112 protein-coding genes, 1 other RNA gene and 1 pseudogene (1 of these 114 running past the window's edge) are annotated in these 115,343 nt (G+C 41.9%); 95 read left to right on the top strand and 19 right to left on the bottom strand.

All coding sequences use genetic code 11. From position 1 onward, the window contains the following. The 5 genes from EG2_RS08515 to EG2_RS08495 all read left to right on the top strand — a co-directional run. Window positions 1–202, top strand: the final stretch of a protein-coding gene (locus EG2_RS08515) for a V-type ATP synthase subunit A (protein WP_060814343.1). 1,586 nt of this gene lie to the left of the window's left edge; 202 of the gene's 1,788 nt are visible here — the last part of the coding sequence; its start codon lies off the left edge, out of view; the stop codon is at window positions 200–202. Then, a complete protein-coding gene (locus EG2_RS08510; RefSeq protein ID WP_060814342.1) occupies window positions 186–1,586 on the top strand; it encodes a V-type ATP synthase subunit B in 1,401 nt (466 codons plus the stop codon). The genes EG2_RS08515 and EG2_RS08510 overlap by 17 nt, the downstream gene beginning before the upstream one ends. Beyond that, window positions 1,567–2,196 carry a V-type ATP synthase subunit D gene (locus EG2_RS08505; protein WP_005473260.1) on the top strand — a complete coding sequence of 210 codons (630 nt, stop codon included), beginning with the start codon at window positions 1,567–1,569 and terminating at the stop codon, window positions 2,194–2,196. The genes EG2_RS08510 and EG2_RS08505 overlap by 20 nt, the downstream gene beginning before the upstream one ends. A 48-nt stretch (window positions 2,197–2,244) precedes the next feature. Next, window positions 2,245–3,591 carry a TrkH family potassium uptake protein gene (locus EG2_RS08500; RefSeq protein WP_060814341.1) on the top strand — a complete coding sequence of 449 codons (1,347 nt, stop codon included), beginning with the start codon at window positions 2,245–2,247 and terminating at the stop codon, window positions 3,589–3,591. A 166-nt stretch (window positions 3,592–3,757) separates the two neighbouring features. Beyond that, window positions 3,758–4,060, top strand: coding sequence for a hypothetical protein (locus EG2_RS08495; protein WP_003126704.1), 303 nt, complete (start codon window positions 3,758–3,760; stop codon window positions 4,058–4,060). A gap of 140 nt (window positions 4,061–4,200) precedes the next feature. Here EG2_RS08495 and EG2_RS18820 read toward each other — a convergent pair whose 3' ends face one another. Both EG2_RS18820 and EG2_RS08490 read right to left on the bottom strand, forming a co-directional pair. Continuing rightward, window positions 4,201–4,335 (bottom strand): hypothetical protein, encoded by a 135-nt coding sequence (locus tag EG2_RS18820; protein WP_005473255.1) that lies wholly within the window; start codon window positions 4,333–4,335, stop codon window positions 4,201–4,203. A gap of 165 nt (window positions 4,336–4,500) precedes the next feature. Further along, the gene (locus EG2_RS08490) at window positions 4,501–5,892 is read right to left on the bottom strand and encodes a C69 family dipeptidase (RefSeq protein WP_060814340.1); all 1,392 of its coding nucleotides are present in this window, start codon (window positions 5,890–5,892) and stop codon (window positions 4,501–4,503) included. Between the two features lie 146 nt (window positions 5,893–6,038). On the opposite strand from EG2_RS08490, the gene EG2_RS08485 reads away from it, so the two are divergent. From EG2_RS08485 to EG2_RS08475, 3 genes are all read left to right on the top strand, one after another. Next, window positions 6,039–6,455, top strand: coding sequence for a DUF4430 domain-containing protein (locus EG2_RS08485; RefSeq protein WP_060814339.1), 417 nt, complete (start codon window positions 6,039–6,041; stop codon window positions 6,453–6,455). Then, on the top strand, window positions 6,442–6,987 hold the full coding sequence (locus EG2_RS08480; RefSeq protein WP_003126700.1) for an ECF transporter S component: 546 nt from the start codon (window positions 6,442–6,444) through the stop codon (window positions 6,985–6,987). The genes EG2_RS08485 and EG2_RS08480 overlap by 14 nt, the downstream gene beginning before the upstream one ends. 195 nt (window positions 6,988–7,182) lie before the next feature. After that, window positions 7,183–7,542, top strand: coding sequence for a hypothetical protein (locus tag EG2_RS08475; RefSeq protein WP_005473249.1), 360 nt, complete (start codon window positions 7,183–7,185; stop codon window positions 7,540–7,542). Between the two features lie 65 nt (window positions 7,543–7,607). Here EG2_RS08475 and EG2_RS08470 read toward each other — a convergent pair whose 3' ends face one another. Further along, window positions 7,608–7,880 (bottom strand): hypothetical protein, encoded by a 273-nt coding sequence (locus EG2_RS08470; protein WP_003126697.1) that lies wholly within the window; start codon window positions 7,878–7,880, stop codon window positions 7,608–7,610. Window positions 7,881–8,394: 514 nt separating this feature from the next. Here EG2_RS08470 and EG2_RS19900 point away from each other — a divergent pair. Beyond that, a complete protein-coding gene (locus tag EG2_RS19900) occupies window positions 8,395–8,820 on the top strand; it encodes a CsbD family protein (protein ID WP_071870114.1) in 426 nt (141 codons plus the stop codon). A gap of 248 nt (window positions 8,821–9,068) precedes the next feature. Next, complete coding sequence (locus EG2_RS08460; RefSeq protein ID WP_060814338.1) at window positions 9,069–11,027, top strand: heavy metal translocating P-type ATPase; 1,959 nt, start codon at window positions 9,069–9,071, stop codon at window positions 11,025–11,027. Between the two features lie 67 nt (window positions 11,028–11,094). On the opposite strand, the gene EG2_RS08455 is transcribed toward EG2_RS08460, so the two are convergent. Both EG2_RS08455 and EG2_RS08450 read right to left on the bottom strand, forming a co-directional pair. After that, entirely contained in the window at window positions 11,095–11,535 is a 441-nt protein-coding gene (locus EG2_RS08455; protein WP_005473243.1) for a hypothetical protein, read from the bottom strand. A gap of 131 nt (window positions 11,536–11,666) precedes the next feature. Further along, window positions 11,667–12,200 carry an HdeD family acid-resistance protein gene (locus tag EG2_RS08450; protein WP_060814337.1) on the bottom strand — a complete coding sequence of 178 codons (534 nt, stop codon included), beginning with the start codon at window positions 12,198–12,200 and terminating at the stop codon, window positions 11,667–11,669. Window positions 12,201–12,341: 141 nt separating this feature from the next. Between EG2_RS08450 and EG2_RS08445 the strand changes: the two genes are divergently transcribed. The 8 genes from EG2_RS08445 (at window position 12,342) to EG2_RS08410 (ending at window position 25,880) form a co-directional block, all read left to right on the top strand. Beyond that, the gene (locus EG2_RS08445) at window positions 12,342–12,833 is read left to right on the top strand and encodes a hypothetical protein (RefSeq protein WP_060814336.1); all 492 of its coding nucleotides are present in this window, start codon (window positions 12,342–12,344) and stop codon (window positions 12,831–12,833) included. Between the two features lie 293 nt (window positions 12,834–13,126). Further along, on the top strand, window positions 13,127–13,684 hold the full coding sequence (gene lepB / locus EG2_RS08440) for a signal peptidase I (RefSeq protein ID WP_003126688.1): 558 nt from the start codon (window positions 13,127–13,129) through the stop codon (window positions 13,682–13,684). Between the two features lie 198 nt (window positions 13,685–13,882). Continuing rightward, window positions 13,883–17,455, top strand: a complete 3,573-nt coding sequence (locus EG2_RS08435; RefSeq protein ID WP_060814335.1) for a PD-(D/E)XK nuclease family protein — start codon at window positions 13,883–13,885, stop codon at window positions 17,453–17,455. Then, a complete protein-coding gene (gene addA / locus EG2_RS08430; protein WP_060814334.1) occupies window positions 17,448–21,128 on the top strand; it encodes a helicase-exonuclease AddAB subunit AddA in 3,681 nt (1,226 codons plus the stop codon). Before EG2_RS08435 ends, addA begins: the two co-directional genes overlap by 8 nt. Before the next feature lie 67 nt (window positions 21,129–21,195). After that, on the top strand, window positions 21,196–21,516 hold the full coding sequence (locus EG2_RS08425) for a winged helix-turn-helix transcriptional regulator (RefSeq protein ID WP_003126685.1): 321 nt from the start codon (window positions 21,196–21,198) through the stop codon (window positions 21,514–21,516). Between the two features lie 317 nt (window positions 21,517–21,833). Then, complete coding sequence (gene pheS / locus EG2_RS08420) at window positions 21,834–22,877, top strand: phenylalanine--tRNA ligase subunit alpha (protein ID WP_060814333.1); 1,044 nt, start codon at window positions 21,834–21,836, stop codon at window positions 22,875–22,877. Window positions 22,878–22,879: 2 nt separating this feature from the next. Continuing rightward, window positions 22,880–25,300, top strand: coding sequence for a phenylalanine--tRNA ligase subunit beta (gene pheT / locus EG2_RS08415; RefSeq protein ID WP_060814332.1), 2,421 nt, complete (start codon window positions 22,880–22,882; stop codon window positions 25,298–25,300). Window positions 25,301–25,502: 202 nt separating this feature from the next. After that, complete coding sequence (locus EG2_RS08410) at window positions 25,503–25,880, top strand: NUDIX domain-containing protein (RefSeq protein WP_060814331.1); 378 nt, start codon at window positions 25,503–25,505, stop codon at window positions 25,878–25,880. 336 nt (window positions 25,881–26,216) lie between these two features. On the opposite strand, the gene trpS is transcribed toward EG2_RS08410, so the two are convergent. Then, window positions 26,217–27,224 (bottom strand): tryptophan--tRNA ligase, encoded by a 1,008-nt coding sequence (gene trpS / locus EG2_RS08405; protein ID WP_005473228.1) that lies wholly within the window; start codon window positions 27,222–27,224, stop codon window positions 26,217–26,219. Between the two features lie 255 nt (window positions 27,225–27,479). On the opposite strand from trpS, the gene EG2_RS08400 reads away from it, so the two are divergent. From EG2_RS08400 to cbpB, 8 genes are all read left to right on the top strand, one after another. Beyond that, on the top strand, window positions 27,480–28,217 hold the full coding sequence (locus EG2_RS08400) for an amino acid ABC transporter ATP-binding protein (protein ID WP_003126679.1): 738 nt from the start codon (window positions 27,480–27,482) through the stop codon (window positions 28,215–28,217). Window positions 28,218–28,230: 13 nt separating this feature from the next. After that, complete coding sequence (locus EG2_RS08395; RefSeq protein ID WP_003126678.1) at window positions 28,231–29,040, top strand: transporter substrate-binding domain-containing protein; 810 nt, start codon at window positions 28,231–28,233, stop codon at window positions 29,038–29,040. A 14-nt stretch (window positions 29,041–29,054) separates the two neighbouring features. Continuing rightward, entirely contained in the window at window positions 29,055–29,702 is a 648-nt protein-coding gene (locus EG2_RS08390) for an amino acid ABC transporter permease (protein WP_003126676.1), read from the top strand. 14 nt (window positions 29,703–29,716) lie between these two features. Then, a complete protein-coding gene (locus EG2_RS08385; protein WP_060814330.1) occupies window positions 29,717–30,373 on the top strand; it encodes an amino acid ABC transporter permease in 657 nt (218 codons plus the stop codon). A gap of 231 nt (window positions 30,374–30,604) precedes the next feature. Further along, on the top strand, window positions 30,605–31,417 hold the full coding sequence (racE, locus tag EG2_RS08380) for a glutamate racemase (protein ID WP_060814329.1): 813 nt from the start codon (window positions 30,605–30,607) through the stop codon (window positions 31,415–31,417). Continuing rightward, window positions 31,418–32,770, top strand: coding sequence for a ribonuclease PH (rph, locus tag EG2_RS08375; protein ID WP_003126673.1), 1,353 nt, complete (start codon window positions 31,418–31,420; stop codon window positions 32,768–32,770). Then, a complete protein-coding gene (locus EG2_RS08370; RefSeq protein ID WP_060814328.1) occupies window positions 32,767–33,279 on the top strand; it encodes a metallophosphoesterase in 513 nt (170 codons plus the stop codon). The genes rph and EG2_RS08370 overlap by 4 nt, the downstream gene beginning before the upstream one ends. Before the next feature lie 108 nt (window positions 33,280–33,387). Beyond that, entirely contained in the window at window positions 33,388–33,885 is a 498-nt protein-coding gene (gene cbpB, locus EG2_RS08365) for a cyclic-di-AMP-binding protein CbpB (protein ID WP_005473224.1), read from the top strand. 57 nt (window positions 33,886–33,942) lie between these two features. Here cbpB and EG2_RS08360 read toward each other — a convergent pair whose 3' ends face one another. Both EG2_RS08360 and fabI read right to left on the bottom strand, forming a co-directional pair. Beyond that, complete coding sequence (locus tag EG2_RS08360) at window positions 33,943–34,860, bottom strand: mechanosensitive ion channel family protein (protein ID WP_003126669.1); 918 nt, start codon at window positions 34,858–34,860, stop codon at window positions 33,943–33,945. A gap of 188 nt (window positions 34,861–35,048) precedes the next feature. Continuing rightward, window positions 35,049–35,804: an enoyl-ACP reductase FabI gene (gene fabI, locus EG2_RS08355; RefSeq protein WP_003126668.1), complete on the bottom strand. Its 756-nt coding sequence runs from the start codon at window positions 35,802–35,804 to the stop codon at window positions 35,049–35,051. 203 nt (window positions 35,805–36,007) lie between these two features. On the opposite strand from fabI, the gene fabZ reads away from it, so the two are divergent. After that, on the top strand, window positions 36,008–36,448 hold the full coding sequence (gene fabZ / locus EG2_RS08350) for a 3-hydroxyacyl-ACP dehydratase FabZ (RefSeq protein WP_003126667.1): 441 nt from the start codon (window positions 36,008–36,010) through the stop codon (window positions 36,446–36,448). A 53-nt stretch (window positions 36,449–36,501) separates the two neighbouring features. Here the strand turns inward: fabZ and EG2_RS08345 are convergent, their stop codons facing one another. After that, window positions 36,502–37,242 (bottom strand): peptidylprolyl isomerase, encoded by a 741-nt coding sequence (locus EG2_RS08345; protein WP_003126666.1) that lies wholly within the window; start codon window positions 37,240–37,242, stop codon window positions 36,502–36,504. 176 nt (window positions 37,243–37,418) lie between these two features. On the opposite strand from EG2_RS08345, the gene EG2_RS08340 reads away from it, so the two are divergent. The 3 genes from EG2_RS08340 to EG2_RS08330 all read left to right on the top strand — a co-directional run bounded on the left by EG2_RS08340 (window position 37,419) and on the right by EG2_RS08330 (window position 40,175). Next, complete coding sequence (locus tag EG2_RS08340; RefSeq protein ID WP_029486837.1) at window positions 37,419–38,516, top strand: DUF871 domain-containing protein; 1,098 nt, start codon at window positions 37,419–37,421, stop codon at window positions 38,514–38,516. 319 nt (window positions 38,517–38,835) lie between these two features. Then, complete coding sequence (locus EG2_RS08335; protein WP_060814327.1) at window positions 38,836–39,183, top strand: hypothetical protein; 348 nt, start codon at window positions 38,836–38,838, stop codon at window positions 39,181–39,183. 47 nt (window positions 39,184–39,230) lie between these two features. Next, on the top strand, window positions 39,231–40,175 hold the full coding sequence (locus tag EG2_RS08330; RefSeq protein ID WP_060814326.1) for an alpha/beta hydrolase: 945 nt from the start codon (window positions 39,231–39,233) through the stop codon (window positions 40,173–40,175). A gap of 51 nt (window positions 40,176–40,226) precedes the next feature. Here the strand turns inward: EG2_RS08330 and gap are convergent, their stop codons facing one another. After that, window positions 40,227–41,237, bottom strand: a complete 1,011-nt coding sequence (gap, locus tag EG2_RS08325; protein WP_060814325.1) for a type I glyceraldehyde-3-phosphate dehydrogenase — start codon at window positions 41,235–41,237, stop codon at window positions 40,227–40,229. Window positions 41,238–41,489: 252 nt separating this feature from the next. On the opposite strand from gap, the gene obgE reads away from it, so the two are divergent. The 7 genes from obgE (at window position 41,490) to EG2_RS08290 (ending at window position 48,914) form a co-directional block, all read left to right on the top strand. Further along, a complete protein-coding gene (gene obgE, locus EG2_RS08320) occupies window positions 41,490–42,803 on the top strand; it encodes a GTPase ObgE (RefSeq protein ID WP_060814324.1) in 1,314 nt (437 codons plus the stop codon). A 202-nt stretch (window positions 42,804–43,005) separates the two neighbouring features. Beyond that, on the top strand, window positions 43,006–43,575 hold the full coding sequence (locus EG2_RS08315) for a DUF456 domain-containing protein (RefSeq protein ID WP_003126659.1): 570 nt from the start codon (window positions 43,006–43,008) through the stop codon (window positions 43,573–43,575). 64 nt (window positions 43,576–43,639) lie between these two features. Beyond that, window positions 43,640–44,596 (top strand): ribonuclease Z, encoded by a 957-nt coding sequence (gene rnz, locus EG2_RS08310; protein ID WP_060814323.1) that lies wholly within the window; start codon window positions 43,640–43,642, stop codon window positions 44,594–44,596. After that, complete coding sequence (locus tag EG2_RS08305; protein WP_003126657.1) at window positions 44,580–45,368, top strand: SDR family NAD(P)-dependent oxidoreductase; 789 nt, start codon at window positions 44,580–44,582, stop codon at window positions 45,366–45,368. The genes rnz and EG2_RS08305 overlap by 17 nt, the downstream gene beginning before the upstream one ends. Before the next feature lie 12 nt (window positions 45,369–45,380). After that, the gene (locus EG2_RS08300; RefSeq protein WP_060814322.1) at window positions 45,381–45,806 is read left to right on the top strand and encodes a LapA family protein; all 426 of its coding nucleotides are present in this window, start codon (window positions 45,381–45,383) and stop codon (window positions 45,804–45,806) included. A gap of 283 nt (window positions 45,807–46,089) precedes the next feature. Beyond that, window positions 46,090–48,390, top strand: a complete 2,301-nt coding sequence (gene recJ / locus EG2_RS08295; RefSeq protein WP_060814321.1) for a single-stranded-DNA-specific exonuclease RecJ — start codon at window positions 46,090–46,092, stop codon at window positions 48,388–48,390. Window positions 48,391–48,401: 11 nt separating this feature from the next. Further along, the gene (locus tag EG2_RS08290) at window positions 48,402–48,914 is read left to right on the top strand and encodes an adenine phosphoribosyltransferase (RefSeq protein WP_003126654.1); all 513 of its coding nucleotides are present in this window, start codon (window positions 48,402–48,404) and stop codon (window positions 48,912–48,914) included. A gap of 71 nt (window positions 48,915–48,985) precedes the next feature. On the opposite strand, the gene EG2_RS08285 is transcribed toward EG2_RS08290, so the two are convergent. Next, the gene (locus EG2_RS08285) at window positions 48,986–49,198 is read right to left on the bottom strand and encodes a hypothetical protein (protein WP_003126653.1); all 213 of its coding nucleotides are present in this window, start codon (window positions 49,196–49,198) and stop codon (window positions 48,986–48,988) included. A 120-nt stretch (window positions 49,199–49,318) separates the two neighbouring features. Further along, window positions 49,319–49,948, bottom strand: a complete 630-nt coding sequence (lexA, locus tag EG2_RS08280) for a transcriptional repressor LexA (protein ID WP_086269194.1) — start codon at window positions 49,946–49,948, stop codon at window positions 49,319–49,321. A gap of 128 nt (window positions 49,949–50,076) precedes the next feature. Here lexA and EG2_RS08275 point away from each other — a divergent pair, with 128 nt between their 5' ends. From EG2_RS08275 to nth, 8 genes are all read left to right on the top strand, one after another. Beyond that, window positions 50,077–50,316 (top strand): DUF896 family protein, encoded by a 240-nt coding sequence (locus EG2_RS08275; RefSeq protein WP_003126651.1) that lies wholly within the window; start codon window positions 50,077–50,079, stop codon window positions 50,314–50,316. 100 nt (window positions 50,317–50,416) lie between these two features. Continuing rightward, entirely contained in the window at window positions 50,417–52,414 is a 1,998-nt protein-coding gene (gene tkt, locus EG2_RS08270) for a transketolase (protein ID WP_060814320.1), read from the top strand. 190 nt (window positions 52,415–52,604) lie between these two features. Beyond that, window positions 52,605–53,468 carry a glucosaminidase domain-containing protein gene (locus tag EG2_RS08265; RefSeq protein WP_060814319.1) on the top strand — a complete coding sequence of 288 codons (864 nt, stop codon included), beginning with the start codon at window positions 52,605–52,607 and terminating at the stop codon, window positions 53,466–53,468. A gap of 199 nt (window positions 53,469–53,667) precedes the next feature. Then, the gene (gene cysK, locus EG2_RS08260; protein ID WP_003126647.1) at window positions 53,668–54,597 is read left to right on the top strand and encodes a cysteine synthase A; all 930 of its coding nucleotides are present in this window, start codon (window positions 53,668–53,670) and stop codon (window positions 54,595–54,597) included. A gap of 170 nt (window positions 54,598–54,767) precedes the next feature. After that, window positions 54,768–55,199, top strand: a complete 432-nt coding sequence (locus tag EG2_RS08255) for a Fur family transcriptional regulator (RefSeq protein WP_060814318.1) — start codon at window positions 54,768–54,770, stop codon at window positions 55,197–55,199. Beyond that, window positions 55,196–55,576 carry a RidA family protein gene (locus tag EG2_RS08250; RefSeq protein WP_003126645.1) on the top strand — a complete coding sequence of 127 codons (381 nt, stop codon included), beginning with the start codon at window positions 55,196–55,198 and terminating at the stop codon, window positions 55,574–55,576. Before EG2_RS08255 ends, EG2_RS08250 begins: the two co-directional genes overlap by 4 nt. A gap of 127 nt (window positions 55,577–55,703) precedes the next feature. Continuing rightward, the gene (locus EG2_RS08245; protein WP_003126644.1) at window positions 55,704–56,405 is read left to right on the top strand and encodes a DnaD domain protein; all 702 of its coding nucleotides are present in this window, start codon (window positions 55,704–55,706) and stop codon (window positions 56,403–56,405) included. Between the two features lie 12 nt (window positions 56,406–56,417). Further along, a complete protein-coding gene (gene nth, locus EG2_RS08240) occupies window positions 56,418–57,083 on the top strand; it encodes an endonuclease III (protein WP_003126643.1) in 666 nt (221 codons plus the stop codon). Window positions 57,084–57,102: 19 nt separating this feature from the next. Here the strand turns inward: nth and EG2_RS08235 are convergent, their stop codons facing one another. Both EG2_RS08235 and recU read right to left on the bottom strand, forming a co-directional pair. Beyond that, a complete protein-coding gene (locus EG2_RS08235; RefSeq protein ID WP_060814317.1) occupies window positions 57,103–59,412 on the bottom strand; it encodes a PBP1A family penicillin-binding protein in 2,310 nt (769 codons plus the stop codon). Between the two features lies 1 nt (window position 59,413). Next, window positions 59,414–60,040, bottom strand: coding sequence for a Holliday junction resolvase RecU (recU, locus tag EG2_RS08230; protein ID WP_005473207.1), 627 nt, complete (start codon window positions 60,038–60,040; stop codon window positions 59,414–59,416). Between the two features lie 70 nt (window positions 60,041–60,110). On the opposite strand from recU, the gene EG2_RS08225 reads away from it, so the two are divergent. From EG2_RS08225 to EG2_RS08190, 8 genes are all read left to right on the top strand, one after another. Further along, complete coding sequence (locus EG2_RS08225; RefSeq protein WP_060814316.1) at window positions 60,111–60,656, top strand: DUF1273 domain-containing protein; 546 nt, start codon at window positions 60,111–60,113, stop codon at window positions 60,654–60,656. A 71-nt stretch (window positions 60,657–60,727) separates the two neighbouring features. Further along, a complete protein-coding gene (gene gpsB, locus EG2_RS08220; RefSeq protein WP_029486829.1) occupies window positions 60,728–61,135 on the top strand; it encodes a cell division regulator GpsB in 408 nt (135 codons plus the stop codon). Between the two features lie 17 nt (window positions 61,136–61,152). Continuing rightward, an RNA gene (gene rnpB / locus EG2_RS08215) (RNase P RNA component class B) lies at window positions 61,153–61,519 on the top strand. 66 nt (window positions 61,520–61,585) lie between these two features. Beyond that, the gene (locus tag EG2_RS08210) at window positions 61,586–62,749 is read left to right on the top strand and encodes a THUMP domain-containing class I SAM-dependent RNA methyltransferase (RefSeq protein ID WP_003126638.1); all 1,164 of its coding nucleotides are present in this window, start codon (window positions 61,586–61,588) and stop codon (window positions 62,747–62,749) included. Continuing rightward, window positions 62,746–64,239 (top strand): carboxypeptidase M32, encoded by a 1,494-nt coding sequence (locus tag EG2_RS08205; RefSeq protein ID WP_060814315.1) that lies wholly within the window; start codon window positions 62,746–62,748, stop codon window positions 64,237–64,239. Before EG2_RS08210 ends, EG2_RS08205 begins: the two co-directional genes overlap by 4 nt. A 179-nt stretch (window positions 64,240–64,418) precedes the next feature. Further along, entirely contained in the window at window positions 64,419–65,060 is a 642-nt protein-coding gene (locus EG2_RS08200) for an HD domain-containing protein (RefSeq protein ID WP_060814314.1), read from the top strand. A gap of 72 nt (window positions 65,061–65,132) precedes the next feature. Next, complete coding sequence (locus EG2_RS08195) at window positions 65,133–65,498, top strand: hypothetical protein (protein WP_050801524.1); 366 nt, start codon at window positions 65,133–65,135, stop codon at window positions 65,496–65,498. Between the two features lie 11 nt (window positions 65,499–65,509). Further along, window positions 65,510–65,734 carry a hypothetical protein gene (locus tag EG2_RS08190; protein WP_060814313.1) on the top strand — a complete coding sequence of 75 codons (225 nt, stop codon included), beginning with the start codon at window positions 65,510–65,512 and terminating at the stop codon, window positions 65,732–65,734. A gap of 241 nt (window positions 65,735–65,975) precedes the next feature. Here EG2_RS08190 and EG2_RS08185 read toward each other — a convergent pair whose 3' ends face one another. Beyond that, window positions 65,976–66,302, bottom strand: coding sequence for a hypothetical protein (locus EG2_RS08185; protein ID WP_003126632.1), 327 nt, complete (start codon window positions 66,300–66,302; stop codon window positions 65,976–65,978). A gap of 95 nt (window positions 66,303–66,397) precedes the next feature. On the opposite strand from EG2_RS08185, the gene EG2_RS08180 reads away from it, so the two are divergent. After that, entirely contained in the window at window positions 66,398–67,555 is a 1,158-nt protein-coding gene (locus tag EG2_RS08180; RefSeq protein WP_060814312.1) for a VanZ family protein, read from the top strand. 51 nt (window positions 67,556–67,606) lie between these two features. Continuing rightward, window positions 67,607–68,953 (top strand): DEAD/DEAH box helicase, encoded by a 1,347-nt coding sequence (locus EG2_RS08175; RefSeq protein WP_060814311.1) that lies wholly within the window; start codon window positions 67,607–67,609, stop codon window positions 68,951–68,953. Window positions 68,954–69,003: 50 nt separating this feature from the next. Here the strand turns inward: EG2_RS08175 and EG2_RS08170 are convergent, their stop codons facing one another. After that, window positions 69,004–69,432 carry a GNAT family N-acetyltransferase gene (locus EG2_RS08170; protein WP_060814310.1) on the bottom strand — a complete coding sequence of 143 codons (429 nt, stop codon included), beginning with the start codon at window positions 69,430–69,432 and terminating at the stop codon, window positions 69,004–69,006. A gap of 67 nt (window positions 69,433–69,499) precedes the next feature. Between EG2_RS08170 and EG2_RS08165 the strand changes: the two genes are divergently transcribed. The 4 genes from EG2_RS08165 to cls all read left to right on the top strand — a co-directional run bounded on the left by EG2_RS08165 (window position 69,500) and on the right by cls (window position 76,475). Beyond that, window positions 69,500–70,552 (top strand): DUF7278 family profilin-like fold-containing protein, encoded by a 1,053-nt coding sequence (locus EG2_RS08165; protein WP_060814309.1) that lies wholly within the window; start codon window positions 69,500–69,502, stop codon window positions 70,550–70,552. A 372-nt stretch (window positions 70,553–70,924) separates the two neighbouring features. Continuing rightward, window positions 70,925–73,567, top strand: coding sequence for an alanine--tRNA ligase (gene alaS / locus EG2_RS08160; RefSeq protein WP_060814308.1), 2,643 nt, complete (start codon window positions 70,925–70,927; stop codon window positions 73,565–73,567). A 292-nt stretch (window positions 73,568–73,859) separates the two neighbouring features. Continuing rightward, on the top strand, window positions 73,860–74,999 hold the full coding sequence (locus tag EG2_RS08155) for a cation diffusion facilitator family transporter (RefSeq protein ID WP_003126624.1): 1,140 nt from the start codon (window positions 73,860–73,862) through the stop codon (window positions 74,997–74,999). A gap of 9 nt (window positions 75,000–75,008) precedes the next feature. Next, window positions 75,009–76,475: a cardiolipin synthase gene (gene cls, locus EG2_RS08150; protein WP_060814307.1), complete on the top strand. Its 1,467-nt coding sequence runs from the start codon at window positions 75,009–75,011 to the stop codon at window positions 76,473–76,475. Here the strand turns inward: cls and EG2_RS08145 are convergent. Continuing rightward, window positions 76,458–76,871: a ribonuclease HI family protein gene (locus EG2_RS08145; RefSeq protein ID WP_060814306.1), complete on the bottom strand. Its 414-nt coding sequence runs from the start codon at window positions 76,869–76,871 to the stop codon at window positions 76,458–76,460. The two genes, cls and EG2_RS08145, sit on opposite strands and share 18 nt — an antisense overlap. Window positions 76,872–76,937: 66 nt before the next feature. Between EG2_RS08145 and EG2_RS08140 the strand changes: the two genes are divergently transcribed. From EG2_RS08140 to EG2_RS08045, 20 genes and pseudogenes are all read left to right on the top strand, one after another. Further along, window positions 76,938–77,345 (top strand): EbsA family protein, encoded by a 408-nt coding sequence (locus EG2_RS08140; RefSeq protein ID WP_060814305.1) that lies wholly within the window; start codon window positions 76,938–76,940, stop codon window positions 77,343–77,345. A gap of 125 nt (window positions 77,346–77,470) precedes the next feature. Then, on the top strand, window positions 77,471–79,141 hold the full coding sequence (locus EG2_RS08135) for a formate--tetrahydrofolate ligase (RefSeq protein ID WP_060814304.1): 1,671 nt from the start codon (window positions 77,471–77,473) through the stop codon (window positions 79,139–79,141). Window positions 79,142–79,801: 660 nt separating this feature from the next. Then, a complete protein-coding gene (locus EG2_RS08130) occupies window positions 79,802–80,209 on the top strand; it encodes a hypothetical protein (protein WP_060814303.1) in 408 nt (135 codons plus the stop codon). After that, on the top strand, window positions 80,202–80,909 hold the full coding sequence (locus EG2_RS08125; RefSeq protein ID WP_003126617.1) for a CBS domain-containing protein: 708 nt from the start codon (window positions 80,202–80,204) through the stop codon (window positions 80,907–80,909). The genes EG2_RS08130 and EG2_RS08125 overlap by 8 nt, the downstream gene beginning before the upstream one ends. Then, entirely contained in the window at window positions 80,906–81,364 is a 459-nt protein-coding gene (gene lspA, locus EG2_RS08120) for a signal peptidase II (protein WP_060814302.1), read from the top strand. Before EG2_RS08125 ends, lspA begins: the two co-directional genes overlap by 4 nt. Next, complete coding sequence (locus tag EG2_RS08115; protein ID WP_060814301.1) at window positions 81,365–82,270, top strand: RluA family pseudouridine synthase; 906 nt, start codon at window positions 81,365–81,367, stop codon at window positions 82,268–82,270. A gap of 242 nt (window positions 82,271–82,512) precedes the next feature. Beyond that, entirely contained in the window at window positions 82,513–83,049 is a 537-nt protein-coding gene (gene pyrR, locus EG2_RS08110) for a bifunctional pyr operon transcriptional regulator/uracil phosphoribosyltransferase PyrR (RefSeq protein WP_003126614.1), read from the top strand. Between the two features lie 19 nt (window positions 83,050–83,068). Continuing rightward, window positions 83,069–84,349 (top strand): solute carrier family 23 protein, encoded by a 1,281-nt coding sequence (locus EG2_RS08105; RefSeq protein WP_003126613.1) that lies wholly within the window; start codon window positions 83,069–83,071, stop codon window positions 84,347–84,349. 41 nt (window positions 84,350–84,390) lie between these two features. Continuing rightward, window positions 84,391–85,317, top strand: coding sequence for an aspartate carbamoyltransferase catalytic subunit (locus EG2_RS08100; RefSeq protein WP_060814300.1), 927 nt, complete (start codon window positions 84,391–84,393; stop codon window positions 85,315–85,317). A 41-nt stretch (window positions 85,318–85,358) separates the two neighbouring features. Further along, window positions 85,359–86,648 (top strand): dihydroorotase, encoded by a 1,290-nt coding sequence (locus EG2_RS08095; protein ID WP_060814299.1) that lies wholly within the window; start codon window positions 85,359–85,361, stop codon window positions 86,646–86,648. Continuing rightward, window positions 86,645–87,724, top strand: a complete 1,080-nt coding sequence (locus EG2_RS18815) for a carbamoyl phosphate synthase small subunit (RefSeq protein ID WP_060814298.1) — start codon at window positions 86,645–86,647, stop codon at window positions 87,722–87,724. The genes EG2_RS08095 and EG2_RS18815 overlap by 4 nt, the downstream gene beginning before the upstream one ends. After that, the gene (carB, locus tag EG2_RS08085) at window positions 87,725–90,907 is read left to right on the top strand and encodes a carbamoyl-phosphate synthase large subunit (RefSeq protein ID WP_060814297.1); all 3,183 of its coding nucleotides are present in this window, start codon (window positions 87,725–87,727) and stop codon (window positions 90,905–90,907) included. A gap of 10 nt (window positions 90,908–90,917) precedes the next feature. Further along, window positions 90,918–91,706: pseudogene (locus EG2_RS19330) on the top strand (dihydroorotate dehydrogenase electron transfer subunit); the annotation flags it as partial. After that, on the top strand, window positions 91,707–92,627 hold the full coding sequence (locus EG2_RS19325; protein ID WP_071870113.1) for a dihydroorotate dehydrogenase: 921 nt from the start codon (window positions 91,707–91,709) through the stop codon (window positions 92,625–92,627). Between the two features lies 1 nt (window position 92,628). Then, window positions 92,629–93,348 (top strand): orotidine-5'-phosphate decarboxylase, encoded by a 720-nt coding sequence (gene pyrF / locus EG2_RS08070; protein WP_060814295.1) that lies wholly within the window; start codon window positions 92,629–92,631, stop codon window positions 93,346–93,348. Further along, entirely contained in the window at window positions 93,345–93,980 is a 636-nt protein-coding gene (pyrE, locus tag EG2_RS08065) for an orotate phosphoribosyltransferase (RefSeq protein ID WP_060814294.1), read from the top strand. The genes pyrF and pyrE overlap by 4 nt, the downstream gene beginning before the upstream one ends. A gap of 149 nt (window positions 93,981–94,129) precedes the next feature. Continuing rightward, complete coding sequence (locus EG2_RS08060) at window positions 94,130–94,807, top strand: carbonic anhydrase family protein (protein ID WP_060814367.1); 678 nt, start codon at window positions 94,130–94,132, stop codon at window positions 94,805–94,807. 30 nt (window positions 94,808–94,837) lie between these two features. Beyond that, window positions 94,838–95,206 carry an iron chaperone gene (locus tag EG2_RS08055; protein WP_060814293.1) on the top strand — a complete coding sequence of 123 codons (369 nt, stop codon included), beginning with the start codon at window positions 94,838–94,840 and terminating at the stop codon, window positions 95,204–95,206. A 266-nt stretch (window positions 95,207–95,472) separates the two neighbouring features. Beyond that, entirely contained in the window at window positions 95,473–96,417 is a 945-nt protein-coding gene (locus tag EG2_RS08050) for an AraC family transcriptional regulator (protein WP_060814292.1), read from the top strand. Next, the gene (locus EG2_RS08045; RefSeq protein ID WP_060814291.1) at window positions 96,404–96,892 is read left to right on the top strand and encodes a pyridoxamine 5'-phosphate oxidase family protein; all 489 of its coding nucleotides are present in this window, start codon (window positions 96,404–96,406) and stop codon (window positions 96,890–96,892) included. Before EG2_RS08050 ends, EG2_RS08045 begins: the two co-directional genes overlap by 14 nt. Window positions 96,893–97,145: 253 nt before the next feature. Here EG2_RS08045 and efbA read toward each other — a convergent pair whose 3' ends face one another. Both efbA and EG2_RS08035 read right to left on the bottom strand, forming a co-directional pair. Beyond that, window positions 97,146–98,843, bottom strand: a complete 1,698-nt coding sequence (gene efbA, locus EG2_RS08040; protein ID WP_060814290.1) for a fibronectin-binding protein EfbA — start codon at window positions 98,841–98,843, stop codon at window positions 97,146–97,148. A gap of 200 nt (window positions 98,844–99,043) precedes the next feature. Continuing rightward, the gene (locus tag EG2_RS08035; protein ID WP_003126597.1) at window positions 99,044–99,433 is read right to left on the bottom strand and encodes a DUF1622 domain-containing protein; all 390 of its coding nucleotides are present in this window, start codon (window positions 99,431–99,433) and stop codon (window positions 99,044–99,046) included. Between the two features lie 141 nt (window positions 99,434–99,574). Between EG2_RS08035 and EG2_RS08030 the strand changes: the two genes are divergently transcribed. The 16 genes from EG2_RS08030 (at window position 99,575) to EG2_RS07955 (ending at window position 115,343) form a co-directional block, all read left to right on the top strand. Further along, window positions 99,575–100,147: a hypothetical protein gene (locus tag EG2_RS08030; protein WP_060814289.1), complete on the top strand. Its 573-nt coding sequence runs from the start codon at window positions 99,575–99,577 to the stop codon at window positions 100,145–100,147. A gap of 363 nt (window positions 100,148–100,510) precedes the next feature. Further along, the gene (gene trpX / locus EG2_RS08025; RefSeq protein WP_060814288.1) at window positions 100,511–101,569 is read left to right on the top strand and encodes a tryptophan ABC transporter substrate-binding protein; all 1,059 of its coding nucleotides are present in this window, start codon (window positions 100,511–100,513) and stop codon (window positions 101,567–101,569) included. A gap of 172 nt (window positions 101,570–101,741) precedes the next feature. Continuing rightward, window positions 101,742–102,626 (top strand): ABC transporter permease, encoded by an 885-nt coding sequence (locus EG2_RS08020; protein WP_060814287.1) that lies wholly within the window; start codon window positions 101,742–101,744, stop codon window positions 102,624–102,626. Beyond that, window positions 102,626–103,384 (top strand): ABC transporter ATP-binding protein, encoded by a 759-nt coding sequence (locus EG2_RS08015; RefSeq protein ID WP_060814286.1) that lies wholly within the window; start codon window positions 102,626–102,628, stop codon window positions 103,382–103,384. The genes EG2_RS08020 and EG2_RS08015 overlap by 1 nt, the downstream gene beginning before the upstream one ends. 418 nt (window positions 103,385–103,802) lie before the next feature. After that, complete coding sequence (aroE, locus tag EG2_RS08010; protein ID WP_082709539.1) at window positions 103,803–104,672, top strand: shikimate dehydrogenase; 870 nt, start codon at window positions 103,803–103,805, stop codon at window positions 104,670–104,672. Between the two features lie 33 nt (window positions 104,673–104,705). Continuing rightward, window positions 104,706–105,731 (top strand): 3-deoxy-7-phosphoheptulonate synthase, encoded by a 1,026-nt coding sequence (aroF, locus tag EG2_RS08005; RefSeq protein WP_003126590.1) that lies wholly within the window; start codon window positions 104,706–104,708, stop codon window positions 105,729–105,731. An 83-nt stretch (window positions 105,732–105,814) separates the two neighbouring features. Beyond that, window positions 105,815–106,867 carry a 3-dehydroquinate synthase gene (gene aroB / locus EG2_RS08000; RefSeq protein ID WP_060814285.1) on the top strand — a complete coding sequence of 351 codons (1,053 nt, stop codon included), beginning with the start codon at window positions 105,815–105,817 and terminating at the stop codon, window positions 106,865–106,867. 22 nt (window positions 106,868–106,889) lie between these two features. Beyond that, window positions 106,890–108,056 carry a chorismate synthase gene (gene aroC, locus EG2_RS07995; RefSeq protein ID WP_060814365.1) on the top strand — a complete coding sequence of 389 codons (1,167 nt, stop codon included), beginning with the start codon at window positions 106,890–106,892 and terminating at the stop codon, window positions 108,054–108,056. A gap of 75 nt (window positions 108,057–108,131) precedes the next feature. Then, on the top strand, window positions 108,132–109,217 hold the full coding sequence (locus tag EG2_RS07990; RefSeq protein ID WP_060814284.1) for a prephenate dehydrogenase: 1,086 nt from the start codon (window positions 108,132–108,134) through the stop codon (window positions 109,215–109,217). Between the two features lie 10 nt (window positions 109,218–109,227). After that, on the top strand, window positions 109,228–110,514 hold the full coding sequence (gene aroA, locus EG2_RS07985; RefSeq protein ID WP_060814283.1) for a 3-phosphoshikimate 1-carboxyvinyltransferase: 1,287 nt from the start codon (window positions 109,228–109,230) through the stop codon (window positions 110,512–110,514). Continuing rightward, a complete protein-coding gene (locus EG2_RS07980) occupies window positions 110,511–111,017 on the top strand; it encodes a shikimate kinase (RefSeq protein ID WP_060814282.1) in 507 nt (168 codons plus the stop codon). The genes aroA and EG2_RS07980 overlap by 4 nt, the downstream gene beginning before the upstream one ends. Then, window positions 111,018–111,893 (top strand): prephenate dehydratase, encoded by an 876-nt coding sequence (gene pheA, locus EG2_RS07975; RefSeq protein WP_060814281.1) that lies wholly within the window; start codon window positions 111,018–111,020, stop codon window positions 111,891–111,893. Then, entirely contained in the window at window positions 111,856–112,320 is a 465-nt protein-coding gene (locus EG2_RS07970; RefSeq protein ID WP_060814280.1) for a GNAT family N-acetyltransferase, read from the top strand. The genes pheA and EG2_RS07970 overlap by 38 nt, the downstream gene beginning before the upstream one ends. A gap of 131 nt (window positions 112,321–112,451) precedes the next feature. Continuing rightward, window positions 112,452–113,708, top strand: coding sequence for an LCP family protein (locus tag EG2_RS07965; RefSeq protein ID WP_060814279.1), 1,257 nt, complete (start codon window positions 112,452–112,454; stop codon window positions 113,706–113,708). Window positions 113,709–113,804: 96 nt separating this feature from the next. Then, window positions 113,805–114,653, top strand: a complete 849-nt coding sequence (locus EG2_RS07960) for a DegV family protein (protein WP_005473140.1) — start codon at window positions 113,805–113,807, stop codon at window positions 114,651–114,653. A 210-nt stretch (window positions 114,654–114,863) separates the two neighbouring features. After that, window positions 114,864–115,343 (top strand): DUF6530 family protein, encoded by a 480-nt coding sequence (locus EG2_RS07955; RefSeq protein WP_060814278.1) that lies wholly within the window; start codon window positions 114,864–114,866, stop codon window positions 115,341–115,343.

The raw sequence follows: 115,343 nt of genomic DNA, 5'->3' as shown, positions 1-115,343 counted from the left end.
CGAAGGTCAAAAAGCTTTAGAATTAGGCGCCTATTTGACAGAAATCTATCAGGGAACAGAACGTCTGCGAGATAAAATCGCTCGCATGAAATATCTTCCGGAAGATGATTTAGAAGGAATCCGCAAATTGGAAAGCGAGATAAAAGATACGATGAAAGAAATCTTGCAGAAAGGAGATCGTACGGATGATCAAAGAATATAAAACGATCGGGGAAGTTGTCGGTCCTTTGATGGCGGTCGATCGTGTCTCAGGAGTGAAATATGAAGAGCTGATCGAAGTACGTCTGCAAAATGGTGAAATTCGTCAAGGTCAAGTCTTAGAAATTCAAGAAGATAAAGCACTGGTGCAAATCTTTGAAGGTACTGGCGGAATCAATTTACGAGAATCCAGTGTGCGCTTCCTCGGACATCCGTTAGAGCTAGGTGTTTCTGAAGAAATGATTGGCCGGGTTTTTGATGGGTTAGGACGAGTCAAAGATGGTGGTTCAGAAATCATTGCTGAGAAACGAATGGACATTAATGGGGAAGTAATCAACCCGATGGCTCGAGATTACCCAGATGAATTTATTCAAACTGGCATCTCTTCTATCGATCACTTGAATACGCTTGTTCGCGGTCAAAAATTACCGATTTTTTCTGGTTCTGGTCTGCCGCATAAAGAATTAGCTTCTCAAATCGCTCGTCAAGCGCAAGTGCTCGACACAGAGGACGACTTTGCGGTTGTTTTTGCAGGTATCGGGATTACGTTTGAAGAAGCAGAATATTTCATGGAAGATTTTCGCCAAACCGGAGCGATTGATCGGTCTGTTGTCTTTATGAATTTGGCAAATGATCCGGCAATTGAGCGAATTGCTACGCCGCGAATGGCTCTCACAGCTGCCGAATATTTAGCTTATGAAAAAGGGATGCATGTCTTAGTTATCATGACGGATATGACCAACTACTGTGAAGCGTTGCGGGAAATATCAGCTGCCCGTCGTGAGGTACCTGGGCGCCGAGGCTATCCTGGTTACCTCTATACGAATCTTTCCACATTATACGAGCGAGCTGGCCGCTTACGGGGAGTGAAAGGATCGGTGACCCAAATCCCTATATTGACGATGCCAGAAGATGACAAGACCCATCCTATTCCTGACTTGACTGGTTATATCACAGAGGGTCAAATCATTCTTTCAAGAGAGTTATACAAAAACGGCATCCAGCCGCCGATTGATGTCTTGCCTTCTCTTTCTCGGCTGAAGGACAAGGGAACAGGTGAAGGCAAAACTCGTAAAGATCATGCATCAACGATGAATCAACTCTTCTCTGCTTATGCGCAAGGGAAACAAGCCAAAGAACTCGCAGTCGTTTTAGGGGAGTCAGCACTATCTGATGTCGATAAAATCTATGCCAAGTTTGCGGAACGCTTTGAGAATGAATACCTGGATCAAGGTTATCAAACAAATCGGTCCATTGAAGAAACGTTGGATCTTGGGTGGGATCTGTTGGCGATGCTGCCGAAAGTAGAATTGAAACGGATCAGCGATGCGTTACTAGAGGCGTTTTTACCACAAGGAGAGGATGCAGATGAGCAGACAAACCGTTAATCCAACTCGCATGGAACTAAGCCGCCTCAGCAAACAGTTGACGACTGCCAAAAGAGGTCATAAACTGTTAAAAGACAAACAAGATGAGTTGATGCGTCAGTTCATCGAACTGATCAAACAAAACAACCTTTTGCGTAAAGAAGTAGAAACACAATTACATCGTGCCATGAAGGCTTTTCGCCTAGCCAATGCCACGATCAATGAAAAGTACATTGAAGAAATGTTCATCTTGCCAGCAACAGAAGTTTCTCTTGATGTCTCAACCAAGAATATCATGAGTGTGGAAGTGCCTGTGATGCAATTCGACTATGATGATGTGGTGATGCAGGCACCGATCGAGTATGGGTTTGTGAACTCGAATGTTCCTTTGGATCTGGCAATGGGACGTTTCACCGATGTCTTGCCTAAACTATTGTCTTTGACAGAGATCGAAAAGACTTGTCAATTGCTGGCGGATGAGATAGAACGAACACGCCGCCGGGTCAATGCGCTAGAATATTTGACGATACCAGAATTGGAAGAGACGATCTATGGGATCAAAATGCGTCTTGAGGAAAATGAACGCGCCAATGTTACTCGGATGATCAAGGTAAAAAATAAAACAAAGTGAATGCCGCGTCAGTCGAAAATCTGCTTGGCATAAAGGTAGGAAAGAAAGATGAAAAAAAGAATGTCCAAAAAAATCAGTGCACCGCAGCTGGTTACACTGGTCTTTATGATGTTGATCTTGATGGGAACTGGGTTGCTTATGTTACCAGTTGTAACAAATGATGGGCAAGGTGTGCCTTTCTTAGATGCATTGTTTACCGCAACTTCCGCGATTTGTGTGACAGGACTTTCGACTTTTTCCATTTCTGAACAGTATAATATGGGCGGACAAGCGATTCTTTTGTTCTTGATCGAAATTGGGGGGATCGGTTTTATGTCGATCCCAGTTTTCTTTTATATCTTAGCAAAAAAAAGGGTCAATTTAAGCACTCGGATGATTCTAAGAGAATCCCTCAATCTTGACCGAATGTCTGGCGAATTTCAATTGGCTTGGTACATTATCCGCATCGCATTTTTGATTCAATTTTTAGGTATCTGCCTGTTGGCTCTGTCTTTTGTGCCACGCTTTGGTTGGCAGCAAGGCCTATGGTTTAGTATTTTTCACGCCATTTCTTCCTTTTGTAATGCTGGATTTGATCTTTTTGGGAATAGTCTGGTCTCTTTTCAGTCGGATCCTTTTGTTTTAGGTGTCATTAGTCTTTTGATCATTGCCGGCGGCTTAGGCTTTCTGGTCTGGTTTGACTTGTTAGCTACTTCAAAAAGACGCTCGTTGCACAGCCGTATTGCCTTGTTGGCAATGATTGTTTTGCTGATTTTAGGGACGGTTGGTTTTTATGTGACCGAATATCACTCCAGTATCGTATCAGGAGATTCCATTGTTAGTCGCTTTTTCCAGTTATTTTTTCTTGCTGTGACCCCTCGAACGGCTGGATTTTATAGTATCGATTATGGCCAGATGAGTCAGGCTGGGTTAATGTTGACGATGATTCTCATGTATATCGGTGGTACTTCTGGATCGACTGCCGGAGGGCTGAAAACCACGACGGTCTCAGTGTTGATCATTAAGATTCGCAGTTTGTTGAAAGGGCGCAAACGAGCTGAAGTTTTTGGCAGAACGATCAAAGAAGCGGCTGTTTCGCGGGCGTTCACGCTCTTTTTCTTAACACTGAGTCTTTGCTTTATTGCCATCTTTTTATTATCCATCACAGAATCGATGCCGGGGAATTCTCAGTTTGGACTGGAATACATTGCTTTTGAAGTTTTTTCGGCTTTTGGAACAGTTGGATTAACAATGGGATTGACTCCGTATCTTTCTGTATTTGGTAAATTATTGATCATCTTATTGATGTTTATTGGTCGTGTAGGCATCATGACGGTTGCTTTTTCATTGATGACAAAAGCCAACCGCCGAGAAGCCGGATACAAATTCCCGGATGAAACGGTCATGATTGGCTAAGATCTGTTATTAATAGTTGTTTTGGATCAATGGAAATCATCCCCGAAAAATATGGCCGACTTTTAGGTTAGTTTAAGGTTTCTCGTCTAAGATCTTCCTAAGAACTAAATGAGTCAGTTGCAGCATTTCGTTAGAGCTGCTAGGACAATCCAAAGGTGGGAAGACCATGAGCTTGTGGGAATTGTGGTTTGTAGGAAAAACTTTTGTGACCGTGCTGCTAGTCGTTTTTTTACTAGAATGGCTGTACTTGTTACGGAAACTTTCAAGAAAATCGCAGCAGTTGATCTATTTACTGCTGATTTTGGTTGAATGGCTCAGCAACGGCTGGATCGGGCTCCTAACAAGTTTAGTATGCGGAACGTATTTTTTCGGGCATTGGAAAGAGCATGCTGATACGACTGCATCGATTCAATCGACAGTGTATGGTGATGGGCAAGAGGGTACTGAAAACTTGATGCAAAAATACTAGCATGGCTTGGGTCAATGGGAACTATTGCCGCTGATATGCTTCTTCATAGTAAAGACACTGCTAGTTAAAAAGAACCTGTGGTAAACGAAAAGATAACTTTTCGCAGCACGGGTTCTTTTTGATAGGATTCAGTGAGTGATTTACGCCGTTTTGCTTACTACGTGGAAATAGCCTTCTTTGTCTTGAATGATCCAGACATTTTGATTGTCATTCTTGACGATGACGATTCCTTGTACGACCTCATTGGTGACTGTGCGAAATTCTTCTTTATTCATTTCGATACCTCCAAGGTAGATTCCAATTATTTTCAGAAGGGGGCAGCACGACAGTAGAGAAAAAGCCGTGCTGCAAAGCAAAAAGAAAATTAATTGGTAGCTATAGTATACAGGCAAGATATTGAGTTCTAGTCAATTTCATGTAAATAATCGGTTAAAGGAGAATCAATCTGTCAAAGAAAAACGCAGTTTCATCTTGGTATTGCCTCTTTCCACCATTTCTCCTAGTAATTGAGTGGCATGTGATAAGTAAAGCTGGGCCATTTCACGGTTGGCTTCTTCCAATAACTGATTTGTTAATGGGATTGTCTGATCGATCTTCTGTTGAATCGCTAGACAATTTGCCATGATTGTTTGTTCAAACTGTTCTGCTAGATCGCTGTATAGATCATAGTCTTGATCCCCGATCAGTGCTAATGTTTTAGTCAACCAATAGCTATTTCCCGGATCGTAAGTAGTGGTGGTATCACAATAACCTTTCGGGGTCTCATTCACATTGCTGTAAAAAGGGACCACTCCATTGAAGGTATTGGGACCAAAAGCTAGCCAGTGAACGCCTGCAATTTCATCAGGTACGTGACTGCGCACTTGGAGAATATGCACTTGCTGATTGCGATTGAGAGCAATCGAACGAAAGCGAGTTCTCTCACTAGCCGTTCCATTCCCGTACGGATCATAAGGGGTATTTTGAAAATGACTGCTCAACGCCCACTTTACATCCATCACGCTGATTTTCTTTTTCGGAAGACAGATGAAAGGTAGATCTTGGTCAAGCGGATCCGACGCGGTTTCGCTGAACTGTTTTTGGATATACCAAGCTCTAGGGTTGTTATAACGAGTATCTTTTTCTGTTGCACTGCCGAAAATATGACGTAAATTGATTCCTTCAAAGTCTGGATTTAAGTGATTGCTGATAATCATATCAGGTAAATCGTCGGAAAATAAAGTATCTTGGGAATCAAAATCGAAGGTAGCGATATTCATTCGATTCGGGGCGATCACATAAGCATCATCAGGAATTCGGATCGCTGCCCAATGATGTCCGCCAATCGTTTCCATATACCAGATTTCTTCTCGATCGGCAAAAGCCAAACCATTAGACTCATAGGTTCCATAAGTTTCTAGTAACTCGCCTAAGCGTAAGACTCCTTCTCGAGCAGAACGGATATAGGGAAGCACGATACTGACAAAATCTGCTTCTCCAATGCCTTCTTTTACCAAAGGATCGATAGCTAAAACTCTCGCATTGGTAGTGATCGTTTCTGTGGCGGTCATGGCGACATTGGCGCTGTTGATTCCTGAAGCAGCCCAGACTCCTTGAGATTCATCTGCCTCAGGCGTAGAAGTATACCTTAGGGGATCTTTCGGTAAAGGAATACTGCACCCGCTTAAAACAGCATGGAACGTAGCAGGCTGTTGTTCAGGTTGGATTACGACAAATTTTTGTGGTAGAGACACTGCCCCGGCATCTTCATTGCGAGCAATGAGGGTCGAGCCATCGAGTGATGCGTTTTTGCCTACCAGCATGGTTGTACAAGAAGCTGATTTGCGTGTCATTGACAAAACTCCGATCTTCAGATTATTTTGTTGATAATTGAACATAGTATAGCGAGTAAAAGACAAATTGACAATCAACTTTCGACTAAAAATTAGTTCGCTTTCTGTGTGACTTTTAGTAAAATAGGAAAGAAGGAGTGAAGAAAATGAAACGAATCGTTATTTTTAGTTTGCTGTGGCTGGCAGGGATTGGGTTGAGCGGCTGTTCTGAAGCTACTACTCAGACAACAACGACTGGCAGCAATCAAGCTACAGCTAGCTCGATGGTTAAGCAACAGACGGCTGAGATCTCATTTGTGAACAAGACAGATGCGCAGCCTGAACAAATACCAGCCAAAACGGTGTCATTCAAAGAAGGAACCTCTTTAATGGAGATAATGAAGGAAAATTTTGATTTAGTGGAAGACAAAGGCATGATCACCAGTATTGAAGGATTAGCGCAAGATGAAGCGGCTGGTTATTATTGGACCTATACGATCAATGACGAGATGGTCAATACCGGCGCAAAAGATACATCTCTTACCGAAAAGGATCGAGTCGTTTTTACCTATGAGAAATTTTAAACCGACAAAAATGTCTTTTTCCGTGCAAGAGATTGCTTATCTTGCTTTGCTAGTAGCAGCATCAGTGGTGGGGCGTACATTGTTTCAACCACTGCCAAATGTACAACCAATGACCGCTATTTTCTTATTGGTGGCTCTTTATTTAGGCTGTGTCAGAGGACTGATCGTCGCATTGCTATCCCTTTTGATTACGAATTTTTACATGGGGATGGGAATTTGGACGATTGCTCAGGCAGTAAGTTATACAGTCGTGATCCTCATGATGAGCGGATTAAGACATGTTCCCATCGTTAAACGTTCCTTGATCTTGCAAGTGATTTTTAGTATTTTAGCAGGGTTCCTTTATGGATTTGTGGTCTCCTTACTCAGCGTGTATCTGCTAGGCTTACCAAGCTTTTGGGGCTATTATCTGCAAGGAATAAGTTTTGATACGCTGCATGCTGTTGGAAATGGCTTCTTTTATGGACTACTTGCGCCAATATTTCGACGACTTTTTCACCGTTATTATCCAGCTAAAAAGCTCATTCATTAGTGCAATCTGCTGATTCAGCGCTTTATTGCATTCATTGCCAGTGTCATTGATCTGTCTCAAAGAATGATCAATGACACTGGTTTTTATATCGATATCTGGCAAGATTCTCCTTGTAGATACTGCTACAAGCATAATTGTGTTGTTCTCTTACAAAATCGGGTATTCTTAACCTATACTGGAAAGGGAGCGGTTTCAATGAAGTGGATCGTAAAAAAAGAAGATCTAGAAGCATATCGGACGAGATTCAATGGGAAACTGGCTGGCTATGCTGAAGAAGCTAAAGTAATGGCGATTCCTTTGCCAAAGTATTATATCGTAATCGTTGATGAAGAAAAAATTAGTTTGATTCAATTGGATTTGAACTTTGAACAAAAAGCCATGGAAACCGTGCTGATCCATGAGATCACCACATTGAAAATTACTGGTGTCATGAACAAAAAAGTGTTGATCCAGACGCCTTCTAAAACTATCAAGGTTTTGATTAAACCGATGGCGATCGGAATCAAAGAAGAGCAGCAACAGTTGATCGATACGTTTACCCGGATGGCGAGCTGACTACTTATTTTATAGGAAAAATCAAAAACGGATCAAACGCCAAGCTGGCGGATTGATCCGTTCGTTTATTCTGGGGTTCCCACAATTTTGATGTATTCATCGATATTTTTGATTTTCATATGTTTGATCACTAACTGTTCACGTTTGTTCCATTTGCCTTCGACTTCTAGCTGGTACTTGTTGAGAGGTAAGCGTAAAACGTAACTAGAAAGGTAACGGTCTTTAATAATACAGTTGATGATTTTATGGTCTTCTAATAATTGAATTCCAGTCAGCATCATCGGAGTTTCTTGAAAAACACGACTGTTGACTAACAATCCTACATGTGTTTCATTCATTATTCGATCCTTTCTGAGAAAAATAAATTCTCGAATATTCTTCTTTTCTATGTTACCCGATTTATCTAGGAAAGGCAATTCTGGAAAACACCTAGCAACGCAAATCACGGAATAAAACAACTGGTGAAGAGGAATCACTATCCGATTGAATGGCAGAAAGTTTTTACAGAAAAAAGACACAGAAAAAAAGATACAGAAAAAAAGACAGAATAAAGAGATCTGAAACGGCGAGACAAAAGGAATGAACACAAAGAATGAATAAATAAGAAGCACACGAATAAACAAGGATTTTTGATGGCACTTAAAGAGAAAGCGTGCGAAAACATATCATTTCTTAACGTTTAAAAAAGGCAACTTTTTGTTTGAAGTAGCTTAGAGAAAGGGAGTTAAGCAGAAATACGTTCTTCTAGAGGAAATGGCACCTGTAAAAGAACGAGGACTGCAAGCTTGAAAACAGGCATTTCAGCAGATTTCTGTTAAAATAATAACTATAAAAGAATTGGAGGAGACACATATGAAAAAATCTGGATTCGTAGTAGGTTTGATTGGCGCGGCTTTTGGTCTGGCAGTTTATAATAAAATGCAGAAGATGACTGTCAACAAAGATTCTGTTAAAGGCAAAGCAAAAGAAGTTGCGGGAAATGTCGTTGGCAACGAAAAAATGCAAGCAGAAGGAACATTGGATCAAGTTGTCGGTGCTTCTAAAGAAGTACTAATGGACTTGAAAAATTCTGTGACCTCTGCCATTGGGGTTGGAACTCCAGACAAGGTGGCTGGTAAAGCCAAAGAGGCAGCAGGCGATATCACGGATGATCCGACAAAAAAAGCAGAAGGCTTTGTTGATCAAGCAGCAGGGCATTCTAAAGAAATCATTGCAGATCTTAAAGACAAATCTGAGTCAATGGCACAAGATGTCAAAGACAAATTCGACCAAAAATAGGATGTAGTGAGAGACAGGCACAGAGGGCCTGTCTTTTTTTTGTGGCTTTTTTTGCAAACAAAAACAATGATCCTGTCACCTGAAGAGCGACAAGAACGAAGGATCGGTGTGCAATGATGGGATCGCTGACAAAAGTAGTAATTGATGCTTGACACATGAATGCACGTTCATATATAATAAAAATGTAGATATGAACATATATTCATTTGTAAGCAAATGATGCACTAACTTTGAAGGAGGCTTTTCTTATGTCTACCCACTCTTGCAATCATTCAACACCACACACCCATGCAGCAGAGGCAAGCCATTCCCATGGCAACGCCCCGTTACGCAATTATTTAGTAGGAGTTATTCTTTTTATTGCTGCTTTATTGGTACCGCAATTGGTCGTTAAAGATTTTTTATACACTGCCGCTATTCTTTTAGCAGGGTATCATATTATTTGGGAAGGGATCGAAGACACCATCAAAGATACCCGCAAAAGCAGACACTTTAAACCGAATGTTCATTTATTAATGACATTGGCTGCCTTTGGTTCAGTATTGATCGGCAACTTCAATGAAGCTGCCTTGCTGATTCTGATTTTTGCCGGGGCTCACTTTTTGGAAGAGTATGCAGAGGGCCAAAGCCGCAAAGAAATCACGAACCTCTTGAAGTTGAATCCGACAGAAGCCCGTCTGGTTAAGGCAGATGGCAGCATTGAGAAAATTGCAGCAGAGCAAGTCAAAAAAGGGGATAGGCTGCAAGTTTTACCAGGGGACCAAATCGCAACAGACGGTAAAATCCTCTCGGGAATCAGCAGCATCAACGAAGCCTCCATCAACGGTGAAAGTGTTCCCCGTGAAAAAACTGTTGGGGATGAAGTTTTCGGAAGTACGATCAACGGTAACGGCACTTTTATGATGGAAGTGACAAAAGACAGCAGTGAGACAGTTTTTGCTAAAATACTCTCTGTTGTGGAATCGGCACAAAACAATCAATCAAAAACAGAAACCCGCATCAAAAAAATCGAGCCGCTTTATGTGACAACGGTCTTGATTTTGGTACCCTTATTTATTTTGACAGCACCCTTTCTTTTTGGTTGGGATTGGTCAACCAGTTTTTACCGGGGACTAGTGATGATGATCTCTGCTTCGCCCTGTGCATTAGCCGCTAGTGCAGTACCTGCTAGCTTGTCTGCTATCTCAAACTTAGCAAAACGGGGCATCTTATTTAAAGGCAGTTCTTATCTTGCAAATATGGGACAAACAAAAGTAGCCGCCTTTGACAAAACTGGCACATTAACGATTGGTCAACCACAAGTGACCGATGTTTTCTTTGCTGAAGAAACAACTGAAGCGCACCGTCAAGAGTGGGTATCGCTGATCTTGGCCATGGAAAAGCAAGCGAATCACCCATTAGCGGCTGCCATCGTAGAGCATTTTGAGAAACAAGAAAAGGCACAAGCATTAGAACTTTCCGTTAACAACCAAATTGGTTCCGGTCTGACGGCTGTAGTTGAGGGAAAAACCTATCGAATTGGCAAGCCAGCGGCGACGTTTGCGCATTCATCATTTGCTGAGCAACGAGAAACCTTGGAACAATCAGGCAAAACGGTGGTTGTTTTTTCGGTGGATGATCAGCCAGTTGGACTGATCGCATTGATGGACTTACCGAATCCTCAATCTAAAGCGGTCATAGATGAACTGCAGCAATCTGGTATTCGAACAGTCATGATCACAGGAGACAGTCAAGCAGCTGGACAAGCGATTGGTGATCAGCTTGGAGTAGATCAAGTTGCTGCAAATGTTCTGCCAGAAAATAAGGCTCAGATTATCCAGCAGTTGCAAAATGAATACGGTCAGACAGTCATGGTTGGAGATGGTATCAATGATGCGCCTGCATTGGTACAGGCCGATATCGGTTTTGCTATGGGAGAGGGATCGGATGTTGCAATTGAAGTGGGGGATGCGGTGATCATGAAAAATGATCTAACACGCTTTACCTACGCACTAAAGACCGCAAAAAAACTAGATCGGATTATTTGGCAAAATATTTTCTTCTCTATGTTTATTGTGGCATTACTGATCGTATTGAATTTGCTAGGCAAAATGAATATTGGGTTAGGCGTCTTTGCTCATGAAGGCAGTACATTACTCGTTTTATTCAACAGCTTGCGCATGCTTGCACCAATGAGTGAGACAGTCGCCCATACATCAAAAAAATAATCAAAAAAACGCTTATGCTGATTTAATGGCCATCCAGCATAAGCGTTCGCTTTTTTATTAAACAATGTCATTGATTGTACGCTGCAGAAGAGCGAGGAAATTGGTCGATTTTTGCTAAGCGCTGATCGATTCGTTTGATGATGCCTTCTGAAAACTCGAGATTCCGGATAGAAGAGCGAGCCGCAAGCAATAATTGTTTTTCTTGCATCAAATCTTCTTGGATTCGATAGATATTGGCTAAGCGTTCCACATATTCATAATGGGTGTAGTCCGTCTGGCTGATCAAAAACTTCAATAGATCTGCTGCCTGCATATACGCTTCTTGCGTATAATAAGTGATGGCTTCCCGGTATAACTTGATTTCAAATTCTTCGATTTTTTGGGAATTTGCTTTTAAATCCCGCCATTCGTTGATTGAAATTTTTTTTTGGATATTTCCCAAATCATCATACAAAAAAATCACAGGGACGTCATTGGGATGTTTTGTTTCTTGTTTGATTTTTTTCATGTCGTACCTCCTGCGTTTTTTGCTCCGTTTTTACTGATCATTTCTCGTTGATACAGTCTATTGTAAAAGCAAAGCAACAAAAAGTCTACATGAAGATGTCAAAAGAATTGTTCTTTTAGCGCATTCTCATCTTAATAACTACGTTTTCTTTGAAAATGATTGATTAAATCCGAGATCCCCATAAAAATCAAGACTCCGCCAAAAATTTGGAAGAACAAAAGCCACGTTTGAAACGGATTGAAAACAAGAATGATACCTGCCACAATCACGAATAAACTGAAAAGCAAACCAGTGATAAATGGTAAGCCATTGCGTTTTTGATTAAAGCTTGCCATCAAACGCGTACAGCCACTGATCGTGATCATGATTCCCAAAAAGAATGGTACGATCGATAATAGTCCCTTTGCAAAAACGAGAATAGCTGCGGCGGCAATCAAAAGCAGGATCCCCGTTGTCATCTGCATATTCACATAGCCGGTTTGCCGTTTTTCTTTGTAACTAGAATAGAGATTGATCAACCCAAGGCAGGCAACATATCCGGCAACTAAATAGACAATCGTATTAAAGACACTGCGAGGAGCAATCAAAATAATCAATCCAGCAATCAAAAATAAAATCGCTCGTAATAAATCGTATCGTTGGATTTTCTCGAAAAAAGTATTCATAAGTTCAGTTCCTCCTTTTTTTTTCTATTGTAGCGGATTTCTTTCAAAATAGAAAATAGAAACGCGTTGTAGGATAATTCTGCTTTTGAAGCAGCAAATTATTTGGTAAGATAGATGAAACAACAAAGAATGGAGAAAACTATGAGTGTATTAACGCTTTTAATGTGTCTGTTCACGGTCGTCTTGTATTTGTTTCTCGCTGTCGTCCGCAAAGACATTCAAATTGTTGCAGCCAGCCGTAAAGGCGGAAAAGCAGCAATTGCTTTCTTTTCATTGGTGGTCATTATAGCAATGTTTTTTACGGAAGAAACCTTTGAGAACCGCTTGCGAGGGGTCGTATCTGGATTGCTTTTCTTAAGTTTTGTTTTTGATAGCAGAGGGTTAGCTGAAGATCGATTCATTATTCATCCACTAAATATTCGCGGGATCTTGTATCAGGAAGTGGATCGGGTGGTACTGTATCAGGAGAGCAAGGACCAATGGATCAAAATGAATTTCTTTCGAAGAGGGATGCGAGGACCACTGTTGAAATTCGAGCGTCCAATGGAAGAATTGGTCCTGTTTTTGACGGAGCATCTAAATGAAGGAACACCGATCGATATTCTAGTTGATCAAGAGCCAAAAGGTCATTAAATTTCTTTAAGCGATCATATAAATTGAGAGAATCAATTGGCCGGGCCCCTTTGACTGCAAAAGCAAAGAGACCCGGTCAATTTTTTAATTTAAGGGACTATCCAGTTGATTTTTTTGGCAAAATTCGAGTACGCCGAATACAGGAAGCAAGCTAGGTTTCTGACCGAACGTTTTGCTATTTTTTGTTTAAGAAGAACAGGGTCTTACCCTTAAATAAAGGGAGTATGGTAGAATTGAGTATCAACTTTATTGTTTTAATTGAATAGGTTTACATACAAAGGAGGACGATGCTGTTGGTACAAATAAAAGAGGTCCTCAAAACCGTTTTGTTCGTTGCTCTGTTTGGGCTGTTACTGTTTTCGTTGCGACAATACGTCTTCACCCCTGTTATCGTTAAAGGAGATTCTATGGATCCAACATTGCATGATGGGGAGCGTGTGATCGCTATGAAAAACACCCAAATCAGCCGGTTTGATATCATCACATTTGAAGCCCCTGATGAGGTGGGAAAAAACTACATTAAGCGTGTGATCGGATTACCTGGTGATGTGGTGGAATACCGTGAAGACACTTTATTCATCAATGGGGCAGCATATGAAGAGCCTTATCTTTCTGCTTTTCGTTCAAAATTAACCGATGGTTATCCACTGACTTCTGACTTTACGATGGCTGATTTTGGTGTTGAACAAATTCCAGAAGGAAAATTGTTGGTGTTAGGGGACAATCGCCGAATCTCTAAAGACAGCCGGACCATTGGTTTGATTGATCAGTCAGCCGTATTAGGAGATGTCAAATTTATTTTTTGGCCCCTTAAAGATTTCGGAAGCATTCCGAATCAACACTCTGAGTAAGCGGAAGTCCGACTCGCTCAGAGCTTTTTTTTAAAAGAAAATTTGTTATACTATTTGTTATGAAGACAATGAAAGAAAAATTGTCAACGGATCAATAGAGAGCATCAAAACTGTTATTTTTCATGAGCAGGTTTGGTAGATGCAGGAGTTGATCTTTACTTACGATAGAAGCGACGATAAAAGTAAAGGAGTCTTCGTATGAGTTTACGATTTATACTAGGCGATGGACGCTGCGATCACGAACAAGCGATTTTGGATGCAGCTAACGCTTGGTTGGAAAAGCCACAAACAGAAGTCTTTTTTCTTGTCCCTAACTACAATAAGTTTGAACGAGAAAGAGAGATTCTGCAGGCGCTAAAACAAGGCACTGGAGATTTTGCCTCGATTCGAGCTCAAGTCTATAGTTTTCACCGTCTGGCCTGGTTCTATCTTCAACAAACTGGCTGGTTGTCAAAAACGGCCATCACAGATACCGGTGCAACCATGATCCTTCGCAAAATACTTCTCGATTTGGAAGAGGAGTTGATTCTTTTTCGAGGAGAAATCAATAAACCTGGGTTTATTCAACAACTGTTGTCTCTTTATCAAGAAATGCAGACAAGTAATATCGCAACCGAAGATCTGCATCTCGGTGGAACGATGAATAGGAGCAACGGAGAGGATGCGTTAAAGTTTTCCGAACTCGCATTGATCTTTCAGCGTTTCGAATTAGAAATGGTGACCCGGGAACTGCAAGTAGAACAACCGCTGGCACTACTAACACGTTATCTGCAGCAAGGGTCTAAACCCAATGAATTAATGAACGATCGGCCTGATCTTTCGGAATCATTATTTATCATCAGTGGGTTTTCAGCATTTTCAACTCAAGAACAGAGTGTATTAAAAGAATTGATGAAACATGGGCACGTCGTTGTCGATTTGCTTTTAGATCATGGATATCCCCAAGAATTACCTTCACCATTAGATTTGTTCTATGAATCGGGCCGCAGTTACCATCAATTATTTCTTGATGCTAGAACGGAAAATGTCGCCATTTATTTGGATCAAAAGCTTTCACCTTCTGAAGCACAGCAAGTGACACCAGAGAAAGCTGCCGCATACAACGAAGTGGAATCCTTTTGGCGTAAAACCCAGAATCAGCTCCATTATCAGCAGCAGCAATCAGTTTCACCGTATCTAGAAATGTGGAAAGTTGGCAATCCTGAAGAAGAAGTCCGGCAGATGGCTGCGAAAATCCGCGCATTGATCAGCGAGCAAAAAGGAGCAAAACTGCGTTATCGAGACATTCAAGTCTTGACACTGCAACCAGAGATCTACCATCAATATATTCCAACGATTTTTAAAGAATATGAGATTCCGTTTTATATTGACGAAGAGCAACTCATGGCTCAGCATCCGCTCGTTGAATTCTTGAATGCCTTCTTTGCTTGTGCAGATTATGGCTTTCGTTTAAATGACATTTTTCGACTATTGCGTACGGAACTTTATTTGCCACCAGCATTCCAACAAGAAGACTGGCTGGCTGCCCGGGATGCATTTCGACAATTAGTAGACATTACAGAAAACCAAGCACTGGCTCATAACTTCCAAGGAAAAGATTGGACCCGAGAGAGAGACTGGCTCTTAGTGGACTATACATTGACAGGAGAAAACGCATCTGGCATCGCTGAATTGACAGATTATACGAATCAATTGCGTCGCTATTTCCGTCAAGATATTTTTGGCTCCTTAAAAAACATTCAAGAGACAAAGACAAACCGGGAAGCTGCAGGTGCTTTATACCAATTTTTACTTTCAGCAGGTGTTGAACAGCAATTGATTCATTGGCGAGATCAAGCAATCTCACAAGGAAAACTAGAGCAAGCTCGCAACCATGAACAAACATGGCAAGCTTTGATCGATCTTTTAGATGAATTTGTGGCTATTTATGGCGATGATCCTTTCGAACAGTCACTCTTTGAAGAAGTATTGATGACGGGTTTGGAGAATCTGACTTTCGGGAAAATTCCGACAGCAATCGATCAAGTCAATATTAATCGTTTTGATCTAGTACGACCTCGGCAAGCAAAAATCACTTTCGTACCAGGATTGAATGAGACGGTGTTGCCAAGAAGGATCGAAAATAAAACATTGTTGACTAACGAAGAAAGACAACATCTCAATCAATTGTTTGCGGGAGAAAAATATCTACGCGATACGATTATCGAAAGTAGCGCCAAAGAGCCGTTTCTTTTTTATGCGATCTTATTGTCTTCCACGGATAAACTCTATTTGTCTTATGCATGCAATTTTGATACCCAGCAAAATATCAAATTGTCCCCATATCTGGCTCGTCTGCTTGAATGGTTAGATGTTTCTTTACAAGACCGGGGCATCTTATCTTTAACCAGTGATCCAGAAGCCTACGTCGGCACGTATCGGGGATTAATCTATCAGTTGAATAATCTAAGTCAGCAGGCAAGAAAAGAACGACAGAATTTGCCGGCACAGTGGCAACGATTCAAACAGGCTTTATTGCATTCGTCTGAAAAGCAATTAGCCCTTAGAGTATTTGAAAGCCAGACCCATCAAAACATTCCAGTCCCGTTGTCTCAAGATAAAGCCGTTGCTTTATATGGGCCATCCATCTACAGTTCGATCTCGCAACTGGAGACATTCTACCAGTGTGAATACAAATATTTTGTCAGTTATGGACTACGCTTGAAAGAGCGGGAAATCTATGGACTTAACTCAGCGATGACTGGTGAATTTTTCCATGATGCACTCGATCGCTTTGTCAAAGTATTGATCAGTGAGAACATCTCATTGACGCAGTTGACCATGGATCAACGGCTCCAATTTGTTGAAAAAGTGTTGCAAGAGATTTTTGGAGAAGTCCGCTATACATTATTGTCCAGTTCGGCCAGAATGAATTTTATTCGTTATCAACTAGGTAAGACGATTCAGCGAGTAGCTTGGGCATTAACGAAGCAAGGACAAAAAATGCACTTCTCACCGCAAAAAACCGAAGTACTGTTTGGACAGATCGCTGGCGCTCAAGGGATCAATGGCATCGAGCTGCCTTTAAGCAGTGGGGGCAAACTGCATGTGCGAGGAAAAATCGATCGGGTAGATGCAGCAAAAACCGAAGAAGAGCAGTGGCTTTCAGTCGTAGATTACAAATCAAGCAGTCGTGAATTTGATTTGACAGAAGCTTACTATGGCTTAGCAATGCAGTTGATCACTTATTTAGACGTTGCGCTGAATGATGCTGTGCAGCTAGTTGGTACAGAAAATGTGCGCCCGGCTGGGGCTTATTATTTACATGTCCATGATCCAGTCTTAGATGGTCAAAAATCCTCTGAAGAGGAACGGTTGAAGCAATTCAAATATGATGGGTTGTTTCTGGATGAACCCTCATTGTTTCCACTTTTGGATCATGAATTGTCAGACAGCAGCAATTCGGCAGTTTTTCCGATTCGCAAAGACAAAATCGGGACGTACCAAAAGACACCACAAGCCAAAAACAAGTTTTACACCGAAGAAGAGATTCGCTTGTTGAGGCAGCACAACCGCAAAAATATGCAGCAAGGTGCGGAGAAACTTCTCAGTGGCGAAATTGCCTTGAATCCGTCTTATAAGCTGAAAGACAAAAAGCGCGCCTGTGAGTTTTGCCCATTTCGCAGTATTTGCGATTTCGATGTGATGCTGCAAGAAAATAATTATCATCGTCTAGAGAATTTATCGAAAGAAGAGGTTTTACAGCGATTAAAGGAGGAAGAGAATGACTAAGATCCCTCTAAAACCACAAAATGAAACATTTACTGATACTCAGTGGCAAGCGATCTTTGATAAAGGAGACAATCTCCTTGTTTCTGCCTCAGCTGGATCAGGAAAGACCACCGTCCTTGTGCGACGTGTGATCGAGAAATTAAAAGCAGGAAGTCAGATCGACGAATTGCTGATCGTGACCTTTACCGAAGCAGCAGCAAGAGAAATGAAAGAACGGATCCAAGTAGCTCTGCAGACGGCCATTAATCAAGAAAGCCAAGAGCAAAAAAGACAACATTTCGTTCGGCAGTTGCAATTATTACCTACCGCAAATATCTCAACACTACATGCCTTTTGTTTAACGGTCATTCGGCGTTTTTATTATCTGATCGATTTGGATCCTGGATTTCGGATGCTGACAGATGAAACGGAGATTTTGCTGCTGAAAGAGGAAATCTGGACACAATTACGAGATGCACACTACGAAGCAAATGATGAAGCCTTCTTTCGATTAACCGAAAACTTCGCCAGTGATCGTTCCGATGAGACGGTTGGTGATTTGATTTTGTCACTCTATGATTTTGCCCGCGCCAACCCTGATCCAGAAAAGTGGCTGGACGGTTTAGCGGTAAATTATGAAGCCGCGGACAATTTAGGGGAGAATCACCTCTATCAGGCTCAAATCAAACCGACGTTGGTAGAAATTGCCGCAACGGCAGAGCATTTGCTGGCAGCGGCCAAACAATTTGCAGATCAGTCACCATTAATGGAAAAAGCAGCAGCACTCGTTCAAGCAGAGATTTCTCAAGTCCAAGAAATTCAACGAGTTCTGGCAACAGACGATCTATCCGTCTTATATGATCGCTTGACTCATTTGACCTTTGATCGCTACCCAAGCTATCGGAAAGAAGAACAAAAAGAACTTTCACAGGAAATCAAACCGTTGCGGGATGATGCCAAAAAACTATTAGAACAACTCAAAGGATATTTTCCTTATCCACCAGCAGACATGCTGCAAATGCTGCAACTATCTGAACCGATCGTTGCGACTATGGCAGAGATGACCAAAGAGTTTTTGACTGCTTTTCAAGCCCGCAAGCTAGCAAAAGGGTTGTTGGATTTCAATGATTTAGAACATTTCACGTTGAAAATCTTATTGGGTGATGGCACAGGCAGCGATGCTTCTGTTTATTACCGCGATAAATTTGAAGAAGTGCTCGTGGATGAGTATCAGGATATCAATCGACTGCAAGAAGCGATTCTGTATTGGGTTCGGCAAGTTTCAGGAGACCATGGAAACATGTTCATGGTAGGAGATGTCAAACAATCGATCTATTCATTTCGCTTAGCAGACCCCACTTTGTTTATAGAAAAATATTTGGCATTTGAACATCAAAACGGGGGACGAAGAATCGTTTTAGCAGAAAATTTCCGTTCGCGCCGCGAAGTGCTTGATTTTACGAACTTGGTTTTTCAACAATTGATGGACGAACAAGTTGGACAGATCCCTTATGATGACGCAGCGGCTTTAGTTCCGGGATTTCCGAGTTTTCCTGAAAGCGACGCATTCATTCCGGAACTTTTGCTCTATGAAAAAGAAGCTGAAAGTACTACGAATTTGATTGAAGACAAAACGGAAGGAGAACTTCACGTCACCGCAATCAAAATTCAAGAACTGATCCAATCCCAATTTATGATCTATGATAAAAAAAGACGGGAAGAACGTCCAGTCACTTATCAGGATATCGTTTTACTGACTCCTACCCGCAAAAATAATTTGGTCATCTTAGATGTTTTCAAAAAATTCGGGATTCCTCTGGAAGTCAATGATGCACAGAACTATTTTCAAGCAACAGAGATCCAAACAATGATCGCATTGTTGCAAATCATTGATAATCCTTATCAGGACATTCCATTAGTGGCTGTTCTCCGTTCACCCATGGTAGGGCTAACGGAAGACGAACTAGCAGAGATTCGGCTAGCGGATCGTACCAGTGAGTTTTACAAAGCGGTCTTGACTTATCAAGACAACCAAAAGGGGACTGTTTCCGCTTTAAGCAAACGAGTGGATGATTTTTTAAGCGAATTGAATCGTTGGCGGGAAGCAGCTCGCAGACTGCCGATCCCAGATTTATTATGGGATATTTATGATACAACGGCTTACTTGGATTACGTGGTTGGCTTGCCAGCAGGGCAACAGCGCTATGCCAATTTGATTGCATTGATCCACCGAGCAGAGAAATATGAGAAAAGCAGTTTCCGAGGATTGTATCAATTCATCCGGTTTATTGAAAAAATGCAAGAAAAAGATAAAGATTTGGCAGAACCGTTGGCGACGCCAGCTGAAAATGCTGTGCGGGTCATGACTGTCCATGCTAGTAAAGGATTGGAGTTTCCCGTTGTTTTCTTATTGGATACAACGAAATTCTTCAATTACCAAGACTTTCAAAAGCGTTATATTTTTGAAGAACAACTTGGCGCAGGTATCCAATATATCGATGCTTCGGAAAATATCAAATATGAAACGATTCCTTTTCAAGCCATCAAACAAGTTCGTTTGAAAAAAGCCCTCTCTGAAGAAATGCGTAAACTATACGTAGCATTGACACGGGCCGAGCAGAAACTGTATTTAGTTGGTTCTTATAAGGATCGGCAGGCAGCCTTTAAAGCTTGGCAAGCGGGGTTGACACAAAGTCAGACAGTCCTTGACCCGGCTTTACGTTTAGTTGCAAGAGGCAGTCTAATGGATTGGGTCGGTTTGACATTGATTCGTCATCCAGAGATGGAGCAGGTTTTTACTGATGCCAGTGAACGAAAAATGACGATCCATCATCCTGCAAGATTCCAGATCCATTGGTGGAATCAGGATCAGATTGATCAGCAATTGCAGGTGCAGCCGCCAACAGAGGCAGTTGTGGCTCCGACACCAAGTACTACAGCCCCAGAAAGATTGCTGAACCGTTTAGACTATCAGTATCCTTACAGCAAAGCGACTCAAACCACTAGCTATCAGTCGGTCTCAGAGTTAAAACGTCTATATAATGATCCGGACGATCAAGATATTACTTTACTGGAATGGCATTCCGCGGATCAAAAATTGGCACCTCAGCGCTTTCGTTATGTTGAGACTGAATTAGCTAAACCGCGTTTTTTACAAGAACAAAAACCGCAAGCTGCTTCGATCGGGAGTGCTACGCATCTAGTTATGCAAATGCTGCCGCTGACTGAAGTACCGACGGAAGCATCCTTAGCAGCTTTTATCGATGAATTGGTTGAACGTCAGCTCTTTACAAAAGATGTTGCCGACAAAATTGATCAAGGGAGCATCGTGTGGTTCTATCAAACAGCCGTGTTGCAAACTTTGATCAAGTATGCAACACAGGTAAAACGGGAGCAGCCATTTTCAATGCTAAAAGAAGCTGCCACTATTTTTGAAGGATTTGATGAACCAGATGCCGAATTATTGATCCACGGGATTATTGATGGCTATGTGGAGTTGCCAGATCGAATCATTTTGTATGATTTTAAGACGGATGCTGTATTTGGCAGTGAAGCACAGATTGAAAAGCGCATGCGGGATCGGTATTATGGACAGCTAAAACTGTATTGCCAAGCGTTAGAACAAGCTTTGCAGAAACCTGTGACTGAGACATATCTGGTTTTACTAGCCGCTAAGAAAATAATCGAATGGTAGGCCCTCGAACGGGATTCCTTACAATTCGTAAGCGATGTGCTATAATGATGCAAAGAGGTGATAGAAAATGATAAAAGTGGAAACAGATTACGCCCTTTGTCCTAAATTTGAAAAAGCTTTTTCGATTCTAGGGAAAAAGTGGAATGGCTTGATCATTGATGTGCTTCTTGAAGATGGCAAACAACGGTTTGTGGATCTTGCCAAAAAAATCCCCCAAGTGAGCGATCGGGTATTGGTGGAGCGCTTGAAAGAATTAGAACGTGAAGAAATCGTCTGCAAAGAAGACAATCTTTACTGTTTAACACCAAGAGGGGTCGCACTTGAAAAAAGTATGATGAGTGTGAAGCGCTGGGCAGAAACTTGGGTCAGAGAAGAAGAATGCAGTTGATTTCTGGCAAATAATTAGGTACACTAAGGTCAATCGAATAGTTAAAAAGCGTTGATGGAAACTAGTAGTTTGGCTGAAACAGGAAAGGGAGACTTGTCATAGACTGAAAGCAAGTTCTGTATTCGAAAAATGAATTTCATTTCTGGAGCTTACTGAACAAGAATCAGTCGGCAGTCCTGCTGTCGTTAGTAGAAGTGAGTGCGTGGACTTTGTCCACGAATGAGGATGGTAACACGAGACGTCGTTCCTTTTTTAGGAACGGGGTCTTTTTTTCGTCTTGACTTATCAGCTATTCACAAAGAATAAGGAGGAAAAACATGTCTTTACAAGAGAAACTAGAGTCATTGAAAGAAGTAACGCTTTCAAAGATCAAAGAAAGCCGTTCAATCAATGAATTGAATCAAATTCGTGTGGATGTCCTTGGTAAAAAGGGACCCATCACGGAAGTTTTGCGAGGAATGAAAGAGTTGTCAGCAGAAGAGCGTCCAAAAGTCGGCAGCTATGCCAATGCGATCCGGGATGCGATTACACAAGCGATTGAGGAAGCAAAAACTTCATTAGAAGCAGCCGCACTAGAAAAGGCATTGGCTGAAGAATCGATTGATGTGACGTTGCCTGGCAAGCGGATGCCACAAGGGACCCGTCATGTCTTGACGCAAATCATGGAAGAAATCGAAGATATTTTTGTGGGGATGGGCTATCAAGTGGTTGAAGGATTCGAAGTCGAAAAAGATCACTACAATTTTGAACGAATGAACTTGCCAAAAGATCATCCAGCAAGAGACATGCAAGATACTTTTTATATTTCAGATGAAGTCTTGATTCGGACACACACTTCACCGGTGCAAGCTCGTACCATGGAAAAACATGATTTCAGCAAAGGGCCATTGCGAATGATTTCACCAGGAAAAGTATTCCGGAGAGACACCGACGACGCGACTCACAGTCATCAGTTTCATCAGATTGAAGGACTGGTAATCGATAAGAATGTGACGATGGGTGATCTTAAAGGGACACTAGAAGTCATGATGCAAAAAATGTTCGGGGCTGATCGCAGCATTCGTTTGCGTCCAAGCTACTTCCCATTTACAGAGCCTTCAGTAGAAGTAGATGTCAGCTGTTTCAAATGTGGGGGAGCCGGCTGTAATGTCTGCAAACACACCGGTTGGATCGAGATTTTAGGCGCTGGAATGGTACATCCGAATGTATTGGAAATGTCCGGGATCGATCCCAAAGAATACTCAGGTTTTGCATTTGGTTTAGGACCTGACCGGGTTGCGATGTTGCGCTATGGCGTCAACGACATTCGGAATTTCTATCAAAATGATGTACGTTTCATCAGTCAGTTCAAGGGGGAATAAATATGTTAGTATCTTACAAATGGTTAAATGACTATCTTGACCTTTCTGAGATCTCACCAAACGAGCTGGCAGATAAAATGTCAGTCACAGGGATCGAAGTCGAAGGAATCGAAGTGCCAGCAGCGGGATTGAAGAAAATCGTTGTTGGGGAAGTCAAAGAATGTGTGCCACATCCAGATTCAGATCACTTATCGATCTGCCAAGTAGATATCGGTGAATCTGAATTATCACAAATCGTTTGCGGTGCGCCGAATATCAAAAGCGGCATCAAAGTGATCGTGGCACTCCCAGGTTCACGGATCGCGGGCAATGTCAAAATCAAGAAAGGCAAGATGCGCGGACAACAATCCAATGGGATGATCTGTTCGCTGCAGGAATTAGGCTATTCTGATAGTGTGATCCCTAAAGAATATGCGGAGGGTATTTATTACTTGCCTACCGATGCCGAAGTGGGGAAGGAAGTCTTTCCCTATCTCGATATGGATGATGCCATCATCGAGTTGTCGATCACTCCAAACCGGGCCGATGCCTTAAGTATGCGGGGGGTCGCTTACGAGGTAGGAGCCATTTATCGACAAACACCAAAATTTGAGACCATTCAACTGAATGAAAGTGCTGTGAAAGCCGCAGACAAGATCAAAGTCAGCGTAGAAAATCAAGAGGATGCGCCAGCCTATCAAATTCGGATCATTGAAAACGTAACGATTGCACCAAGTCCGCAATGGTTGCAAAACCGTTTGATGAATGAAGGCATTCGACCAATCAACAATGTCGTTGATATTACCAACTATATTTTGCTGCTGTTTGGACAACCCCTTCATGCATTCGATTATCAAAAATTGGGCAGCCAAGAAATCGTCGTTCGCCGTGGCAAACCGCAAGAAACGTTGGTCACTTTGGACGGAGAGACACGAACGCTAGATGATAAGAACATTGTGATCACTAATGGAAAAGAACCAGTCGCTTTAGCTGGTGTCATGGGTGGGTTAGATTCAGAAATCACACAAGATACCACAACTGTTGCTTTAGAAGCCGCCTTGTTTGACCCACTAGCGATTCGTTTGACGTCTAAAAAATTCAATTTGCGCAGTGAGTCATCTTCCCGTTTCGAAAAAGGCATCAATCAGGCTGCGATCGCGGAGGCTTGTGATGCAGCCGCTGCTATGATTGCGGAGCTAGCTGGCGGTACAGTTCTACAAGGTGCTGTCAAAGGCGCTGAAGTGACTCCTAAGGATGTTCAAGTCACGATCACATTAGATCGGATCAATCGCTACTTAGGAACACAAATCACGATTGGCGAAGCCAATGAGATTTTTGACGCCTTAGGTTTTGGCTACCAAGAAAATGAAGGTACCTATCAAGTTGTGGTCCCACCTAGACGTTGGGATATTCAGATCGAAGCTGACATCATTGAAGAAGTCGCCCGTATCTATGGCTATGACCGTCTGCCATCGACACTTCCAAGTGGTGAGACAGTTGCGGGGAGCTTAACCAAAGAACAACGCTTGACTCGCAAAGTACGAACACTCCTAGAAGGAAATGGTGTGAGTGAAGCTATCAGCTATGCATTGACAACCGAAGAAAAAGCCCGTCAATTTTGTTGGTTAGAGAGTCAGGTTACCCGTCTGGATTGGCCAATGACAGAAGAGCGTGGTGTCTTAAGAATGAATCTACTTTCAGGACTGCTGGACGACATTGCCTATAACTTGGCCCGCAAAAATGCCAATGTTGCGTTGTACGAAGTGGGGCGCGTCTTTTACAAAACAAGTGATGACCCTCGGGAGCTACCAACAGAAAACAATCATCTAGGACTAGCCATCACTGGCGCCATCACCGAAAAAGATTGGCAAGAAGCTGAACAAAAAGTCGATTTCTATCATATTAAAGGGATCTTGGAAAACTTGTTTGCAGGTCTTTCTCTTACGGATCAGATTACTTATGAAAAGACAACAGCAATCAAAGAACTTCATCCAGGCAGAGCCGCTGCTATCCTCTTACAGGATGAAGTGATCGGTTACCTAGGGCAAGTCCATCCAAGTACAGCAAAAGCTTATGATCTGACTGAGACATATGTTGCTGAATTGGACTTGGATCGTTTGTTAGCAACTGAAAATGCAGCGCTCATTTATCAAGCAGTTTCGAAATTCCCATCAGTTAACCGGGATATTGCACTGTTGGTGGATGAGAAGACGTCGAACCAAACAATCCTGCAAACCATTGAACAAGCAGCAGGCCGTTTCTTGACGGACATTCATCTATTTGATGTGTACCAAGGAAAGAACATCGATAGCAATAAAAAATCAATGGCCTATCGATTGACTTTTGCTAATCCTGAAGCGACATTGACAGATGAAGAAATCAATCAAGCAATGTCGAAGATCACACGTGTGCTAGAAGAATCACTACAAGTAGAAATTCGTTAGTCCCATTGCTGTGATAGGAAACAGTGACATAAAAAAAGAGTGATCTTGAGGAATCAGCAAGATTGTAGCATTTGCAGGGGAAGGTGTTCTCCCTTGCTATGCTACAATTTTTTTATAATGGATAGAGTAAATATTCTCATGGATAACCACAGCTCGAAGAGTTGCTTTTCCAGTTTTATTTTATGGAAGAAAGGATCGATTGATGGAACAACTGACGGTTTACGATGCACAAAAGCAGCCAACAGCTGCGACGATGTTGCGGGATACGCCAGTCCCTAATGACGGCTACCGAGTTGTGGTGTCTGTTTTATTGTTTAATGAAGCCGGAGAATTACTGATTCAAAAACGACAATCCACAAAAAAAGGCTGGCCTAGTTATTGGGATTATCCTGCTGGCGGGACCGTCAAAGCTGGTGAAAGCTGTTATCAAGCGGCAGAAAGGGAACTATTAGAAGAGTTAGGGATGACACTTTCTTCAGAGAAAATCCCTAGTCGTTTAACAGTGAAATTTGAAGAAGGCTGGAATGAACTCTATTTTGTTCAATGGACCGGCGCTAACCCTGAACTTTGTTTGCAGTAAGAAGAAGTTGCTGCAGCAAAGTGGGTCAATGAAAAAGAGTATCGCGCATTGATCAATGGGTATAAATTTATTCCTTACTTATATGCACCGATCGTTTTCTCGCTTCAAAGTCATCCTGGGGACTATTTTCCGGTCTAAGTTCTTACTCGTGATGGTAGCTTCTTTTTGATAGAAAGCGATTCTGTCGTGATTGAGAAAAATGTTCTCGAATGGTGTTTGCTCACATGTCAATGGTAGTTGAGCAGTTCGCTTTTTTATTTAGGGATCTTTAAATAAAAGATAGTAATTAAAAACAAACCCACCAAGCATACTGGTGGGTTTGTTGGTTGTTCATATTTATGCAAAGTAGTTGATCCCCATTGCTTCTTTCACTTCTGCCAAGGTTTGTGCTGCGACTTGTTCTGCTTTTTCGCTGCCTTTTTTTAAGAGGTTCATGACTTCAGCCGGGTCCTTAGCAAATTCTTCTCGTCGCTGACGGATCGGAGCAAATTCTTCTTCTAAGACATCGATCAGATAGCGCTTGATTTTTACATCGCCTAGACCGCCTTGACGATAGTGCTCTTTCAATGCGGCAATTTTTTCTAAATCTTTGCCAAAGACATCTAAATAAGTAAAGACCATATTGCCTTCGACTTGGCCAGGATCTGCTACATGGATATGATTTGGATCAGTGTACATGCTCATGACTTTCTTTTGAACGATATCCGCATTGTCTGCCAAATAGATTCCGTTGTTCAATGATTTGCTCATTTTACCATTTCCATCGATACCAGGTAAACGTCCCATTCCTTTAGGCGGAAGAACTGCTTTAGGTTCCACCAATACGTCACTATAGATGGAATTAAAGCTATGAACGATTTCTTGTGTTTGTTCTAGCATTGGTTTTTGATCTTCACCGACAGGAACTAAGTTGGCTTTGAAAGCAGTGATATCTGCTGCTTGTGAGACAGGGTAGATGAAGAATCCAGTTGGGACACCTTCCCCAAATTTCTTTTGTTCGATCTCGGCTTTGACGGTCGGATTGCGGCGAACCCGTGCCACACTGACTAAATTCAAGTAATACATGGTTAGTTCCGATAACTGAGGGATTTGTGATTGAATAAATAAAGTCGAGCGGGTCGGATCGAGACCAATCGCTAAATAGTCAAGTGCCACTTGCAAGATATTTTCTGACACTTTCTGTGGATTTTTGGCATTGTCTGTCAATGCTTGCATATCAGCGATCATGATATAAAGTTGATTGTTAGGGTCGTCTTGCATCTCAACTCGTTTTTTTAATGAGCCGACATAATGCCCTAAATGAAGTTGCCCTGTAGGCCGGTCTCCGGTTAATATTGTGTTCACGTTTCATCCACCTCTAAATTCAATATATAGTTCATCTTACCTTGTTTTTCCAAAAGAAACAACTTGTTCTACTAAGGGTCGAAAAAAAACGATGGACAAAAACCTAACATGAGGTTAAAATAATGAAGGTTTTTCTTTGGGGATGATGTGGAAATTAAAACTACCTTTACAAATAGAAAAATTTTGAGCTATAATATGAATCAAATCTTTTCAATTACTCATTTATTTTTAAATATAGACTTGGAGTGTGAATGAATGGCAATGATAGAATTTAAAGACGTGGAAAAGTACTACGGCAAATTCCATGCATTAAAAAACATAAATATTGAATTTGAAAAAGGTGAAGTCGTTGTTGTGATTGGTCCTTCAGGATCCGGAAAAAGCACGATGCTTCGCACAATCAATGGATTAGAAACGATTTCTTCTGGTCACTTACTGATCAATGGCAAAGATCTTTTCAGTAAAGATGTCAAATTGACAGAGATTAGAAAAAACATCGGAATGGTCTTCCAGCATTTCAATCTTTACCCCAATAAAACCGTGTTAGAAAACATCACTTTGGCTCCCATTAAAGTATTAAAACAAAATGAACAAGAAGCGATTGCCTTAGCCGAAAAACTGTTGAACCGTGTAGGCATGCTGGACAAAAAAGATTCTTATCCATCCATGTTGTCTGGCGGACAACAACAGCGGGTGGCTATTGCCCGAGGATTAGCCATGACACCAGAAATGTTGCTTTTCGATGAGCCAACTTCTGCACTGGATCCAGAAATGATCGGTGATGTTTTAGACGTGATGAAAAAAATCGCCAGTGAAGGCATGTCCATGATCGTGGTGACTCATGAGATGAGTTTTGCCCGTGAAGTAGCCGACCGGATCGTTTTCATGGCAGAAGGCCAAGTATTAGAAGATCGTCGCGACGTCGATGGCTTCTTTGAAAACCCAAGAGACGAACGGGCCAAACAATTCTTAAGCAAGGTAACCAATCATTAGGAGGAAAGTAGCTATGAGCAAAAAAATCAGTACAGTGCTGCTCCTTGTATTCGCGCTCATGACCTTTTCTGCTTGTAAAGGCCAAAGTGCTGCAGAACGTGATGTGTTAGCGAGCAGCAAAGAAAGCAACCAAATCATCTGGGGAGTCAAGAATGATACCCGATTATTTGGATTGATGGATATTGCGACAGCTGAAGTCCGCGGATTTGATATCGATATCGCTAAAGCAATTACTGAGCATATTTTAGGACGTGACGGAAGTGCTATTTTTGTCGAAGTCACATCAAAAACTCGAATTCCGCTATTAAAAAATGGCAATATCGATGCAATCATCGCTACGATGACCATCACGGATGAACGGAAGAAACAAGTAGATTTTTCTGATGTTTATTTCGATGCTGGACAATCTTTATTAGTAGCCAAAGATAGCCCGATTCAGGGAATCGAAGATTTAAATGCCAATACGACGGTTTTAGTCGTCAAAGGATCGACATCAGCGATCAATATCCGCAAGGCAGCGCCGGAAGCAAAAATCTTGGAGTTAGAAAATTATGCCGAAGCCTTTACTGCATTACAGTCAGGACAAGGCGATGCGATGACGACAGATAATGCGATCTTATTGGGGATGGCCAGTGAAAATCCCAACTATCATTTAGTTGGCGGTACATTTACAAATGAACCTTACGGAATAGCTATCGATAAAGGACAAGAGCCTTTCTTGAAAGCCGTCAACCAGGCATTGAAAGAAATGCATGAAGACGGTACGTATGATGAAATTTATCAGAAATGGTTCCCTGATGATGCATCTGGGAAAGTTGATTAAAGGAGGAAATTTGCATGCTTGAATTGTTTCAAACTTACGGCGACCAGTTTTTTTCTGGTTTCAAATATACGATTTTCTCCAGTTTACTGGCTTTATTCTTTAGTTTAGTGATTGGTACATTGATGGCGATATTTCAGCTGTCTACCAATCGATGGGTCAAAGGGATCGCTAAAGCGTATGTCGAGTTTTTCCGAAATATTCCTTTGTTGATCATCGTGATGTTCTTTTATGTCGTGGTGCCGATGTATTGGGTGACTTTTGATGGATTTCAAGCGGGAACGATCGGCTTGACCATCTATACGTCTGCGTTTATTGCAGAAACGATTCGTTCTGGAATCCAGACAGTTCCTAAAGGGCAGATGGAGGCCTCTTTGTCCTCTGGATTCACTTACAGCCAGGCCATGCGCTACATTATTTTACCGCAGGCTTTTAAAATCGTTGTTCCGCCACTAGGAAATCAGTTTATCAACTTGGTCAAAAATTCATCGATTTTAGCAATGGTAGCTGGTCTTGACATTATGTATCAAGGTGACTTGATTGCCAGTGAAACCTTTAATACTTTCGACACCTATATTATTGTCGGAATCTTTTATTTGATTATCACATTACCATTATCCTATTTAATGGTTTATCTTGAAAGACGTTGGGCTGTACGCTCATAGAAAGGAGACACTAAATGGAATTTTTCGAAGCTTTTTCTGCCATCAATCTTCGGTTTTTGATCGACGGTCTCCGAGTAACGATCGAAGTCTCCGTCTTATCGATCATCTTTAGTTTTTTGATTGGCGGCCTTGCAGGAGTCTTGCGTTTCACTAACATTCCGTTCTTTTCAAAGATTTTAGGTGTAGTGATCGATGTGATTCGAAACCTGCCGTTGCTGCTGATTATTTTCTTCACGTACTTTGCATTGCCGCAGATTGGTATTCGTTTCAATATTTTCTGGTCTGCAGTTGTGGCATTGACGATTTTTGAATCTGCCATGCTCTCAGAGATTTTTCGAGCGGGGCTTAATGCCGTACCAAAAGGGCAAATGGAGGCTGGTTTGTCTACCGGTTTGAATTATGTCCAAGTGTTGCGAAGCATTGTGATGCCGCAAGCTTTTAAAGCCATGCTGCCTGCGATCGTTAGTCAATTGATCTCATTGATCAAAGATACGTCATTGGCAGTGATTATTTCACTTCCAGAACTGACTCACCATGCTCGAATTATTTATGGACAAAATACCAATTATGTATTGCCAATGTTTCTTGCGATGACTGTGCTGTACTTCATCGTCTGCTATGCCTTATCGCTGCTTTCTCGCTTCTTGGAAGCACGTCAGTATAATTACTGATTTCTTGAGGCTGCATAGAAACAGTGATTACTAGATCCGAATGACCTTTGATGTCATGCAGTTGCTTTCCTTGGACGAGAGTAGCCAGAGCATCGGAGGTTTTCGGATCTTTTTTTGACCGTAATAGGTTCATTGCTTTCTTGGATAAAGCAATACTTGAAAAATCAGTAAAAAAAGTCCAAAATGGAACTTAGACAAATTTCTTTCTTTCATTAAAAAGGATGGACAACTATGACAAATAAACAACCCATTGGCTTTATCGATTCTGGTGTTGGCGGATTGACCGTTGTTAAAGAAGCGATTAAGCAATTGCCCAATGAACATATTATTTATCTTGGTGATACTGCACGCTGTCCCTATGGGCCGCGTCCGGCAGAACAAGTCATCGAGTATACATGGCAGATGACCGAATTTTTATTGCAGCAAAACATCAAAATGTTGGTGATTGCTTGTAATACGGCTACGGCTGTCGCATTAGAAGAAATCAAAGAAAAATTATCGATTCCGGTAATCGGAGTCATACTGCCTGGCTCTCGAGCTGCTGTCAAAGCAACAAAAAACCAACAGATCGGTGTCATTGGAACTGCGGGTACTATTAAGAGCAATGCGTATGAAGAAGCAATCAAGCTTAAATCACCTCGTTCTGTGGTAGTTAGCTTGGCTTGTCCCAAATTCGCGCCTATCGTTGAAAGCAATCAAGCACAATCATCGGTTGCCAAAAAAATCGTTGCCGAAACACTGCGCCCCCTCAAAAATAAGAAATTAGATACGTTGATTTTGGGTTGTACTCATTATCCTTTGTTGCGGTCTTTGATCCAGAACGAGATGGGGAGCCAGATCCAGCTGATTGATTCCGGTGCAGAAACAGTGGGTGAAGTCAGCATGCTATTGGACTACTTTGCTATTGCCAATACAAGCCAAATGACCCAAGAACCGGAATATCTTTTTTATACGACAGGTTCAACAAAATTATTTGATGAAATTGCGAACGAATGGTTGAATGTACCGGTCCATTCGCAACATATCACATTAGGAGGAAATTAAATGCGCCATGATGGCAGAAAAGCGGGAAGTATCCGTCCAGTAGAAATCAAAACAAATGTATTCAAACATCCAGAAGGATCCGTCGTGATCTCATTTGGTGATACCACAGTTATTTGTTCCGCAACGATCGAAGACCGAGTGCCGCCTTTTTTACGGGACTCAGGGAAAGGCTGGGTGACGGCAGAATACAGCATGCTGCCGCGAGCAACGAATACCCGTAATCGTCGAGAAAGTGCAAAAGGAAAGCTGTCTGGTCGGACAATGGAGATCCAGCGACTGATCGCCCGTTCGTTACGGGCAGTGGTAGACTTGGAAAAGTTAGGTGAACGTAGCATTGTAGTCGATTGTGATGTCATCCAAGCGGATGGGGGCACTCGAACAGCTAGTATCACCGGTGCTTTTGTGGCTTTGCGATTGGCGATCGATCAATTATTGACCAACCATGAGCTAACGGAAGATCCTATTAAAGAACATCTTGCTGCCATCAGCGTAGGAATTTTACCTGATAACACTTGTGTCACTGATTTAGACTACGAAGAAGATTCTGCGGCTGCTGTAGATATGAATCTCGTAATGACAGAGTCAGGCCGTTTCATTGAGATTCAAGGAACTGGGGAAGAAGCGACATTTGATGGTCAGCAATTGAACGAAATGCTGATTTATGGCAAGACAGCCATTGAAGAGCTGATTGCCTATCAAAAAGAAGCATTGCTGATCCAAGAACAGCCCCAATACGTTATTCCTGAGAAGACGATCGTGATTGCCACTGGTAATCCTGGCAAAGCACGAGAATTCACCGCAGTTTTTGGTGCTGCTGGCTATGACGTTCGGACATTGAAAGATTATCCCGCATTACCTGATGTTGAGGAAACAGGAACGACTTTCGAAGAAAATGCTCGGCTGAAGGCAGAAACGATTGCAAAAATTCTTGGGCGACCTGTTCTAGCGGACGATTCGGGCTTAAAAGTGGATGCATTAGGTGGTAGACCCGGTGTTTACTCGGCACGTTTTGCGGGTGAACAAAAAAGCGATGCTGCAAATAATGCCAAATTGTTGTACGAATTAACTGATATCCCAGATGAACAACGAACAGCACAATTCCATTGTACATTGGTCTTTGCAGCTCCTGACAAAGAAAGTCTCGTAGTCGCTGCCGATTGGCCAGGCAGAATTGGCCGCATTCCTCGGGGGGAGAACGGTTTTGGCTACGATCCATTGTTTATCCCTGTTGGTTCAGATAAAACGGCTGCTGAAATGAGTGGAGAAGAAAAGAATCAAGTGAGTCATCGTGGTCAAGCCATCGCGAAACTACGCAATGTATGGCAAGAGTGGTTGGAAGGAGAACAAGCATGAAATATTTAATCGTTAGCGATAACCATGGCGATCGTCAAATTCTCGTTGATTTGCTAGCAGAATTTTCTGGGAAAGTGGATACCTTTATCCATTGTGGAGATTCGGAACTGCAACCAAGCGATCCCCTTTGGCAAACCTATCAAGTGGTTGGCGGAAATTGTGATTACAGTCCGGAATACGAGGATGCAAAAATTATCAAAACGCCTCTCGATACGATTTATGTGACCCATGGTCATTTGGCAGATGTTCGTTTTGGCGTGACAACACTCGGACTTCAAGCACAACAAGCTGATGCGTCAATTGCTGTATTTGGTCACACCCACCAGATTGCCTGTGAGAAGGTGGGGCATCGCCTATTCTTGAATCCGGGCAGTATTTCTCAACCGCGGGGACCTATTCAAATCAAAAGTTTTGCCATCATAGAAAGTACTGAAAAGCAGTGGATCGTTCAATATTATGATCGTACGTTTAATGAAATCGCTGATTTGCATTTTATTTTTGAGCGCTAAGAAAGCGAAATCAAAAGTAAAAAATTCATTATAAATAAGCAGTTTTACGATATCTTTTTGATTTTTCTAGTAAAATAGAAAAGTAGCTGTGAAATGGAGGCATTCAGATTGATTGGTCAAACAGTAGAAAAAATATTATTAGAAAATCAAGAAAGTTTTTTAGTACCTGCAGAAAACGTTGCAACGGTTCTTTACAATCATCCATTAAACCATGCGTTACTCGTTTTATCGAAAGTCGGCTATTCCAAGATTCCAGTCCTAGATAGTGAGGATCATCTTGTTGGATTGATCAGTTTATCGAACGTGGTCGAAAGAATGATGGACCTGACTGGGTTTAGTATGGACAACTTAGAAGGCTTGACGGCCGCAGACGTGATGGAAGTCAATGTGGCTTGTATCAAAGAAGATGGCGAATTAGAAGACATGCTTCATCTTTTAGTGGATCAGGCATTTTTGCCCATCGTCAATGAGGAAAATGTCTTTGTAGGAATCATTACCCGAAAAGAAATCTTAAAATCTGTCAATCACCTAGCACATGAATTAGAGAAACGGTATATGCTGATCTCAAAAGAGGCCAGTCCTACAGACGAATTACAAGTCATCTAATAATGGATAAAAAAGCACCCCGAAAAAATCATCGGGGTGCTTTTAACGTTTAAGCGGTCAATTGACGCCAATGATTGGCGCACTAGGAATGGTGTAGCCTTTAGCAGTCAGTGCATCGATTGAAGCCGCTAAAAACTCTTCTTTTAGTTTCCACTGAGTTCCGTTGGTAACATACATCGTTGTCCGGATCGCAAAATTATTGTTGCCAAGGTCGACAACACCAAAAATTGCTGGTTTCGTTTGGATCTCTTCCTCGTGAGCAGCAGCCACTGTTTGATTGACTTCGTCAATGATCGACCGGATATCATCTAAGCCCTCTGATGGCAAGATACGCACATCTACAACGACTTGCATATTGGCTCGTGAAGTGTTGCTGATCGTAGTGATATTCCGATTCGGGATATAATGGACAGTCCCATCCACGGATTTTAACTGAACCGTTCGAATACCGACAGCTGTAACTGTTCCTTCTAATGACAAATTCGTCAAACGGATATAATCGCCGACATTGATTTGTTGCTCAGTAATGATAAAAAAACCAGTGATCAGATCATTCATAAAGCCTTGAGCACCTAGTCCCAGTGCCACCCCAGCAATCCCAGCCCCCGCTAAGAGTGAACCAACAGGCACGCCAATCGTTGACAATAACGCATATACAAAGAAGAAACCTAATGTATAGTGGACGATATTGCGGATCAGCGCATGGATCGTGTTGATTCGACTGGCATTATAGGTTCCTTTTTTCTCGTAGGAACGATAAATTCGTTCGATGACATAATTGCTGATTTTCAGCAAAATACCAAATAAAATAATCAAAAAAAGCAGCATCAGAACTTTTTGGATCAAGATACCAACAATAGCCTCCCAATCAATGTTTTGCCACCATTTCTGCAAGGCATTCAATTGTTTTGCGGCAGGCTCCGTCAAGCTGGATCCTGTCGAATCCGTTGTAGCATCTGTCAAAAGTCGTAACATAAAATCCCTCCATCTATCAATAGGTCTATTTTATAGGAGAAGAAACAGAAATGCAAAATTCACTTGTTAAATTTTTGTAAAAAGATGAACAAATAAGGGGATATCATTAATTGGCAAAGAAACAGCAAAAACTCGTCTCTTGGCATAGACCAGTCAAGAGACGAGCACGAGTACATGTGATCATAGAATTACGATAAGTGAACACCTTTATCGACAAAAATCACTTCTCCGATGATACCGCTAGACAATGGACTAATCAGAAAGGCACATGTGTTGCCGACTTCTTCGATGGTCACACCAACATGATCAGGAGTGCGATCTTCAGATAATTGGATCAGCTTTTGATAATCTTTTACACCTGTCACAGCCAGTGTTTTGATTGCTCCTGCAGAGATGGCGTTGACCCGGATTTTTTGCGGGGATAATTCTGCAGCTAAATAGCGAACGCTTGATTCGAGAGCAGCCTTAGCAATCCCCATCATGTTATAGTTGGGTACAGCACGTTCTGAACCTAAATAGGTTAAGGTAACGATTCCGGCATTTTCTGCCAAGAGGGGTTTGGCATATTTAGTAACAGCGATCAATGAATAGCTGCTGATATCTTGTGCTAGTGCATAGCCATCTCTTGATATATTTAAAATATCACCTGAAAGATCATCTTTGTTGGCGTAAGCGACAGCATGGACGACGCCGTGGATTTCGCCTGCATAGTCTTTGATGGTTTCAAAAGCTTTCGCGATACTCTCATCATTTGCAACATCACATTCAACCGTATACTCATTTTCCTCTAGTAGCCGTTCAAGAGGTTTTTTCATGCGTTCGTTTTGATACGTATAGATGACTTCAGCACCTTGTTCTTTTAGCGCTTGCGCACAGCCCCAAGCGATACTGCGTTTGTTGGCTACGCCCATCACGACAACTTTTTTTCCAGTTAAGAAACTCATAATTCCACTCCTTAATAGTTTGCATAATAATCAATAATGACGATCGATAGTGGGTCCCACTATCATGATTTCTAATTATTATTCATAATTGTTTGATTGTCAAACTATTTTTTTCTTAATAAATATTTAGTTGCGAAAAAATCAGAACTATGATACTTTGATAATCAAACTATAATATTTTTTTAAGCAAGGAAGGGAACCCCATGAAAAAACTATTGACAGAAACAGAAGTCATGGACTTGATTCCAAATCGCTATCCGATCATTTATATCGATTACGTTGATGAGATTGAATCAGGGAAGAAGATCATTGCCACGAAAAATGTGACGATCAATGAAGATTTTTTCCAAGGACATTTTCCAGGAAATCCAGTGATGCCAGGAGCGTTGATTTTAGAAACATTGGCACAAGCAGGTTCGATCTTGATTTTGAAATCGGATGAATTTCAGGGAAGAACTGCTTATATTGGCGGGATCAACAAAGCAAAATTCCGTCAAAAAGTTGTTCCCGGCGATACCTTGAAACTTGTTTTTGAGATTACAAAAATCAAAGGTTCTGTAGGGACAGCCAATGCTGTGGCAACTGTGGAAGGAAAAAAAGCAGCGGAGTGTGAATTTACCTTTATTGTTGGAGAACAAAAATAAAATAAAGACCAGTGCCTTTAAGGGAAATTTTCAAAGGCATTGGTCTTTTTTGCTTACTTAGCTTCTTGTAAAATCTTGATGGATTTGATTTTGACAGGATCTTTTGGCGTAGAGTCTTCTCCGTTGCTATTCGCCTCACCGGTCGTTTCGGCTTTGGCAATTTTGTCTACGACCTCCATTCCTTCAATGACCTGACCAAAGACTGTGTACTTACCATCTAGTGTCGGAGCACCACCATCTTTGTAGGCGTCAATGATTTTTTGAGGATAAAATTGGATTGCTCGTCCATCAGAGACATCATCATGGTTTTGAACAATAAAGAATTGACTTCCTTGGCTGTTGGGAGCGCTGGATTTTGCCATCGATAACGCGCCGCGGATATGGTAAAGCTGTTTGGATATTTCCTCGCCAAACCCTTTGCCCCAAATGCTTTCTCCACCAGTTCCGTCACCGTTAGGGTCGCCGCCTTGGATCATAAAATCTTCGACGATTCGATGGAAAGTCAAGCCATCGTAGTAGCCATTTTTGGCATGAGTCATAAAGTTTTCGACAGCTTTTGGTGCAATTTCTGGGAATAATTTGATTTTGATCGTGCCTTCTGTGGTCTCAAGTGCAACAAGATCTTCATTTTCTTTTACTTCAGTGGACAACTGCGGCAGTTCCAGAGAATTTAAGTCTACAGATTCTGATGTGGTTGTTTTATCCGAAGAACTAGAAGTAGTTGTTGTATCATTGCAGGCAGTTAATAGAAAGAGGCTAGTTGCTGCCGCCAACGTTAGTATCATTTTTTTCATTTGAGTAAGATCCTTTCATTACTAGACTGTCTTTATCATATCAAAATTTAGCTGGAGTGAAAAGCAGGTATCTATTAAAACCAATAGGAAAGGTGTAGACCACTTATCGGTTGTTTGCTATAATGAAAGAGGATTCATGAACAAAAAACGGATAGAATTTTTAGGAGGTTTGACGGATGGGAAAATTAGGTATTTCAGTTTATCCAGAACGATCAACGTTTGAGAAAGACAAGGCTTATCTTGATTTAGCACACAAATACGGCTTTAAGCGTGTGTTTACAAGTTTGCTGCAAATCGAAGATGATAAAGAAAAAGTATTGGCAGATTTCAAGCAGGTAGTGGATTATGCCAATCAATTAGGAATGGAAGTCATGGTGGACATCAATCCTGGTCTCTTTGATCAATTAGAGATCTCATATGATGATCTTTCATTCTTTGATGAAATGGGTGCTTATGGTGTCCGTTTGGATATCGGTTTTACCGGTGCCGAAGAAGCGCGTATGACGCGTAATCCTTATGGCATCAAAATTGAGATCAATATGAGCAGTGGGACAAACTACGTAGACAATATCATGAGTTATTCGCCAAATACGAATAATTTATTAGGCTCTCACAATTTTTACCCTCATCGATATTCAGGTTTGGGTTATGACCATTTTGTGTATTGCTCAGAAAAATTCCGTCGTTACAACTTGAACACAATGGCTTTTGTGAATTCTCACGAGGCAACATTTGGTCCTTGGCCAACACAAGATGGGCTTTGTTCGTTGGAAGATCATCGTGATCTGCCAATCGCTACTCAAGTCAAACATTTGGTTTTGACAGGATTAATCGATGATATTTCAGTGGGAAATGCCTATGCATCAGAAAAAGAGTTAGCTGCAATGGCAGAAGCCTTCAATGCGGATTATCCTACCTTAAAAGTAGATGTTGCTGAAGGGATTACAGAAGACGAGCGCATCTGTTTGTTTGATAATCTTCATGGTTATCGCGGGGATCGCTCAGAATATATTTTGCGGTCGACGATGACTCGAATTTACTACAAAGATAAGCCATTCCCAGCACATGATACCCATGATATGACTCGCGGTGATATTTTGATCGATAACGTCGGTTATGGGCAATACAAAGGTGAAACTCAGATCGCATTGAAAGAAATGAAGAATGATGGCCGTGTCAATGTCGTAGGAAAAATTGCTGCAGATGAACTGTTTCTACTGGATTTCTTGAAACCATGGTCAAGCTTTAAACTAAAAGACAGCAAAGACGAATAAGACGCTTTGTTTTTCCAAAGAACTGCTCTTTTTGAGCGGTTCTTTTTGTTTAATGGCTTTCGTCCGTGCAGAGTGGGGAAAAAAGGCACGTTTCTACATGTGGATGAGATTAATGGTAAGAAGGTGAGGACTGTTGAAAGGAGCCGCCTGCTAGCAAAAATTTCTTTACTCTTTACTTCTCTGCTCTTTACATAGCAGCGCTTGGTAGCGCTTGTTAAAGTGTTAGTTTGATTGATTTTCGTTTTGGTCCTATTGACAAATCAAAAGTAAAAGGGGTATTTTGTACTAGAATGTTTTTTAGGAGGGAGCAACCAGAACGGTGTTTTTTATTATTGAAACGTTATTGTTATTTATCGTTACCATTCGTCTGGCTGGTTTTTTGTCGATTTTCTTACTGATTGCTATTTTCCAGCAAAAGCGGAAACGACAACACATGACCAGTGAAGAATGGGAGACATATTTTACCAAATTAGGGACTGATGGCTTTCTTTGGCGCTTATATGGCTGTTTTTTTGCCGTTTTAGGGGTCTTTGCGGTCATCAATACATTTTATTTTTGGCATCAGATGTGGGTGTATGGGATCACGTTGATGTTGGCGGGCGGATTTCATCTTTATTTCAAATATCGCCTGAATAAGGAGCAGATTCAAGCGCGCTTCTTGAAATAAACAACCAATAATTATATTATGTAAACTAGTTGTCGAGGAGGAACAAAATGAAACTACGCTGGAAGATCGCCATTTTAGTAGGGGTGCTTTTGATAGTAGGCTTGGGCTATGCCGGAAATTTTTTTTATAATTACGCAGTTGTCCCATCAGAAAAAGATTTTTTAAAAGGTGATACCTCTGGAACGGACAAAAGCAATGCGAATCCTGAAGCGGAGGAGTGGTTTACCGCTCCGGAAAATCGTCAAATGTGGCAACTTGAATCCTCAGATGGATTGATGTTGTCCGGAATTTACTTGCCTGCCCAAAAATCACAGCACAAAACAGTGATTGTCGCCCATGGTTATATGGGAAACGCAGAGACGATGGGAGTTTATGCGAAGATGTTCCATGATCTAGGATATAACGTATTGGTTCCTGATGCCCGCGGTCATGGAGAAAGCCAAGGCGATTATATAGGATTTGGATGGCCAGAACGGAAAGATTATGTCCAATGGATCGATCAAATCTTAAAAGAAAGCGGCAAGGAAGAATCCATTGTTTTATACGGTGTAAGTATGGGAGCTGCTACCGTGATGATGACCAGTGGCGAAAAGTTGCCTGCCAACGTAACAGCGATCATTGAGGACTGCGGTTATGCTTCTGTAAATGAGGAATTGAGCTATCAATTGGATCAATTATTTGGTTTGCCAGCATTTCCTTTGATCAATGTCACTAGTCTGGTTACCAAGCTAAGAGCTGGTTACTTCTTTGGCGAAGCAGATGCCGTGAAACAGTTGCACAAGAACACTCGTCCAATGCTCTTCATCCATGGTGATTCGGATACTTTCGTTCCTTATTCAATGTTGGCAGAAGTTTATGCTGCTACAGATGCGCCAAAAGAAAAATGGGTAGTCAAAGGGGCGGAACATGCCCAAAGCTACACGAAAGATCCAAAACGTTACCAGGAAAAAATTGCGGCATTCCTTGAAAAGTATGATCACTTGCCAGAATAGCAAAAAAAGAGCGAAGATCTACGGATCTTCGCTCTTTTTGTAATGAGTAGCTTATAAATTAGCAAATTTTTCTAACAAACGAATCATTTGGCAAGTAAAACCATATTCATTGTCATACCATGCAACAGTTTTGACCAATTGGAAGTCTCCTACAGTAGTTACTTCTGTTTGTGTCGGGTCAAAGATTGATCCTTGCGTCGTACCGATAACATCGCCAGAAACGATTTCACGGTCATCGTAGCCAAAAGAAGGATTGTCGATCGTGTGTTTCTTGATGGCTTCATTGACTTCTTCTGCGGTTACTTTTTGTTTCAGAATCGATACCAATTCTGTTAAAGATCCATCGACAACAGGTACCCGTTGTGCGTGTCCTTGAAGTTTGCCATTTAGTTCTGGAATGACCAAACCAATCGCTTTCGCTGCTCCTGTTGAATGAGGGATCGTATTATCAGCGGCTGAACGCGCAGCTCGCAGGTTGCCTCCCCGTACCGGGCCATCCAAAAGCATTTGAGTAGAAGTGTAGGCATGGACAGTCGTCATAGTTCCTACTTCGATCCCAAATTCTTCATTTAGGAAATAAGCCATTGGAGCTAAACAATTGGTTGTACAAGAACCAGCTGAAATGATTTTGTCCTCTGCAGTAAGTGTATCACTATTGACATTGTAAACGATCGTTTTCATTTTTCCTGCTGGTGCAGAGATAACGACACGTTTTACACCGGCATCTAAGTGTGCTTGTGCTTTTTCTTCAGATGTATAAAAGCCTGTACATTCTAAAACGATATCCACGCCATTTTCTTTCACCCAAGGAATTTTGCTGGCATCAGGTTCTGCGTAGACTTTTGTTTCTTCTCCATCAACGACGATCGCATCATCTGTGGCAGTGACTGTGCCTGGATAGGTACCATGAGTTGAATCAAACTGGAGTAACTGGGCTAGCATGACTGGGCTCGTCAAATCATTGATCGCCACGACTTCGATATCATCTGATACTTCTTTGATTCGACGGAAGGCCAAGCGACCGATACGTCCGAATCCATTTATTCCCACTTTTACTGTCATAATCTATTGTTCCTCCTCTTTTTTTGATCTTACAATTAAAATTCTGCTACGAAACCAAGATTCTGTCAAAGAAAAACCCTTAATTTTTTATCTAGTTCTTTGGGAAAAGAGGCAGAAAAGATAGACAAATGGCCTTGCGGTCGTTACAATTAAATAGACTTTCTTAAAGGTGAACTTTGGCCTGCAAATGGCATGAATTGTATTCAAATTGGTTTATTAGAAGGTAAGAAGAGAGAATGGAGGGCACATAACATGTCCATGTTTTTAGATCAGGTAACAATCGATGTCAAAGCTGGTAAAGGCGGAGACGGGATGGTTGCATTTAGAAGAGAAAAATACGTTCCCGATGGCGGACCAGCCGGTGGGGATGGTGGCCGCGGCGGTGATGTGATTTTAGTTGTCGACGAAGGCTTGCGTACGTTAATGGATTTCCGTTTCAATCGTCATTTTAAAGCACAACCAGGTGAAAACGGAATGAGTAAAGGGATGCATGGCCGCGGAGCAGAAGATACGTATATCAAAGTTCCCCAAGGAACCACTGTCCGCGATGCAGACACAGGTGCTTTGCTAGGAGATCTGTTGGAGCAAGGACAGACGTTGACGATTGCCAAAGGCGGCCGTGGCGGTCGTGGCAATATCCGTTTTGCTTCTCCAAAGAATCCGGCGCCAGAACTAGCTGAAAATGGCGAACCTGGCCAAGAAAGAAAAATTGAATTGGAATTGAAAGTACTAGCTGATGTCGGCTTGGTTGGTTTCCCATCCGTAGGAAAATCTACATTACTTTCTGTCATTTCTTCTGCAAGACCGAAGATTGGTGCCTATCACTTTACAACGCTAGTCCCTAATCTAGGGATGGTAACGACTTCAGATGGTCGTAGTTTTGCCGTGGCCGATCTTCCTGGATTGATTGAAGGGGCATCGCAAGGTGTTGGATTAGGTACACAGTTTTTACGACACATTGAACGGACACGAGTGATTTTGCACGTGATCGATATGAGTGGGATGGAAGGGCGCGATCCGTATGAAGACTATCAAGCAATCAATCAAGAATTAGCAACCCATAACTTACGCTTGCTTGAACGTCCGCAAATTATCGTAGCGAATAAAATGGATATGCCAGAATCAGAAGAAAATCTGGTGAAATTCAAAGAGCAATTAGAAAAAGAACAAACCGATGAATTCGCAGATCCTTTGCCGATTTTCCCAATTTCAGGTGTTACTCGTAAGGGAATTGATGCTTTACTGAGTGCAACTGCAGACTTATTAGAAGTCACACCAGAATTCTTATTGTATGATGAGGAAATCGAAGAAGAAGTTGTTCAATATGGGTTCCATTCGGATGAACCAGAATTTACCATTGATCGTGATCCAGATGCTACTTGGATCTTGAGTGGTGAAAAGATTGAGAAACTCTTCCAAATGACTAACTTTGATCATGATGAAACAGTCATGCGTTTTGCCCGTCAATTACGCGGGTTAGGAGTAGACGAAGCGTTACGTGCGCGAGGAGCCAAAGATGGCGATATCGTGCGCATCGGTAATTTTGAGTTTGAATTTGTTGAATAAGATTAGTTGAGTAAGCTTAGTTGCTGCTTTAGATACAGTTAAAGCGTTAGCGCCTAATCCTATCAATAGGAACAACTCTTGATACAACTAGGGAATCTTTATAAAAAAGCGGAGTTATGAGATGACTTCGTTTTTTTATTTGTTTTCTTTTTCAAATAGACAAGATACTGGTAAAATAAAGAAAAGAAAGGGAGCGAAAATTATGGCAAAACGTGTGATTGTAATGAATTTCAACGCAAACTCGGAAGCATTCCAAGCATTTTCTGAAGTAAAACGCATGCATATGGAACGAAAAATCAAAGGAGAACAAATGGCTGTGATCACTCATACAGAATCCGGTGCGCACCAGTTCAAGATCGAAGATTTTCTAGACTTTACCGGTAATAACAAAGCATCGACTGGTGGAATGATTGGGATGCTAGTAGGAATTCTGGGAGGACCATTAGGAATCATGTTAGGCTGGTTCGGCGGTAGTATGATTGGCGCGACACGAGACGCCAAAGAAATCCAAAATGCACAATTGCTGTTTGAACATGTCAGCACCCAAATTGGGGTAGGCGACACTGGCTTATTGTTGATTGCAGACGAGGAAGACAATCGTCCACTAAATCAGTTGATCATGAATCAATTAGGTGGGGAAATTACTCGCTTTGACTATGATGAAGTAGAAGCAGAAATTGAAACGGCTAAAAAAGTCGAAGAAAAAACGAAAGCACAAGCGCAAGAAGATTGGAAAAAGTCTCATTCCCAATCTGAAGAAGAACAGGAATAAACTATAAATTGCATCTGACCTTCGTTTCCGCTAAAATTGGGGGAAGATGAAAGGAAAGAAGTATATGGAATTAGAATTTTTAGGTACCGGTGCAGGCGTACCAGCGAAACATCGGAATGTAACAAGCACAGCACTGCGGTTACTTGATGAACGCAATGCTGTTTGGTTGTTTGACTGTGGTGAAGGCACACAAATGCAGATTTTGCATTCTACGATTCGCCCACGGAAAATCGAAAAGATATTCATTACTCACTTACATGGAGATCATATTTATGGATTGCCTGGATTGATCAGCAGTCGCTCCTTTCAAGGGGGCGCTTCACCGTTAGAGATTTATGGGCCCATAGGTATTGAAGAATTTGTGCGGACCGTGTTAAGAATTTCTCAAACAAAATTGAGCTACCCGTTAGTTTTTCATGAGATCACAAAAGAAGGCATTCTCTTCAAGGACAAACAGTTTACCGTTTCTTGCCGTCGGTTGGATCACGGAATTGAAAGCTTTGGGTATCGAGTCGAAGAAGCGAGTCACCAAGGAGAGCTTCAGGTAGAAGCTTTGACTGCATTAGGAATCAAACCGGGTCCAGTTTTTGGTCGACTGAAAAAAGGCGAAATCGTCACGTTGGAAGATGGACGACAAATCAACGGAGGCGACTATGTAGGTGAAGCGAAAAAGGGACGTACCGTCACGATTTTAGGAGATACTCGCCTTTGTGCCAATTCGATCTTATTGGCTGAAAATGCAGATGTACTGGTTCACGAAAGTACCTTCAATAAAGATGAAGCTAAAATGGCTCGCGCCTATTTTCATTCTACAACGGTGCAGGCGGCTGAAGTAGCCAAACAAGCACAGGTAAAACGATTGCTTTTGACGCACATTAGTGCACGCTATGTTGGGAAAGATATTACAAATCTGGCAAATGAAGCAAAAGCTGTATTTCCTAATACGGTGATCGTGAAAGACTTCGATGTCATCGATGTCCCATTTGCAGAAAAAGGAGATCAAGATGTTGTTAGAAAATAAAGTAATTGTCGTAACTGGCGGATCTGCTGGCTTAGGGGAACAAATCTGTTATGAAGCAGCGCGTCGCGGTGCGATCGTGGTGATTTGTGCCCGTAGAAGTCAGTTGATCAACAAAGTCAAAGAACATTGTATGACATTAAGTGGCAAACCAGCTTATGCCTTTCAATTGGATATTGCAGACCCTGAAAGTGTCGAAAATGTCATTGCTTCGATTCGTGAAAAGGTCGGAAAAGTGGACATTCTTGTCAACAATGCTGGTTTTGGTATTTTTCAAGAATTTACAGAAATGAAACCAGAAACGATCCGCAATATGTTTGAAGTGAACGTATTAGGGATGATGGTCTTAACACAGCAAATTGCTTTAGAAATGGTCGATCAGCGCTCTGGTCATATCATCAATGTGGCATCGATGGCTGGGAAAATTGCTACACCAAAAACTGCAGTGTATTCGGCAACCAAATTTGCTGTATTAGGTTTTTCAAATGCGTTGCGTTTGGAGTTGAAACCTTTCGGCATCCATGTGACAACTGTCAATCCGGGGCCTATCGAAACAGCCTTCTTTGACCAAGCAGATCCTAGTGGCAATTATTTAGCTTCTTTAGGGACATTTGTTCTTGAACCAACAAAACTGGCAAAGACCATCGTTAAAGCGATGATTCATCCAAAACGAGAGATCAATCGCCCACAAGTGATGGGAGTAGCTGCAAAATTCTACACACTATTCCCAGCTATTGGGGACTACTTGGCTGGAAGTCTATTCAATAAAAAATAGGAGTTGTTTTTGATGAAAAATCAATGGCGAGTAATCGTAGGTATTTTGTTGGTTTTAGTGATCGTCCTTTTTGCGGTCGCCAATAATATGACTGTTCCAATCAATTTTGGCTTTACTAGCATCAAAGCGCCTCTGATCTTGATTATCATTGGGGCGGCTTTGTTGGGGGCACTGATTATCTTACTAGTGTCAACTAGTACGATGTTCCAACAAAAGAAAGAATTAAAAAGATTACGGAAAGAATTGGCTGACTTTCAACAAAATAATGAAGAAAAATTGCAAGAACAGCGTGAGGTATTAGAACGGGAATATGCAAACAAGCAAGCAGACCTCGCCTTGAGGGAACAACAAATTGCTGAAGCAGAAGCAAAAACTGCGGCAGTTGTGCCTGGTGAACCACCAATTATAGAAAATCGTCAAGATACGTTTCCAGAGTAATGGTAAGCTTGCACTCTTGTTCTTCAAAAGAGGGTTTTGGGACTCCAACCAGAACGGTAAATCTCTGAAGTGAGGCGCAAGATTGGCTCACCACTCTTTTGCAACAAATGAGCGAAATAATAACGACATCCTTCGATGGTCTTTCGATAAACGACCGAAGGATGTCGTTTTTATTGTACTAGAAATAGGACAGAAAAAGGAGAGAAGCTGGTAGTGCTTTTTTGGTCAACGCTTTTCTTTTCTCCAAAATATTTGCTATAATTACCAAGTTAGGAGTGATTGTGTGAAACGCGCGAACTTTCATTGGCTGAGACCACAAAAAAGTGAATTATCAGCTGATTTCGAGGAAATGATCCAAGCAAGAGGTTTGTCACCATTAATAGGTCAATTATTATGGCAGCGGAATATTCGAACAGCAGCAGACTTGCAAAGTTTTTTAGAACCGGATTTGCAGGGACTTCATGATCCATTTTTGTTTTATGATATGGAAAAAGCCGTCGATAGAATTCAGACAGCGATCATGAATGAAGAGCGTATTCTGATTTATGGAGACTACGATGCTGATGGTATTACGAGCACGACTGTCTTAAAAGAAGCGCTGGAATTATTGGGTGCGGATGTTGAATTTTATCTGCCCAATCGCTTTACCGATGGCTACGGGCCCAATCTTTCCGTTTATCAAGATAAAATCGCAGCTGGTGTGCAATTGATTATAACTGTTGATAATGGTGTATCTGGTCATGAGGCATTGGCTTATGCCAAAGAAGCACAGGTAGATGTTATCGTTACAGATCACCATGAGTTGCCACCAGAATTACCCGATGCGTATGCCATCATTCATCCTCGTCATCCATTAGGAAATTATCCTTTTCCAGATTTGGCGGGGGTCGGAGTCGCATTCAAAGTCGCTACTGCGTTATTAGAAGAAGTGCCAGTCGAATTATTAGATCTCGTGGCAATTGGTACGATCGCCGACATGGTGTCGCTCACTGGTGAGAATCGCATTCTGGTCACTAACGGATTAAAAATGATCCAGCAAACCGAACGTGCGGGGCTCTCGGCACTGATCGAAGTGAGTGGTCTGAAGAAACGGGCAATCAATGAAACGGATATTGGTTTTGCCATCGGACCTCGTTTGAATGCGATTGGACGCTTGGAAGATGCCAATCCTGCGGTAACACTTATGTCGACATTTGATCCAGAAGAAGCCCAATCGTTAGCCAACCAATTAGATACGATCAATCTTCAAAGAAAGCAATATGTGGAAACGATTTTGAAAGAAGCTCAGAACATGCTTTCCGATTCAAATCAAGTCCATTTGATTGTGGGAGATGATTGGCATGAAGGTGTCTTAGGGATCGTTGCTGGACGATTGATGCAACAGACTGGCAGGCCGGTCCTTGTTTTAACCAAAAAAAGCAACGGTATTGCTAAAGGTTCTGGGCGCAGCGTTGCAGCATTAAATCTATTTGACATGCTCTCTGGAATGCGTGAAATGTTTACCAGCTTTGGTGGACACCACGCGGCAGTAGGGCTCAGTGTGCCTATTGATCACCTTTCGATGCTCCAAGAACGTATGAATCAATACGTGGTCGATAATCGGATCGATCTTTCTAGCGGGATTCCGTTACCGATTGATGAAGAATTGTCTTTAGCAGAAATTACGACAAATTTTATCGAGTCGCTGAAAATTTTAGCTCCCTTTGGTACAGACAACCCAATCCCAAAGTTTTTGATTACGAATATTTCTGCTGATAATGGCCGACAAATTGGTACAGAGAATCAGCATTTAAAAGTCAGTCTTACAGATGGAGAAAATGGTCAATTAGATGTGATCGGTTTTGGTTTTGGATCACAGCTAGTAGAATTTGAGAGTGAAGGATTGGCCGTTGTGGGGCAATTATCTGTCAATGAATGGAACGGCAAGAAGAAACCACAGCTGATGTTGGAAGATTTTGAAGTCAACGGCATACAGCTGTTCGACTTGCGTTCAAAGAAAAATCGGCAAGGGCTGACCCTTGATGCCCAAACATTAGGGGTTGCTTTTTCGGATAAATTACCTTCAGAGATAGAACGATTTTGTCCGAACGTTCATGTTTATCAAACGTTAGACGATTTGACAGCTTTTTTTGGTTCAGGAAATTATACGCAACTTGCTTTTCTAGACTGTCCTAGCGAGAAAGAGCTTTTGAGAAAAATCATTCAAGAAATACCTGTCAATCGTATCTATTTGATTTTAGTATCCACAGAGGATGCTTATTTGGATGGTGTCGGGACTAGAGAACAATACGGCCGTTTGTTTCAACTGATCAATCAGCAGAATGGGATTGATATTCGCTATAAACTGCCAATGGTAGCTAACTACTTGCAGATTCCAGAAAAATTATTAATTTTTATGATTCAAGTGTTTTTTGATTTGAAATTTGTTACAATAAAAGATGGCGTTTTGAAAAAAGTCCCTGATCCAGAGAATAAGCCGCTTAATGAGAGTGTGTTGTATCAACAGCGACTTGCAAAAATCAAAACAGAAGAAGACTTACTAATGAGTGATTTATCAACGATTCGCAAATGGTTGATATCTTAGGAGGAAAAAACATGAATTTAAAAGACTATATTGCCAGCATTCCGGATTATCCGCAAGAAGGAATTGTCTTTCGCGACATCTCTCCATTGATGGCTGATGGAGAAGCTTATCGTTATGCAACACAGCAAATCGTCGAGTACGCTCAGGAAAAAGGGATCGACATGGTGGTTGGACCTGAAGCTCGTGGGTTTATTGTTGGTTGTCCCGTGGCGTATCAACTGGGTGTTGGTTTTGCGCCAGTACGTAAAAAAGGCAAGCTACCTCGAAAAACGATTGAAGCAACATACCAGAAAGAATATGGCGTGGATATTTTGACGTTACACGAAGATGCGATTAAACCTGGCCAACGGGTATTGATTTGTGATGATTTACTTGCAACCGGCGGCACGATTAAAGCAACGATCGAACTTGTGGAAAAATTAGGCGGCATCGTAGTTGGCTGTGCTTTTCTGATCGAGTTGATGGACTTGCAAGGCAGAGACAAAATCACTGGATACGAAATCAAAACATTGATGGAATATTAATCGAAAAAAGCCAGATCAATTTTGATCTGGCTTTTTTTTGTTTGTTTGGCAGCAACACCGAAATAATCGACCTACTGTTCGTAATGATAAAAATCATGGTCGTGGTAATAAGTTTGGTTTCTCTTTCGTTCTGCTTGGCGGAATTTCTTTTCATCCCATAGCATGAACCACAGCATCATCAAAGGGCAAAAAATCAGAACTGCACTGAGTACGCCAAAATAACCAATAATGATCCCTGTTAACAACACCCACAAAATAAAACCAAATCGACGAACTGCTTTCATTATTTTCACTCCTTATAAAAATGCGAACTTATGTTTGTAAAACTATTATACGAATGTTTGTTCGGTTTGTAAAGAGGAAATAAAAAAAATCTTCGAAGGTTCGAAGATTTAAGGAATCGATTAAAGTAAGTGACGGTAGAGACCAACGACTAAGCCTAAAATCGTTACATCTGGCAAGATGATAGGTTCTAGGTAATCATTTTCCGGTTGCAAACGGATGTGATCCTGTTCTTTGAAAAATCTCTTACAGGTGGCTTCATCTTCATCCGTCATTGCAATGACAATGTCCCCGTTTTGAGCACTTTGCTGTTTGCGAACGATGACTTGATCACCGTCTAAGATTCCAGCGTTGATCATACTTTCACCGCGAATCGTCAACATGAACAAACTGCCGGTGCTATTTGCTAAATCAGGCGGTATCGGGAAAAAATCGGAGGCGTCTTCTACAGCTAAGATCGGTTCACCAGCCGTAACGACTCCTAGCATTGGGATCGAGTTTGGCTGCACATCGATTTTTTCTAATCCGGAGGAAGTCAATTCAATCGCTCTTGGTTTTGTTGGGTCGCGTAAAATCAAGCCTTTTTTTTCAAGCCTGGATAAATGTCCGTGGACGGTAGAAGTAGAGGATAGCTGAACGGCTTCGCCAATTTCGCGAACAGTCGGCGGATAGCCTTTTTCAGTGACTCGTGTATGAATAAACTTAAGAATCTCGATTTGTCGATTTTCTGTTCGTTTTGCCAAAACTGACACCTTCTTTCATTTGATAGTCTTAGTGTACCATAGGAGAAACGACAATTCAAACAAATGTTCGCTTTTTGTTACTATTGTTTTTTTGTCAGGTTTTGTATAAGATAAAGTAGTGAAAAGGAGGTGTCGAAATGTTATCCAAAGAAAAATTAGCCCGCATTAATGAGCTAGCCAAAAAGAAAAAAGTGCAAGGTCTATCTGCTGATGAAACGATCGAACAGCAAAAGCTTCGCGAAGAATATTTACAAGCTTTTCGTGGAGGAATGCGACACCACATTGAAGGAATGAAAATCGTCGATCCTGAAGGACAAGATGTCACTCCAGACAAATTAAAAGAAATTCAAAAGAAAAAAGGATTGCATGGCAGATAAAGATGAATTCCTTTTCATTCCTATTGAAATCCTGAAAGAAATCCCGTATAATATGAGATGTAATAAAGGTAAAAAAAACCTAAATTAGGAGGAATTACCATTGTTTGATAAAATCGATCAATTAGGTGTCAACACCCTTCGTACATTGAGTATCGAAGCCGTACAAAAAGCAAATTCAGGTCATCCCGGTCTGCCAATGGGGGCAGCGCCAATGGCGTATGCCTTGTGGACCAAGCATTTGAAAGTTAATCCGACCACTTCTAGAAACTGGATCGACCGCGACCGGTTCGTCTTGTCTGCTGGACATGGTTCTGCTTTGCTTTACAGCTTACTGCATGTTTCAGGGTATCAAGTAACCACGGAAGACTTGAAAAATTTCCGTCAGTGGGGCAGCCGCACACCAGGACACCCAGAAGTTGGGCATACGGATGGTGTGGAAGCAACGACTGGTCCATTAGGACAAGGAATCGCAATGGCCGTCGGGATGGCGATGGCGGAAGAACATCTAGCGGCGACATACAACCGGGATGAATACAATGTAATCGACCACTATACGTATGCATTATGTGGCGACGGCGACTTGATGGAAGGTGTGTCTCAAGAGGCAGCTTCAATGGCTGGTCATATGAAGCTGGACAAATTGATCGTTTTATATGATTCCAATGATATCTCATTAGATGGACCTACTTCAAAAGCATTCACAGAAAACGTTGGTGCCCGTTTTGAAGCTTACGGTTGGCAACATTTGTTGGTCAAAGACGGCAATGACTTAGAGGCAATCTCACAAGCCATTGAAGCAGCTAAAGCTGAAACAGAGAAACCGACATTGATCGAAATCAAAACAGTCATCGGTTACGGTGCCCCAAATCAAGGAACCTCTGCTGTCCATGGTGCTCCATTAGGTGCGGAAGGTATTTCAGCCGCTAAAGCAATCTATGGCTGGGAGTATCCTGAATTCACCGTGCCAGAAGAAGTAGCGGCTCGTTTCAAAGAAACGATGATCGATGAAGGCCAAAAAGCCGAAGCGGAGTGGAACGAGAAATTCGCTGCTTACAAAGCGGCTTATCCAGAATTAGCTGCACAGTTCGAACAAGCAGTGGCTGGCGAACTACCAGCAGATTGGGATGCAGAACTGCCAACTTATGAAGTAGGCAGCTCACAAGCGAGTCGTGTTTCCAGTAAAGAAATGATCCAAGCCCTTTCAAAAGCTATCCCAAGCCTATGGGGAGGATCGGCCGATCTATCCGGATCCAATAATACGATGGTCGCAGCGGAAAAAGATTTTGAACCTGGTCAATATGAAGGCCGCAACATTTGGTTCGGTGTGCGGGAGTTTGCGATGGCCGCAGCCATGAACGGGATCCAACTTCATGGCGGTACACGCGTGTATGGCGGGACATTCTTCGTCTTTGTTGATTACTTGCGTCCAGCAGTTCGCTTGTCGGCTCTCCAACATGCGCCAGTCATCTATGTTCTGACCCATGATTCTGTGGCTGTTGGTGAAGACGGACCGACCCACGAACCAATCGAACAATTGGCGAGTGTACGCTGCATGCCAAACGTGCAAGTGATCCGACCAGCAGATGGCAACGAAACTCGGGCAGCTTGGAAGATCGCCTTGCAAACGACGAATAAACCAACGGTCTTAGTGTTGAGCCGTCAAAACCTGCCAGTGTTAGCAGGGACGCTAAGTGGTGTCGAAGAAAACGTGGCTAAAGGTGGCTATGTCCTTTCAAAACAAACCGGTGAGACACCAGAAGGCATCTTGATCGCTACTGGTTCAGAAGTGAATCTAGCGGTAGAAGCGCAAGCCAAACTAGCAGAAGCTGGAGTGGATGTGTCTGTCGTATCGCTGCCAAGCTTTGATTTGTTTGAAGCACAGTCGGAAGAGTACAAGGAGAGTGTCTTGCCGAAAGCCGTGAAAAAACGGGTTGCCATCGAAGCAGCTTCCCCATTTGGTTGGGATCGTTACCTAGGCTGCAAAGGCAAAGTCATCGCCATTGATCATTTTGGCGCTTCTGCTCCAGGAAACAAAGTATTGGAAGAGTTCGGCTTTACAGTCGAAAATGTGGTTGCCACTTTCCAATCGATCAAATAAGCGTAAAAAACAAGCGAAATCGCAGCTGATTTCGCTTGTTTTTTTTAAAGTCTTTTCGTTTTTAGGTAGAACAAGATGTTTTTGCGAAAAGACTTTTAAAAAACTATTGAGTTGCTTAAGTTGCACAGAAAAAATTTTTTCCGTATAATGTCTATATTGTTGAATAGTATTGGGACGATGGAGGAAAAGAATGAAAAATTATCAAACCCGCAGTGAAAGACATATCCGCCAACAAAAAGCAGTGATGCCACGACCAAGTAAACGAGCAGTGGTTTCTTTTATTGGGGCTGGATTAGCATTGTCACCAGCGGTGGTCACGCTACTTCCGGAACAGGTCCAAGCAAGTGAATATCAGGCCACTAGTCAAGGAATCGCTAGTTTTATCGAACAGATTGGTTGGTCAGCACAAGACGTTGCGGCCAATAATGATCTTTATGCATCGGTGATGATCGCGCAAGCCATTTTGGAAAGTGGCTATGGCTCATCTACATTATCCAATGCGCCTTACTACAATCTTTTTGGGGTCAAAGGATCATATAACGGGCAATCTGTCTATTTGCCTACAGATGAGTATATCAATGGACAATGGGTCGTAATGAATGAACCATTCCGCCAATATAATTCCTACTGGGAGTCTTTTCAAGATCACGCCAACGTTTTAAGAAGTACAAGCTTCACTTCAGGTAAAGCACATTATAGTGGGGTCTGGAAAAGTCAAACGACTTCTTTTTACGATGCGACCAGCTATCTGACAGGACGCTATGCCACTGATCCAGGTTACGCACAAAAATTAAACTGGCTGATTGAAACGTATCAACTAACTCGTTTTGATACACCAAGTACTGGTGCCACAACGACTTCTGTAACGACAACGACAACGCAATCCACATCGACGACAACAACGACACAAAGTACGGGACAAAGTTATGTCGTAGCATCTGGCGACAGTCTTTGGGATATTGCTTCACGTTTTGGAACAACGGTGGATCAAATCATGGCTGCCAATGGATTAAGCAGTGACTTGATCGTCGTAGGACAGGAATTGATCGTTTGATTTTCGCTATTTATTAGCTAAACGCCAAATGAAATTTCACAAAAACTTTTGTTTTTGTTCTCTTTTAGTAACTAAAAGAAGCAAAGCAAAAGTTTTTTTCTTTGTGAAAAAAACATAAATATTTGGAAAACGCTAACTTTTTGTTCGCAAGTCTGCCGTTTTTTGGGTAGAATAGGAATATGAACTGGAGGGATTGCAAATGACAAAGATTTATCAATCTGTTACCGAGCTAGTTGGGCATACACCCATCGTCAAATTAAACAAGGTGGTTGGAGAGGATTCCGCTGATGTCTACGTAAAACTTGAGTTTTATAATCCAGGGAGCAGCGTGAAGGACCGGATCGCTTTGGCTATGATCGAAAAAGCCGAAAAAGACGGCTCTTTGAAAGCAGGCAATACGATCGTGGAACCAACTTCCGGTAATACTGGGATCGGCTTGGCGATGATCGGTGCAGCGAAAGGGTACCGAGTGGTCATCGTGATGCCTGAGACCATGAGTATCGAACGGCGCAAGCTGATGCAAGCCTATGGTGCTGAATTGATTTTGACACCAGGCTCAGAAGGAATCACAGGTTCAATCAATAAAGCCAAAGAATTGGCTGAACAAGAGGGCTATTTTATGCCGCTGCAATTTGAAAATCCGGCAAATCCCGAGATTCACGAGAAAACAACTGGGAAAGAAATAGAGAATGCCTTTGAATCAAAAGGATTAGATGCCTTTGTCGCTGGTATCGGTACAGGCGGCACGATCACTGGTGCGGGTCGAGAATTAAAACGAGTGTATCCAGACTTAAAAATCTATGGCGTTGAACCGGCAGAATCGGCTATCTTAGAAGGCGGACAACCTGGTCCTCACAAAATCCAAGGAATTGGAACCGGCTTTGTACCTAAAGTTCTTGATACAGAGATCTTTGATCAAGCAATTGCCGTATCAAGTGAAGATGCGATGGCAACAGCAAGAGAAGTGGGCCGTAAAGAGGGCTTGCTCGTAGGTATTTCTTCTGGAGCAGCGATCCATGCAGCACTCAAAGTTGCCAAAGAACTGGGAAAAGGCAAAAAAGTCTTAGCGATCGTCCCGGACAATGGAGAACGCTATCTATCGACTGCTTTATATCAAGTGGAAGAATAACAAGGAAAGCGGGCATTGGCAGAATGCCTGCTTTTTCTCCCCTTTTCTTAAGGACTGTGGAATTTTTCGTGTTTGTTTTGTGGTTGATTAAGAATTTTTAGAGAAAGCTGTTTGAATTTTTACCATCTACATAGTATGATATTACAGATAAGAGAATTGGAGGAACTCCTGTGAACACGATATATGACGAGGCAATCAAACAATTAAAACAAGAAAATATCCGTATCACTCCACAAAGGGTTGCGATACTTGAGTTTTTGGCTAGCCACGCATCACATCCTACCGCAGAAGAAATTTACCGAGCGATCGAAGTCCACTTTCCCGGTATTAGTGTAGCGACAGTCTACAATAATCTGCGACTGTTTACGGAGATCGGTTTTGTGAAAGAAATGAACTACGGCGATGCATCCAGTCGCTTTGACTTTACGACAGAGCCGCATTATCATGCAATTTGTCAACGTTGCGGCAAGATTTCTGATTTTTACTATCCTGGATTGGAAGATGTCGAAATGGCCGCTTCCCAACTGACCGGATATAAAATCCAAAGCCATCGCTTAGAAGTATATGGATTGTGTCCAGAGTGTAAAGGAGAAGAGGAATGAAAATTATTTCAACGGATAAAGCACCGCAAGCAATTGGTCCTTATGTACAAGCACGGATTGCTAATGGTTTCTTGTTTGCTTCCGGACAAGTGCCGTTAGATCCTGTTACAGGAGAAGTTGTGGGAGCAACTATCGAAGTTCAGACACAGCAAGTTCTCAAAAATATCGAGGCAATTTTAACTGCCGCCGGTATTACACCAGATGAAATCGTCAAAACAACATGTTTCTTAAAAAACATGGATGATTTTGTTCCATTCAATAATACATACAGCACACTTTTTCATGAACACTTGCCTGCACGTTCAGCAGTTGAAGTGGCCCGTTTACCAAAGGATGTATTGGTGGAAGTAGAGATCATTGCTGTGGTGGCACAATAAAGGAGTCAATGGGACGGTCGTATATATGCGCAGTCCCATTTTTGTTGAGAATGGATTTTATTCTTGATGATGCCAAAATAAAATTGAAAATGGTTTTTATGTAACGATGGGAAAAGAGGACAATAAGATGATTTCTTTACAAGAATATTTAGCCCAGGGGCAAACAACTGTCTCCAATCTGCTTTTGGAAAACTATCATAGCCTTGGTTTAACCAATGATGAATTTGTATTATGGCTTCAGTTGTATCGTTACCACGAACAAGGCAATGATTTTCCTGATTTAGCGATGATTGCTAAAGGGATGGGAAGTGAGCAAAAAGAAATCTATAAATGGTTGAATGAGCTATTGAATAAACAGATCATCGCCATCGAATCCAAGAAAGATTCAGCAGGGAAGATGGTGGATTACTATGAGTTTTCTGGAATCTATGAACGACTGGAAGTTTGTTTGCGGCAAAAAAATCAGCAGGAGGAAAAGCAGAGCTATGATTCAAAAGTACGTTCGCTTTATCAAATGTTTGAGTCCGAATTTGGCCGTCCGCTTTCAGCAATCGAATACCAGCGAATATCACAATGGCTGGAAGAAGATAAATACCAGCCGGATTTGATTCAATTTGCGTTACGTGAGGCGGTTTTGAATCAAGCCTACAGTTTGAATTATATTGATCGCATTTTACTTTCTTGGGAACGGAAAAATATTACCTCGAAAGAACAAGTAGAAGAAGAACAAAAACGCCGTAAAAAACAGTTTATGCAGAAAGAAAATTTGGAACAAACGAATGGACCGGTTCCTAAGATTCCTATGCATAATTGGTTAGAAGGGGAATAAAGGAGAGTTGTCATGATCAGTAAAGCAAAAACTATGATCGCATTGGAACAAATGTACCAAATGTTCCCCGACGCTCACGGAGAACTGATTTCCAAAAATCCGTTTGAACTGTTGATTGCTGTGATTTTAAGTGCTCAGGCTACGGATGTGTCGGTCAATAAAGTGACCCCCACACTATTTGCTGCCTATCCGACACCTGAGGCCTTGGCAGCAGCCCCTGTTGAGGAAATCATTGAGAAAATACGGACGATCGGTCTTTATCGCAACAAAGCAAAAAATATCAAGGCTTGTGCGTCCCAGCTTATCGAACGATTCAATGGCCAAGTACCTAGAACCCGCGAGGAATTAGTGTCATTACCGGGGGTCGGAAGAAAAACAGCCAACGTTGTTTTAGGCGATGCGTTTGGTATTCCGGCAATCGCTGTGGATACCCACGTCGAACGAGTAACCAAGCGCTTACGGATTTGCCGATTAGATGCGAATGTCTTAGAAGTAGAACAAACATTGATGAAAAAAGTGCCAGAAGATCTTTGGGTCAAAACACATCACACACTGATTTTCTTTGGACGATACCATTGCACAGCTAGAGCGCCAAAATGTGAAGTTTGCCCATTATTGACAATGTGCCAAGAAGGACAACTGCGGATGCGCGCAAAAAAAGTTCAGCCACCTCAATGAGAGGCGGCTGAACATTTTTTTATTCAGGATTTGTTTCATTTGTCCCTGGAGTAGTCGACGAAGATGATGGCGTCGAGCTTGACTCTGAAGAAGACGATGGTGTGCTTTCACTTTCTGACGGTGGCGGTGTAGATTGTGAGCTTTCAGAAGAAGATTCAACTGGTGTAATCGATTCTTCCGTTGAACTGCTAGATTCAACGATTTCAGAACTGCTTTCTGGTGTTGATTCAGGAAGCGAAGAAGAGCTGATCGTTGATCTTGTGCTAGAACTTGGTTGCTGGTAAGTCCCTTTGATGTAAAGCTCATTGCCGATCCGGGTCAAGTCTGCGGGCATTTTCCAGTCGCGGTTCTCAACAGAGGCTGAGACAAATTGCATCAATTCCCGATAAACATCTGAGGCAACATGAGTACTGCTGTCTGTGATCGGCGTCATTTTATCATTATATCCTGTCCAAACAGCTAAAGAAAAGGATGGGGTATAACCTGCAAACGTGATATCCGGGTAAGCACCGTTTGACGTATCCAATTGAGCCAATTGATTGTCATCATAGTTGGAAGTCCCGGTTTTCCCAGCTTGGTATAGTCCATCGATTTGGGCGTTGGTTCCTGTTCCGACAGAAATCACGTCTTTCAGAATATCGGTGACCATATAGGCTGTCGTATCATCCATCGCTTTTTGACCTTCCACTTTGAAGGAGTCTTCATCAACTGTTCCATCTTGCGAAACGATCTTATTGACATATTGCGGTTCGTAATAGGTTCCGCCATTTGAAAAGGCAGCATAAGCAGCAGCCATTTTCAAGCTAGAGATCCCATACTTGGTGCCATCGATTTCCGACGTGTTGCTGGAAATTGCATTGGATTGTTCAATGTTTTTGTATTCAATACCTAGGCCTTTCAAGAAGGAAGAAATATTGTCAGCACCTACTTCTTCAAAAAGCTTTGCTGCTGGAACATTTCTCGATTGAGCCAGTGCTGTCCGCAAAGTGATATTTCCCATATATTGTCGATCCCAGTTGTAGATTGGTGTGTTCGTCCCCACATAATTATAGGGTTCGTCCAAAATCATGCGGCCTGTTGAATTTTGTAAAAATTGGAAGGCTGGACCATAGTCTGTCAGTGGTTTAACGGTTGAGCCAAAGTCACGAGTGACGTTGACTGATAAATTATTACCTAAGACAACATCGTCTTCCACATGACGAGCACCAATTTGCGCGACAACTTTACCACTATTAACATCTACCAGAGTAGCGGCTACTTGCATTTTATCATCTGGGAAATTGATGTATTCGTCACTATTAACGATGTCATACAATCGTTTTTGGGTATTGACATCAAGATTCGTATAGATGTCCAATCCATCCGTATAGACATCTTTGCCGGTTTTTGCTTTTACTTCATCAATCACTTCTTTAAAGTAATTGTCATAATATTTCCATTCGTTATTTCGTTGCGGATTTTTTTGCAATCCTTCTGAAATATCTTCGGCTTTGGCTGCTTCATATTCGTCTTTAGTGATTTTTTCATTCTCATACATGGTTAACAGAACAAGATCTCGTCGTTGTTTAGCTTTATCTGGATGAGCATATGGATCATAAGCAGAAGGGGCGTTTGGTAATCCAGCGATTAATGCCGTTTGAGCCAAATCTAGTTGATCCAATGTCTTGTTATAGAACTTCATGGCAGCTGTCTGCATCCCATAGACGCCGTTAGACATGTACACTTTATTGATATAGTAGGTCAAGATTTCTTGTTTGGATTTTGTTTGTTCCAGTCTGACGGCCATCCAAGCTTCTTGCGCTTTTCTTCGCAACGTCTGATCTTCTGCACTAGTAGAGAAGAAGGATAATTTGATCAATTGCTGTGTTAGGGTGCTCCCACCTTGCATGCCACCAGTCGTCACGTTCGACAATGCCGATCCAATGATACGGATAGGGTCTACTCCAATATGTTGATAGAAACGACGATCCTCTACAGATACAATCGCATCTTCCAATTGCTGCGGAATTTCATTCGCAGTGATTTTTTCACGGGTCTCGCTACCAAAATCGAGGATCAGATCTCCATTGGAGGCGTAGAACCTGGAAGAAGCAGCAGAATCGAGCTGTTTCTCATCTAATGGTGGTGCATCTTTAGCGTACCACCAAAAAAGTCCCATCCCTGATAAGAGACCGAGACATCCTAAAAAGAAGAGCCCCATAAAGGTACGAAGTAAAATACTGCCAATCGTTCGTTTTCCTTTCGGCTTTTTTTGTTTGGGGCCTTTATATGCAGCCGCCGCTTTCTTAGAATCATGTCGAGAAGCTCTCGATTGCGATTCTTTCGCCATACTAATCATTCTCCTTCATTGACAAAAATTGATCTACTGCTTTTAAATAGGGAATACGCGGAGCGATTCCTGGGATGATCTCAATGCCGTTTTTCTCTATATAGGCAAGAGGCAGCGATTTTTTACCTGTTGTTTTTTGTTGATGCCACTCTGTGATCAAGTTGCTGCTCGTCAAAAAAAAGCAGCGTTGCAAGCTTGAGAACCATAACAAGACAAAGCAGACTCCTTGCTGCGTCAGACAGTTTTCCATATGCTGAATCTGATGCTCATGAAAATTTTTGAAGGGGAAAGAGGTTTTGTTCTGTGTCTCTTTGGCTTCAAAATCCAAGTAATATCCGCGATAAACACCATTATAGTCCGTGGTAGAGGCTTCTCGGAAGTAAGCTTCTTTAATCACAGCTGCACTGCGGCGGGGATAATCCACCTTAACGATCTGAACAGGTGTAGGTTTTTTATGAATGACTGCTGCTTGACGATTCAAATAATAGGCATTGCTTTGATTGATTGCTTCTTCAAAACGCATTCCGCGGTTCGCGAAAGTTTTTGGCCGAGCTATTTTTTCTTGCAATTTTTGTTTTTTACCGCCATCATAAGCAGAAGACTGACCGTTAGGGTATCGAATGACCATGTTATTCACACTCCTAGGCATCATTATACCAAAAAGACGTTTGGAAAGAAAAGAGATGACTGCTTAAACAATGAAAACCTTATATTTTACTGGCTACCGCAGCTTTGAACTTGGTGTATTTCAAGAAAAAGATCCCAAAATCAAAATTATTAAGAAAGTAATAAAAATGTCTTTGCTTTCTTACATTGAACAAGGACTGGAGTGGGTGCTGATCAGTGGCAATCTAGGAGCAGAAATGTGGTGTGCAGAAGTGGTGGAGCTTTTGCAAAAAGACTATCCAGAAATCAAACTAGGGATCATTTATCCGTTTCAAGGATTTGGTGAAAACTGGAATGAAGCGAACCAGCAAATGTTGCAACGAGTGCAAATGAGCGCTGATTATGTGAATGCCACTAGCCATCAACCCTACAAAGAACCAAGCCAATTAAGAAATCATACCCAGTTTCTATTGGAACACACAGATGGTGCGTTGCTGCTTTATGATGAAGAATTCCCTGGAAAAACCAGCTTTTTTTTGAAAGATGCGAAGAAATATCGGGAGGATCATCCTTACGAGATCGATCAAATTACAATGGATGATCTGCAAAACGCAACATTTGATAGTAATTTACTTTGATTTCTGAGAGTTTTTTGATAGAATGGTCTAGAAAGTGAAAATCATTTGGAAAAATCAATGAGGTGTAAATAATGGCAAATCTAATTTTTAGTCCCAAGGATATTCTTCAACAAGAATTTAAAACAAAAATGCGCGGCTATGATCCAGTGGAAGTCGATGAATTTTTAGACAATATCATCAAAGACTACGAGAGCTACAACAAAGAGATTTTAGCATTGCAAGAAGAAAACGATCGTTTGAATGCAAAAATCGATCAACTTTCTAAGAACCAAGCGATTGCATCACGGGTCCAACAAGAAGCGCCAAAAAGTCAAACAGTAACAAATTTTGATATTTTGAAACGTTTGTCTAATTTGGAAAAAGAAGTTTTTGGCAAAAAATTGGATCAAGAAGAACCAGTTACACGTTCCTCTTCATACAACAGCAACTACACAAATGCTGATTTTGAAGACGATAACGAAAAAACACGTCAATTCTAATCAATTTGATTGCTGTGGTTTTCGGGTAATTGCGGCATAACTTTGATTATGCTGAGGAAAGTCCATGCTCGCACAAGCTGAGATGCTTGTAGTGATCGTGCCTAGCGAAACAATAAGCTAGGGTACTTGAAAGAGTAACGGCAGGAAAAATGGCTAAGGCGCGAGCTATGCCAAAGTATCCTTGAAAGTGCCACAGTGACGAAGCAAGACGGGAAACCGTCTTGGTGGAACGCGGTAAACCCCTCGAGCGAGCAACCCAAACAATGGTAGGGGCGCTTTTTGCACGGAAATGAACGGAGCAAAAAGGCAAGTAATTGCAGATAGATAATTACCCAACGTTTTCTTCTCCCTGAGGAAGACGTGGACAGAACATGGCTTATAGAAAATCACAGCAGATCAGGGAATCCTTCCAGCAACGGAAGGTTTTTTTATATCAAGAAGGAGAAATCTATGACAGAAAAAGTATTTGATTGTGTCGCAACCGCTGCTAGTGGGTTAGAAGCGCTAGTTGGTAAGGAGTTGCGAGATTTAGGCATTGAATGCCAAGTAGAAAATGGACGGGCTCGTTTCAAAGGAACGTTGGAGACCATTGCAACCGCCAATCTCTGGTTACGCACAGCTGACCGCATTAAGATTGTGGTGGGGGAATTTGATGTATACACCTTTGATGAATTATTTGAGCAAGTCAAAGCATTACCTTGGGAAGACTTTCTGCCGCTAGACGCAGAGTTTCCTGTGGCAGGTAAATCGATCAAATCGAAGTTATTCAGTGTGCCTGATTGTCAGGCAATCACAAAAAAAGCGATCGTTAATCGATTACGGGAAGTTTATCATCGCCCTGCAAGTGTTCCTTTAACTGAAAGTGGTGCTTTCTTTCAGTTGGAAGTTGCTTTGTTGAAAGATCATGCCATGATCACACTCGATACGACAGGACCGAGTTTGTTCAAACGTGGCTATCGACTAGAAAAAGGGGGCGCACCCTTAAAAGAAAATATGGCTGCAGCATTAGTCATGTTGACCAACTGGCGCAAAGACCGACCGTTTGTTGATCCTGTATGCGGTTCCGGTACACTGTGCATCGAAGCAGCACTGATCGGACATAATATTGCCCCTGGATTCAATCGCTCCTTTGTCTGTGAGACATGGGATTGGGTTCCAGCTGAAGTATTTGAGACTGTAAGAGCTCAGGCAGACGAAGCAGCCGATTACGATAGCCAACTGGACATTATGGGCTCAGATATCAATGGACGGATGATCGAAATCGCCAAAGCAAACGCGGAAGAGATTGGTCTAGGTGATTCCATCACCTTCAAACAACAAGCAGTCAAAGATTTTAAAACAGACAAAGAATACGGCGTGATCGTTGCCAACCCACCATATGGGGAACGTTTAGGAGAAGAAGAGACGGTACAGCGCTTGTACCGTGAAATGGGCGAAGTCTTTCGGCCATTAAAAACTTGGAGCAAATACATTTTGACCAGTGACCTTACATTTGAGACCCACTATGGTGAAAAAGCAACCAAGAAACGCAAACTATATAATGGTGCGTTGCGTACGGATTTCTTCCAGTATTGGGGCAGTCGCCCACCGCGTAAAAAGGAGACGGTTGAATGAAAGAACAAGAATTTCTAAAAGAATTAAAAGAGCTCGATTTGCTGTCACAAGCAATGGGAATCCTTGGTTGGGATACTCAGACGGGAATGCCTGAAAAGGCCAGCGAATATCGCAGTGAAGTTGACAGCTACTTGTATGGCTTGTATTTCGAAAAGAAAGTCGGACCAACGATCCAAGAAGCCATTACTTATTTTGGTCAGCACTCTGATGAATTATCTGAAGTTGGTCAAGCAGCTTATCAGCTGGTGAAAGAAGAATATGAGCTGCAAAAAAATGTTCCTAATGAATTAGCGATCGCAGCTTCTGCTGCTACTTCTAGAGCTCATACTGCTTGGACGCAAGCCCGCAAAGCGAAAGATTTCTCTTTATTCAAGGAAGCATTAGCTGAGAATATCCGTTTGACAAAAGAGCTGATCCCTTATTGGAAAAAAGAGGAACGGACAAATTATGATGTTCTTTTGAATCAATATGAACCGAACATGACCGTTGAAATCTTGGATAATGTGTTTTCACAAGTTCGTGATGGAATCATGGATATTCGTCGCCAGTTAGAAAAAGGTACTCCACCAGATACAACGATCTTATCTCGTAAAATGACAGAGGCGCAACAGCGGAAATTCATCTCGAAAGTCATCACAGACTTAGGGTATGATTTTTCTCGCGGGCGGTTGGACAATACGGTGCATCCTTTTGCAACCGGCATTAACCACAATGATGTTCGCTTGACGACTCGTTGGAATGAAGAAGATTTTTCGATGGGAATATTCGGCGTGATTCATGAAGCAGGCCACGGCATGTATGAACAAAACATTGATGAAAAATTTGAAGGAACGCCGGTCCACGAAGGAGCATCCATGGGAATCCATGAATCGCAATCTTTATTCAATGAGATCATTATCGGTAGCAATCGTAATTTTTGGGAGAAACAATACCCTTATTTTCAAGAGTGTGCAGAAGGAACTTTCGATGATGTTTCCTTTGAGACTTTCTACAATGCATTAAAATTTACCCAAGCAAGTTTGATTCGGATCGAAGCAGATAGCCTGACGTATGTTTTGCATATCATTATCCGTTACGAGATTGAGAAGATGATTTTCAATGAAGAAGTGAATGTGGAAGATCTGCCAACTATTTGGAATGATAAATATGAAGAATACTTAGGCGTACGTCCGCAAAATGATTTAGAAGGTATCTTGCAAGACGTTCATTGGTCAGGGTCAAGTTTTGGCTATTTCCCATCATACGCGTTAGGATACATGTATGCGGCACAGCTTTTTCATGCAATGGAAAAAGAGATCGATGTCGATGCTGTATTGGCTTCTGATGATTATTCAGAGATCCGCCAATGGTTGACCACGCACATTCATCAATACGGGGCTTCTAAAAAACCAAATCAATTGATTCTGGATGCGACAGGAGAACTGTTAAATCCGCAATATTTATTGGATTATCTGCGGAAGGTTTATTTTTCTGTTTATCAAATCCGCTAATGAGCAAGCCTTTCGTTCACTCGAAAGGCTTCTTCTCATCTTTAAAAAAACGCACGGCAAACTAGGTAGCTAGACGATAGTCTTCATTGACTTTGGGTTCTGATACTTTGATGGAATCGGACGATTGAATCAGAATGCTAGCAATAGAAACAAGATAAAAAAGACAGGAGTTTCAAAAAATGGCTGATATAGCACCAATTTATGAATATGCCAAATTGATTTTGGGAACTGATCACACAGGACATGGCTTTGATCATGTCAAGAGAGTAGCCGCAATGGCTAAACAGATCATTGCCGAAGATCAACTGCAAGTAGATGATTACGTTGTGGAAGCAGCGGCATTTTTGCACGATACCATTGATGATAAGGTGGTGAAAGATGTGGTAAAAGCCAAAGAAGAAGTGCAGCAATGCCTTCTCGCTGCTGGAGCCACAGCAGAACAAATCAGTCATATATTTACAATCATTGAGAATCTCTCTTTCTCAAAAGAGTTATTGGCAGGGACACAAGTCTCCTCTCTAGAAGGACAAATCGTGAAAGATGCGGATCGCTTAGATGCATTGGGCGCAATTGGTATTTTGCGTACTAGTTACTTTGGCGGTGCACATCAGCATCCGATCCATGAATCAGAGCGAGCGCCGAAAACGTTCACAAACCACGCTGACTACCGAAAAGGGACCACCGTGATCAATCATTTCTATGAAAAGTTGTTTTTATTGCCTGAAAAAATGCACACGCACTTTGGTAAACAAGAAGCGCTGCGGCGTAAAGACTTTATGACAACCTTTTTAACTGAATTTTATAGAGAATGGGATGTTTAGTAATTTTTAATCTTCAGTTCGATTCCTTTGTGTTTCCTCTGTATTTATCTATAATTATAAATAAGGGGAGGGATGGATATGTATTACAAACAAGCGCTGAAACCGAATGAATTATTACCTGCACTTTCTGATTCTGGGGAATGTTTTTTTATCATTCGAGCAGCATTACCCATCCGGAATTATCAAGTTGCCATTTACCGGTACGATGATGAGTATTTTTTATTGCAAGATGAACGTTTATTTAATCAGATCTCTAGTATTTCCAGGGAACGGCAAGGAGATGAAGAACAGATTCTGCCATTCATCGAAGAAGCATTAGAAGACAATCACTATTTTCTAGTGGAAAAAGAGTTTATCCGCTTGGATTTATTGACGCTACAAAAAATGACAACCATTCAATCGTTTGAAATATTGTTTTACGAATTCTTTGATTTTTGAGGTGATGGGTGATGAAAAAAACGGAATACCTAACCATTGAGGATGCAGCACTCGCTGATTTATTTCTTGATCTGGGTGATAAGTACAGCAACCTCGAATTGATTGACGAAGAAAAAGATTTGGATGTGGTCGTTTTGTCAAATAGCGACTGGCAATATCTTTTGGAACAACTGGATGATGAAGTCAAGGAGCAATTTCTTGCACAGGCCGAGACTGATTTTCTAGACGAGGAGTAAGAATAGAGGGGCAAATGCCCAATGAATGTATGTAGGTTAAAGAAAAACAGAAGAACACAAAACAAAAAAATATCCGAACGATAGTCGATGAAGAATGCGATGCGCTTAACTTAAGTCCGCATGCATGTAAGTACGCTTGATCATTCAGCTATCGTTCGGATAATTGTTTTGTTTGACGGATTCATTTGTTTTTCAGAGCGCCTGTCAGTCAACATTTGAATAAAGTGAAACTGTATCTTTTTCATTTGGATTGGAGACGTACTTTTTTGATTTTAGCATAACCCCGAAAAATATTGCGGATCACTAACAAGAGACCGATCAGCAACGGAATAGCTAATAAGTAGAGGGAATAGCCATGGACCTGCTCTACCGCAGCAGCATTGGTTTTATTTACTTCTGTCAGCGCCTGTTGGATCACTTGGAAACTGAATACACTCATAAATCCAGCAATGATAAAGAGTACAAACCCTAAATAAGGAATATGAGAAGAACGGCGAAAAAGCGCAAAGCCGATATAGAGCAATAAAAGAAAAAATGGCACACCAAAAGCAAAATAAGGATTCAACATGTTTTTTAACCTCCTTTTATTTATCATACTCCAAAATTTACGTTTTGGGAATTACAGTGTAAGATTAAAAGGAAATAGATTTTTAGGAGGATGTTATGTCAGCTTATCTTATGCCAATCAAGGTTGCATTACTGTTATTTCCATTCTTGGCACTTGCAATCTCGTCGATATTTTTTGTGCGCCAATACCGTAAATTTGGCCGATTTATTTTTTCACGAGCAATTGTACTTTATTCATTTGTTTTTTATCTGCTTTGTGCCTATTTCTTGGTCATTTTGCCGTTGCCGAGTATTGAAGAAGTCGCTCAAATGACCGGTCCCAAAATGGAGTGGCAGTTAGGTGCTTCCTGGCAGCATTTTTTGCAGCAAACGGTGTTGCAAATCAATGATCCCACTACGTATCTTCCGGCTTTGAAGCAAAACGTAGTCTTAGAGCCATTATTCAATCTTTTTTTGACACTGCCTTTTGGTGTCTATATGCGCTACTACTTTAAATTGTCTTTTCCGAAGACGATTGTGGCAACCTTTGGCTTATCACTGTTCTTTGAATTGACTCAGTTAACTGGATTATACTTTATTTATCCGCGACCTTATCGGTTGTTTGACGTCAATGATTTATTTGTCAATACCCTTGGCGGGACCATTGGCTTTTTGGTGACGCCATTGTTTACCTTCCTGTTGCCTACCCGTGAAGAGATGGATGCCGAATCTTATGCCAAAGATAATCGAGTGACGTTTACTCGCCGATTTGTTGCTTGGCTGATCGATTGGGGAATATTGAATTTATTCGCTTGGATGCTTATGATTCTGTTAAGAGTGACTGTGAATAAAGAAATCGATGACTTTACGAATGATTATTGGTATTTTTTACTAGAAGTAGTTCTTTACTTTATTCTTTTGAATTATATTCTCAATGGACAAACGCTAGGAAAAAAACTTGTTCGCATTCGAGTGATGGAGGAAAATCATTCCCGTGTCAGTTTCAGAGCAATTTTTAAGCGTTATGGATTGCTCTATCTGATCTATGTTAGTGCGTCACGCATCAATGTGTTGTTTACGCCTTTTATTCAATCTACTAATCAAATGCTCGTCCTAGTGAGTTTGTTGATTGTGTTGATTTTTGGTTTGATCCAACTTGGATTTTATTGCAACATCCTTTGGGCAGCATTCAAAAAACAACCGCGATTCTTTTACGAAAAAAGAACGGCTACTTATGTAGTAAGCACGATCCAGCGAAACAAGGTTAGGAATTGAGCTGGAAATATGCTATAATCCAAAAGATGTCAATAGAAAGAAGGTGTTTGAATGTCTTTTGAGTCATTTAAATTTCAACCATTTATTTACGAAGCGTTAGCGGAGAAGAAATTTACTTCACCAACAGAAGTTCAAGAAAAATTAATTCCTGTGATCCAAAAAGGTCGCAGTGTCGTGGGACAATCCCAAACTGGAAGTGGGAAGACGCATACATTTTTGCTTCCTTTGATGGATCAAATCGATCCGCAAAAAGATGAAGTGCAAGTCGTGATCACTGCACCGAGTCGTGAATTAGCCACGCAGATTTATCAAGCGGCAAAACAACTAGCAGAATTTCAGCAACCAGAGATTCGTGTGACCAACTTTGTAGGCGGCACGGATAAACAACGACAAATGGACCGCTTGCAAAACCAGCAGCCGCAGCTTGTTATCGGGACACCGGGACGAATTCTAGATATGATCAATGAACAAGCACTGGCTGTGCATACGGCACAAGCCTTTGTCATTGATGAAGCAGATATGACATTAGATATGGGCTTTTTGGAAGAAGTGGACCAAATTGCTAGTCGATTGCCGGAAAAACTGCAAATGTTAGTTTTCTCTGCAACGATTCCAGAAAAGCTGCGTCCATTTTTGAAAAAATATCTCGAAAATCCATTGATCGAAGAAATTCGTCCGAAAGCAGTCATCTCTGAATCCATTGAAAATTGGTTGATCTCAACTAAAGGAAAAGATAAGAATCAATTGGTTTATCAACTACTAACGACGGGACATCCTTATTTGGCGATTGTTTTTGCCAATACCAAATCCCGAGTGGATGAATTAACCGACTATCTGAAAGAAAAAGGGCTGAAAGTAGCCAAGATCCATGGCGATATCACACCGCGAGAACGCAAACGTGTGATGCGTCAGGTTCAAAATTTAGAGTATCAATATGTAGTCGCAACTGATTTAGCTGCTCGCGGGATTGACATCGAGGGGGTTTCGCATGTAATCAATGCTGAGATTCCGGCGGATTTGGATTTCTTTATTCATCGTGTGGGACGTACTGGTCGTAATCAGTTAGCTGGAACAGCGATCACTTTGTATGATCCTAGTGACGAACAAGCCATTCAAGCAATCGAAGATTTAGGTGTAAAATTCCAACCAAAAGAAATCAAAAACGGGGAGATCGTTGCAACATATGATCGGAATCGTCGACAAAAACGTGAAAAATCAAGAGACGAATTAGACCCAACATTGATTGGGTTGGTCAAGAAGAAAAAGAAAAAAATCAAGCCTGGCTACAAGAAGAAAATTCAGTGGGCTGTTGATAAGAAAAACAAAGAGAAACGAAAGATCGAACGTCGTCAGTCGAATCGCTCTGCTCGCAAGAATAAAAAAAATTCCAGTATCTAATTTAGGGAACACCCATCGGCCAGGCAATGGCTATTGGGTGTTCCTTCGTTTTAGCAAAGATTTTTTCCCATTTTTACACAGAGGATTCCATCTTCTTCAAAAGGAGGAGAGAGGATCTCATAGCCGCATTTTTGATAAAAGCCGATTGCTGCAATTTCAGAAGACAAAACCGACCAGCAAAAGCCATCGGTGATCGCTTTTTTCTCATAGGCCGCTAACAACTGCCGTCCTATCCCTTGCTTTCGATAGTTTTTAGCCACGCAAAAGCGATCGGGCTGAATCGTTTGCGAATCCAACGGTTGATAGCGAATAGTGGCAATTGGTACTTGGCCTTCTGCCAGTAGAAAATAATGGCAGAACTGATCTTTTTGATCAAATTCTAATTCAGGAGCGATTCCTTGTTCGTCGACAAAGACAGATCTTCTAAGTGCAAAAACAGCCTGCTGAATCCAGTCCTCCCGCCCAAAATAAAGCTGCATCATTTTTCCTCCCAATTCATGGTATACTCAATCTATATTGATTGTAGCAGATGAAAGGGGAAAGCTCGTGGATTTTTTCGAAGCATTACAATGGACGAATTGGAAAAATTTGACTGCTGAAGTCAAAAGCCAAGTGTTTCAGCAAGTAGTCATGTACTTTGTCAGCCCATTGAAAGAAATTACAGATGTTCATTTTATTAAAACAAGCTATGCAGGAATCAAGTGTGAGACCTTTGAATTAACGATTGATGAGGAACCCTTCGTCTTTGTGCCTGGAAATTCTGAAACAATTCTTGGCTGGGACTTGGGCATTCAGGGATTGCCGATAACCTGCTGGTCTAAAATGTGGCAAGAACCTCTCAGCCCTTCGCTGAGCCGCTTGATCGAAGGCTACGGATTGTCAAACGCTGAGGAGTGGGGAGATTTTGTAAATGAATCAATGAGCCCATTACGCAAAGCGACCATCCCACCCATGTTGGTGCAGAAAATGGCATTGCCAGCAGGTACTCGTTTGATTGGAGAACTAGATACAGTCACGGGAGAATTCCATGGTCATGTTGATCAATTTGAAACTTTTGGTTCCGAGATACGGCAGGCATTTCAGCAGCCGCGAAGTTTTGAAGAAAGTTTGCAGTGGGAAATGCCAAGAACAATCAGTGCCGAAAATCAGTACTTTGCGGAACTGCATCCAGTGTCTGGCAATTATCATGTATACACTCACCAACGAATGACCCAAAATGAATTGCAGCACTGGCTGGGACAGCAGGGATATGATTTGATGAATGAAGAACAGTGGGAATATGCAGTGGGCGCCGGGACCCGTCGTTTATTTCGTTGGGGCAATGAAAAACCCTGTGAGGATGGTGTCAAATTGACCAAAAAAGCATTGGCTGAGCCGAACATGTTTGGCTTGATTTATCCGTATGCCAATGGATGGGAGCTAACTGACAGTTCATTTCTAAAGATGGAAGATTGGCCAGAGTGCGGCAATCCATTACTGGATACATTGCCCTATGCTAGTTATTATCGGTCACGCAAAATGTTGCAAGCAAACCAGCAGTTGGACCCTGAAAAATACCGCTACCGAAAAGCAGTTATTATTGATCGAGAACGGATTTGAGGATTGACTTTTTGTGAACATTTCCTTATACTTTTAAAGACGAAGGACATGGTTGATTTGTTCATTCTTTACAGAAAGTTTTTCAAAGCTGAGAGAAAAACAAGAATCCTAATTGATCGCTCCCTTTGGTATCTGATTCAGTAGAAATGCTGACGCCTGCTCTGCGTTATCGAGTCTGAGAGGTAATGATCAACATCATTGCAAGTAAGGTGGTACCGCGTAGCTACGTCCTTGCTCTGCAGTGGTGTTTTTTTGTTTGACTGCCCAGAAGCGAGTTCGTCGAATGAACAGATATCAGAGAGAAAGGTCACCAAAGAACAAAAGCATTCCTTGCTCCCAAGCGATTTTATCATTAGAAAGTAGGAAAACTATATGAAACACTTATCAAGTGCCGAAGTTCGTCAAATGTTTCTCGATTTCTTTCAATCAAAAGGACATTCGATCGAGCCTAGTGCATCACTCGTCCCTGTAAATGACCCAACATTGTTGTGGATCAACTCAGGTGTAGCAACATTGAAAAAATATTTTGACGGTACCGTTGTTCCAGAAAATCCGCGAATCACCAATGCACAAAAATCGATTCGGACCAACGATATCGAAAATGTTGGTAAGACAGCACGTCACCACACCATGTTTGAAATGTTAGGAAATTTTTCGATTGGTGATTACTTCAAAAATGAAGCAATCCATTGGGCGTGGGAGTTTTTGACTTCTCCAGAATGGATGGCCTTTGATCCAGAAAAGCTTTATGTCACAGTGTATCCAAAAGACACAGAAGCAAAACGAATTTGGCGCGAAGAAATCGGGTTGACTCCAGAACACATCGTAGAGATCGAAGACAACTTCTGGGATATCGGTGCTGGACCTTGTGGACCAGATTCAGAGATTTTTTATGACCGGGGACCTGAGTTCAACGATGTCGCAGAAGATGATCCGGAGAATTATCCTGGCGGTGAAAATGAACGCTATTTGGAAATTTGGAATTTGGTCTTTTCAGAGTTCAATCATCAAGCAGATGGCACGTATGAACCATTACCACACAAAAACATTGATACGGGGATGGGGCTTGAACGGATGGTGTCGATCATCCAAAATGCACCAACCAACTTTGAAACAGATCTCTTTATGCCGATCATCGAAGCGGTTCAAGAATTGAGCGGCAATTTTGCATATGGCGAAAGCAAAGCAACAGATATTTCCTTCAAAGTGATCGCCGACCACATTCGCGCGCTTTCTTTTGCTATAGGCGATGGTGCACTACCGTCAAACGAAGGACGCGGATACGTGTTGCGCCGTTTGCTACGCCGCGCCGTCATGCATGGCAAGAAATTAGGTATCGATTCAGCCTTTTTATATAAACTTGTTCCGATCGTAGGAAAAATCATGGAGAGTTATTATCCGGAAGTATTGGCTCAACAAGCGTTTATCGAAAAAGTAATCCGTAATGAAGAAGAACGGTTCCATGAAACGATCAATGAAGGATTAGAGATCTTGAACCAAGTCATTGCTAAAGTGAAGGCAGATGGGCAAGAGACATTAGCAGGTGCCGATATCTTTAAGTTGTATGATACTTACGGATTCCCTGTTGAGTTGACTGAAGAAGTCGCTCAAGATGAAGGGTTGAAAGTTGATCATGCCGGTTTTGAAAAAGAAATGGATGCACAGCGGGCACGGGCTCGTTCTGCTCGATCGACTGAGCTTTCTATGGGTGTTCAATCCGCTCTTTTGACTGATATCAAAGTCGAAAGCTGTTTTGTTGGCTACGAAAGCCTTGAAGTCAACAGCGAATTGTTAGTGATCATTCAAGAGGAACAATTGCTTGATACAGTAACCACTGGTGAAGCCAAACTGATCTTCAAAGAAACACCATTCTATGCAGAAATGGGTGGTCAAGTAGCGGACACTGGTACTGTTGTTGACCAATCTGGTGTTATCGTTGCTGAGATCACTGATGTAAAAAAAGCACCAAATGGCCAGTTTCTGCATACTGCGAAGGTAACTGGCAACTTGACGGAAGGGGCTTCTTATTTCTTGCAAGTTGATCAGCACCGTCGGAACAAAATCATCAAAAACCACACAGCCACTCATTTATTGCACAAAGCGTTGAAAGAAGTGCTAGGTAGCCATGCAAATCAAGCAGGTTCATTAGTTGCACCTGGACACTTGCGTTTTGACTTTAGTCATTTTGGCCAAGTGACTGCAGACGAATTAAGTCAGATGGAACAAATCGTCAATCAGAAAATTTGGGAAGCTTTGCCAGTCGTAACTATCGAAACCGACATCGACACAGCGAAAGGCATGGGGGCGATGGCTCTCTTTGGCGAAAAATACGGCCACGATGTGCGCGTAGTCAATGTCGCAGATTGGTCTATCGAGCTTTGCGGTGGCACACATGTCGCCAATACAGAAGATATCGGTATTTTCAAAATTGTTTCTGAATCCGGGATTGGTGCTGGCGTTCGTCGGATTGAAGCAGTGACGAGTCAAGAAGCTTACGCATTGCTGCATGAAGGAGAAGCACAGCTAAAAGCCATTGCAGGGATCGTCAAATCGGCACAAATCAAAGATGTAGTCAGCAAAACAGAACAATTACAGCAACAACTGCGGGATCTGCAAAAAGAAAATCAAGCACTGGCGAGCAAACTAGCCAATCAACAAGCTGGCGATGTTTTCAAAGATGTCAAAGAAGTGAATGGGATTCGTTTTATTGCTGCAAAAGTAACTGTCAAAGATATGAATCAGTTACGCCAATTGGCAGACCAATGGAAACAAAAAGAATTATCGGATGTTTTAGTTCTTGCTACAGCCAACGATGGCAAAGTTAATCTGTTGGCTGCAATGACGCCACAGGCAAATGAGAAAGGCTTGAAAGCTGGAGATTTGATCAAGCACATCGCACCGAAAGTCGGCGGCGGTGGCGGCGGACGTCCAGATATGGCACAAGCCGGTGGGAAGCAACCAGAAGGAATCGACGCTGCATTAACTGAAGTAGCCAATTGGTTAGCCGCAAACTGATTCTTTAACAGCAAATCATAAAAAAATGTATAACATCAAGAAATATCCGAACTGGAATTGTGTGTCAGAGAGCTGCCGCGTCTTTTTATAAGACGTTCGGTAGAGGATCGAAACGCGATTCCTTCGGGTATTTTTTCTGTTTTTGCAGAAATTGGGTTTTATTAAAGAGAAATTTTGGGATAGCTGAAGCATTCATTTTTAGAAAAATACGTTTTTTACATGCTTTTAGTTGTTTTACTGATTTCATTCGGGGTAAAATAAGAAAGACGAATTTACGCTTGGAGGGAATGTTATGCTGCGCTTCTTTTTAAAGCGAATGAAAGGAAACGCAACTGATCGCACCATGATCGGTAAACTTGCGGGCTATCTGGGATTGCTCTCAAATGCACTTCTTTTTGTCGCAAAGTTTCTGATTGGACTGTCGGCACAATCGGTCTCGATCATGGCAGATGCTATCAATAGTCTGTCTGACACCGCCTCCTCCTTTTTGACATTGATCGGTTTTCGGATTGCTGCCAAGCCGGCGGATAGGGAGCATCCCTACGGCCATGAACGGTTTGAATACATTAGCGGTTTTGTGGTTTCTTTACTGATCACATTTGTTGGTTTTCAGTTTCTAAAAAATGCCTTTGAAAAAATCATTGCTCCTGAACCGATCCGTTTATCACCATGGTTGTTTATTGTGCTGATCTTGTCAATCGGATTAAAGCTTTGGCAAGGTCTCATGTACCGTCAATTGGCGAAGAAAATTGACTCTGCAACCTTACAAGCTAGCGGACAAGATAGTTTTAATGATGTACTCACAACAGTTGCGGTCTTGCTCTCTGCATTGATTGAATGGGGAACCGGTTGGCGGGTGGATGGGTATATTGGCTTGCTGATCGCGCTATACATTTTATTTAGTGGTATCATGATGATCCGTACCTTTATCAATGAACTGCTAGGTGCACGTCCGACAGAAGCTGAAATCCGTGAGATGGAGGATCGACTAGATCGTTATCCAACAATATTGGGGTACCATGATCTGCTCGTTCATAACTATGGTCCCAAGAATCGTTTTGCTAGTGTTCATATTGAAGTCAATGAAAGCTGGAGTTTGTCACAAGCCCATGAAGTAATTGATGCGATCGAACATGATTTTCAAAGGAACCTTCAAGTTGAATTGGTTTGTCATCTTGATCCTGTCCCTATCCAAAATAAACAGTACCGGCAGTTGCGGGAAAAAGTCAGACAAATCGTTGAGACGATTGATCCAGAGTTAAGGATGCACGACTTTCGGATTCACGAAAAACAGTTTGCTTTTGATTTGGTGATCCCAAAGCAAAGAAATTACACAGATCGTGAACTGCAAGATAAAATTTATCAAAAGATTACGCATGAAATCGGCACGTATGAGGTGGCGATCACGTTTGATCATACTTATTTGTTGTAGGAGGAAAATATGATAAAAATGGATATGAGTGTGGTTTCGACCGTCTTTTTGGCGTTGCTGTTTGTCAATACAGTTGCGGCATTTATTACGGTCTTTCGTAAACCGCGATCAATTGCAAGTGTTTTTGCCTGGATGATGACATTAGTCTTTATCCCGGGTTTTGGGTTTTTGTTGTATTTGTTTTGTGGTCGAGGAATCGACGGAGAAATCATTTATAAATTCAGTGAGCACCATCAAAGCAGGATCAATGAATTAAATCAAATCATCAAAGTCCACAATTATTCCTTTCCAGAGCATCCATACTCAGATGACAACCATCTATTGGAACGGTATTTTAAAAATTTAGATGAATCCCCTTTGACAAAAGGCAATCAGGTACAATTTTATACGGACGGCAAGGAAAAATTTTCTGCCTTATTTTCAGATATGCAAAATGCTGAAGACAATATTCATGTGGAATACTATTCTTTTTTTAATGATGAAATTGGTGGGCAGTTTCTTGATGTCCTAATTGAAAAAGCCAAGCAAGGAGTAGAAGTTCGACTAATATTCGATCCATGGGGTTCTCCCAAAGCAAATCGTAAATTCTTTCAGCCATTAATGGACGCTGGCGGAAAGGTCGTGCCCTTTATTACTTCAAAAAATTTGATTCGCAATACACGTTTGAATTACCATTTGCATCGCAAAATCGTGGTGATTGATGGCCAAATTGGCTGGACCGGCGGGTTTAATGTAGGGGATCAATATTTAGGTAAAAAAGCAAAATTTGGTTATTGGCGGGATACACATGCGCGAATCGTTGGAACTGCTAGTTTTACCTTACAGGAAATCTTTATCCGCGATTGGAATGCCTCGATTCGAAATGAAGCAGATCAACTGGAATATGAAGATCGCTATTTCATTTTACCGCCTAAAGAAGAGGCAGGTCATGTCGATATGCAAATCGTGGCCGACGGACCTGAGACGGAAACGCAGATTCTTAAAGGCGGCTTCGTCAAGATGATTTTGGCGGCTGAAAAATCGATTTGGATCCAAACCCCTTATCTGATTCCTGACGACAGTATGATGAATGCCTTGGAGATCGCCATCCACTCAGGTGTAGATGTTCGAATCATGATTCCCTGCATGCCGGATCATCCATTTATCTATCGAGCGACCCAACACTATGCCAACTATTTACATCGCCGGGGAGCGAAAATCTATATCTATGAGAATGGATTTTTGCATGCCAAAACTGTTATGATGGATGATACCATCTGCTCGTTTGGAACGACAAATCAGGACATTCGCAGTTATGCGTTGAATTTTGAAGTCAATGCATTCGTTTATGATCAAGAAGTCACGGCGCAATTAAAAACGATTTTTGAAGAGGATATGCTGCAGTCCACTTTATTGACAGATGAAATGCTGGCTAAACAATCTTACTGGTTGCGTTTCAAGCAAAACTTTTCTCGTTTGTTATCGCCGATCCTGTAATTTTAAAGCCTTAGCTAACCCTTGACGGGCCAGATGGTCGGCACCTTTGTTTTGAGATTCGGGAATCCATTGGACAATCAGTAAAGTGAAATAGGGCAGCAACTCTTGGATTTCCTCTAAATACTTCCGAAAATCGGGGTTGTTCGTATAATTTTTGTCGATTGTTTGAGCGACGACTTTACTGTCTGTATAAAGCATGATCGTCTGGTCTTGCCATTCTTTCGTTAAAAGAAATTCAAGAGCATGATGCATCGCAGCAAATTCTGCTTGGTGATTTGTGAGCGTGGGTAGTACAAAGGCATGCTGTTCATGCAGGTCTTCCCCTACAATCAACAGACCGCCGCCACTAGGTCCAGGGTTTCCTTTGGTTGAAGCATCGAGATACACTTTTAGCATGAGTTGACTCCTTCTGTTATGATGGATATAAGTATACTAGAAATTGATCGCGTGAGGAAATTATTTATGAAACGTAACTATTTTTGGCAACCAGAACCAGCCACCGCAATTATCTATTGGTCCAGTTCACTGATCGTTTTGTTTTACAGCTTGATTTTGGCACTGGAAAATACTCGCCCTTATTGGAAAAGCAATCTTGTGTTGGGGATTTTTCTATTTCTTGTCTGGTTAGGATTGCAGCGCCGCCTTTATTTGACGGAGAAGACCATCAAAATCACCTATGCCCGCTTTTGGAAACGAGTAGTTATTCCTCTCGAGAAAATCCAAGCCATTGGGGTAGAGAATCATCATTTGAGAATCGTGACCAATGAAAGAAGCTATACGTTTGTAATGCGTAAAAAAGATCTTGAAGTATTACAGACACACTTTGTTAATCTAGTGCCTATTCTTGAAAGACAAGAGTCAGAAAAATAATTCTGGCTCTTTTTTTATTCCGGTGAAAAACAGGGTTTCAATCTTCATGAAAAACGGTATAATAGAAATAGGACAAACAAATATGAATGAATAAGGAATAATAGTTCGGGAATAGAGGGTTACTGATGAAAAAAGATATCGAAATTGCACAAGAAGCAACAATTAAACCGATTATTGATATTGCAGCAACTATCGGATTACAAGCAGAAGATCTAGAACAATATGGGAAGTATAAAGCAAAAATCGATTGGCCAGCAATCAAGGAAATCGCGGAACGCCCCACCGGCAAGTTGATCTTAGTCACAGCGATTAACCCAACCCCTGCGGGAGAAGGAAAGTCGACAGTCACGATTGGATTGGCAGATGGCTTAAACCGTATTGGAAAACAAACCGTGATTGCTTTACGAGAACCATCATTAGGTCCAGTCATGGGGATCAAGGGTGGTGCGACTGGCGGAGGCAGAGCGCAAGTCTTGCCGATGGAGGACATCAATCTTCATTTTACCGGGGACATGCACGCAATCACTGCTGCGAATAATGCATTATCTGCGTTGGTGGACAATCATATCCAACAAGGAAATGAATTAGGGATCGACCCGCGACGGATCATTTGGAAACGTGTCGTGGATTTGAATGATCGTGCATTAAGACAAGTGATCGTCGGACTAGGCGGACCACTGCAAGGAGTACCTAGAGAAGATGGCTTTGATATCACCGTTGCTAGTGAGATTATGGCTATTTTGTGTCTAGCAACGAATTTGGATAATTTGAAAGAGCGCTTGAGCAATATTTTGATTGGTTATACGTATGATAAACAACCTATCTACGTCAAGGATTTGCAGGTTCAGGGAGCATTAGCTTTATTGTTGAAAGATGCCTTGAAACCAAATTTGGTTCAAACCATCGAAGGAACGCCTGCGTTGATTCATGGGGGACCTTTTGCCAACATCGCCCATGGCTGTAATAGTGTCATTGCCACTGAAACAGCTCTCCATTTAGGAGAATACACGGTTACTGAAGCGGGGTTCGGCGCAGATCTCGGGGCAGAGAAGTTTTTGGATATTAAAACACCCAATCTCTCTAAAGCACCAGACGCTGTCGTAGTGGTCGCAACGATTCGCGCCTTAAAAATGCACGGCGGGATAGATAAAGAACATTTAAAAGAAGAAAATGTAGCGGCTTTAGTCGCGGGTTTTGCCAACTTGAAACGTCACGTGAGAAACATGCAAAACTATCAATTGCCAGTTGTTGTTGCAATCAATGAATTTGTCACTGATACCGAAGCTGAGATCCAAATGTTGGAGCAATGCTGCAAGGAAATTGGTGTACCAATCGCTCGGACGCAAGTTTGGGAGAAAGGTGGCGCAGGGGGGGAACTTTTGGCGCAGCAAGTCGTCACTGCCATTGATGAACAACCCGGCAATTATCGTAGGCTTTACCAAAATGAAGAGAGCCTTCCTGATAAGGCTGCCAAGATCGTCAAAGAGATTTATGGCGGATCAAATGTGGTCTTCTCAAGTGTGGCACAGCGCCAATTGAACGTCTTCAAAAAAAATGGCTGGGATCAATTGCCGATTTGTATGGCAAAAACACAGTACTCTTTTAGTGATGATCCGCAGCTTTTGGGCGCACCGGCTGATTTTTCGATTACGATCCGTGAATTTGTACCAAAACTAGGCGCTGGTTTTATTGTTGCATTGACCGGTACTGTTATGACAATGCCTGGACTGCCTAAGAAACCAGCAGCATTGAATATGGATGTCGATGCAGACGGCAATGTATCTGGCCTTTTTTAATCTTATTTTCTCTCCGCATCTGCGAATACTGGATGAAGAAATAGGTTCTCGAAGGCTCCAGTAATAGTTCAGTCAATTTCTTACAACACACCACACTTACAGATCACTATTGATTCTGTAAGTGTGGTGTGTTGTTTGCGAGCGATTTGTCGTCTTTCAGTAGGTTTTGTTTGGTTCGTTTTTTGTCGATGCTGTACATAGGCTGCGAGATTCGGAGGAGAATAAAACCTCTCTTTTTCTTCTGACTTTCAAAAATTGGAAGAAATAATTGAAGAGGCTGCGAGGATATTTGATTTTTTGCGAAGTTTTCTAAAAGTCTCCCATAGTTATCTCCAGCATTCCTATTTATCCGTTGCTCTTAGAAACATTAGAAACATTAGAAACGAAAGTAGGAAACGGGAAGGGGAAAGTGTTATCAAGCTCTTTTAAACGAGAGACTATAAAAAGAATGGTTTTAAAAAGAGGGCTATAAAAGTTGCTCGTTTTTATCTTATGATTTGCCGCTTTTGGATTTTCAATCTATTAAAAGACTGAAAGTTAAATATTAGCAAGAGGCAAGAGTCGTGTCTTTTGTTATAATATAATCAGTAGTGCATTTAAAAGACTGTTTTCTTTCTAAGAAAATTAAAGTATACTGATAAAATTGGAGCGTATAAAACGATGAAACGTAAAATCATACGAAATACCGGCTTTTACGCGATGGGGAGTCCGCTGGATTTGCTAGTGGATGGTCAGAAAGTCGCCAGAATCAATCATCAAGAAACCGTCGAGCTGAATCTCAATCCTGACAACCGATTGTCTGTCCGATTTTCCATCCTAAAAAGCAAAGAAATTGCGTTGGCTGATTTACACGCAGAAACTCCATTAGAAATAAAAATGAATCCGCGACTGATTTCTTTTTATGTGCTGTTTTATATTGGTCTGTTTCTAATGATCGCGTTTTTAACTCGCAGCGGACAGTTGTCCATTATCCTTTCGGGTATCTTTCTTTATTTAGCAGGTTATCTATGTTTAGGTCTTTATTATAGCAAACAAGCGTATGTAATTGAGGAGGTAACAAATGGCTAGCGGAGCAGATATTTTTTTGAGTAGTTTCAATCGAATCGAAAAACAATTGAGGGACGATTTGGGTAATCCTCGTAACATGGGTTTTTCAGAGATGGTTCGCCGTCTTTCAAAACAGAAGCAAGGAGACATCAAAAAATACGAAGAAGATTTATTGCAGATGGCCCAATTGCGGAACGCCATCGTTCATGAAAAAATCGGTGAAAATTTTGTGATCGCCGAGCCAAATCAATGGGTAGTGACACGAATCCAACAAATCGAACAGGCCTTGTTGCAGCCTGAAACGGTCTTACCTAAGTTTGGTAAAAAAGTGACCGGTTTTGAAAAAACGTTGGCGCTGAAAGAAATCTTGAAGATCGTCGCTCAAAAGCGGTTTTCACAATTTCCACTCTATGACAAAGGACGTTTTGTTGGGTTGATCACTTTACGTATGTTAGGATACTGGTTTGCTCAAGAAAGTCTAAAAGGAGAGATCCGATTAGAAGGGCGTAAAGCAGAAGACTTGTTGATCAAAGACGGTAAAGAGTCCAATTATCAGTTTGTACCCGCGACAACAACGGTCACTGAAGTAGAAGACCTGTTCCATAAAAATGCTTTACTTGAAGCGGTATTAATCACAAAAAATGGCGATCCTAATGGAAATTTATTAGGCATCGTTCGTCCGCGGGATATTTTTAACGAAGAAAGTGTGGAAAAAAGATGATAGCTTTGTTTTTTTTACTAAGTGCCATAATTGTTGGACTTGATCAGTGGTTGAAGTTTTGGATCGTCAGCAATTTTGAATTAGGTGATGTTCAAACGTTGATCGACCATGTCTTTTCACTAACTTATATTCGGAATACCGGTGCCGCATGGAGTATCCTAGAAGGGAAGATGACCTTCTTTACGATCATCACGGTTGTCGCCGTCATTGTCGTAACTTATTTGTTGATCCGTCATCGCAAAAGCAGTATATGGTTTCGATTGGGACTATCCTTTATCTTAGCCGGAGCGATCGGAAATTTTATCGATCGCTTGCGTTTGGGGTACGTCGTGGATATGTTTCAGCTAGATTTTATCAATTTTCCGATTTTTAATATTGCAGACATGTCGTTAGTGATCGGCGTGTTATTGATTTTTATCTATGCGTTAGTTGATGATGAAGTGAAGGGAAAATAAATGAATAATCAAATTGAAGTAGTGATCCATGAAGAAAAAGGGCGTGTCGATAAAGTATTGGCAGATCGTCTAGAAGCGAGCCGTTCGCAAATTCAACAATGGTTGAAAGAAGGTGCGGTCACCTGTCAAGGGGATCCAATTCGTGCAAATTACAAAGTAAAAGCTGGTGACCAGTTAGTGATTCAAGTACCAGAACCAGAGACCCTAGATCTGGAACCTGAAGATATTCCTTTGACGATCGTGTATCAAGACCAAGATGTTGCCGTGATCAACAAACCGCAAGGAATGGTCGTTCATCCTTCGGCAGGGCATTCTAACGGAACGCTGGTCAATGCATTGTTGTATCATATGACCGATTTATCTTCGATCAATGATGTCGTACGACCAGGAATTGTTCATCGTATCGACAAGGATACGTCAGGGCTATTGATGATTGCCAAAAATGATCATGCCCATGAAGCGTTAGCCAAACAGTTGAAAGACAAAACTTCTTTACGGAAGTATGTTGCGCTGGTCCATGGAAATATTTCTCACGAAAAAGGCACGATCAATGCACCGATTGGCCGTTCCAAAGTGAATCGCAAGATGCAAGCAGTGCAAGAAGATGGTAAGCCAGCTGTGACACATTTTACAGTTTTGGAACGTTTTGATCAATTTACTTTAGTCGAATTACAGTTAGAAACGGGTCGGACCCATCAAATTCGGGTCCACATGCAATACATTGGCTTTCCGTTAGCCGGCGATCCTGTGTACGGTCCTAAAAAGACCTTGAAAGGCAACGGCCAATTCCTACATGCCAAACTGTTAGGATTTACCCATCCGACAACTGGAGAATCAATGGTTTTTGAAGCTCCATTACCTGAACTATTTGAGGAAACCTTAAAAAAATTGCGAAAAAATGATTGACTTTTTTTTCAAAGAACTGTATAGTGTGTGTAACAAATAAATAGCTCCTTTAAGTGTAGTCCCGTGAGGCTAAGAAGGAAATGAGCAAGCAGACGACTCCCGCGTTGGAGCATCGAAAACTTGCTGGATGATTGCGCATATTCTGGATCGCTGTATATAGCACCAGAAAGTATGATCGGAAAACATACCTCCTGCCTCACTAGGCAGGAGTTTTTTTATGTTCAAAATTAGGAGGGAACGAAATGCCAACCAAAGAAGTAGTAGATGCAGTAACAATGAAACGAGCATTGACCAGAATCACTTATGAAATCATCGAACGCAACCGAGGGATTGATGACCTTGTCTTAGTAGGAATCAAGACTAGAGGAATCTATATAGCACAACGAATTGCTGAACGCTTGAAACAATTGGAAGGAGTAGAAGTCCCCGTTGGCGAACTGGATATCACATTGTATCGAGACGATAAAAAATCAGATGAAGATCCTGAGATCCATTCTTCTGACATTCCAACAGCAATCGATGGCAAAGAAGTCATCTTGATCGATGATGTGTTGTTTACAGGGCGCACCATCCGGGCAGCATTAGATGCCATCATGGATTTCGGTCGTCCTCGCCGGATTTCACTAGCAGTACTAGTCGATCGAGGGCATCGAGAATTACCGATTCGGGCAGATTTTGTAGGGAAAAATATTCCAACGGCATTAAGCGAACAAATCATTGTTGAAATGGAAGAATCTGACGGTTCTGATCGAATAATGATCAATAAAGAAAACGAGTAGGAAGAAGAGTGACAGACACATGGAAAAGCAAGAATTTCGCAATACCGATGTGGTATTAGATATCAATGATCGCCCAAAGGCATTGCCTTGGTTAGGCTTAAGTCTTCAACATTTATTCACGATGTTCGGAGCAACTGTTTTAGTACCGATCCTAGTTGGGATCAACCCAAGTATCGCTTTAGTAAGTTCCGGTTTGGGGACACTTGTTTACCTCGTTACGACGAAAGGAAAGATTCCCGCATACTTAGGGAGCAGCTTTGCTTTTATCGCTGCAATGCAAATGTTGATGAAATCAGACGGCTACCCGGCAATCGCCCAAGGAGCTGTTACAACAGGACTGGTTTACATCATCGTTTCTCTGATCATCAAAAAGATTGGTGCTGCATGGCTGGATAAAATTTTGCCGCCGATCGTCGTAGGGCCTGTGATCATGGTTATCGGGTTAGGACTAGCTGCTAATGCCGCTCAAAACGCAATGTACAATGGGGACATCTATGATTTTAAATTTATCTTAGTTGCATTGGTTACATTGGGATTGACGATTTTCTTCAACATGTTTTTGCGAGGGTTTCTTGGCTTGATTCCTATCTTACTAGGGATCATTGGTGGTTACTTAGTAGCTTTAGCTGCTGGGATCGTAGACGTGCAGCCAATCATTGATGCTGCTTGGTTCTCATTACCAAGCTTCGAAATTCCCTTTGTTCAATACAAGCCAACGCTACATTTGAATGCAATCACGACGATGGCGCCTATCGCTTTTGTCACGATGACAGAACATATTGGCCATTTGATGGTTTTGAATAAACTAACAAAGCGTAACTTTTTTGAAGAACCCGGATTAAACAAAACATTGATGGGAGACGGCTTTGCGCAAATCGTTGCTGGATTCGTTGGAGGACCCCCTGTGACAAGTTATGGTGAAAACATTGGTGTCTTGGCCATTACGAGAGTGCACAGTGTCTTTGTTATCGGTGGTGCGGCTGTCTTGGCTGTCTTGTTAGGATTTGTCGGAAAATTGAGTGCCTTGATCTTGAGCATCCCAAATCCGGTCATTTCTGGAATCAGCTTCCTATTATTCGGTGTCATTGCTGCAAGCGGGATGAAAATCTTGATCGACAATAAAATCAATTTTGACCGCAAAAAGAATTTGATCATTGCTTCTGTGATCCTAGTGATCGGAATCGGCGGCCTTGTCTTTACGGTCGGAACATTCACCTTATCAGCCATGGCATTAGCAACTGTCTTAGGAATCATTTTAAATCTAATTTTGCCAGAAACATCACGTAGTGAAGAACAATAGCTAGCAGTCAACTAAAAGGGAAAAACTAGGAGGTATTATTCATGATCATCCAATCAGAAAGAATCAGTTTAAAGCATCTTTTGACCGTTGAAGCATTAACAGATCGAGAAGTGATGGGGCTTATCCGCAGAGGGCAGGAATTTAAAAGAGGGGCCAAATGGATGCCACAAAAAGAACAATACTTTGCTACGAACCTTTTCTTTGAAAATAGTACCAGAACCCACAAAAGTTTTGATGTAGCCGAAAAGAAATTAGGTCTTGAAGTGATTGAATTTGACTCCTCAACGAGTTCTGTGCAAAAGGGCGAAACACTGTATGATACCGTGCTGACAATGTCAGCACTAGGCGTGGATGTCGCTGTGATCCGCCACGGGGATGAAAATTATTATGACGAGCTGATCCAAAGTAAAACGATCCAATGCAGCATTATCAATGGAGGCGATGGCAGCGGACAGCATCCCACGCAATGCTTATTAGACTTAATGACGATCTATGAAGAATTTGGCCACTTTGATCAACTGAAAGTAGCGATCGTCGGAGACATCACCCATTCCCGTGTCGCCAAATCAAATATGCAAATGCTCAAACGGTTAGGTGCCAAAGTTTACTTTTCTGGCCCGCCACAATGGTATGACAATGAATTTGAAGTGTATGGACACTGGTTGCCTCTAGATGAATTAGTGGATCAAGTCGATGTGATGATGATGCTTCGGGTCCAACACGAACGCCATGATGGCTCAGAAAGTTTCTCAAAAGAGGCTTACTTACGGGATTATGGATTGACAGTGGAACGTGCAGCAAAAATGCAAGACCATGCCATCATCATGCATCCGGCTCCAGTCAATCGTGATGTTGAACTGGCAGATCCATTAGTTGAAGGGCTGCGTTCAAGAATTGTCACGCAAATGACGAATGGCGTGTTTGTCCGGATGGCAATTTTAGAAGCGGTATTGAATGGCAAAGCTTAATTATAAGAAACGCGACCAATAGAGATAGAGGAGGAAGCAACATGAAAACACTCATTAAGAACGGAAAGATCATCGCTGACGGTGATCATTGTATCCCTGCAGAAATTTGGATCGAAGATGGTATCATCCAAGCGATCGGAACGACTTTTTCAGAAACAGGGTTCGATCAAGTGATCGATGCAAAGCAACAACTGATCACTCCAGGATTAGTGGATGTTCATGTTCACTTCAGAGAGCCAGGATTTGAATACAAAGAAACGATCAAAACAGGAAGTATGGCAGCCGCTCGTGGCGGTTTCACTACTGTTTGTGCCATGCCAAATTTAAATCCTGTGCCAGATACCGCAGAAAAATTGCAACAAGTCTACCAACGTATCCAAGAAGACGCAGTGGTTAATGTTTTGCAGTATGCACCTATCACAGAAGAATTACGTAGTGAAGTTTTAACGGATCAAAAAGCATTGAAAGAAGCCGGCGCTTTTGCATTCACCAATGATGGTGTTGGCGTCCAAACGGCTGGTACGATGTACTTGGCGATGAAAGAAGCAGCCAAAAACCAGATGGCATTAGTGGCCCATACCGAAGATGACTCTCTGTTGTTTGGCGGTGTGATGCATGCGGGTAAGAGAGCAGAAGAACTTGGCTTGCCGGGGATTCTTAGTGCCACAGAAGCATCACAAATTGCCCGGGATGTGCTGTTGGCAGAAGAAACCGGGGCCCATTACCATGTCTGTCATGTTTCGACAAAAGAAAGTGTACGGGTCATTCGTGAAGCCAAACAAGCAGGAATCCATGTGACGGCAGAAGTTTCCCCCCATCACTTACTTTTGATCGATGAAGATATCCCTGGCGATGAAGGATTTTGGAAAATGAATCCGCCGCTTAGAGGCAGAGCAGATCGCGAGGCATTGATCGAAGGATTACTGGACGGGACGATCGATTGTATCGCAACAGACCACGCGCCACATGGCTATGACGAAAAAATGCAAAGTTTTTTAAAAGCACCATTTGGAATCGTCGGTTCAGAATATGCTTTTCAATTGATTTATACGCATTTTGTCAAAACGGGCCGCTTTACACTCCAACAAGCGGTGGCTTGGATGACCGAGAAGCCTGCTGAAATCTTTGGATTGAAAGCTGGCAAATTAATGGTGGGAGCTCCGGCAGATCTTGCGATTTTTGATCTAGAGACAGCTTATACTGTCGATTCGGATCAATTTCTTTCAAAAGGAAAAAACACACCATTTAATAACTGGCCATTATATGGGGATACTACCCATACATTGGTCAATGGAAAATTAGTTTGGCAAAAAGGTAGGGGGATTTTATGAAACGCTGGTTGATTTTGGAAGATGGCACATTATTTGAAGGTGAGGGATTTGGCGCAGAGGTCAATGTCTATGGCGAGATCGTCTTTACCACTAGTATGACAGGGTATCAAGAAACCATTACGGATCAAAGTTTCAATGGTCAGATCATCACCTTTACTTATCCAATGGTAGGAAACTACGGTGTCAATCGGGATGACTATGAATCGATCGCGCCGACTTGTAAAGGTGTTGTAGTGAAAGAACATGCTCGTGTAGCCAGCAACTGGCGGAAACAATTGACCCTGGACGAATTTCTAAAGCGCAAAAACATTCCGGGAATCGCAGGTATCGATACTCGGGCTTTGACTCGTAAAATCCGCCAATTTGGAACGATGAAAGCTAGTATCGTGGATGCCAATGATGAATTTGCTCATGCCTTTGATCAATTGAAAGCAGCCGTTTTGCCAACCAATCAAGTGGCACAAGTTTCAACTTCAAAGCCGTATCCAAGTCCAGGAACAGGACGAAATATCGTCGTGATCGATTTTGGCTTGAAACACAGCATTCTAAGAGAACTTTCTCAACGAAATTGTAATCTGACGATTTTACCCTACAATACCACCGCACAGGAAATTTTGGATCTCGCGCCAGATGGTGTCATGCTAACCAATGGACCTGGTGATCCGAAAAGCCTCCCTGAAGCCATCAAAATGATTCAAGAAATCCAAGGGAAAGTACCAATTTTCGGTATCTGTTTAGGACATCAGTTGTTTGCTTTAGCTAATGGTGCTGATACTTACAAAATGAAATTCGGTCACCGAGGATTGAACCATCCCGTTCGAGAAATCGCTACAGGAAGAATTGATTTCACTTCACAAAATCACGGTTTTGCAGTAGCAGAAGCATCGATTGATCAAGAGAAACTGATCATCACTCATGTGGAAGTCAATGATGGAACCATTGAAGGTGTCCGTCATCGTCGCTACCCAGCATTTAGTGTTCAGTATCATCCAGATGCTGCACCGGGACCTCATGATGGCGTACATTTATTTGATGAATTTTTAGAAATGATCGATGCATGGAAGGAGCAGAACTAAATGCCAAAACGTACAGATATTAAGAAAATCATGGTTATCGGTTCTGGACCGATCATTATTGGCCAAGCAGCCGAATTTGACTATGCAGGAACGCAAGCCTGCTTAGCATTGCGAGAAGAAGGCTATGAAGTTGTGCTGGTCAACTCAAATCCAGCGACGATCATGACCGATAAAGAAATTGCAGACAAAGTTTATATTGAACCAATCACTTTCGAATTTGTCTCCCGGATTTTAAGAAAAGAACGTCCGGATGCGATCTTGCCAACATTAGGCGGTCAAACCGGCTTAAATATGGCGATGGAATTAGCCAATTCCGGCATCTTGGATGAGTTGGAAATCGAGTTGTTAGGAACCAAATTAGCAGCGATTGATCAAGCAGAAGACCGTGATCTATTCAAGCAATTAATGGAAGAGTTAAATCAACCGATTCCTGAATCGGAGATCGTTTCAACAGTGGAAGAAGCAGTTACTTTTGCAACTAAGATTGGGTATCCAATCATCGTTCGTCCAGCCTTTACCCTTGGCGGTACCGGAGGCGGTATGTGTAATAATGAAGAGGAATTGCGAGTGATTGCTGAGAATGGTCTAAAACTGTCACCAGTGACGCAATGTCTGATCGAACGCAGTATTGCCGGCTACAAGGAAATCGAATATGAAGTCATGCGAGATTCCGCTGATAATGCCATCGTTGTCTGCAACATGGAAAACTTTGATCCTGTCGGAATTCACACGGGCGATTCAATCGTTTTTGCACCAAGTCAAACTCTTTCTGACCATGAATACCAAATGTTGCGGGATGCTTCTTTAAAAATCATTCGCGCATTGAAAATCGAAGGCGGCTGTAATGTTCAATTAGCCCTTGATCCTCACAGCTTTAATTACTATGTGATCGAAGTGAACCCTCGGGTTTCCCGTTCGTCTGCTCTGGCAAGTAAAGCCACAGGCTATCCGATTGCGAAATTGGCAGCCAAAATCGCTGTTGGGTTGACATTAGATGAAATGAAAAATCCTGTCACAGAAACAACTTATGCCGAGTTTGAACCGGCATTGGATTACGTGGTAGCCAAAATCCCTCGTTGGCCCTTTGACAAATTTGAGTCCGGCGAACGCCGTTTAGGGACACAGATGAAAGCAACCGGTGAAGTGATGGCTATCGGTCGGAACATCGAAGAGTCTCTGTTGAAAGCTGTTCGTTCATTAGAGATCGGCACACATCATATTGAAATGAAAGAATTAGAACAGCTTTCAGACAATGACTTGATCGATAAGGTGATCAAAGCGCAAGATGATCGCTTATTTTATGTAATGGAAGCCATTCGCCGCGGCTATGCCATTGAAGAATTGAATGAAATGACGAAAATCGATCTTTTCTTCTTGGATAAAATGCTGCACATCTATGAAATCGAACAAGAACTTGCTGCAAACAGCCAAGATTTTACAACATTAAAACGAGCAAAACAAAATGGTTTTACCGACAAAAAGATCGCTGAACTATGGCAGATGACAGAACAAGAGATTCGAGACATCCGTAAGGAAAATCAGTTGCTTCCCGTCTACAAAATGGTGGACACTTGTGCCGCTGAGTTTGAGTCGGCAACGCCTTACTTCTATAGTACGTATGAGTTTGAGAACGAGAGTGTTCGCAGTGAAAAAGAATCTGTTTTAGTCTTAGGTTCTGGGCCAATCCGCATCGGTCAAGGTGTGGAATTCGATTATGCAACAGTACACTCGGTCAAAGCGATTCAGGCTGCGGGCTATGAAGCCATTATCATGAATAGCAATCCGGAAACCGTTTCGACAGACTTCTCGATTTCCGATAAATTGTATTTTGAGCCATTGACACTAGAAGATGTCTTGCATGTGATCGAACTGGAACAACCAATTGGGGTCATTGTTCAATTTGGGGGTCAAACAGCGATCAATTTGGCGGAGCCATTAGTTGCCGCAGGAGTCAACATCTTAGGTACTAGTATCGAAGACCTCGATCGTGCTGAAAACCGTGATCTCTTTGAACAAGCGTTACAGGCATTAGCTATTCCACAGCCCCCAGGAGATACTGCAACAAATACCACGGAAGCAGTGGCGATCGCTAATCGTATCGGTTATCCGGTCCTTGTTCGTCCGAGTTATGTCTTAGGTGGTCGGGCAATGGAAATCGTTGAGAACCAAGCGGATCTGGAAGATTATATGAAGCATGCAGTAAAAGCTTCTCCCGAACACCCTGTTTTAGTCGATCGGTACTTAGTAGGGAAAGAATGTGAAGTTGACGCAATTTGTGATGGCACGACGGTTTTGATTCCGGGAATCATGGAACATATTGAACGAGCAGGGGTCCACTCAGGTGACTCGATGGCAGTCTATCCGCCGCAAAACCTTTCTGACGCAACGATTGCCACCATCGAAGACTATACGAAACGGTTAGCATTGGGATTGAATTGTGTCGGAATGATGAATATTCAATTTGTTATTCACGAGGAAAAAGTTTACGTCATTGAAGTCAATCCTCGGGCCAGCCGAACCGTTCCATTTTTGAGCAAGGTCACAGAGATTCCTATGGCACAGATCGCGACAAAAGCGATTTTAGGAGAAAAATTGGCGGATCTGGGCTACCGTGATGGTCTTTATCCAACACCAAACGAAGTTCACATCAAAGCACCGGTCTTTTCTTTCACCAAGTTACAAAAAGTCGATACTTACTTAGGTCCGGAAATGAAATCAACCGGTGAAGTCATGGGTTCAGACAAAAACTTAGAAAAAGCTTTATATAAAGCTTTCGAAGCAGCTGGTTTGCATATTCCGGAATTCGGGAAAGTTCTCTTTACCGTAGCGGATGAAAGCAAAGCAGAGGCCGCCGTGTTAGCTGCGCGCTTTTTCGAAATCGGCTTCTCGATCTTGGCGACGAAAGGAACAGCCGATTACTTTGAAGGCTATGGCTTGCCAGTCACTCGGGTAGCGAAAATTTCTGAAACAGAAGATGAAACTGTCGTTGATCTCATCAGAAAAGGCGTGACACAAGTGGTGGTCAATACAATGGATAAAAATCGTCAAAAAGCCACTGAAGACGGATTTATTATTCGCCGGGAAGCAGTCGAGCACGGGGTGCCGCTCTTTACCTCGTTAGATACCGCTGATGCCATTCTTCAAGTAATGGAATCAAGAGGTTTTTCAACGAAAGCAATCTAGCAGTCAGAAAGGAAAACAGCTCATGAAACAAGAACGAATGACCATTACAAAACAGCGAATGCTCGCACCGCGAATCTACGAGATGACTCTCTCTGGTGCCCTCGTTCAAGAAATGACCACACCGGGACAATTTCTGCATATCCGAGTGCCTGATGATGCCTTTCTCTTGAGACGACCAATCAGCATTAGCTGGATCGACCAAGAAAGCCAAAGTTGTCGCATCATTTATCGGACAGAAGGGGAGGGAACCAAGCGGTTTGCCCATCTGCAAAGCGGGGATCAATTGGATGTTTTAGGCCCTCTAGGGAATGGCTTTCATATCGAAGATTTACAAAAAGATGAGACTGTTTTTATCGTAGGTGGTGGTATCGGTGTCCCACCACTCTACGTACTTTCCAAACAATTAGTCGCAAAAGGTGTACGGCCGATTCATTTTTTGGGATTTGCTAGTTCGGAAGTCATGTATTACGAAGAGGCGTTTCAAGCTCTAGGGGATACACGAATCGCAACGGATGATGGCACCTATGGCGTTCAAGGGAATGTCGGTAATCTATTGTTAGCAGCCGATAGCAAACCTGTGGCTGTTTTTGCCTGCGGCAACAATGGCTTGTTAAAAACGGTTGAACAACTTTTCCAAGACTGTCCGAATGTGCAACTTTCATTGGAATCTCGCATGGCTTGCGGGATAGGTGCTTGCTATGCTTGTGTTTGTCACAAAGCCGATGATCCAACAGGGACCAAAAGTGTCAAAGTCTGTGACGAAGGTCCTGTTTTTCAAGCTGGAAAGGTGGTTATTTAAGTGGTTTTAGCTGTTGAATTACCGGGGTTGTCGCTCAAAAACCCCATAATGCCGGCTAGTGGCTGTTTTGGTTTTGGCGCAGAATACAACAAGTATTATGATATCAGTCAGCTCGGTGCCGTCATGATCAAAGCCACGACCCCAGAAGCACGCTTTGGCAATCCAACACCGCGAGTGGCTGAAACACCAAGCGGCATGTTGAATGCGATTGGCTTACAAAATCCTGGCCTTCGAGTAGTCATGGAAGACATTTTGCCAGAGTTAGCGCAAAAGCATCCAGATCTGCCGATCATCGCAAACGTGGCTGGTTCCACTCAAGAAGATTATGTCACTGTCTGTCAAAAAATCAGTCAAGCGCCGAATGTAAAAGCCATTGAATTAAATGTTTCCTGCCCTAACGTCAAACATGGTGGTATTACTTTTGGTACCGATCCTCAAGTGGCGAAAGAACTGACCCAAGCAGTCAAAGCCGTTTCCCAAGTACCGATCTATGTCAAACTATCGCCAAATGTGACCGATATCGTACCCATTGCCAAAGCAATCGAAGCGGGGGGTGCCGATGGTTTCACGATGATCAATACGTTATTGGGCATGCGCATTGATTTGAAGACACGACGTCCTATTTTGGCCAACCAGACCGGGGGGCTCTCAGGCCCAGCCATCAAGCCAGTGGCGATTCGTTTGATCAAACAAGTGGCACAAGTTTCTTCGTTGCCGATCATTGGCATGGGCGGTGTGATGACGGTTGATGATGTGTTAGAAATGTACTTAGCTGGGGCGAGTGCGGTAGCAGTTGGTACCGCAAATTTTACCGATCCTTACATTTGTCCCAAGTTGATCGAAGAATTGCCTGTACGAATGGCAGAATTAGGCATCGAATCTTTGGCACAGTTGATCAAGGAAGTAAGAGAGGGGCATTAAGATGATTGAACGACCAATTATTGCTTTGGATTTTCCAAGCAAAAAAGAAATTGAGCTTTTTTTAGAGAAATTTCCTAAAACAGAAAAATTATTCGTCAAAGTCGGTATGGAAATCTTTTATCAAGAAGGACCAGAAATCGTCAGCTGGTTAAAAGAATTAGGCCATGACATTTTCTTAGACTTAAAACTTCACGACATTCCCAATACCGTCGAGCGGGCCATGGCACGTTTGGCAAATCTTGGGGTCGCGATCACCAATGTTCATGCGGCGGGTGGTATTGAGATGATGACAGCAGCAAAGCGGGGACTGCAAAATGGCACCAAGGAAGGCCAAAATGTGCCGTTATTGATTGCTGTCACACAGCTGACTTCTACTTGCGAAGAACAAATGCAGCAAGAACAGCTTATTTCTGTTTCTTTAGAAGAAAGCGTGCGTCATTATGCTCAATGTGCAGAAAAAGCAGGATTAGATGGAGTGGTTTGTTCCGCCCAAGAAGCAGCTGCCATCAAGGGAGCTACCAATTCTGAATTTATGTGCTTAACCCCAGGAATTCGTCCGGCTGGTAGTGATGCCGGAGATCAGAAACGAATCGTCACACCAGCAAAAGCAAGACAAATTGGTTCTTCTGCGATTGTTGTCGGTCGACCAATCACACAATCTGCAACACCTTTTGATACTTACCAAGAAATTAAACAAGCATGGAAGGAAGCTATTCAATGACAGAAATCAGTAAAGCAATTGCCAAAGACCTTTTAACGATTGAAGCAGTATTTTTACGTCCAAATGAACCATTTACTTGGGCAAGCGGCATCAAAAGCCCGATTTATTGTGATAATCGTATGACAATGAGTTACCCTGCTGTACGTAAAGCGATTGCCAGTGGTTTAGCTGCGCAAATCAAAGAACACTTTCCAGAAGTTGAAGTAATTGCGGGGACAGCTACTGCTGGGATTCCTCATGCCGCTTGGGTGGCAGATATTCTTGATTTGCCAATGGTCTATATCCGCAGCAAAGCCAAAGATCATGGCAAAGGAAACCAAATCGAAGGACGTATCACAGAAGGTCAGAAAATGGTTGTGATCGAAGATTTGATCTCTACTGGCGGCAGTGTGTTAGAAGCTTGCGAAGCAGCCGCTCGCGAAGGGGCGAATGTTCTGGGGGTGGCAGCGATCTTTACCTATGAATTGCCGCAGGGATTAACCAACTTTGAAAAGGCCCAGCTGCCATTAGTGACGTTGACCAACTATTCAACAATGATCGATACTGCATTAGAGATGGACTATATCGGAAAAGAAGATATTGCATTGCTGCAGCAATGGAAACAGTCACCTCAAACTTGGACTGGTAAATAAGAACAACGAATATGCCTGGAGTGATCCAAGAGCATATTCGTTTTATTTTTATCTTTTTTCTGATACGATTTGAGACGATTCATCAAAAGTTATCTGGCAGTTGAAAGGCAGCCAGTTTCAATAGGGAGGCAGTTTTATTGAAAAGAAATATGGATGTTCCATGGAGTTATTCTGGGGAGAATGGTCCTGAGTATTGGCACACATTGTGTGACTGGTATGCTGAAGGAGCGGAGTTTCCATTGCAATCGCCCATTGCGCTTTACCATGACGATACAGAGGAACCTGTCGATGAGGATTTAAGCTTCCATTACCATCGGGAACGCTTTACTGAAAAAGAATTTAAAAATACGATTCATTTTGTTCCATATAATAAAGAAAGTTACGTGACCTTTCAAGGCATCAATTACTACCTGACGGATATTCATTTTCATATGCCTTCTGAGCATATCATCGATGATGAGCAGCAAGAACTTGAATTTCATTTGGTACATATGAATGAACAAGGAGAAAACTTAGTAGTCGGTATTTTGTTCCGGTTAACAGATAAATTAAATTGGATCTGTAATCAGCAAGATGATAGTATTTGGGATTTCAAAAACCATACCCAATGGTTTGACCCATCGATGTTTTTACCGGAAATGACCCACCATTTTCACTATGTGGGTTCTTTGACAACTCCTCCGACCAAAGGTCCGATCAACTGGTTTGTATTTGACTGGGTAGGTGAGATGAGTCGTCGCTTTATTCTGGAATTTCGTGAAGAAGTTTTGGAAAACAATAATCGTCCATTGCAGGATCGAAAAGACCGACCAATCTACTTTTACTGATGGTCTAGCGAGCGAAAGGAAGGCTACGAAATGGATCAGTTTCAAGAGTACCTAACAAAAGAATTGTCAGAGGCACAGCGAAAAGTCCTGAAGCCGTTATTTGAACATATATTAACTGAATTCCCGGATTTGCAGACTCGAATTGCTTGGAACCAGCCGATGTTTACGGATCATGGAACCTTCATTTTGGGTATTAGCAGTTCGAAGAAACATTTCTCAGTCTCGCCAGAAGTGAAAACGATGGCCTTGTTCAATACCCGCATTGAAGCAAGTGGCTACTCACAAACAAAAAACATTTTTCGTATTTTATGGGATCAGCCGGTTGACGAAAAGCTGATCTTCGACATTATCCGTTTTAATATGGAAGACAAAGCGGATTGTCAAACCTTTTGGCGCTAGATAGTCGTTGAGTAGTTTTTGAAAGTAAATTTGAATGGCCAACAAAAAAAGACGAATCAATCGTCTTTTTTTTGTTGGTTTAAATCCGGAATCATCAGCCAATGGCGATCGCATTATGCTAAAATAGTGGAAAATACACGAAAATCCTTTTAAAAATACCGACGATTGTGAATGAAAGTACAATTACATCTTTTTTAGAAAAAAAGAGCAGAGGCCGCTAAGCTTTTTTCTCTTAGTTGTTTTATAGTGTGAGAAAGGAGACTTCTATGCATGCATGGGAAGCCATACAGAAAACATTGGACCATATTGAAGCAAATTTAGCTGAGACAATCGAAATTGATGAGTTAGCCAAAGTTGCTGCTTTGTCGCCGTTTTATTATCAGCGTTTATTCACGCGATTAGTCAAATCCTCAGTCAGAGAGTATATCAAGTTACGCCGTTTGGCTGTAGCAGCAACCTATTTACAAGAACAGCAACGGCGAATCATTGATATTGCGCTGGAGGTTGGATTCAATAATCCTATTTCTTTTTCGCGATCGTTTAAAGAAGTTTATGGCATTTCACCCTCACACTATCAGAAACATTTGCTCCCATTACAAAATTTCGATAAACCAGATTTATCCCTTAGCCATATTGTGGTAGAGGAAGGGGAACCGTTGATCAGTGAAGGAGTCGTCTTAGCAATCCAGCAGAAAAAAATGGATCAGCCGCGGGTTTTCAATGGTATCGTTGGTTATTATCCTTTCAAGTACGGCAAAATGTTAGGAGAAAGAACCGGCATAGATCCAGTTGAAAAGATTTGGCAAGACTTTTTTCACGCTTGCGCCAATCATTCGTTTTTGCGAGCAGAGACGCTCATTGGTGTTTCCTATCCAGGAGGGGCACCAGCAGGTCATTCCAGTTATTTTGTCGGGGCAGAATCTGTCACTGGAAGATATGAGAAAGAAATGAGCCATCTGACAAGCTGGACATTACCGGCTCGTGACTATGTTGTTTGCAGCTTTGAGACGACTAAAGCACAAATGATCGTCGGGATGGGTAAGGCAATGAGGTATACTCGTTTTTGGCTAAAAAAACACGGTTTGATAGCGGATGGCTTTTTTCCTGAGCTTTATCGACAATCGCAAACGGAGATCATGATTGTCGAATTATGGATTCCTTTTAAAACAAGAGAAAATTTTCAAGGAGGAAAAACAAATGATAAATTATGAAGAGGGGCTAACATTACTGGAAGAAAAGTTTGGTAACGACAAGGACAATTTGATCTCTTTAGCAACGATTGCGCGCAATTCCGGTGAAAATGGGTTGCCTCGTCCTGTGGTGCGGGATGTCGATGCTTATTATGAGAATGGTGTCTTTTATGTATCGACCCATGAAAGCTCCAACAAAATCCAGCAAATCAAAGAAAATCCCGAAGTTTCTATCGCAGTCTGTGGCGAATGGTTTACCGCTAATGGCTTCGGAGAAAATCTAGGATGGGTCTTGGACCCAAAAAATGCGGAACTGAGAAAGAAAATTCGCAAGGCGTTTGTTTGGTACGATGAAGTTAATGATGAAGCGGATCAAGGCTGTTGTTTTCTTGCCATTCGGTTAATGAAAGGGACATTGAATATCAATCACTGGGAAAAGCTCTATCATTTTGATTTTGAAAATAAGCGCATGATCGATCAAAATGATACTTTTTAACCACCAGCAATGCATCGATACCATTGATCAGTCATCTGGGCTAGCGTTGTTTCTATGAAATGGCTTGGCTGATGTGTCCAAGCGCTTCTTTGCGTTTCCAAGTATTTTTCCATAAAAAATGAGCCACTTACGGATTGTTCTATCCAACCATTCTCAGCGCTTGACGAGAAGGCTGTGCGTTAGAGACATGTAAGTGGGTCATTTTTTGTTTATTCTTTGCCCATTTTTTTGGAAAATCAGCAAAAGAACAGCGTTAGCTTTGTTTTAAATCCAAAATTGTTTCCTCAGGCGTTACATAATAAGTCGTCTGGTTCTCATAAATCACAAAGCCTGGTTTTGCACCATTTGGTTTGCGAATATGTTTGACTTGTACCAAATCCACAGGTACTTGTGCGGAGTGGCGATATTTCGAGAAGTAGGCAGCTAATTCTGCGGCTTCCAAGATTGTTTCTTCGCTAGGCGAATCCGACCGAATGATCACATGAGACCCGGGGATATTTTTTGTATGGAGCCAATAATCTGTTTTACGTGCCGTTTTTAAAGTTAACTGATCATTTTGCAGATTGTTTTTGCCTACCAGAATCTCCGTTCCGTCAGAAGAGAGAAAACGTTCCGGCTGCGAGGGAGATTGTTTTTTCCGTTGTTTTGTCCGATTTTTGACATATCCTTGGGCAGCAAGTTCTTCGCGAATCGTCAAAAGGTCTTTCGGTGCGGCAATTTCCAACTGTGCTTCTACTGATTCTAAATAGGCTATCTCATCTTTTGTTTCAGCAATTTGCTGATGAATCAGTTTGACAGCATTTTTCAGCTTTTGATAACGCTGGAAATATTTTTGCGCGTTCTGGTTGGGTGTCAAGGCCGGATCTAAGGCAATTTTTATTGGTTTGTTCTCATCATAGTAATTGGCTAATTCCACTTCGCCTGCACCTCGAGGGACTTGCGCCATGAAAGTCGTTAAAAGCTCGCCTTTTTGTCGGAATTCTTCCGCATTCTCAGATTCTCGCAAAGTTTGCTGTCTTTTTTCTAGCTTGTGCTTGTTTCGCTTCAGCTCATTGTCGATTTTTTTCAGTAATTCACTGCCTTGCTGTTTTACTCGGTCACGGTCAGCTTTTTCATGATAAAACGCATCAAGCAATTCGCTTAGACTCTGGTAAGTTTCCTGCCAGTCCGCTCGATCCATCAGTGAATGAAAGGGGACGGGAGTAAAGAATTCTTTGTTCCCGGATTTTAAGTAGGTCGGAACAGGATTCGCTAGCTCGGCAAAAAATTCTTCCCAAACGGTTACTTTTTCATTTGGTCGTTCTTTCAGACGAGAAATCAGCTCATCTGCCGTATCCCTGCCAAATCCTTGAAAAGTTTGCTGCAAGACTTTGGGCGACAATTCTTCCAGACGAGACAGCATTTCAAAGACTTTTGTTTGATTGAGTGTATACGGATCAACAGTGTCTTGTTTTGGCGGAGCAACATAAAGGGACCCTGGCAGCAAGGTACGATACGTATTTTGCGAATGACCAATGTGTTTGATCGTATCAACGATTTTTCCGGTGGCCCGGTTCATTAAGAGAATCGTACTATGCCTGCCCATCAACTCAACAATCAAAACAAAGTTTTGTAAATCGCCTAACTCGTCACGACGAGTAAAGTGGAAATGAACTACCCGATCATTCGCAACTTGTTCAATCGTTTCCAGAATCGCGCCATCTAAATACTTCCGTAACATCATCAAAAATGTTGGGGGTGTTTCTGGGTTGGTATAGGCAGCTTGTGTACATTGAATCCGAGCATAGCTCGGATGGGCAGATAGCAATAATTTGTGATTTTTCCCTTGAGAACGGATCACGAAGATCACTTCGTTCTCATAAGGCTGGTGAATTTTATTCACTCGACCGTTGACGAGTTCATTTTGTAATTCCTGAACCATCAAGTGGGTAAAGATGCCATCGAAGGACATTTGTTTCCCTCATTTCTGTTTTATCAAACTTTTTTCTCATTCAATTTTTGAGGTCAAGTCATTTGACCGATAAAGGTAAGTAAAATTAACGAATCCAGATTGAATCGAGTAGTTCTATTATAACGAAAAGAAACCAGAAAGACCAATCTTGATCCAAGTAGGACATACCCCATCAGATTTAGGATATATTGAAGCATTCACTAAGAATCAGTTTTATTGTTTTGTGCATCCTTTAGGGCTTTTTCAATCTCCATATTCAAGAAATAGGAAATGACTGTTCGAATGACTACGACTACTGCTAAGCGGACGATATCGGCAAATGTCGGATGGATGATGGTCTCAATGATATCTGCAGCAATCAAGATCTCCAAACCAAGCAAAACATAACTGCCGAGAAAATTTCGAATAAAATTGTTTTCTCTGGCCGCACTCATACGGTCTTTCGCTTTTATTTCAAAACGAATAAAATCAAAACCAGCTTTCACAACTCCCCACACAAGCACTAAAATTGAAAGCAGATTCAGACAAACGACGATTAAATCTAAAATGGGGATTGCATTATCCATTAAAAGTTCAGCAAGATCAGCCATGACTAACTCCTTTGGTTTTTTCTCTATCTTATCGAATTTTACTTAATATGGGAAGTTATATGGGAAGTTTCTTGACGCTCCAAAGACATCTTGCTAGTATAAAGATAAGGTTGATGGCAGATGAAAAGGGCGGGGGTTAGGATGGAGCGATTCGAGAATTTTTTTCAGTTGGTAAAAGAGAAGATACGAGAAAGCTGGGAAGCTTTTGTCCAAAGTGTCTACCAAAATCAGCGTAAGACAATGTATTATTTAGGCACGGGTATTCTACTTGCTGTGCTATTTGCTGTAGTGATTATTACTTCTCAAACGAGGATCAAAACATCGCTGATCCACAAGATGGCTTTTGAAGAATTGCCTTCTGCTAAGATCGAACCATTAGAATATGCAGAAGCAGATCAGACGATCCGTGACACAAAAGCTATTTCTGTGATGTTTAGTAAACCGAATGGGGAAGAGTTGGCAGAAGTGTTTCAATTGTTTAAAGATAAAGAGAGTGAAATGAATCGATCCGTGTACTATTATCCGATCGTATATGATACGCAGTCTTTTTTAGATACATACGGTGTAAAAGCAAATGAGATCACCTTTGTTTTCTTTGAAAACGGACAAGAGAAAAATCGTTTTACTTATCAATCACTTAAAGATCCTGCAGAAGAATTTATTCCTGAATTGAATCGGTTACCAATGTGGAATATACGCAAATTAGCAGAGTAAGAAAAAATCTGACAATTTGAATAAAAGTTATTGACGTTCTTTTATCAATACGCTAAACTAAGTGAAACAAAGTTAATCAAATGGAAAAAGGAGGAGCTAATATGAGACTATTTCACGCATTGCAATCAAATTCATGGCAAAACTGGCGTAGATAGTTGTATTGGTGGACCTCAATCCATAGATACAACTTTTTAGAGAACCTTCTAAAGTGCTGTATCTATGCTGGTAAATGAATCTTTCACCGCATAGAACGATTAGTCTATGCGGTTTTTGCTTGAAGCAACTGCCGGATTGTCGGCAGTTGCTTTTTTTAGTTCTCAAGTATAAACAAAAAAAATGAGAAAAAAGCGAGGAGAGTTAAAAATGAAAAACAAAGGATTAATTGCTGCAGTTATTGTTATTTTTGGATTTTTATTGGCGGCTTTTGGGTACCAAATGGGGGCAAAACAAACAGGAGAATCCGCTGAACAATCTACGGATCAAACAGCAAAAAAAGAACACAAAACGGTCGGCATTCTACAATTTGTCAGTCATGAAGCACTCGACGAAATCACTCGAGGCGTCAAAGAAGGGTTAAAACAATCGGGTTATACCGAAGGAGACAATTTAACAATCGAATTTCAAAATGGCCAAGCGGATCAAAGTAAATTAGCGACCATGAGTCAGCAATTGCTGAACAAAGGCGCTGATGTATTAGTAGGGATAGCAACACCTGCTGCCCAAGCATTGGCTAATACTACTAAGGATGTACCAATCGTTTTAGGCGCGGTGACCGATCCGGTTGGGGCCAATCTAGTAGCTGATATGGATAAACCTGGAGGAAATATCACTGGTGTATCAGATAAAACGCCGGTAGCTACTCAGTTTGAATTAGCTCAAGAATTGATGCCAGAGGCAAAATCAGTCGGTATCTTATATTCTTCAACAGAGGATAACTCCAAGTATCAAGCGGCAGAGGCAGAAGCGGCCGCAGAAAAATATGGCTTGACGTCAAAAAAATATGCAGTTCCTTCAAGCAATGAAATTGCTCAGACGGTACAGGTGATGGCAGAAACCGTCGATTTCATTTTTATCCCATTGGATAATACGATTGCCAATGCGATGCAGACGGTTGTCGGAGAAGCAAACAAAACGAAAACACCCATCATCACCTCTGCAGAAACGATGGTGCAACAAGGTGGTTTGGCGACTGTGGGTCAAGATCAATTTAGCTTAGGTGTCCAATCAGGTAAAATGGCAGCTGCAATCTTAAAAGGGGAATCTGATCCAGCGACAACCCCCATCTATACCTTCAAAGATGGCGATACGGTCATTAATGAAAAGCAAGCTGAATTTCTTGGCATCACTATTCCAGAAGCACTCAAAGAAAAAGCCAGACTCATTTCTGACGAAGCGACCGAAACAACATCAAGCACAGACTAACCATTGAAACTACTGCTCTTAAAAGGGTTATAGCAATGTTAATTAACGTTTCATAAAGAAACAAGAAAAAATCTATTGCTTTTAAAGAGTATGTGTTCTGACAGAAAGAAGTTTCTGTCAGAACAGGGTTGTGGAAGACAGATAGAAAAACAAGTAACGAGGAGGAAAAAAAATGATCGTTTCAGCGATTGGGCAAGGATTCCTTTGGGGGATTCTTGGGTTAGGTATTTTTATGACTTATCGAATTTTAAATTTTCCAGATATGACTACTGAGGGCTCTTTTCCTCTTGGCGGCGCGGTCTGTGTGACTGCTATCACGCAAGGTGTCTCACCGATAGTAGCTACTCTTTTAGGGGTAGGCGCGGGGATGTGCGCCGGATTAGTAACTGGTCTTTTATATACGAAAGGCAAGATTCCAGTAATTCTAGCTGGAATCCTTGTGATGTCGGGACTAAATTCAGTGATGCTGTTTGTGATGCGCTCGCCAAATCTTTCTCTATTGAATCAACCAAAAATCCAAGATTTCTTCACGAAGCTAAATTTGCCTAATTACTTTGATACTGTGTTGATCGGATTAGTGATGGTATTAGTGATCGGGGCTATCTTGCTATTCTTTTTCCATACCAATCTTGGGCAAGCCTATATTGCTACAGGAGACAACGAGCATATGGCTAAATCACTAGGGATCAACACAGACACTATGAAGATCATTGGCTTAGTTGTTTCCAATGGAGTGATTGCATTATCTGGGGCATTGATCGCCCAAAATGATGGTTACGCAGATGTTAGTAAAGGAATCGGGGTCATTGTAATAGGGTTAGCATCTATTATCATCGGTGAAGTATTATTTGGCGAACTAACATTATTGGAGCGGCTCGTAGCGATTGTTGTGGGCAGTATCATTTATCAGCTGTTGATCCTATTTGTGATCAGAGCTGGCTTTGATACTACTTACTTAAAAATCTTTTCGGCGATCGTCTTGACGCTTTGTCTATTGATCCCACAATTCAAAAATGCACTGCACTTGCGGACGGGTTTCGAAAAGGAGGATGAATGATGTTAACGATCAATAAAGCAACCAAAATCATTGGCAATGGTCCTCATGAAAAGAAGACGCTCTTACAGAAAGTAGATTTAAAACTGCAACCAGGGGAATTTGTGACTGTAGTCGGCGGCAATGGCGCTGGAAAAAGTACATTGTTTAATTGTATATCCGGTTCACTGCCACTTACTAGTGGTCAGATCTTGATCGATGACCAAGATGTCACGCAGTTGCCAGAAGAAAAAAGGGCTGCTTACTTGTCAAGAGTCTTTCAAGACCCTAAAATGGGCACTGCGCCGCGAATGACCGTCGCTGAAAATCTGCTGTTGGCGCAACGTCGTGGACAGAAAAGGAATTTGCATTTGCGTCAATTACAAGCACAAAAAGATGTTTATTATCAATTATGTCAAGAAGTGGGCAACGGGCTCGAACAACATTTGGATACACCAACAGGAAATTTATCTGGTGGGCAACGCCAAGCATTGAGTCTCTTGATGGCAACGATCCAGACCCCAAAGTTGCTGCTCTTAGACGAGCATACGGCGGCATTGGATCCGAAAACGTCTAAACAGTTGATGCAAATCACTGCAGATCGAGTGGAACAACAACAGTTGACTTGCTTGATGATCACTCATCGTATGGAAGATGCTCTAAAATATGGCAACCGATTGATCTTGCTTCGTAAAGGGCAGATCGTGAAAGATTTATCCGCAGCAGAAAAAGCGCAACTTCGTTTGCATGATCTATTACTATTCTTCGAAGACGACCTTTAGAAAACCGAATCTACCAGTGAAAATCGCAGAAAAAAATAAATGAAAACCAGTGAAATGAAAAAAATAAGAAAAAATCATTGACAACTTTCAAAGTTCAACCTATACTTAGGACAATCTTACATCAGTTTGGAGCGAACAATCATGAAACAATTGCAAGCGAACCCCTCACAACTGAATAAATATTACTTTAGCTATTTTAGATAGGTTTGTATTCATGAAAGACATGGGTACAAACACTCGTTTGTATCTATGATGGCTAAGGCATTTCGTAATGACTTTAAAGCCACGTAGATCGTAAAATCTATAGTGGCTATTTTTTATATTCACATATCAGCTGATATGTAATGTTTGAAGGTGTTCACTGTAGATTCTATCAATTTACAGTGGACATCTTTTTTTGTTGAAAGGAATGAATAGGATGAACCAATTAATCACTGGACACACCCGTTTAGCAGCGTTGTTTGCGAAACCTGCCAAACACAGCATCTCACCAGCCATGCACAATTTTTCTTTTGAAGATCAAAAAGTGGATGCTGTCTATCTGGCTTTTGATGTTGAACCAGAAAATTTAGCAGCAAGTATCCAAAGTATTCGTCAGCTTGATTTGTTAGGAGTCAATTTATCGATGCCGCACAAAATGGCAGCTGTTCCTTTAGTCGATGAATTATCTCCTGCCGCAGAACTGATTGGTGCTATCAATACAATCGTCAACCACAAAGGTCATTTGATCGGTCACAATACGGATGGTATTGGATTTATGCGAGCGCTAGGAGACATCGAAGTCTCGATTATTGGCGGTACCATGACAGTGATCGGCGCTGGTGGAGCTGCTACAGCAATTATTAGTCAAGCTGCCTTAGATGGGGTAGAAACCATTCATGTTTTTAATCGAAACGATGAATTTTATCCAGTGATTGAAAGCAAGCTGCAACAAATCGCTGCGGCTACTACTTGCAATATCACACTTGGGGATCTAGATGATCAGCAAGCATTGGGTCTCGCAATCAAAGAGAGCCAATTGCTAGTAAATGCGACTGGTGTTGGAATGAAGCCGCAGGAAGATGCCAGCCCATTAAAAGACCGCGGAATGTTACGAGAATCGTTGGCAGTTTATGACGTGATCTATAATCCGCGAGAAACACGGCTGTTGCGTGAAGCAAAAGCCGCGGGAGCAAAAACAGCCAATGGATTAAGTATGTTGCTTTACCAAGGCGCGGCGGCTTTTGAGCTATGGACTGATAAAAAAATGCCAATTGAGAAAGTCAAAACACTGATTGAAAAAATGTAAAAAAACTAATAACTATGAAAGTAGGAAGAAAAAATGATCGTAATTATGAAACCAAATGCCACTGCAGAACAAGTAGAAGTTGTTGTGAAACGAATCAAAAAAGAAGGATTAGATGTACAGGTCAATCAAGGGAAGGAACAAATCGTCATTGGACTCAAAGGAGATACGCGTCTGATCCAAGATGTCGCTTTTCGCAGCTACGATGGTGTGGAAGACGCAATTCGTATTTCCAATACGTACAAATTGACTTCGCGGGAATTTCATCCGCAGGACACGGTTGTTGATGTGGATGGTGTCAAAATCGGAGATGGACATTTCGTAACAATGGCTGGCCCATGTTCGATCGAAGGATTAGAACAAATCCGTGAATGTGCACGGATCGCCAAAGCTGGCGGTGCTCAAATCTTACGAGGAGGTGCTTTCAAACCTCGGACCTCTCCTTACGCTTTCCAAGGTCTGGAAGAAGAAGGGCTGAAATACATCCGGCAAGCTGCCGATGAAACAGGGATGAAAGTTATCACTGAAGTAATGGACGAAGGGCATATCGATATGGTTGCGGAATACAGTGATATTTTGCAAATCGGTGCTCGTAACATGCAGAATTTCAAACTATTAGCGGCTGTCGGTAAAACAGGAAAACCTATTGGCTTAAAGAGGGGAATTTCAGGAACAATTGATGAATGGTTGAATGCTGCAGAATACATTGCTGTTCAAGATAAAAGTGAAGTGATCTTCATTGAACGGGGAATTCGAACATACGAAACAGCAACGCGGAATACATTCGACCTTAGTGCTGTACCGATCATCAAAAAGTTGAGTCATTTCCCAATCATCGTTGATCCTAGTCATGGGACAGGTATCTGGGATCTAGTTCCGCCAATGGCTAGAGCTGGGGTTGCTGCGGGCGCAGACGGCATGATCGTTGAGATCCATCCAGATCCGGCAAATGCTTGGTCTGATGGTCCTCAATCATTGAACGAAAAAACTTACATGAATATGATGAATGAAGTCCATATCATGGAAAAAGCGATGAAAGAAATCAAAGCACTGCAAAAATAATCGTCGCTTTGCAACTGAGAGTGACAGCTATTTGAGAAGAAATCAAGTCATTGTGAAGTCTAAAAAAAGGAGTGTATCATTTGATGTTACACATAAATTTAGCAGAACATTCGTATGATATTGTCATTCAACGAGGTGCCTTTCAAGAAGTAGGGAAATGGGTCAAAGGACTTTGGCAACCTCAAAGGATCGCGGTGATTACGGATAGTAACGTTTCACCAATCTATGGACAAGTCATTATTGATGCGCTTACTCATGAAGGATTTGCAGCAAAATTACTTGTTGTTCCAGCGGGAGAAAAGAGCAAGTCTCTTGAGCAAGCGACGATTCTTTATGATCGATTAGCAGAACTTGGGTTGACCCGAAGCGATGGAATAATTGCGCTGGGCGGCGGAGTAATCGGTGATTTAGCAGGTTTCGTGGCTTCGACATATATGCGAGGAATCCATTTTCTGCAGATTCCCACGACTTTATTGGCGCAAGTAGATTCTAGTATTGGCGGCAAAACAGCTGTCAATACTGGAAATGCTAAAAATTTGGTCGGAACCTTTGCCCAACCCGCTGGTGTTTTGATCGATCCAGAACTTTTACGATCATTACCACTTTATCGCGTACAAGAAGGAATTGCAGAGATCATTAAGTCGGCAGCAATCGCTGATGACCAGCTATGGCAAAAACTAGCCGAATTGCAAGATGAGGCGGCATTATTGGACCATGCAGAACAAGTGATCACTGCGGCTTTAACGGTCAAACAAAAAGTTGTCGAGGAAGACCCTTTCGATCATGGCAGTCGCTTGATGTTGAATTTCGGCCATACCATCGGACATGGGCTAGAAAAAACAGCAGCGTTTGAAATCAGCCATGGTGCAGGAGTAGCAATCGGCATGGTGATGATCACCCAACACGCGGAGTCCATCGGATTATCTCCAAAAGGAACTACGGCCCAATTAATAGAAATGATCAGCAAGTTTCATTTGCCTACTCAGCCAGAATCACTTGACAAAGATCAGTTGTATCAAGCGATCACTCATGATAAAAAGGCCCGAGGAAACCAATTGAAGATTATTTTGTTAGAAAAAATCGGTCAAGCGAAGATCGTTACGATCCCTACAGAAGAAATCAAAAATTATTTATAAAAAAGAGAGGAAGCGACGGATGATGCGTTATATTACAGCAGGTGAATCCCACGGACCTGAATTGACCGCGATTATTGAAGGACTACCAGCGGGATTACCCCTAACAGCAGCAGATATCAATCACGAACTAGCGAGAAGACAAACGGGTTATGGCCGCGGCGGTCGCATGCTGATTGAAAAAGACCAAGTCCGTATTACTTCCGGCATCCGACATGGAAAAACATTAGGGTCGCCTGTGACATTGGTTGTGGAAAATAAAGACTGGAAAAATTGGACGAAAGTGATGGCAATCGAGGAAGTTCCTGAAAAGGATCGGAAATTACGACGAGTGGCTCGGCCTAGACCGGGACATGCAGACTTGGTCGGCGGCATGAAATACCGTCATCAGGATTTGCGCAACGTCTTAGAGCGTTCCTCTGCACGGGAAACAACCATGCGAGTGGCCATTGGTGCAATTGCCAAAAAAATCTTAAAGGAATTAGGGATTGAAGTGGCTGGCCATGTGACAATGCTTGGCGGCATCAAAGCAGCTATTCCTGATGGTTTGACTGTTCAAGAAATTGCCGAGCGCTCCGAAGCATCTGAAGTTCGGGTGTTGGATCCTTCTGTCGAAGAAGAAATCAAGCAATTGATCGACCAAACCAAGAGAAATGGGGATACGATTGGTGGTGTCGTAGAAGTTCTAATCGGGGGTGTCCCCGCTGGTCTAGGCAGCTATGTGCAGTGGGATAAAAAATTGGATGCCAAAATTGCGCAGGCCGTGGTTAGTATCAATGCATTTAAAGGTGCTGAATTTGGTGTCGGATTTGAAGCAGGAGTCTTACCCGGTTCGCAAGTGATGGATGAAATCCTCTGGGATCAGCAAAAAGGATACACGCGTCGCAGCAATAATTTGGGCGGATTTGAAGGAGGAATGACAAATGGAGAACCGATTGTTGTTCGTGGCGTGATGAAGCCCATTCCAACATTATACAAACCGTTGCAAAGCGTTGATATCGATAGCAAAGAGCCCTACAAAGCAAGTGTTGAACGTTCAGATAGTACGGCAGTACCTGCAGCCAGTGTGGTTTGTGAAAATGTCGTTGCTACAGTAGTAGCCAATGAAATACTCGAAAAATTTCCGAGTGACTCCTTTGAAGAATTACAAACAGCTGTCCAAGAATACCGTGACTACTTGCTTCATTACTAAAATTCATTACTAAAGTAGTGGGCTTTATCCCACTACTAAAAAATATCTTGAAAAAAGGAAATGAGGGACATTCCAATGTCACAAAAAATCATGATCGCTGGTCTAGGATTGATCGGTGCTTCGTTAGCAAAATGCATCAAAAAAGCTGTTGCTGACAGCTATCTGATTGGCTGGGATCATTGTGAATCGACCAATGAAATTGCCATACAGTCACAGATTGTTGACTTCGTGCCAGCTTCATTTACTGAAGGAGCGATCCAATCAGATATCATCATTTTGGCACTTCCGGTGGAGATCACGAAAGCTTATTTGGCTGAATTGGGAAGAGTAACTTTAAAGCCAAATGTGTTAGTAACGGATACTGGTAGTACAAAAGCAGAGATTGTTCAATTTGCGCAGCAATTCTCCTTTGATTTTATTGGCGGTCATCCTATGGCTGGTTCTCATAAATCGGGTATTTTGGCAGCAGATGAGAATTTATTCGAAAATGCCTACTACATTTTTACCCCGACTACTAGCAACCGCATGAACGAACTGCAGCGATTGTTTCAAGGGACCAGAGCAAAATACGTCGAATTGGCACCAAACGAGCATGATCAAATCACTGGAATGCTAAGTCATTTACCTCATATTATTGCTTCCGGGTTAGTCAATCAGGCGAATACGTTTAATCAATCACAGCCTAGGGCTCAGCAACTAGCCGCAGGAGGGTTTCGGGACATCACTCGCATTGCTTCTTCCGATCCCCGCATGTGGACAGATATTTTATTAAGTAATCGACAGGAGCTTTTGCAGCTAATCGCAACCTGGCAAAAACAAATGGAGCAAGTATCACAGTGGTTGCTGACCAAAGATGAAAAAGCAATATTCCGTTTTTTTGAAGATGCTAAAGAAACAAGAGACCATTTACCTATCCACCAAACCGGAGCAATTCCAGCGTTCTATGATCTATTGATCGATGTTCCGGATCATCCGGGTGTGGTAGCAGAGGTCACCCAGCTGTTAAGCACGGGCAATCTCTCATTGATCAATTTAAAAATTTTAGAGACGCGTGAAGATATACTCGGTGTCTTGCAGATTTCTTTCAAAAGTCAAAAAGAGCTGCAGCAAGCCCAGCAGCTGATCACTGAAAATACGACCTATCAATGTCGGATAAAATAGGAGAACAATGATGAAACTACTTAAAGCTAACCAGCTAAGAGGCACACTGACAGTCCCCGCAGATAAATCTATTTCTCACCGCAGCATCATGTTTGGCGCATTAGCAGAAGGGACGACTACGGTTCGTAATTTTTTAAGAGGGGAAGATTGTCTTAGTACCCTTCACGCTTTTCAAGAATTGGGAGTTCCCATTCAAGATGACGGCGAGACGATCACGATCACTGGTCAAGGGTTTGGCGGTTTGAAAGCTGCTGAAGGTCCTATTGATGTAGGAAATTCAGGCACAACGATTCGTTTAATGATGGGTATTTTAGCCGGGCAACCTTTCACGACTACTTTACTGGGGGATGATTCGTTGAATCAGCGACCAATGAATCGAGTGATGTTGCCATTGAATCAAATGGGTGCGAGACTTAACGGCAGCAATGAAAGTGAGTTTCCACCGATTACTATTCAAGGTACGCGCGCTTTAAGCCCAATCGATTATTCTATGCCTGTTGCTAGTGCACAAGTCAAATCAGCGTTGATTTTTGCCGCATTGCAAGCAGAGGGTACCTCGCGAATCGTCGAGAAAGAACCGAGCCGCAATCATACGGAAGAAATGATTCGTCAATTTGGCGGTGAGATCATGGTTAAAGGAAAGGAGATTCAAGTTACAGGTCCCCAATCCTTTATTGGACAAGAAGTGATTGTACCAGGAGATATTTCTTCAGCTGCTTTTTTCTTAACTGCAGGAGCTGTTTTACCTAATAGTGAAATCACGCTAGAAAATGTCGGGATTAATCCGACGCGAACAGGAATTTTAGATGTGCTGGAACAAATGGGTGCGCAGATTTCACTAACAGCGATCGATCAGAACAATCAATCAGCTACGATTACTATTCGTTCTTCTGTATTAAAAGGAATCGAGATCCAAGGCGCGATCATCCCTCGACTCATTGATGAATTACCAATCATCGCTTTGTTAGCTACACAAGCTGTCGGCCAAACGGTGATTCGTGATGCTGAAGAATTGAAAGTCAAAGAGACGAACCGAATCGATGCGACCGCAGAAGAATTAACGAAACTGGGAGCAGATATCACGCCAACGGAAGATGGACTGATTATTCATGGTCCGACACCCCTTCATGGTGGCAACGTGTCCAGTCGCGGCGATCATCGAATTGGTATGATGCTGCAAGTAGCTGCTTTATTGACGCAAGAAGATGTGGAATTAGAACAGGCGGAAGCAGTAGCGGTCTCCTACCCCCACTTCTTTGAGGATCTCCGCCAATTAACTGGAGGTGATGTTGAATGAAAGGAATCGTTTTGATCGGTTTCATGGGTGCTGGTAAAACAACTATTGGTCGCTTGTTAGCAGAGCGATTAGAGTTGGCACATGTTGATTTTGACGATCTGATCGTTGAATCGATCGGCATGACGATCCAAGACTATTTTGATCGTTACGGGGAGGCCGCTTTTCGAGAAAAAGAAACGGAGATTTTGACTCATTCATTAACACTTGATCAAGTGATCTCTACTGGCGGCGGCATCATCCTAAAAGAAGAAAATCGGCAACTATTGCAGCAATTTCCGAAAGTCATCTATTTAAAAACGGAGCCAGAAGAATTGCTCGATCGGTTGAAAAAGGATACGGTCAATATTCGTCCGCTTGTCGTTTCGAAATCGCCGGCAGAAATCATTGATATTTATCGTCCAAGAATGCCACTATACGAAGAAAGTGCGACAGTAGTGATCGATACCACCCGCAAATCTCCAGCAGAAATCGTGACTGAAATCATTCAAAAAGCAGGTGAATAAATGAAGATTGGTTATCTAGGCCCAAAAAACTCCTTCACCTATCGAGCCGCCTGTGAATCTTTTTTAAATGAAGAAATGGTTCCTTTTGGATCGATCCCATTATGTATTCAAGCATTAGTAGCAGGGGACATCCAACGAGCGGTAGTCCCCAATGAAAATTCATTAGAGGGTTCGGTTCATGCGACAATCGATACACTTTTCCGACAAAAGGAACTGATCATTGAACAAGAAGTGATTTTGCCTATCAACCATCAGCTACTGACCATTCAGTCAGGACAGCCGATTTCCAAAATCATTTCTCATCCACAAGCTTTGGCCCAATGTACGGAGTTTTTGCAACATAACTTTCCAGATGTTCCAATTGAAGCGGTGGCATCGACGACTACCGCTGCCGTCTTTGTCGCAGAGCATCCAGCGGAGCCGGTAGCTGCCATTGCTTCCAAAGAAGCAGCCCATGCTTATGGTCTATTCATTCAGGAAAAAAATATCCAGGATACGACTAGCAACCAAACTCGTTTTTGGATCTTGCAAAAAGACACAAACGAATCGGGCGTTTTCCATGATAAGGCAACGAAAGCCACAATCTATGTGACCTTGCCTACCAATCGACCAGGTAGTCTGCATCAGATTTTGGCTGCTTTTGGCTGGCGCGGCATTGACTTGAGCAAAATCGAATCCCGACCATTAAAAACGAGTCTAGGTGAATATTTTTTTGTGATAGATTTAGTGCTGAATCAGCCTTGGGCCTTGATTGAGAATGCCTTAGAAGAAATCAGGATGTTAGATTGTAATGTCCATCTTCTAGGTACGTATGCTGTGAAGGAAATAGGTGAAGGAAATGAAAGAAAGGAAAATCATTCCTTGCGAGGATGCTGATTTATTAGCTAAACTTTATCAAAGTGTTCAAGAGGTCCATCATCAATTGATACCTAACGTTTTCAAATCCTTTGACTACGAGGCATTCCGCGACTTGTTACAGGATTTGCTTGCCACAGAAACGCATCATTTTTTTGTAGCCTGGCAAAAACAACCTTGCGGATTTATTCATCTAAAAGAGATTGAGTTATCGGATACACCGCTGATGGTCTCTCAACGTCGACTTGAGATCGAAGCGTTATCGGTTGAAAATGAATACCAGAAGCAAGGGGTCGGTGAAACCTTATTGACCTATGCCGCAGATTTTGCTCGAGAAAAGCAGTTTGCAACCCTCACTCTGAATTTCTGGGCCAAAAACCAAGTGGCCGATTTTTACCAACGAAATGGTTTTCAAGTTGAACGTTACAGAGCATGCAAGATTTTATGAGCCGTTTTTCATCCTTCTATCAAAAAGTTGCTAGGAAAATCTTAAAATTTAAAAAAATAGCTTTCTTTCTTTTTTTCGTAAGGTATTCTTATAAGAAAGAAAAGCTTTTTTTATTTGGAGGAAACTGTTCTATGAGTCGGATGGACCGCAACAAAAAGTTGCATGAACAATTAGCGAAAGAAGAGCAACGAGCTGCTCATAAAGAAACGATCTTTGCTCGTCGAGAAACAAAATCTGTGAGAAGACCTCAAAAGGAAGAGGAATATTCAGCAGAAAACGATTTTGCACAACAAAGGGAGAATGACCAAACAAGTCAGAAGCGGTCTTCTGGCAATCATTCGTCAAAAAAAACTACCTTTCAGCGGCCGAATCTGTTAACTGGCAAAAAAACCAAGGCAAAGTCCTTTGGTGAACAAAAGGATTTCGGCAACAATGGTCAGTCAGTTAACAAGAAGCAAGCGAAACAAGATCAGAAAGTAAAATCAAAAGAAACTAAACGTAAGAAACGACCTGTTTTGCGTTTCATCCTGTATGTACTAGTGTTTGTACTTGCCTACTCGATCGTGGCTTTTGTGGCAGGGCAGCAAGTGGCCAAAAGCGATGCACAAGTTTCAGAGACGGAAACGTTTAATGGTGTAGCATCTGCGAATGGAGCAAAAAATATTTTGCTTTTAGGAAGCGATAGCCGTAAAGGCGAAACTGGTCGTGCAGACACGATCATGGTGCTGCAATTGGATGGCCCTTCAAAGAAACCGAAGTTGCTCTCTTTCATGCGGGATACGTTAGTCACGATTCCGGGATATGGAGAAAACAAGATCAATGCAGCTTATGCATTTGGCGGTGCAGAGTTAGTTCGGCAAACGTTAGCTGAAAATTTCGGAATCCAAACGAATTATTACGCCAAAGTAGACTTTCAATCTTTTGAAAAAGTGATTGACACCCTTTTTCCTAGTGGTGTACCGATTAACGCTGAGAAAGATATGAGTAAAAACCTTGAAGTCCCTATCAAGAAAGGGCAACAGAATATGAACGGTTTAGAATTATTGCAATATGCGCGGTTCCGTATGGACGAAGAAGGCGACTTTGGGCGTGTGCGTCGACAACAACAAGTGATGGATGCTGTGTTTAATGCCATGAAGAATCCTTTATCCATCGTTAAATTGCCATACGCAGCAGGGAAAGTCCTAGGGTATGCTTCTACTAATCTGCCAGTTAGCTTCTTGCTGAGAAACACATTTTCGATTGCCAAAGGCGCAGGGGGCATTGATCGCTTAACTGTTCCTGTCGATGATTCTTGGCAGTATGGCTCAACCTATGAAGCAGGAAGTGTGCTGGTTATCAACTTTGATACCAATAAACAAGCCATCGAAAGTTTCTTAAATCAGTAAGTTTAACTGAAAACTTTTTGAAAAGAGTTTTGAAAGCTTACTGGTTTATGCTATATTATTAATGACGTTTGAAATATGTTGAAACGAGGAAAAGAAATGAAATTAGCCGTTGTTACTGACAGTACAGCTTACTTGCCTGAACGCATCCAAGATCACGCTGACTTGTTCGTTATCCCAATACCTGTTATTTTAGATGGAAAAAGCTATAACGAAGGGATCGACATTCAACCAGATGAATATTACTCTTTGCTGAAAAACAGTAAAGAATTTCCTAAAACTTCTCAACCTGTCCTTGGTGAAGTGATTGCATTATACGAAACCCTTGCCCAGAAAGGTTATGATACGATCTTAAGTATCCACCTTTCTAGCGGCATTTCTGGCTTTATCAATACGTTATATGGTATCAAAGATGATATCAAAGGCGCGCGGGTTATTCCCTATGATTCTAAAATCACCAGCATGCCAATGGGACATATGGTAGAAGCTGCGTTGGATCTGAACCAACAAGGCAAAACCATTGAAGAGATCGTGACCCACATCGATCGCATCCGCGATAATACGTATGCTTATTTGATTGTAGATGATTTAAACAATCTTGTGCGAGGTGGACGTTTAACAAATGGTGCTGCATTGATTGGAGGGTTATTGAAGATCAAACCGATCTTGACTTTTGATGAAGGAAAAATCGTGCTTTATGAGAAGATTCGTTCCAGTAAAAAAGCCTTTAATCGCGCAGAAGACATTATTGGTCAAAGAGAATCAGAAATCGCTTACCCAGTGAAATTCTATGTGATCCATGCCAATAACTTGTCTGTGGCTTTAGAGGAAAAGGCAAAGCTGCAAAAGAAATACCCTGATGCCGAAATCGAAGTGGGTCATTTTGGTCCTGTGATTGGATCTCATTTGGGTGAAAAAGCGATTGGGATTGCCATCGCAGCGCAATAATAAAAGTGAGTTATTTATTCCTATGCAATTATTTGATTTTTATGAAAATACCTATGTTACTTAGAAGCTTGTCAAGCGTTCGCTTTTGCTGGTTTCTGGTCACATGGGTATTTTTTTGCTATAAAAGCATCTTGCTTGTTTATCTGATTCACCCTGACTATACTTAATCCAATTACTACTTTAGTAAATTACTAAACAGGAGGATGGAAAATGAAAATACCAGAAAACTTAAAACACAAACCCGTCATCAAAGTGGAAGACTATGATACAGTAGACGGACGCTATGCTCTTCATACAGATGCGAAAGGCTTGTCGTTGGGTCTGGCACAATGGAATGATCGAGGAAAAGTAGATATCTCAGGGAAAGTATGGCGGTACACGGGGGAAAAGTGGTCTCGTCAATCAGAAGAACTCCCGTTATCACGGATTCTTGACTTAGCGATCCTTGTCGCGCAATCTAGCCTCTATTTTCAAGATGCCTATCGTCATGAAAAGTTTTATGATCCAGAAAATCCACTCATCGATATTATTGGACTGCAAGGAAATCGGATGACAGTAGAAGTTGATACAGACAATCCTAAAATTGATGAGGATATTCTATTGTTCTATGATGCCTTACAAAAAGATGGTGAATTGATTGGCGAACGTTTTCGAATTTTAAATCGGTTGTTAAACGAATTGGGCTATTAA

The sequence above is a fragment of the Enterococcus gallinarum NBRC 100675 genome (assembly GCF_001544275.1).
GTDB classification, from domain to species: Bacteria; Bacillota; Bacilli; order Lactobacillales; family Enterococcaceae; genus Enterococcus_D; species Enterococcus_D gallinarum.
Note: the sequence above shows the minus strand (reverse complement) of the source record. Positions and strands in the feature narration are given on the sequence as shown.

Excerpts from the sequence above, each read along its gene's own strand:
- EG2_RS08510 (WP_060814342.1), top strand. The coding sequence starts at position 186 with ATGATCAAAGAATATAAAACGATCGGGGAAGTTGTCGGTCCTTTGATG.
- EG2_RS08505 (WP_005473260.1), top strand. The coding sequence starts at position 1,567 with ATGAGCAGACAAACCGTTAATCCAACTCGCATGGAACTAAGCCGCCTC.
- EG2_RS08500 (WP_060814341.1), top strand. The coding sequence starts at position 2,245 with ATGAAAAAAAGAATGTCCAAAAAAATCAGTGCACCGCAGCTGGTTACA.
- EG2_RS08495 (WP_003126704.1), top strand. The coding sequence starts at position 3,758 with ATGAGCTTGTGGGAATTGTGGTTTGTAGGAAAAACTTTTGTGACCGTG.
- EG2_RS18820 (WP_005473255.1), bottom strand. The coding sequence starts at position 4,335 with ATGAATAAAGAAGAATTTCGCACAGTCACCAATGAGGTCGTACAAGGA.
- EG2_RS08490 (WP_060814340.1), bottom strand. The coding sequence starts at position 5,892 with ATGACACGCAAATCAGCTTCTTGTACAACCATGCTGGTAGGCAAAAAC.
- EG2_RS08485 (WP_060814339.1), top strand. The coding sequence starts at position 6,039 with ATGAAACGAATCGTTATTTTTAGTTTGCTGTGGCTGGCAGGGATTGGG.
- EG2_RS08480 (WP_003126700.1), top strand. The coding sequence starts at position 6,442 with ATGAGAAATTTTAAACCGACAAAAATGTCTTTTTCCGTGCAAGAGATT.
- EG2_RS08475 (WP_005473249.1), top strand. The coding sequence starts at position 7,183 with ATGAAGTGGATCGTAAAAAAAGAAGATCTAGAAGCATATCGGACGAGA.
- EG2_RS08470 (WP_003126697.1), bottom strand. The coding sequence starts at position 7,880 with ATGAATGAAACACATGTAGGATTGTTAGTCAACAGTCGTGTTTTTCAA.
- EG2_RS19900 (WP_071870114.1), top strand. The coding sequence starts at position 8,395 with ATGAAAAAATCTGGATTCGTAGTAGGTTTGATTGGCGCGGCTTTTGGT.
- EG2_RS08460 (WP_060814338.1), top strand. The coding sequence starts at position 9,069 with ATGTCTACCCACTCTTGCAATCATTCAACACCACACACCCATGCAGCA.
- EG2_RS08455 (WP_005473243.1), bottom strand. The coding sequence starts at position 11,535 with ATGAAAAAAATCAAACAAGAAACAAAACATCCCAATGACGTCCCTGTG.
- EG2_RS08450 (WP_060814337.1), bottom strand. The coding sequence starts at position 12,200 with ATGAATACTTTTTTCGAGAAAATCCAACGATACGATTTATTACGAGCG.
- EG2_RS08445 (WP_060814336.1), top strand. The coding sequence starts at position 12,342 with ATGAGTGTATTAACGCTTTTAATGTGTCTGTTCACGGTCGTCTTGTAT.
- EG2_RS08435 (WP_060814335.1), top strand. The coding sequence starts at position 13,883 with ATGAGTTTACGATTTATACTAGGCGATGGACGCTGCGATCACGAACAA.
- addA (WP_060814334.1), top strand. The coding sequence starts at position 17,448 with ATGACTAAGATCCCTCTAAAACCACAAAATGAAACATTTACTGATACT.
- EG2_RS08425 (WP_003126685.1), top strand. The coding sequence starts at position 21,196 with ATGATAAAAGTGGAAACAGATTACGCCCTTTGTCCTAAATTTGAAAAA.
- pheS (WP_060814333.1), top strand. The coding sequence starts at position 21,834 with ATGTCTTTACAAGAGAAACTAGAGTCATTGAAAGAAGTAACGCTTTCA.
- pheT (WP_060814332.1), top strand. The coding sequence starts at position 22,880 with ATGTTAGTATCTTACAAATGGTTAAATGACTATCTTGACCTTTCTGAG.
- EG2_RS08410 (WP_060814331.1), top strand. The coding sequence starts at position 25,503 with ATGGAACAACTGACGGTTTACGATGCACAAAAGCAGCCAACAGCTGCG.
- EG2_RS08400 (WP_003126679.1), top strand. The coding sequence starts at position 27,480 with ATGGCAATGATAGAATTTAAAGACGTGGAAAAGTACTACGGCAAATTC.
- EG2_RS08395 (WP_003126678.1), top strand. The coding sequence starts at position 28,231 with ATGAGCAAAAAAATCAGTACAGTGCTGCTCCTTGTATTCGCGCTCATG.
- EG2_RS08390 (WP_003126676.1), top strand. The coding sequence starts at position 29,055 with ATGCTTGAATTGTTTCAAACTTACGGCGACCAGTTTTTTTCTGGTTTC.
- EG2_RS08385 (WP_060814330.1), top strand. The coding sequence starts at position 29,717 with ATGGAATTTTTCGAAGCTTTTTCTGCCATCAATCTTCGGTTTTTGATC.
- racE (WP_060814329.1), top strand. The coding sequence starts at position 30,605 with ATGACAAATAAACAACCCATTGGCTTTATCGATTCTGGTGTTGGCGGA.
- rph (WP_003126673.1), top strand. The coding sequence starts at position 31,418 with ATGCGCCATGATGGCAGAAAAGCGGGAAGTATCCGTCCAGTAGAAATC.
- EG2_RS08370 (WP_060814328.1), top strand. The coding sequence starts at position 32,767 with ATGAAATATTTAATCGTTAGCGATAACCATGGCGATCGTCAAATTCTC.
- EG2_RS08360 (WP_003126669.1), bottom strand. The coding sequence starts at position 34,860 with ATGTTACGACTTTTGACAGATGCTACAACGGATTCGACAGGATCCAGC.
- fabI (WP_003126668.1), bottom strand. The coding sequence starts at position 35,804 with ATGAGTTTCTTAACTGGAAAAAAAGTTGTCGTGATGGGCGTAGCCAAC.
- fabZ (WP_003126667.1), top strand. The coding sequence starts at position 36,008 with ATGAAAAAACTATTGACAGAAACAGAAGTCATGGACTTGATTCCAAAT.
- EG2_RS08345 (WP_003126666.1), bottom strand. The coding sequence starts at position 37,242 with ATGAAAAAAATGATACTAACGTTGGCGGCAGCAACTAGCCTCTTTCTA.
- EG2_RS08340 (WP_029486837.1), top strand. The coding sequence starts at position 37,419 with ATGGGAAAATTAGGTATTTCAGTTTATCCAGAACGATCAACGTTTGAG.
- EG2_RS08330 (WP_060814326.1), top strand. The coding sequence starts at position 39,231 with ATGAAACTACGCTGGAAGATCGCCATTTTAGTAGGGGTGCTTTTGATA.
- gap (WP_060814325.1), bottom strand. The coding sequence starts at position 41,237 with ATGACAGTAAAAGTGGGAATAAATGGATTCGGACGTATCGGTCGCTTG.
- obgE (WP_060814324.1), top strand. The coding sequence starts at position 41,490 with ATGTCCATGTTTTTAGATCAGGTAACAATCGATGTCAAAGCTGGTAAA.
- EG2_RS08315 (WP_003126659.1), top strand. The coding sequence starts at position 43,006 with ATGGCAAAACGTGTGATTGTAATGAATTTCAACGCAAACTCGGAAGCA.
- rnz (WP_060814323.1), top strand. The coding sequence starts at position 43,640 with ATGGAATTAGAATTTTTAGGTACCGGTGCAGGCGTACCAGCGAAACAT.
- EG2_RS08305 (WP_003126657.1), top strand. The coding sequence starts at position 44,580 with ATGTTGTTAGAAAATAAAGTAATTGTCGTAACTGGCGGATCTGCTGGC.
- EG2_RS08300 (WP_060814322.1), top strand. The coding sequence starts at position 45,381 with ATGAAAAATCAATGGCGAGTAATCGTAGGTATTTTGTTGGTTTTAGTG.
- EG2_RS08290 (WP_003126654.1), top strand. The coding sequence starts at position 48,402 with ATGAATTTAAAAGACTATATTGCCAGCATTCCGGATTATCCGCAAGAA.
- EG2_RS08285 (WP_003126653.1), bottom strand. The coding sequence starts at position 49,198 with ATGAAAGCAGTTCGTCGATTTGGTTTTATTTTGTGGGTGTTGTTAACA.
- EG2_RS08275 (WP_003126651.1), top strand. The coding sequence starts at position 50,077 with ATGTTATCCAAAGAAAAATTAGCCCGCATTAATGAGCTAGCCAAAAAG.
- EG2_RS08265 (WP_060814319.1), top strand. The coding sequence starts at position 52,605 with ATGAAAAATTATCAAACCCGCAGTGAAAGACATATCCGCCAACAAAAA.
- cysK (WP_003126647.1), top strand. The coding sequence starts at position 53,668 with ATGACAAAGATTTATCAATCTGTTACCGAGCTAGTTGGGCATACACCC.
- EG2_RS08250 (WP_003126645.1), top strand. The coding sequence starts at position 55,196 with ATGAAAATTATTTCAACGGATAAAGCACCGCAAGCAATTGGTCCTTAT.
- EG2_RS08245 (WP_003126644.1), top strand. The coding sequence starts at position 55,704 with ATGATTTCTTTACAAGAATATTTAGCCCAGGGGCAAACAACTGTCTCC.
- nth (WP_003126643.1), top strand. The coding sequence starts at position 56,418 with ATGATCAGTAAAGCAAAAACTATGATCGCATTGGAACAAATGTACCAA.
- EG2_RS08235 (WP_060814317.1), bottom strand. The coding sequence starts at position 59,412 with ATGGCGAAAGAATCGCAATCGAGAGCTTCTCGACATGATTCTAAGAAA.
- recU (WP_005473207.1), bottom strand. The coding sequence starts at position 60,040 with ATGGTCATTCGATACCCTAACGGTCAGTCTTCTGCTTATGATGGCGGT.
- EG2_RS08225 (WP_060814316.1), top strand. The coding sequence starts at position 60,111 with ATGAAAACCTTATATTTTACTGGCTACCGCAGCTTTGAACTTGGTGTA.
- gpsB (WP_029486829.1), top strand. The coding sequence starts at position 60,728 with ATGGCAAATCTAATTTTTAGTCCCAAGGATATTCTTCAACAAGAATTT.
- EG2_RS08210 (WP_003126638.1), top strand. The coding sequence starts at position 61,586 with ATGACAGAAAAAGTATTTGATTGTGTCGCAACCGCTGCTAGTGGGTTA.
- EG2_RS08205 (WP_060814315.1), top strand. The coding sequence starts at position 62,746 with ATGAAAGAACAAGAATTTCTAAAAGAATTAAAAGAGCTCGATTTGCTG.
- EG2_RS08200 (WP_060814314.1), top strand. The coding sequence starts at position 64,419 with ATGGCTGATATAGCACCAATTTATGAATATGCCAAATTGATTTTGGGA.
- EG2_RS08195 (WP_050801524.1), top strand. The coding sequence starts at position 65,133 with ATGGATATGTATTACAAACAAGCGCTGAAACCGAATGAATTATTACCT.
- EG2_RS08190 (WP_060814313.1), top strand. The coding sequence starts at position 65,510 with ATGAAAAAAACGGAATACCTAACCATTGAGGATGCAGCACTCGCTGAT.
- EG2_RS08185 (WP_003126632.1), bottom strand. The coding sequence starts at position 66,302 with ATGTTGAATCCTTATTTTGCTTTTGGTGTGCCATTTTTTCTTTTATTG.
- EG2_RS08180 (WP_060814312.1), top strand. The coding sequence starts at position 66,398 with ATGTCAGCTTATCTTATGCCAATCAAGGTTGCATTACTGTTATTTCCA.
- EG2_RS08175 (WP_060814311.1), top strand. The coding sequence starts at position 67,607 with ATGTCTTTTGAGTCATTTAAATTTCAACCATTTATTTACGAAGCGTTA.
- EG2_RS08170 (WP_060814310.1), bottom strand. The coding sequence starts at position 69,432 with ATGCAGCTTTATTTTGGGCGGGAGGACTGGATTCAGCAGGCTGTTTTT.
- alaS (WP_060814308.1), top strand. The coding sequence starts at position 70,925 with ATGAAACACTTATCAAGTGCCGAAGTTCGTCAAATGTTTCTCGATTTC.
- EG2_RS08155 (WP_003126624.1), top strand. The coding sequence starts at position 73,860 with ATGCTGCGCTTCTTTTTAAAGCGAATGAAAGGAAACGCAACTGATCGC.
- cls (WP_060814307.1), top strand. The coding sequence starts at position 75,009 with ATGATAAAAATGGATATGAGTGTGGTTTCGACCGTCTTTTTGGCGTTG.
- EG2_RS08145 (WP_060814306.1), bottom strand. The coding sequence starts at position 76,871 with ATGCTAAAAGTGTATCTCGATGCTTCAACCAAAGGAAACCCTGGACCT.
- EG2_RS08140 (WP_060814305.1), top strand. The coding sequence starts at position 76,938 with ATGAAACGTAACTATTTTTGGCAACCAGAACCAGCCACCGCAATTATC.
- EG2_RS08135 (WP_060814304.1), top strand. The coding sequence starts at position 77,471 with ATGAAAAAAGATATCGAAATTGCACAAGAAGCAACAATTAAACCGATT.
- EG2_RS08130 (WP_060814303.1), top strand. The coding sequence starts at position 79,802 with ATGAAACGTAAAATCATACGAAATACCGGCTTTTACGCGATGGGGAGT.
- EG2_RS08125 (WP_003126617.1), top strand. The coding sequence starts at position 80,202 with ATGGCTAGCGGAGCAGATATTTTTTTGAGTAGTTTCAATCGAATCGAA.
- lspA (WP_060814302.1), top strand. The coding sequence starts at position 80,906 with ATGATAGCTTTGTTTTTTTTACTAAGTGCCATAATTGTTGGACTTGAT.
- EG2_RS08115 (WP_060814301.1), top strand. The coding sequence starts at position 81,365 with ATGAATAATCAAATTGAAGTAGTGATCCATGAAGAAAAAGGGCGTGTC.
- pyrR (WP_003126614.1), top strand. The coding sequence starts at position 82,513 with ATGCCAACCAAAGAAGTAGTAGATGCAGTAACAATGAAACGAGCATTG.
- EG2_RS08105 (WP_003126613.1), top strand. The coding sequence starts at position 83,069 with ATGGAAAAGCAAGAATTTCGCAATACCGATGTGGTATTAGATATCAAT.
- EG2_RS08100 (WP_060814300.1), top strand. The coding sequence starts at position 84,391 with ATGATCATCCAATCAGAAAGAATCAGTTTAAAGCATCTTTTGACCGTT.
- EG2_RS08095 (WP_060814299.1), top strand. The coding sequence starts at position 85,359 with ATGAAAACACTCATTAAGAACGGAAAGATCATCGCTGACGGTGATCAT.
- EG2_RS18815 (WP_060814298.1), top strand. The coding sequence starts at position 86,645 with ATGAAACGCTGGTTGATTTTGGAAGATGGCACATTATTTGAAGGTGAG.
- carB (WP_060814297.1), top strand. The coding sequence starts at position 87,725 with ATGCCAAAACGTACAGATATTAAGAAAATCATGGTTATCGGTTCTGGA.
- pyrF (WP_060814295.1), top strand. The coding sequence starts at position 92,629 with ATGATTGAACGACCAATTATTGCTTTGGATTTTCCAAGCAAAAAAGAA.
- pyrE (WP_060814294.1), top strand. The coding sequence starts at position 93,345 with ATGACAGAAATCAGTAAAGCAATTGCCAAAGACCTTTTAACGATTGAA.
- EG2_RS08060 (WP_060814367.1), top strand. The coding sequence starts at position 94,130 with ATGGATGTTCCATGGAGTTATTCTGGGGAGAATGGTCCTGAGTATTGG.
- EG2_RS08055 (WP_060814293.1), top strand. The coding sequence starts at position 94,838 with ATGGATCAGTTTCAAGAGTACCTAACAAAAGAATTGTCAGAGGCACAG.
- EG2_RS08050 (WP_060814292.1), top strand. The coding sequence starts at position 95,473 with ATGCATGCATGGGAAGCCATACAGAAAACATTGGACCATATTGAAGCA.
- EG2_RS08045 (WP_060814291.1), top strand. The coding sequence starts at position 96,404 with ATGATAAATTATGAAGAGGGGCTAACATTACTGGAAGAAAAGTTTGGT.
- efbA (WP_060814290.1), bottom strand. The coding sequence starts at position 98,843 with ATGTCCTTCGATGGCATCTTTACCCACTTGATGGTTCAGGAATTACAA.
- EG2_RS08035 (WP_003126597.1), bottom strand. The coding sequence starts at position 99,433 with ATGGCTGATCTTGCTGAACTTTTAATGGATAATGCAATCCCCATTTTA.
- EG2_RS08030 (WP_060814289.1), top strand. The coding sequence starts at position 99,575 with ATGGAGCGATTCGAGAATTTTTTTCAGTTGGTAAAAGAGAAGATACGA.
- trpX (WP_060814288.1), top strand. The coding sequence starts at position 100,511 with ATGAAAAACAAAGGATTAATTGCTGCAGTTATTGTTATTTTTGGATTT.
- EG2_RS08020 (WP_060814287.1), top strand. The coding sequence starts at position 101,742 with ATGATCGTTTCAGCGATTGGGCAAGGATTCCTTTGGGGGATTCTTGGG.
- EG2_RS08015 (WP_060814286.1), top strand. The coding sequence starts at position 102,626 with ATGTTAACGATCAATAAAGCAACCAAAATCATTGGCAATGGTCCTCAT.
- aroE (WP_082709539.1), top strand. The coding sequence starts at position 103,803 with ATGAACCAATTAATCACTGGACACACCCGTTTAGCAGCGTTGTTTGCG.
- aroF (WP_003126590.1), top strand. The coding sequence starts at position 104,706 with ATGATCGTAATTATGAAACCAAATGCCACTGCAGAACAAGTAGAAGTT.
- aroB (WP_060814285.1), top strand. The coding sequence starts at position 105,815 with ATGTTACACATAAATTTAGCAGAACATTCGTATGATATTGTCATTCAA.
- aroC (WP_060814365.1), top strand. The coding sequence starts at position 106,890 with ATGCGTTATATTACAGCAGGTGAATCCCACGGACCTGAATTGACCGCG.
- EG2_RS07990 (WP_060814284.1), top strand. The coding sequence starts at position 108,132 with ATGTCACAAAAAATCATGATCGCTGGTCTAGGATTGATCGGTGCTTCG.
- aroA (WP_060814283.1), top strand. The coding sequence starts at position 109,228 with ATGAAACTACTTAAAGCTAACCAGCTAAGAGGCACACTGACAGTCCCC.
- EG2_RS07980 (WP_060814282.1), top strand. The coding sequence starts at position 110,511 with ATGAAAGGAATCGTTTTGATCGGTTTCATGGGTGCTGGTAAAACAACT.
- pheA (WP_060814281.1), top strand. The coding sequence starts at position 111,018 with ATGAAGATTGGTTATCTAGGCCCAAAAAACTCCTTCACCTATCGAGCC.
- EG2_RS07970 (WP_060814280.1), top strand. The coding sequence starts at position 111,856 with ATGAAAGAAAGGAAAATCATTCCTTGCGAGGATGCTGATTTATTAGCT.
- EG2_RS07965 (WP_060814279.1), top strand. The coding sequence starts at position 112,452 with ATGAGTCGGATGGACCGCAACAAAAAGTTGCATGAACAATTAGCGAAA.
- EG2_RS07960 (WP_005473140.1), top strand. The coding sequence starts at position 113,805 with ATGAAATTAGCCGTTGTTACTGACAGTACAGCTTACTTGCCTGAACGC.
- EG2_RS07955 (WP_060814278.1), top strand. The coding sequence starts at position 114,864 with ATGAAAATACCAGAAAACTTAAAACACAAACCCGTCATCAAAGTGGAA.